General features: G+C 71.6%; 112 protein-coding genes (2 of these 112 running past the window's edge). 62 read left to right on the forward strand and 50 right to left on the reverse strand.

All coding sequences use genetic code 11. From position 1 onward, the window contains the following. The 4 genes from AB0J46_RS31190 to AB0J46_RS31205 form a co-directional block, all read left to right on the forward strand. Positions 1–175, forward strand: partial view of a hypothetical protein gene (locus tag AB0J46_RS31190; RefSeq protein WP_364337787.1) — the final stretch only. The gene continues 449 nt to the left of window position 1, outside the view; the window shows 175 of its 624 coding nt (coding positions 450–624); its start codon lies beyond the left edge, outside the window; it ends in the stop codon at positions 173–175. Between the two features lie 2 nt (positions 176–177). Beyond that, entirely contained in the window at positions 178–1,275 is a 1,098-nt protein-coding gene (locus AB0J46_RS31195; protein ID WP_364337788.1) for an NlpC/P60 family protein, read from the forward strand. A gap of 13 nt (positions 1,276–1,288) precedes the next feature. Then, a complete protein-coding gene (locus tag AB0J46_RS31200) occupies positions 1,289–1,681 on the forward strand; it encodes a (deoxy)nucleoside triphosphate pyrophosphohydrolase (RefSeq protein ID WP_352352927.1) in 393 nt (130 codons plus the stop codon). 2,594 nt (positions 1,682–4,275) lie between these two features. Further along, positions 4,276–5,673 (forward strand): hypothetical protein, encoded by a 1,398-nt coding sequence (locus AB0J46_RS31205; protein ID WP_364337789.1) that lies wholly within the window; start codon positions 4,276–4,278, stop codon positions 5,671–5,673. Between the two features lie 54 nt (positions 5,674–5,727). On the opposite strand, the gene AB0J46_RS31210 is transcribed toward AB0J46_RS31205, so the two are convergent. From AB0J46_RS31210 to AB0J46_RS31240, 7 genes are all read right to left on the reverse strand, one after another. Beyond that, complete coding sequence (locus AB0J46_RS31210) at positions 5,728–6,480, reverse strand: succinate dehydrogenase/fumarate reductase iron-sulfur subunit (protein WP_352324162.1); 753 nt, start codon at positions 6,478–6,480, stop codon at positions 5,728–5,730. Further along, positions 6,477–8,363 carry a fumarate reductase/succinate dehydrogenase flavoprotein subunit gene (locus AB0J46_RS31215; RefSeq protein ID WP_364337790.1) on the reverse strand — a complete coding sequence of 629 codons (1,887 nt, stop codon included), beginning with the start codon at positions 8,361–8,363 and terminating at the stop codon, positions 6,477–6,479. Before AB0J46_RS31215 ends, AB0J46_RS31210 begins: the two co-directional genes overlap by 4 nt. Before the next feature lie 13 nt (positions 8,364–8,376). After that, positions 8,377–9,162: a hypothetical protein gene (locus AB0J46_RS31220; protein ID WP_352324159.1), complete on the reverse strand. Its 786-nt coding sequence runs from the start codon at positions 9,160–9,162 to the stop codon at positions 8,377–8,379. A 195-nt stretch (positions 9,163–9,357) separates the two neighbouring features. After that, the gene (locus AB0J46_RS31225) at positions 9,358–9,807 is read right to left on the reverse strand and encodes a response regulator (RefSeq protein ID WP_364337791.1); all 450 of its coding nucleotides are present in this window, start codon (positions 9,805–9,807) and stop codon (positions 9,358–9,360) included. Further along, positions 9,804–10,946: an ATP-binding protein gene (locus AB0J46_RS31230; RefSeq protein WP_364337792.1), complete on the reverse strand. Its 1,143-nt coding sequence runs from the start codon at positions 10,944–10,946 to the stop codon at positions 9,804–9,806. Before AB0J46_RS31230 ends, AB0J46_RS31225 begins: the two co-directional genes overlap by 4 nt. Further along, positions 10,943–12,079: a fused response regulator/phosphatase gene (locus AB0J46_RS31235; RefSeq protein WP_364337793.1), complete on the reverse strand. Its 1,137-nt coding sequence runs from the start codon at positions 12,077–12,079 to the stop codon at positions 10,943–10,945. The genes AB0J46_RS31230 and AB0J46_RS31235 overlap by 4 nt, the downstream gene beginning before the upstream one ends. A 35-nt stretch (positions 12,080–12,114) precedes the next feature. Then, positions 12,115–13,044, reverse strand: coding sequence for a LysR substrate-binding domain-containing protein (locus AB0J46_RS31240; protein ID WP_352324155.1), 930 nt, complete (start codon positions 13,042–13,044; stop codon positions 12,115–12,117). A gap of 132 nt (positions 13,045–13,176) precedes the next feature. Between AB0J46_RS31240 and AB0J46_RS31245 the strand changes: the two genes are divergently transcribed. The 5 genes from AB0J46_RS31245 to AB0J46_RS31265 all read left to right on the forward strand — a co-directional run bounded on the left by AB0J46_RS31245 (position 13,177) and on the right by AB0J46_RS31265 (position 18,397). Further along, positions 13,177–13,935: a succinate dehydrogenase cytochrome b subunit gene (locus AB0J46_RS31245; RefSeq protein WP_352352918.1), complete on the forward strand. Its 759-nt coding sequence runs from the start codon at positions 13,177–13,179 to the stop codon at positions 13,933–13,935. After that, a complete protein-coding gene (locus AB0J46_RS31250; RefSeq protein WP_364337794.1) occupies positions 13,932–15,857 on the forward strand; it encodes a fumarate reductase/succinate dehydrogenase flavoprotein subunit in 1,926 nt (641 codons plus the stop codon). Before AB0J46_RS31245 ends, AB0J46_RS31250 begins: the two co-directional genes overlap by 4 nt. Beyond that, positions 15,854–16,594, forward strand: coding sequence for a succinate dehydrogenase/fumarate reductase iron-sulfur subunit (locus tag AB0J46_RS31255; RefSeq protein WP_352352916.1), 741 nt, complete (start codon positions 15,854–15,856; stop codon positions 16,592–16,594). Before AB0J46_RS31250 ends, AB0J46_RS31255 begins: the two co-directional genes overlap by 4 nt. A gap of 136 nt (positions 16,595–16,730) precedes the next feature. Continuing rightward, positions 16,731–17,261, forward strand: coding sequence for an RNA polymerase sigma factor (locus tag AB0J46_RS31260; protein ID WP_364337795.1), 531 nt, complete (start codon positions 16,731–16,733; stop codon positions 17,259–17,261). Continuing rightward, positions 17,258–18,397, forward strand: coding sequence for a CU044_5270 family protein (locus AB0J46_RS31265; RefSeq protein ID WP_364337796.1), 1,140 nt, complete (start codon positions 17,258–17,260; stop codon positions 18,395–18,397). Before AB0J46_RS31260 ends, AB0J46_RS31265 begins: the two co-directional genes overlap by 4 nt. 21 nt (positions 18,398–18,418) lie before the next feature. Here AB0J46_RS31265 and AB0J46_RS31270 read toward each other — a convergent pair whose 3' ends face one another. Continuing rightward, positions 18,419–19,357: a sensor histidine kinase gene (locus AB0J46_RS31270; RefSeq protein WP_364337797.1), complete on the reverse strand. Its 939-nt coding sequence runs from the start codon at positions 19,355–19,357 to the stop codon at positions 18,419–18,421. 266 nt (positions 19,358–19,623) lie between these two features. Here AB0J46_RS31270 and AB0J46_RS31275 point away from each other — a divergent pair, with 266 nt between their 5' ends. Further along, positions 19,624–20,811 (forward strand): RtcB family protein, encoded by a 1,188-nt coding sequence (locus tag AB0J46_RS31275; RefSeq protein WP_364337798.1) that lies wholly within the window; start codon positions 19,624–19,626, stop codon positions 20,809–20,811. A gap of 47 nt (positions 20,812–20,858) precedes the next feature. On the opposite strand, the gene AB0J46_RS31280 is transcribed toward AB0J46_RS31275, so the two are convergent. Then, positions 20,859–21,248: a VOC family protein gene (locus AB0J46_RS31280; RefSeq protein ID WP_358294425.1), complete on the reverse strand. Its 390-nt coding sequence runs from the start codon at positions 21,246–21,248 to the stop codon at positions 20,859–20,861. Between the two features lie 71 nt (positions 21,249–21,319). Here AB0J46_RS31280 and AB0J46_RS31285 point away from each other — a divergent pair, with 71 nt between their 5' ends. Beyond that, positions 21,320–22,000, forward strand: coding sequence for a phosphotransferase (locus AB0J46_RS31285; protein WP_364337799.1), 681 nt, complete (start codon positions 21,320–21,322; stop codon positions 21,998–22,000). Positions 22,001–22,159: 159 nt separating this feature from the next. After that, positions 22,160–22,579, forward strand: a complete 420-nt coding sequence (locus AB0J46_RS31290; RefSeq protein WP_358294424.1) for a spore-associated protein A — start codon at positions 22,160–22,162, stop codon at positions 22,577–22,579. Positions 22,580–22,632: 53 nt separating this feature from the next. On the opposite strand, the gene AB0J46_RS31295 is transcribed toward AB0J46_RS31290, so the two are convergent. Genes AB0J46_RS31295 through AB0J46_RS31315 form a run of 5 tightly spaced genes read right to left on the reverse strand, consistent with a single transcriptional unit; the run spans position 22,633 to position 29,643 of the window. Then, entirely contained in the window at positions 22,633–23,253 is a 621-nt protein-coding gene (locus AB0J46_RS31295; protein WP_364337800.1) for a phosphotransferase, read from the reverse strand. Between the two features lie 48 nt (positions 23,254–23,301). After that, on the reverse strand, positions 23,302–23,982 hold the full coding sequence (narI, locus tag AB0J46_RS31300; protein WP_364337802.1) for a respiratory nitrate reductase subunit gamma: 681 nt from the start codon (positions 23,980–23,982) through the stop codon (positions 23,302–23,304). After that, positions 23,979–24,533, reverse strand: coding sequence for a nitrate reductase molybdenum cofactor assembly chaperone (gene narJ, locus AB0J46_RS31305; RefSeq protein WP_364337803.1), 555 nt, complete (start codon positions 24,531–24,533; stop codon positions 23,979–23,981). Before narJ ends, narI begins: the two co-directional genes overlap by 4 nt. Then, positions 24,530–26,131 carry a nitrate reductase subunit beta gene (gene narH / locus AB0J46_RS31310; protein ID WP_364337804.1) on the reverse strand — a complete coding sequence of 534 codons (1,602 nt, stop codon included), beginning with the start codon at positions 26,129–26,131 and terminating at the stop codon, positions 24,530–24,532. Before narH ends, narJ begins: the two co-directional genes overlap by 4 nt. Then, positions 26,131–29,643 carry a nitrate reductase subunit alpha gene (locus tag AB0J46_RS31315; protein WP_364337805.1) on the reverse strand — a complete coding sequence of 1,171 codons (3,513 nt, stop codon included), beginning with the start codon at positions 29,641–29,643 and terminating at the stop codon, positions 26,131–26,133. The genes narH and AB0J46_RS31315 overlap by 1 nt, the downstream gene beginning before the upstream one ends. Positions 29,644–29,688: 45 nt before the next feature. Between AB0J46_RS31315 and AB0J46_RS31320 the strand changes: the two genes are divergently transcribed. Genes AB0J46_RS31320 through AB0J46_RS31330 form a run of 3 tightly spaced genes read left to right on the forward strand, consistent with a single transcriptional unit; the run spans position 29,689 to position 34,365 of the window. After that, positions 29,689–30,864 (forward strand): MFS transporter, encoded by a 1,176-nt coding sequence (locus AB0J46_RS31320; RefSeq protein WP_364337806.1) that lies wholly within the window; start codon positions 29,689–29,691, stop codon positions 30,862–30,864. 55 nt (positions 30,865–30,919) lie between these two features. Next, positions 30,920–32,608: an ABC transporter ATP-binding protein gene (locus AB0J46_RS31325; protein ID WP_364337807.1), complete on the forward strand. Its 1,689-nt coding sequence runs from the start codon at positions 30,920–30,922 to the stop codon at positions 32,606–32,608. A 2-nt stretch (positions 32,609–32,610) separates the two neighbouring features. Beyond that, entirely contained in the window at positions 32,611–34,365 is a 1,755-nt protein-coding gene (locus tag AB0J46_RS31330) for an ABC transporter ATP-binding protein (protein ID WP_364337808.1), read from the forward strand. Here AB0J46_RS31330 and AB0J46_RS31335 read toward each other — a convergent pair. Next, positions 34,362–35,237 (reverse strand): MBL fold metallo-hydrolase, encoded by an 876-nt coding sequence (locus AB0J46_RS31335; RefSeq protein WP_364337809.1) that lies wholly within the window; start codon positions 35,235–35,237, stop codon positions 34,362–34,364. The genes AB0J46_RS31330 and AB0J46_RS31335 overlap by 4 nt on opposite strands. 64 nt (positions 35,238–35,301) lie before the next feature. Here AB0J46_RS31335 and AB0J46_RS31340 point away from each other — a divergent pair, with 64 nt between their 5' ends. Next, the gene (locus tag AB0J46_RS31340; RefSeq protein WP_364337810.1) at positions 35,302–35,730 is read left to right on the forward strand and encodes a MarR family transcriptional regulator; all 429 of its coding nucleotides are present in this window, start codon (positions 35,302–35,304) and stop codon (positions 35,728–35,730) included. Between the two features lie 48 nt (positions 35,731–35,778). Next, entirely contained in the window at positions 35,779–36,642 is an 864-nt protein-coding gene (locus AB0J46_RS31345) for a hypothetical protein (RefSeq protein WP_364337811.1), read from the forward strand. On the opposite strand, the gene AB0J46_RS31350 is transcribed toward AB0J46_RS31345, so the two are convergent. Further along, complete coding sequence (locus AB0J46_RS31350) at positions 36,639–38,705, reverse strand: prolyl oligopeptidase family serine peptidase (protein WP_364337813.1); 2,067 nt, start codon at positions 38,703–38,705, stop codon at positions 36,639–36,641. The genes AB0J46_RS31345 and AB0J46_RS31350 overlap by 4 nt on opposite strands. Positions 38,706–38,749: 44 nt before the next feature. On the opposite strand from AB0J46_RS31350, the gene mshB reads away from it, so the two are divergent. The 3 genes from mshB to AB0J46_RS31365 are packed head-to-tail and all read left to right on the forward strand — an operon-like array spanning position 38,750 to position 40,622. Next, entirely contained in the window at positions 38,750–39,679 is a 930-nt protein-coding gene (gene mshB, locus AB0J46_RS31355; RefSeq protein WP_364337815.1) for an N-acetyl-1-D-myo-inositol-2-amino-2-deoxy-alpha-D-glucopyranoside deacetylase, read from the forward strand. An 11-nt stretch (positions 39,680–39,690) separates the two neighbouring features. Beyond that, positions 39,691–40,110 (forward strand): DUF6113 family protein, encoded by a 420-nt coding sequence (locus AB0J46_RS31360; protein ID WP_358294410.1) that lies wholly within the window; start codon positions 39,691–39,693, stop codon positions 40,108–40,110. A 17-nt stretch (positions 40,111–40,127) separates the two neighbouring features. Further along, positions 40,128–40,622, forward strand: coding sequence for a flavin reductase family protein (locus AB0J46_RS31365; RefSeq protein WP_364337816.1), 495 nt, complete (start codon positions 40,128–40,130; stop codon positions 40,620–40,622). Positions 40,623–40,630: 8 nt separating this feature from the next. On the opposite strand, the gene AB0J46_RS31370 is transcribed toward AB0J46_RS31365, so the two are convergent. Beyond that, positions 40,631–41,242: a helix-turn-helix domain-containing protein gene (locus AB0J46_RS31370; RefSeq protein ID WP_364337817.1), complete on the reverse strand. Its 612-nt coding sequence runs from the start codon at positions 41,240–41,242 to the stop codon at positions 40,631–40,633. Between the two features lie 53 nt (positions 41,243–41,295). Between AB0J46_RS31370 and AB0J46_RS31375 the strand changes: the two genes are divergently transcribed. Next, entirely contained in the window at positions 41,296–41,637 is a 342-nt protein-coding gene (locus AB0J46_RS31375) for a hypothetical protein (RefSeq protein WP_364337818.1), read from the forward strand. A gap of 15 nt (positions 41,638–41,652) precedes the next feature. Here the strand turns inward: AB0J46_RS31375 and AB0J46_RS31380 are convergent, their stop codons facing one another. Then, the gene (locus AB0J46_RS31380) at positions 41,653–41,799 is read right to left on the reverse strand and encodes a hypothetical protein (RefSeq protein WP_364337819.1); all 147 of its coding nucleotides are present in this window, start codon (positions 41,797–41,799) and stop codon (positions 41,653–41,655) included. A 10-nt stretch (positions 41,800–41,809) separates the two neighbouring features. Further along, positions 41,810–42,292, reverse strand: coding sequence for a VOC family protein (locus AB0J46_RS31385; protein WP_364337820.1), 483 nt, complete (start codon positions 42,290–42,292; stop codon positions 41,810–41,812). A 52-nt stretch (positions 42,293–42,344) separates the two neighbouring features. On the opposite strand from AB0J46_RS31385, the gene AB0J46_RS31390 reads away from it, so the two are divergent. Then, positions 42,345–43,007, forward strand: a complete 663-nt coding sequence (locus AB0J46_RS31390; RefSeq protein WP_364337821.1) for a helix-turn-helix domain-containing protein — start codon at positions 42,345–42,347, stop codon at positions 43,005–43,007. A 199-nt stretch (positions 43,008–43,206) separates the two neighbouring features. Here the strand turns inward: AB0J46_RS31390 and AB0J46_RS31395 are convergent, their stop codons facing one another. Next, positions 43,207–44,202, reverse strand: coding sequence for a hypothetical protein (locus AB0J46_RS31395; protein WP_364337822.1), 996 nt, complete (start codon positions 44,200–44,202; stop codon positions 43,207–43,209). A 75-nt stretch (positions 44,203–44,277) separates the two neighbouring features. On the opposite strand from AB0J46_RS31395, the gene AB0J46_RS31400 reads away from it, so the two are divergent. Then, positions 44,278–44,700: a hypothetical protein gene (locus AB0J46_RS31400; protein ID WP_364337823.1), complete on the forward strand. Its 423-nt coding sequence runs from the start codon at positions 44,278–44,280 to the stop codon at positions 44,698–44,700. A 15-nt stretch (positions 44,701–44,715) separates the two neighbouring features. Here AB0J46_RS31400 and AB0J46_RS31405 read toward each other — a convergent pair whose 3' ends face one another. The 9 genes from AB0J46_RS31405 to AB0J46_RS31445 all read right to left on the reverse strand — a co-directional run bounded on the left by AB0J46_RS31405 (position 44,716) and on the right by AB0J46_RS31445 (position 57,991). Continuing rightward, positions 44,716–45,567: a hypothetical protein gene (locus tag AB0J46_RS31405; protein WP_364337824.1), complete on the reverse strand. Its 852-nt coding sequence runs from the start codon at positions 45,565–45,567 to the stop codon at positions 44,716–44,718. Between the two features lie 251 nt (positions 45,568–45,818). Then, complete coding sequence (locus AB0J46_RS31410) at positions 45,819–48,305, reverse strand: penicillin acylase family protein (RefSeq protein ID WP_364337902.1); 2,487 nt, start codon at positions 48,303–48,305, stop codon at positions 45,819–45,821. Positions 48,306–48,424: 119 nt separating this feature from the next. After that, positions 48,425–49,732, reverse strand: a complete 1,308-nt coding sequence (locus tag AB0J46_RS31415; protein ID WP_364337826.1) for a cysteine--tRNA ligase — start codon at positions 49,730–49,732, stop codon at positions 48,425–48,427. A 16-nt stretch (positions 49,733–49,748) separates the two neighbouring features. Beyond that, positions 49,749–51,593 carry a sigma factor-like helix-turn-helix DNA-binding protein gene (locus AB0J46_RS31420; RefSeq protein WP_364337827.1) on the reverse strand — a complete coding sequence of 615 codons (1,845 nt, stop codon included), beginning with the start codon at positions 51,591–51,593 and terminating at the stop codon, positions 49,749–49,751. Between the two features lie 48 nt (positions 51,594–51,641). Further along, positions 51,642–53,402, reverse strand: coding sequence for a UvrD-helicase domain-containing protein (locus AB0J46_RS31425; protein ID WP_364337828.1), 1,761 nt, complete (start codon positions 53,400–53,402; stop codon positions 51,642–51,644). Positions 53,403–53,468: 66 nt separating this feature from the next. Further along, positions 53,469–55,565 (reverse strand): hypothetical protein, encoded by a 2,097-nt coding sequence (locus AB0J46_RS31430; RefSeq protein ID WP_364337829.1) that lies wholly within the window; start codon positions 55,563–55,565, stop codon positions 53,469–53,471. A 226-nt stretch (positions 55,566–55,791) separates the two neighbouring features. Next, positions 55,792–56,568: a methyltransferase domain-containing protein gene (locus AB0J46_RS31435; protein ID WP_352352883.1), complete on the reverse strand. Its 777-nt coding sequence runs from the start codon at positions 56,566–56,568 to the stop codon at positions 55,792–55,794. 101 nt (positions 56,569–56,669) lie between these two features. Then, entirely contained in the window at positions 56,670–57,641 is a 972-nt protein-coding gene (locus AB0J46_RS31440; protein ID WP_364337830.1) for an extracellular solute-binding protein, read from the reverse strand. 119 nt (positions 57,642–57,760) lie between these two features. Further along, positions 57,761–57,991: a hypothetical protein gene (locus AB0J46_RS31445; RefSeq protein WP_364337831.1), complete on the reverse strand. Its 231-nt coding sequence runs from the start codon at positions 57,989–57,991 to the stop codon at positions 57,761–57,763. Between the two features lie 105 nt (positions 57,992–58,096). On the opposite strand from AB0J46_RS31445, the gene fdxA reads away from it, so the two are divergent. From fdxA to AB0J46_RS31460, 3 genes are all read left to right on the forward strand, one after another. Continuing rightward, the gene (gene fdxA / locus AB0J46_RS31450; RefSeq protein WP_106240826.1) at positions 58,097–58,423 is read left to right on the forward strand and encodes a ferredoxin; all 327 of its coding nucleotides are present in this window, start codon (positions 58,097–58,099) and stop codon (positions 58,421–58,423) included. A gap of 94 nt (positions 58,424–58,517) precedes the next feature. After that, positions 58,518–59,588 (forward strand): succinyldiaminopimelate transaminase, encoded by a 1,071-nt coding sequence (gene dapC / locus AB0J46_RS31455; protein WP_364337832.1) that lies wholly within the window; start codon positions 58,518–58,520, stop codon positions 59,586–59,588. A 78-nt stretch (positions 59,589–59,666) separates the two neighbouring features. After that, positions 59,667–60,341 carry a DUF4178 domain-containing protein gene (locus AB0J46_RS31460; protein ID WP_364337834.1) on the forward strand — a complete coding sequence of 225 codons (675 nt, stop codon included), beginning with the start codon at positions 59,667–59,669 and terminating at the stop codon, positions 60,339–60,341. A gap of 22 nt (positions 60,342–60,363) precedes the next feature. Here AB0J46_RS31460 and AB0J46_RS31465 read toward each other — a convergent pair whose 3' ends face one another. Next, positions 60,364–61,221: a hypothetical protein gene (locus tag AB0J46_RS31465; protein WP_364337835.1), complete on the reverse strand. Its 858-nt coding sequence runs from the start codon at positions 61,219–61,221 to the stop codon at positions 60,364–60,366. Here AB0J46_RS31465 and AB0J46_RS31470 point away from each other — a divergent pair. The 6 genes from AB0J46_RS31470 (at position 61,220) to AB0J46_RS31495 (ending at position 65,942) form a co-directional block, all read left to right on the forward strand. Beyond that, entirely contained in the window at positions 61,220–62,038 is an 819-nt protein-coding gene (locus AB0J46_RS31470; protein WP_352325370.1) for a 2,3,4,5-tetrahydropyridine-2,6-dicarboxylate N-succinyltransferase, read from the forward strand. The genes AB0J46_RS31465 and AB0J46_RS31470 overlap by 2 nt on opposite strands. Further along, the gene (dapE, locus tag AB0J46_RS31475) at positions 62,038–63,093 is read left to right on the forward strand and encodes a succinyl-diaminopimelate desuccinylase (RefSeq protein WP_364337836.1); all 1,056 of its coding nucleotides are present in this window, start codon (positions 62,038–62,040) and stop codon (positions 63,091–63,093) included. Before AB0J46_RS31470 ends, dapE begins: the two co-directional genes overlap by 1 nt. A gap of 238 nt (positions 63,094–63,331) precedes the next feature. Continuing rightward, positions 63,332–64,132, forward strand: a complete 801-nt coding sequence (locus AB0J46_RS31480) for a TIGR00730 family Rossman fold protein (RefSeq protein WP_357974346.1) — start codon at positions 63,332–63,334, stop codon at positions 64,130–64,132. A gap of 11 nt (positions 64,133–64,143) precedes the next feature. After that, positions 64,144–64,728: a TIGR00730 family Rossman fold protein gene (locus AB0J46_RS31485; RefSeq protein ID WP_364337837.1), complete on the forward strand. Its 585-nt coding sequence runs from the start codon at positions 64,144–64,146 to the stop codon at positions 64,726–64,728. Positions 64,729–64,800: 72 nt separating this feature from the next. Beyond that, the gene (locus AB0J46_RS31490; protein ID WP_364337838.1) at positions 64,801–65,400 is read left to right on the forward strand and encodes a hypothetical protein; all 600 of its coding nucleotides are present in this window, start codon (positions 64,801–64,803) and stop codon (positions 65,398–65,400) included. Then, entirely contained in the window at positions 65,397–65,942 is a 546-nt protein-coding gene (locus AB0J46_RS31495) for a DNA-3-methyladenine glycosylase I (protein ID WP_364337839.1), read from the forward strand. Before AB0J46_RS31490 ends, AB0J46_RS31495 begins: the two co-directional genes overlap by 4 nt. A gap of 21 nt (positions 65,943–65,963) precedes the next feature. Here the strand turns inward: AB0J46_RS31495 and AB0J46_RS31500 are convergent, their stop codons facing one another. Continuing rightward, on the reverse strand, positions 65,964–66,725 hold the full coding sequence (locus AB0J46_RS31500) for an enoyl-CoA hydratase-related protein (RefSeq protein WP_352353138.1): 762 nt from the start codon (positions 66,723–66,725) through the stop codon (positions 65,964–65,966). A gap of 11 nt (positions 66,726–66,736) precedes the next feature. Continuing rightward, positions 66,737–67,534: a PaaX family transcriptional regulator C-terminal domain-containing protein gene (locus AB0J46_RS31505; protein WP_364337840.1), complete on the reverse strand. Its 798-nt coding sequence runs from the start codon at positions 67,532–67,534 to the stop codon at positions 66,737–66,739. A gap of 159 nt (positions 67,535–67,693) precedes the next feature. Here AB0J46_RS31505 and AB0J46_RS31510 point away from each other — a divergent pair, with 159 nt between their 5' ends. Next, the gene (locus AB0J46_RS31510) at positions 67,694–67,861 is read left to right on the forward strand and encodes a DUF3117 domain-containing protein (protein ID WP_020545024.1); all 168 of its coding nucleotides are present in this window, start codon (positions 67,694–67,696) and stop codon (positions 67,859–67,861) included. A gap of 75 nt (positions 67,862–67,936) precedes the next feature. Next, positions 67,937–69,352, forward strand: coding sequence for a leucyl aminopeptidase (locus AB0J46_RS31515; protein WP_364337841.1), 1,416 nt, complete (start codon positions 67,937–67,939; stop codon positions 69,350–69,352). A gap of 15 nt (positions 69,353–69,367) precedes the next feature. Here the strand turns inward: AB0J46_RS31515 and AB0J46_RS31520 are convergent, their stop codons facing one another. Then, positions 69,368–70,006 carry an O-methyltransferase gene (locus AB0J46_RS31520; protein WP_352325381.1) on the reverse strand — a complete coding sequence of 213 codons (639 nt, stop codon included), beginning with the start codon at positions 70,004–70,006 and terminating at the stop codon, positions 69,368–69,370. Between the two features lie 161 nt (positions 70,007–70,167). Here AB0J46_RS31520 and sigE point away from each other — a divergent pair, with 161 nt between their 5' ends. From sigE to AB0J46_RS31540, 4 genes are all read left to right on the forward strand, one after another. Beyond that, entirely contained in the window at positions 70,168–70,800 is a 633-nt protein-coding gene (gene sigE, locus AB0J46_RS31525; protein ID WP_364337842.1) for an RNA polymerase sigma factor SigE, read from the forward strand. A 1-nt stretch (position 70,801) separates the two neighbouring features. Further along, a complete protein-coding gene (locus tag AB0J46_RS31530) occupies positions 70,802–71,326 on the forward strand; it encodes an anti-sigma factor (RefSeq protein WP_352325383.1) in 525 nt (174 codons plus the stop codon). 156 nt (positions 71,327–71,482) lie between these two features. After that, positions 71,483–73,195, forward strand: a complete 1,713-nt coding sequence (locus AB0J46_RS31535; protein WP_364337843.1) for a trypsin-like peptidase domain-containing protein — start codon at positions 71,483–71,485, stop codon at positions 73,193–73,195. An 87-nt stretch (positions 73,196–73,282) separates the two neighbouring features. Then, entirely contained in the window at positions 73,283–73,648 is a 366-nt protein-coding gene (locus AB0J46_RS31540) for a sec-independent translocase (RefSeq protein ID WP_358294385.1), read from the forward strand. Positions 73,649–73,716: 68 nt separating this feature from the next. Here the strand turns inward: AB0J46_RS31540 and AB0J46_RS31545 are convergent, their stop codons facing one another. Then, positions 73,717–74,856 (reverse strand): Mrp/NBP35 family ATP-binding protein, encoded by a 1,140-nt coding sequence (locus tag AB0J46_RS31545; RefSeq protein ID WP_358294384.1) that lies wholly within the window; start codon positions 74,854–74,856, stop codon positions 73,717–73,719. Positions 74,857–75,016: 160 nt separating this feature from the next. Between AB0J46_RS31545 and AB0J46_RS31550 the strand changes: the two genes are divergently transcribed. Further along, on the forward strand, positions 75,017–75,478 hold the full coding sequence (locus AB0J46_RS31550) for a MarR family transcriptional regulator (RefSeq protein WP_364337844.1): 462 nt from the start codon (positions 75,017–75,019) through the stop codon (positions 75,476–75,478). On the opposite strand, the gene AB0J46_RS31555 is transcribed toward AB0J46_RS31550, so the two are convergent. Then, positions 75,462–75,929, reverse strand: coding sequence for a DUF1003 domain-containing protein (locus AB0J46_RS31555; protein WP_364098742.1), 468 nt, complete (start codon positions 75,927–75,929; stop codon positions 75,462–75,464). The two genes, AB0J46_RS31550 and AB0J46_RS31555, sit on opposite strands and share 17 nt — an antisense overlap. Next, on the reverse strand, positions 75,919–77,121 hold the full coding sequence (locus AB0J46_RS31560) for a CBS domain-containing protein (RefSeq protein ID WP_358294611.1): 1,203 nt from the start codon (positions 77,119–77,121) through the stop codon (positions 75,919–75,921). Before AB0J46_RS31560 ends, AB0J46_RS31555 begins: the two co-directional genes overlap by 11 nt. A 105-nt stretch (positions 77,122–77,226) precedes the next feature. Here AB0J46_RS31560 and AB0J46_RS31565 point away from each other — a divergent pair, with 105 nt between their 5' ends. Then, positions 77,227–78,177: an EamA family transporter gene (locus AB0J46_RS31565; protein ID WP_364337846.1), complete on the forward strand. Its 951-nt coding sequence runs from the start codon at positions 77,227–77,229 to the stop codon at positions 78,175–78,177. A 33-nt stretch (positions 78,178–78,210) separates the two neighbouring features. On the opposite strand, the gene AB0J46_RS31570 is transcribed toward AB0J46_RS31565, so the two are convergent. Beyond that, positions 78,211–78,579: a hypothetical protein gene (locus AB0J46_RS31570; protein WP_352319219.1), complete on the reverse strand. Its 369-nt coding sequence runs from the start codon at positions 78,577–78,579 to the stop codon at positions 78,211–78,213. A 52-nt stretch (positions 78,580–78,631) separates the two neighbouring features. Between AB0J46_RS31570 and AB0J46_RS31575 the strand changes: the two genes are divergently transcribed. Genes AB0J46_RS31575 through AB0J46_RS31600 form a run of 6 tightly spaced genes read left to right on the forward strand, consistent with a single transcriptional unit; the run spans position 78,632 to position 82,507 of the window. Next, entirely contained in the window at positions 78,632–79,273 is a 642-nt protein-coding gene (locus tag AB0J46_RS31575; RefSeq protein ID WP_364337847.1) for a hypothetical protein, read from the forward strand. Positions 79,274–79,328: 55 nt separating this feature from the next. After that, positions 79,329–79,940: a molybdopterin-dependent oxidoreductase gene (locus AB0J46_RS31580; protein WP_352319223.1), complete on the forward strand. Its 612-nt coding sequence runs from the start codon at positions 79,329–79,331 to the stop codon at positions 79,938–79,940. After that, positions 79,910–80,635 carry a ferredoxin reductase gene (locus AB0J46_RS31585; RefSeq protein WP_364337848.1) on the forward strand — a complete coding sequence of 242 codons (726 nt, stop codon included), beginning with the start codon at positions 79,910–79,912 and terminating at the stop codon, positions 80,633–80,635. Before AB0J46_RS31580 ends, AB0J46_RS31585 begins: the two co-directional genes overlap by 31 nt. 10 nt (positions 80,636–80,645) lie before the next feature. Beyond that, a complete protein-coding gene (locus AB0J46_RS31590; protein WP_352319227.1) occupies positions 80,646–80,915 on the forward strand; it encodes a DUF6510 family protein in 270 nt (89 codons plus the stop codon). A 2-nt stretch (positions 80,916–80,917) separates the two neighbouring features. After that, positions 80,918–81,514, forward strand: a complete 597-nt coding sequence (locus AB0J46_RS31595; protein WP_364337849.1) for a sulfite oxidase-like oxidoreductase — start codon at positions 80,918–80,920, stop codon at positions 81,512–81,514. A 60-nt stretch (positions 81,515–81,574) separates the two neighbouring features. Next, positions 81,575–82,507 carry a CoA ester lyase gene (locus AB0J46_RS31600; protein WP_352352861.1) on the forward strand — a complete coding sequence of 311 codons (933 nt, stop codon included), beginning with the start codon at positions 81,575–81,577 and terminating at the stop codon, positions 82,505–82,507. Here the strand turns inward: AB0J46_RS31600 and AB0J46_RS31605 are convergent. Both AB0J46_RS31605 and AB0J46_RS31610 read right to left on the reverse strand, forming a co-directional pair. Beyond that, positions 82,497–83,042 carry a DUF6529 family protein gene (locus AB0J46_RS31605; protein ID WP_364337850.1) on the reverse strand — a complete coding sequence of 182 codons (546 nt, stop codon included), beginning with the start codon at positions 83,040–83,042 and terminating at the stop codon, positions 82,497–82,499. The genes AB0J46_RS31600 and AB0J46_RS31605 overlap by 11 nt on opposite strands. Next, positions 83,039–83,740 (reverse strand): hypothetical protein, encoded by a 702-nt coding sequence (locus AB0J46_RS31610; protein WP_364337851.1) that lies wholly within the window; start codon positions 83,738–83,740, stop codon positions 83,039–83,041. The genes AB0J46_RS31605 and AB0J46_RS31610 overlap by 4 nt, the downstream gene beginning before the upstream one ends. Positions 83,741–83,929: 189 nt before the next feature. On the opposite strand from AB0J46_RS31610, the gene AB0J46_RS31615 reads away from it, so the two are divergent. Beyond that, positions 83,930–84,856, forward strand: coding sequence for a CPBP family intramembrane glutamic endopeptidase (locus tag AB0J46_RS31615; protein WP_364337852.1), 927 nt, complete (start codon positions 83,930–83,932; stop codon positions 84,854–84,856). A gap of 506 nt (positions 84,857–85,362) precedes the next feature. After that, positions 85,363–88,302 (forward strand): hypothetical protein, encoded by a 2,940-nt coding sequence (locus AB0J46_RS31620; protein ID WP_364337853.1) that lies wholly within the window; start codon positions 85,363–85,365, stop codon positions 88,300–88,302. On the opposite strand, the gene AB0J46_RS31625 is transcribed toward AB0J46_RS31620, so the two are convergent. Next, positions 88,286–88,687, reverse strand: a complete 402-nt coding sequence (locus AB0J46_RS31625; RefSeq protein ID WP_364337854.1) for an NUDIX hydrolase — start codon at positions 88,685–88,687, stop codon at positions 88,286–88,288. The two genes, AB0J46_RS31620 and AB0J46_RS31625, sit on opposite strands and share 17 nt — an antisense overlap. Positions 88,688–88,761: 74 nt before the next feature. On the opposite strand from AB0J46_RS31625, the gene AB0J46_RS31630 reads away from it, so the two are divergent. The 4 genes from AB0J46_RS31630 to AB0J46_RS31645 all read left to right on the forward strand — a co-directional run bounded on the left by AB0J46_RS31630 (position 88,762) and on the right by AB0J46_RS31645 (position 91,734). Continuing rightward, positions 88,762–89,388 carry a DUF6758 family protein gene (locus tag AB0J46_RS31630; protein WP_364337855.1) on the forward strand — a complete coding sequence of 209 codons (627 nt, stop codon included), beginning with the start codon at positions 88,762–88,764 and terminating at the stop codon, positions 89,386–89,388. A gap of 82 nt (positions 89,389–89,470) precedes the next feature. Further along, on the forward strand, positions 89,471–90,085 hold the full coding sequence (locus tag AB0J46_RS31635; protein ID WP_352319244.1) for a MarC family protein: 615 nt from the start codon (positions 89,471–89,473) through the stop codon (positions 90,083–90,085). Between the two features lie 11 nt (positions 90,086–90,096). After that, complete coding sequence (locus AB0J46_RS31640; protein WP_352352854.1) at positions 90,097–90,816, forward strand: MBL fold metallo-hydrolase; 720 nt, start codon at positions 90,097–90,099, stop codon at positions 90,814–90,816. After that, positions 90,817–91,734 carry a PD-(D/E)XK nuclease family protein gene (locus AB0J46_RS31645; protein WP_364337857.1) on the forward strand — a complete coding sequence of 306 codons (918 nt, stop codon included), beginning with the start codon at positions 90,817–90,819 and terminating at the stop codon, positions 91,732–91,734. A gap of 14 nt (positions 91,735–91,748) precedes the next feature. Here the strand turns inward: AB0J46_RS31645 and AB0J46_RS31650 are convergent, their stop codons facing one another. The 3 genes from AB0J46_RS31650 to AB0J46_RS31660 form a co-directional block, all read right to left on the reverse strand. Next, complete coding sequence (locus tag AB0J46_RS31650; RefSeq protein WP_364337858.1) at positions 91,749–92,654, reverse strand: oxygenase MpaB family protein; 906 nt, start codon at positions 92,652–92,654, stop codon at positions 91,749–91,751. Positions 92,655–92,667: 13 nt separating this feature from the next. Continuing rightward, the gene (locus tag AB0J46_RS31655; RefSeq protein ID WP_364337859.1) at positions 92,668–93,558 is read right to left on the reverse strand and encodes an alpha/beta hydrolase; all 891 of its coding nucleotides are present in this window, start codon (positions 93,556–93,558) and stop codon (positions 92,668–92,670) included. Positions 93,559–93,870: 312 nt separating this feature from the next. Beyond that, positions 93,871–95,721 carry a DEAD/DEAH box helicase gene (locus AB0J46_RS31660; RefSeq protein WP_364337860.1) on the reverse strand — a complete coding sequence of 617 codons (1,851 nt, stop codon included), beginning with the start codon at positions 95,719–95,721 and terminating at the stop codon, positions 93,871–93,873. 350 nt (positions 95,722–96,071) lie between these two features. Between AB0J46_RS31660 and AB0J46_RS31665 the strand changes: the two genes are divergently transcribed. After that, positions 96,072–96,725, forward strand: a complete 654-nt coding sequence (locus AB0J46_RS31665; protein ID WP_364337861.1) for a ferritin-like fold-containing protein — start codon at positions 96,072–96,074, stop codon at positions 96,723–96,725. Positions 96,726–97,264: 539 nt separating this feature from the next. On the opposite strand, the gene AB0J46_RS31670 is transcribed toward AB0J46_RS31665, so the two are convergent. The 5 genes from AB0J46_RS31670 to ligD (AB0J46_RS31690) all read right to left on the reverse strand — a co-directional run bounded on the left by AB0J46_RS31670 (position 97,265) and on the right by ligD (AB0J46_RS31690) (position 100,322). Beyond that, positions 97,265–97,495, reverse strand: coding sequence for a DUF3107 domain-containing protein (locus tag AB0J46_RS31670; RefSeq protein WP_352319257.1), 231 nt, complete (start codon positions 97,493–97,495; stop codon positions 97,265–97,267). A gap of 91 nt (positions 97,496–97,586) precedes the next feature. After that, positions 97,587–98,207 (reverse strand): TetR/AcrR family transcriptional regulator, encoded by a 621-nt coding sequence (locus AB0J46_RS31675; protein ID WP_352319259.1) that lies wholly within the window; start codon positions 98,205–98,207, stop codon positions 97,587–97,589. 108 nt (positions 98,208–98,315) lie between these two features. Beyond that, positions 98,316–98,525 carry a hypothetical protein gene (locus AB0J46_RS31680; protein ID WP_364337862.1) on the reverse strand — a complete coding sequence of 70 codons (210 nt, stop codon included), beginning with the start codon at positions 98,523–98,525 and terminating at the stop codon, positions 98,316–98,318. Between the two features lie 43 nt (positions 98,526–98,568). Further along, the gene (ligD, locus tag AB0J46_RS31685; RefSeq protein ID WP_364337863.1) at positions 98,569–99,444 is read right to left on the reverse strand and encodes a non-homologous end-joining DNA ligase; all 876 of its coding nucleotides are present in this window, start codon (positions 99,442–99,444) and stop codon (positions 98,569–98,571) included. Further along, positions 99,441–100,322, reverse strand: coding sequence for a non-homologous end-joining DNA ligase (gene ligD / locus AB0J46_RS31690; RefSeq protein ID WP_364337864.1), 882 nt, complete (start codon positions 100,320–100,322; stop codon positions 99,441–99,443). The genes ligD (AB0J46_RS31685) and ligD (AB0J46_RS31690) overlap by 4 nt, the downstream gene beginning before the upstream one ends. Positions 100,323–100,403: 81 nt before the next feature. On the opposite strand from ligD (AB0J46_RS31690), the gene AB0J46_RS31695 reads away from it, so the two are divergent. From AB0J46_RS31695 to AB0J46_RS31705, 3 genes are all read left to right on the forward strand, one after another. Then, complete coding sequence (locus AB0J46_RS31695) at positions 100,404–101,306, forward strand: Ku protein (protein WP_364337865.1); 903 nt, start codon at positions 100,404–100,406, stop codon at positions 101,304–101,306. 1,400 nt (positions 101,307–102,706) lie between these two features. Further along, entirely contained in the window at positions 102,707–103,075 is a 369-nt protein-coding gene (locus tag AB0J46_RS31700) for a hypothetical protein (protein ID WP_364337866.1), read from the forward strand. Between the two features lie 366 nt (positions 103,076–103,441). Beyond that, a complete protein-coding gene (locus tag AB0J46_RS31705) occupies positions 103,442–103,765 on the forward strand; it encodes a hypothetical protein (protein WP_364337867.1) in 324 nt (107 codons plus the stop codon). 352 nt (positions 103,766–104,117) lie between these two features. Here AB0J46_RS31705 and AB0J46_RS31710 read toward each other — a convergent pair whose 3' ends face one another. Both AB0J46_RS31710 and AB0J46_RS31715 read right to left on the reverse strand, forming a co-directional pair. Beyond that, positions 104,118–104,528, reverse strand: a complete 411-nt coding sequence (locus AB0J46_RS31710; RefSeq protein WP_364337868.1) for a hypothetical protein — start codon at positions 104,526–104,528, stop codon at positions 104,118–104,120. A 457-nt stretch (positions 104,529–104,985) separates the two neighbouring features. After that, the gene (locus AB0J46_RS31715) at positions 104,986–105,375 is read right to left on the reverse strand and encodes a hypothetical protein (protein WP_364337869.1); all 390 of its coding nucleotides are present in this window, start codon (positions 105,373–105,375) and stop codon (positions 104,986–104,988) included. 817 nt (positions 105,376–106,192) lie between these two features. Here AB0J46_RS31715 and AB0J46_RS31720 point away from each other — a divergent pair. The 6 genes in view from AB0J46_RS31720 to AB0J46_RS31745 are tightly spaced (at most 59 nt apart) and all read left to right on the forward strand, a layout consistent with a single transcriptional unit that may run on beyond the window. Continuing rightward, complete coding sequence (locus AB0J46_RS31720) at positions 106,193–107,098, forward strand: alpha/beta hydrolase (protein ID WP_364337870.1); 906 nt, start codon at positions 106,193–106,195, stop codon at positions 107,096–107,098. A 43-nt stretch (positions 107,099–107,141) separates the two neighbouring features. Next, positions 107,142–108,323, forward strand: a complete 1,182-nt coding sequence (gene moeZ, locus AB0J46_RS31725; protein ID WP_357987388.1) for an adenylyltransferase/sulfurtransferase MoeZ — start codon at positions 107,142–107,144, stop codon at positions 108,321–108,323. Positions 108,324–108,369: 46 nt separating this feature from the next. Next, complete coding sequence (locus AB0J46_RS31730; RefSeq protein ID WP_364337871.1) at positions 108,370–109,092, forward strand: hypothetical protein; 723 nt, start codon at positions 108,370–108,372, stop codon at positions 109,090–109,092. Next, the gene (locus AB0J46_RS31735) at positions 109,086–110,318 is read left to right on the forward strand and encodes a S8 family serine peptidase (RefSeq protein ID WP_364337872.1); all 1,233 of its coding nucleotides are present in this window, start codon (positions 109,086–109,088) and stop codon (positions 110,316–110,318) included. The genes AB0J46_RS31730 and AB0J46_RS31735 overlap by 7 nt, the downstream gene beginning before the upstream one ends. Positions 110,319–110,377: 59 nt before the next feature. Further along, positions 110,378–111,277: a hypothetical protein gene (locus AB0J46_RS31740; RefSeq protein ID WP_364337873.1), complete on the forward strand. Its 900-nt coding sequence runs from the start codon at positions 110,378–110,380 to the stop codon at positions 111,275–111,277. Continuing rightward, positions 111,253–111,910, forward strand: partial view of a S8 family serine peptidase gene (locus tag AB0J46_RS31745; protein WP_364337874.1) — the 5' portion only. The gene runs 512 nt beyond the window's last position; the window shows 658 of its 1,170 coding nt (coding positions 1–658); the start codon lies at positions 111,253–111,255; its stop codon lies beyond the right edge, outside the window. The genes AB0J46_RS31740 and AB0J46_RS31745 overlap by 25 nt, the downstream gene beginning before the upstream one ends.

Below are 111,910 nucleotides of genomic sequence, written 5' to 3' on the forward strand. Positions count from 1 at the left end.
GCAGATCGAGAAGACCTCCATCGTGTTCGTCGTGACCGAGACCAGGCAGGTCACCGCGAAGAGCGGCAACCGGCAGGACGTCGAGGACCTGGCGGTCACGGTGAGCCAGCTCGGCGCCGACTGGCGGATCTTCGACGTGCTGCCCGCCACCGAGGGCCAGGACGGGGACAGCTAGCGGTGAAGTCCTCCCGAACCCGCCTGGCGCTGCTGCTCGGTCTCGCCGGGATCCTGCTGCTGGCCGCGATCATCATCTCGCCGATGCTGCTGGTCACGATGCCGTCCTTCCTGAACGGCGGCGGCGAGGGCTCGGTCGACTGCGAGGGCGGCACCCAGGTGCAGGAGGTGTCCGACTCGGGCGCCGCCGACATCCCGGGCGACTACCTCGACCTGTACAAGAAGTGGGGCAAGAAGATCGGCGTCCAGTGGACCATCCTGGCCGCCGTGGGCAAGCGCGAGACCGACCACGGCCGTTCCGACCTGCCCGGCGTCAAGAGCGGCACCAACTACGCGGGCGCGGCCGGCCCGATGCAGTTCCTGATCTCGACCTGGGGCGGCAAGGCGCAGATCCCGATCTCCTCGACGTTCAACGGGTACGCCTCCGACGGCGACGGCGACGGCGTGGGCGACGTCTACAACCCGGCCGACGCCATCCTCGGGGCCGCCAAGATGCTCAAGCGCAACGGCGCTCCCGAGAACGTCCGGCGGGCCCTGTTCACCTACAACCGCGCCTGGTGGTACGTCGACCAGGTGGAGGAGATCGCCAGGAAGTACGCCAAGTCGGGTGAGGTGGAGGTGCCGCCGCAGGCCGCCGAGGAGTGCGACGACCCCCTGGTGGCGGCCGCGCCCAGCGACGTCGTGGCCAAGATCCTGCAGTTCGCGCTGGCGCAGCGCGGAAAGCCGTACCTGTGGGGTGGCACCGGGCCGGACGCGTTCGACTGCTCGGGCATCATCTACGCGGCCTACCGGGCCGCCGGGCTGAGCATCCCGCGCACCACGTTCACGCAGTGGCCGTTCGGGGTGAAGGTGTCAGCGGGCGAGGAGGAGCCCGGTGACCTGGTGTTCTTCAACGCCGGGCCGGGCACGTCGGCCGACAGTCCCGGTCATGTCGGGCTGGTCGTGTCGAAGGGCAAGATGCTGGAGGCCCGGTGCACGCTCTGCGGGCCGATCAAGGTCACGAGCTACCAGGCGCGCGACAACACGGTGGGCTTCACCCGTCCCCTGCAGAACCCCGATGTGCTCGACCAGCTCAAGAAGCTGCAGAATCCCGCACTATGAGGATGACGAACGCATGAGCACGATCGTGGTCGCGGCGGTGATCGTCGCCCCCGGCGGCAGGGTGCTGGCCGCGCAGCGCGCCGCGCCCGCCGCGCTGGCCGGGGGCTGGGAGTTCCCCGGCGGCAAGGTGGACCCGGGGGAGAGCGAGGTGGCCGCGCTGGTCCGGGAGTGCCGCGAGGAACTCGGCGTGGAGATCGCGGTGGGCGCGCGCGTGGGCGAGGACTGGGCGTTGTCGGAGGGGTACGTCCTGCGCGTCTGGCTGGCCACGCTCACCTCCGGCACGCCCGAGGCCCGTGAGCACCTGGCTCTTCGCTGGCTGGGGCCGGGGGAGTACTACGACGTGGAGTGGCTGGGCGCCGACCTGCCGATCATGAAGACCGTGGAGAGTCTGCTTCAGCAGGATTAGACCGTCTCTCTCTGTGACATAACGATTACTACACGTGATTTGTCGCAGTGGGGGAGTGGAGTGATGCGGCGTGGCTGGATCCTTTCTGGAGCGCTGATCCTGGTGGCGTTGCCCTCCGTGCCTGTGGCGGCGGCGGGGGTGACGCTCGTGCTCGAACGCGTGAGCGGCCCCGAGGGTGTGGGGCAGTGGATCAGGACGGGTGACGTCCAGCGTTTCAGGGTCCGGCTCAACGGCATGGGCAAGGGGGCCAGGGTCGCGGTGGCGACCAGTCCGGCGGCGGCGTTGTCGGGGTTGGCGTGCCCGTCGCCCTCCGCTGCTTCCCGGCTGTCGGCCGGTGGGGCCGAGGGGTCCGAGGCTTCCGAGGGTTCCGAGGCTCTTGGTGGGGTTCCGGCATCCGGAGGGGATCCCGTATCGGGGCCGTGGAGCGCCGGACGTGCGACGGATCCGGATGCCGGGGCGTTCCCGGAGGAACCGGAGGCGTGGCGGCCGGCGCCGGGTCGGCGCCTGACCCGCGCGGAGGCCGGTCGCGGCGCGCCGCGGGCCGAGGCCGGTCGGAGCGCGCCGCAGATGGGCGCAGACCGGGAGGCGGCACAGTTCGGCCCGGGCGCGCCGGGAGCGCCGGGAGCGCCGGGCGCGCAGGACGCCCCGCCGGTCGGGGCCGGTCAGTGGATGCCGCCGGGTGGCGCGGCTCAGGAACTGCCGCACGCCGAGGCCGGTCAGAGGGTTCCGCGCGCGGAGGCAGGACAGGGCGCGCCGTGGGCTGAAGCCGGTCAGGGCGCGCCGTGGGCTGCGGGCGGCCGGGGAGTGTTGCGGGCGGAGGACGGTCGAGGCGTTCCTCGGGCTGAGGACGGCCGGGGGATGTCCCGGGCTGAGAGTGGTCGGGGCGTTCAGCGGGTTGAGGGCGGTCGGGGGACGTCCCGGCTTGAGGGCGGTTGGGGCGTTCCGCGGGTTGAGGGCGGCCAGGGGGTGTCTCAGGCCGAGGGTGGTCAGGGGATGTCTCAGGCTGAGGGTGGTCGAGGGATGTTTCCGGCTGAGGGTGGGCCGGATGGGGGGCAGGTCGGTGGGGGGCGGCAGGCGGCCGGGGTGCTGGCCGCGCGGGCGCTGGCCGGCGTGGAGGGCTCGGCTTCCGATGGCGGTACGCTGCCCGGCGCGCGGGTCTGCGCCCTTGGGCCGATCTTCGGGGAGCGGGCGCTGGACGTGACCTTCCAGGCGCCCGAGGGGGCCAAGGAAGTCGTGCTCGCGGCGGTGGCCCGGATGCGGACGCCCTCCGGTGGGCTGACCACCATCAACAGGACCACGTCCATGCAGGTCGCCGATGAGATGCCGCGCGAGGCCGCCACGATCAGCGGGCAGGCGGTGCCCGTTCCGGCCACGGCCCCCCACAAGCGGAGGCGGCCGGGCCGGCAGGTGGCAGGCGGACAGGGGCAGCAGCCGGGCGCCGCCGGGCTCCTCGCGGGGACGGGCGGAGGCGTCGCCGGTCTGGCGCCGGGGGCGGGCGGAAAGACGCGAGGCGTCCTCCCCGGAGGGGCCGGTACGACGGCGGGAAGAGGCGTCCTCCCCGGAGGGGCCGGTACGACGGCGGGAAGGGGTGGCCTCCCTGGAGGAGCCGCAGGTTTGCCGATCACCGGTGGAGCCCGAGGGGCGCTTCCGCGCGTCGGCGGCGGGGGCGTGGCGCGGGCGCCGCGACAGGGAGGCACAGGCGGAACCCTGGGGGCGTTCCCACGTGCGGGAGGCGTGGGCCAGGGCCTCGCCCCCGGAACGACCGGCCGGGCGCCCACCGGCGCTCGGGGGACGGCACGAAACGGCGTCCCCGGCAGCCTGCCTGGCGGCGCGGCGGGCGGCTTGTCGAGCGGACTGACGGGGCACCCGCCAGGTGGCGCGGCGGGCGGCTTGTCGAGCGGACTGACGAGGCGTCTGCCTGGCGGTGCCTCGGGCGGCTTGCCGGGTGGACTGGCGGGGAGCCTGGGGGGTGTGCCGGGCGGTGTGAGCGGGAGTCTGCCTGGTGGCGTGGCGGGAAGCGTGCCCGGTGGTGCGGCGCACGGAGGGCTGTCCGGTGCGGCAGGGCTGGCGCAGGGCGGGGTGCCGGGGATGACCCATCAGAGCCTGCCCGGCGGTATGCCACCGGGCAGTGTGGCCGGAGGGGTGGCGCCGGGGACCGTTGCCGGGGGTGTGGCGCCGGGAGGCGTGGCCGGGGGCATGGTGCCCGGAGGTGTCGCGGGAGGCATGGCCCCGGGAGGCGTCGCCGGGGGTGTGGCGCCGGGGGGCGTCGGTGGTGGGGTGCAAGCGGGAGTGGTTCCCGGCGGCGGGGCGGTGAGTCTGGCGCCGGAGTCGGGGGCCGGGGCGCCGTGGCCGGTGCAGGTCGTGGAGGCGCGGAAACCGGTTCGTCCGGTCGCGTACACCAGCCCGCTGGACGGGCCGCGCGGCTTCTCGCTGGTCATCGGGGCGATCGGCGTCCTGCTGGGGGCCTTGTGGCTGGTTACGCGAGCAAAACGCCGCCATAAGCCGCGAAACGTATGGTAATTCCGTCTTTACTGTTGCTTTGACCCGACTAGTATTCCCTTGACCATGGTTCCGGGACTATGCGGAGGGCTCCGGTGGCACGCACGCGAGCGACGGCCGTGTCCGCGATCGTCCTAGCGCTCGGGCTCACGGGCGTCGGCGTGGCTCCCTTCGTCGGTCAGAGCGCGAGCGCTTCGGTCAGCCGCGCGGCGTTCGACCCGGCGGTGGAGCCGTGCGACGCGGGCCAGACCTGCGATCCGCAGACCACGGTCACGGTCACGACGACGTTGGGCACGCCCACGCCGGAGGAGGCTCCGGAGACGACGATCACCCACACCGTCACCGCGAGCCCGACGAAGACCACGAAGGCCCCGAAGCCGCCCAAGACCACCACGGCCCCCACGCCCCCGCCCGTCCAGGAGACGACGCAGCAGCCGCTGGCGCCCCTGCCCACCGCGCAGACCACGGCCGGGCCGCTGCCCACGGAGCAGACGACGGAACCGTCCGTCGAGATGCCGTCCGTCGCGCCGACGGACCCGCCCGCCACGACCGCCCCGCTGACCGCCGACACCGCCCCGACCACGGACTCGGTCCAGCTCGAGGTGCGCGCGGCCGCGCCGGAGTTCGACCAGAAGTCGCTGACGCAGAAGCTCAGCATCCCGGCGCTGGTGCTGGTCCTGCTCGCGCTGTTCGCGGTGCTCATCTTCGAGGGACGGCTGCGCCGCATGGCCCACGCGGCGGCCGTGCGCAAGGCGGGCCCCCCGATGGCCTCCCCGATGGGCCGCCCGGACGCGCCCCCGCCCGGCTACCCCGCCGGACCCGGTTACGCCACGGCGTCCTTCCCCGCCCCCGGCTACCCCGGAGGCACGGCGTACGCGCCGATCATCAGCTTCGTCCCGATCCAGACCTACCCCGCCGGGCAGCCCGGCTACGGCCCGGCCCACCACGACCCGGCCTACCACGACCCGTACGGGCCCCAGGGCGGCTACCCGCCCGAGCCGGCGCCGACCGTGCCCGCCAACATGCCCGCCACGATGCCGGCGACCCCGCCCGAGCCCGTCGTGCTGCACCCGGACGAGTTCGACTCCTACAACGAGCCGCCGCAGCCCGCCCAGGACTACCGTGACCCGTTCGAGCCGCTGATCCCGGCCGAGCAGCCGCCGGCCGAGATCCCGCCGGGCGGCGGGAAGCCGTACGAGGACGAGCGCGAGTTCCCGCTCGCCCCGGCGGCGGCGGCCGAGAGCGGCGACTCCGAACCCTGGCAGCAGGGCCCGTCCCTGTTCGAGCCGAAGCAGCCGGTGCAGCCCCGACCGCCGGTGCGACCGCAGGCCGAGCAGCCGGAGCCGCCGGAGGGCTACCGGCCGCCGCCGTACCTGCCGCCGGAGGGGGACGCCGCGACGGTCGTCCAGCCGTTGCCGCCGCAGCCCCCCGAGGGCGCCACCAAGGAGATGCAGGACCCCAAGAGCCGGAAGAAGCGCTGGGGCCGCAAGTAGCACAAAGCGGAAGCGGGGGCCGGATCCGTCCGGCCCCCGCTTCCGCTTTTCCGCCTACTTGGCGCGCTTGAAGATCTTGTTGCCCAGCCAGACCAGCGGGTCGTACTTGCGGTCGGCCACGCGCTCCTTCATCGGGATCAGCGCGTTGTCAGTGATCTTGATGTGCTCGGGGCAGACCTCGGTGCAGCACTTGGTGATGTTGCAGTAGCCGAGCCCGTGCTCCTCCTGGGCGGACTCCTGCCGGTCGGCCACGTCGTACGGGTGCATGTCCAGCTCGGCGATCCGCATGAGGAAACGCGGACCGGCGAAGGCCGGCTTGTTCTCCTCGTGGTCGCGGATCACGTGGCAGACGTTGTTGCACATGAAGCACTCGATGCACTTGCGGAACTCCTGCGAGCGCTCGACGTCGACCTGCTGCATGCGGTACTCGCCGGGCCGGACGCCCGCCGGCGGGGTGAACGAGGGGATCTCGCGGGCCTTCTGGTAGTTGAAGGACACGTCGGTGACCAGGTCTTTGATGACGGGGAAGGTCCGCATCGGGGTGACCGTGATGGTCTCGTCCTCGGAGAAGGTGGACATCCGGGTCATGCAGCCCAGACGCGGCTTGCCGTTGATCTCCATGCTGCACGAGCCGCACTTGCCGGCCTTGCAGTTCCAGCGCACCGCCAGGTCCGGGGCCTGCGTGGCCTGCAGCCTGTGGATGATGTCGAGGACGACCTCGCCCTCGTTCACCTCGACCGTGAAGTCCTCGAGCTTGCCCTCGCCGCCCTCACCACGCCAGACCTTGAACTTCGCCTTGTAACTCATTTGGCAATCCCGTCGAACTCGGCCATCTCTTCGTCGGTGAGGTACTTCTTCAGCTCGTCCCGGTCGAACAGGGTGATCAGGTCGTCGCGCATGGACGGCTGGACCTTCTCCACGACCTGGACGTCGGTGCCGTCCGCGGTGGAGCAGACGAGCAGCTTGCGGCGCCATTCCGGGTTCATCCCGGGGAAGTCGTCGCGGGTGTGGCCGCCGCGGCTCTCCTCGCGCAGGAGGGCGGCGCGGGCCACGCACTCGGAGACCAGGACCATGTTCCGCAGGTCGATGGCCAGGTGCCAGCCTGGGTTGTAGATCCGCGAGCCGGCCGCGCCGACCTGGCGCACCCGCTCCTTGAGCTTCTCCACGACCTCCATGGCCTCGGAGACCTCCTCGGCCTTGCGGATGATGCCGACCAGCTCGTTCATCGTCCGCTGGAGCTCGTGATGCACCTCGTACGGGTTCTCGCCGTCGCGCTGGAGGGGCGCCAGGGCCTCCTCGCGGGCCGCGTCCACGAGCTCCTGGACGACCTTGGGACGGGCCTTGAGCCCGTCGACGTAGGCCGCCGCGCCCGCGCCCGCGCGTCGCCCGAACACCAGCAGGTCGGACAGCGAGTTGCCGCCCAGCCGGTTGGACCCGTGCATGCCGCCGGACACCTCGCCCGCCGCGAACAGGCCGGGCACGGCCGCCGCGCCGGTGTCGGCGTCGACCTCGACGCCGCCCATGATGTAGTGGCAGGTCGGGCCCACCTGCATGGGCTCGGCGGTGATGTCGACGTCGGCCAGCTCCTTGAACTGGTGGTGCATCGACGGCAGCCGCTTCTTGATCTCCTCGGCCGGCAGGCGGGTGGAGACGTCGAGGAAGACGCCGCCCTGGGGCGATCCGCGGCCCGCCTTGACCTCGGAGTTGATCGCGCGGGCCACCTCGTCACGCGGCAGCAGCTCCGGCGGGCGCCGGTTGTTGGCCTGGTCGGTGTACCAGCGGTCGCCCTCCTCCTCGGTGGTGGCGTACTTGTCCTTGAACACCTCGGGGATGTAGTCGAACATGAAGCGCTTGCCCTCGGAGTTGCGCAGCACGCCGCCGTCGCCCCGGACGGACTCGGTGACGAGGATGCCGCGCACCGACGGCGGCCAGACCATCCCGGTGGGGTGGAACTGGATGAACTCCATGTTGATCAGGTTGGCGCCGGCGAGCAGGGCCAGGGCGTGGCCGTCGCCGGTGTACTCCCAGGAGTTGGAGGTGACGACGTACGACTTGCCGATGCCGCCGGTGGCCAGGACCACGGCGGGGGCGTCGAACAGCAGGAAGTTGCCGGTCTCGCGCCAGTAGCCGAACGCGCCGGAGATGCGGTCGCCGTCCTTCAGCAGGCGGGTGACCGTGCACTCGGCGAAGACCTTGATGTAGGCCTCGTGGTCGCCGTGCGTCTCGAAGTCCTCCTGCTGCAGCGCGACGACCCGCTGCTGGAGGGTGCGGATCAGCTCCAGGCCGGTACGGTCGCCCACGTGTGCGAGCCGCGGGTACTCGTGACCGCCGAAGTTCCGCTGGCTGATCTTGCCGTCCTTGGTGCGGTCGAACAGCGCGCCCCACGCCTCCAGCTCCCAGACGCGGTCGGGGGCCTCCTTGGCGTGCAGCTCGGCCATGCGCCAGTTGTTGAGGAACTTGCCGCCCCGCATGGTGTCACGGAAGTGCACCATCCAGTTGTCGTCGGAGTTGACGTTCCCCATCGCGGCGGCCGCGCCGCCCTCGGCCATGACGGTGTGGGCCTTGCCGAACAGCGACTTGCAGACGATCGCCGTGCGCTTGCCCTGCTGACGGGCCTCGATGGCGGCCCGCAGCCCGGCGCCGCCCGCACCGATGACGACGACGTCGTATTCGTGACGCTCGATTTCCACTGGAAGAAGTCCTTTATGCGAACGGGAAGGCGATGACGCCCTTGGCGACCATGCGGACGTAGAAGTCGGCGATCATGACCGAGAACATCGAGGCCCAGGCGAGCTGCTGGTGCTTGGCGTTGAGCTTGGAGACGAACGTCCAGGCCTTGTAGCGCAGCGGGTGACGGGAGAAGTGGTTGAGCCTGCCCGCGGTGATGTGCCTGCAGGAGTGGCACGACAACGTGTACGTGTTGATCAGCACGGCGTTGACGACCAGGATCCAGGTGCCGAGGCCCTGCGGCTTGTGCACCAGCGCCAGGACGGCGTCGTAGGCCAGCACGAGGCCGATCACGATGGCCGCGTAGAAGAAGTACCGGTGGATGTTCTGCAGGATCAGCGGGAACCGGGTCTCACCGGTGTACTTGCCGTGCGGCTCCTGGACGGCGCACGCGGCCGGCGACAGCCAGAACGACCGGTAGTACGACTTGCGGTAGTAGTAGCACGTGAGCCGGAACCCGCCCGGCAGGCCGAGGATGAGCAGCCCCGGCGGCAGGGTGAACCAGTCGCCGATCGGCGCCCACCCGAACAGCCGCGCGCCCTCGGGACACGCCGTGGTCAGACAGGGCGAGGCGAACGGGGCGATGTACGGATCGACGAAATAACTGCCGTCGATGATCGCCCACACGCCGTAGACGAGGAACGAGCTGAGCCCGAGGAAGGTCAGCAGCGGGACCAGCCACCACCTGTCGGTGCGCAGCGTGCGCACCCTCACCTGGGCACGTTGCCTTCTGAGCGGGGCTTCGGGCGTCGTCTGGGTCATCGCGGACCTCTCCACCTCCCGCGGACCCTGCACACAGGGGGGTCCGGGTCGTTTCACTGGGCGCGCGTACGGCGGGTGCGGTACCGCTCTGGGCGCGCATTGGTGGGGGATACGTTACGACGACCGCATACGATTTTGTGAGCGGGGTCACTCACTTTTTCGATGACCTACTGTGATTCCTGTCACGTATACGCGTCAGGGCCGCGGACCGGCGGCCGGCAGCTTCACGACGGTCACGAAAAAATCATCTATTTGCCGGACAACACGGATAAATTGCTCGAAATCCACCGGCTTCGCGACATAGGCGTTGGCGTGCAGCCGGTAGCTGTGCAGGATGTCCTCCTCCGCCTCCGAGGTCGTCAGGATCACCACGGGGATCGTCCGCAGGGCGGCGTCGGCCTTGACCTCGCTCAGCACCTCCAGGCCGTTCATCCGGGGCAGGTTGAGGTCGAGCAGGATCAGGTCGGGCCGCGGCGCGCCGGCGTAGGCGCCCTCCTGCCGCAGGTAGGCCATCGCCTGCTCGCCGTCGTTGACCACGTTGAGCCGGTTGCGCACCTTGTTGAGGTCGAACGCCTCCCTGGTGAGCAGGATGTCCCCCTGGTCGTCCTCCACGAGGAGCACGTCGATCGGGCGCCAGTCCGTCATGCGTCGCCTCCCGCCGCCGGCAGCGTCCAGCGGAACGTCGTGCCCTGATCGGCCGGTTCGGCGTCGAGCCAGAGCTGCCCGCCGTGGTACTCGACGATCTTCCGGCAGAGCGCCAGGCCGATGCCGGTGCCGGGGTACACGTCCCGGGGGTGGAGCCGCTGGAAGATCAGGAAGATGCGGTCGGCGTACTTGGGTTCGACGCCGATGCCGTTGTCGGAGCAGCTGAACTCCCACATGTCGCCCTTGCGCTCGGCCGTCAGGCGCACGCGCGGCGGGTCCTCGGAGCGGAACTTGATCGCGTTCTCGACGAGGTTCTGGAAGAGCTGCGTGAGCTGCGTCCGGTTGCCCTCGACCACGGGCAGGCCGTCGCGGGTGACGGTGGCGCCGGTGTCCTCGATCGTGGCCGACAGGTTCTCCAGGGCCCGGTCCAGGGCCTCACCGGAGTCGGTCGGCAGCCGTTCGCCGCTCACCCGGCCCACCCGGGAGAAGTCGAGCAGGTCGTTGATCAGGAGCTGCATGCGCTTGGCGCCGTCGACCGCGTAGTGGATGTACTGGCGGGCGCGGTCGTCGAGCTGCGGGCCGTACCGCTGCTCCAGCATCTGGGTGAAGCTGGCGACCTTGCGCAGCGGCTCCTGCAGGTCGTGGCTGGCGACGTAGGCGAACTGCTCCAGCTCGCCGTTGGACCTGCGCAGCTCGTCGGCCTGGTCGGCGGCCCCGCGCCAGGCCGAGAGGATGCGGCGGCGCATGGAGTCGACGTGGCTGGACAGCTCGCTCAGCTCGGCCGGCCGGTCGACGCCGAGCCGGTGGTCGAAGTCGCCGGCGGCGACCGTGCGGACCTGCTCGGTGAGCTGGTCGATGGGCTTGAGCACGGCGTACCTGATCACGAACGCCAGGCCCGCCCCACCCGCCAGCAGCACCCCGAACAGCACGATCAGCGCCACGTTGAGCCGGTCGAGCTGCGCGGCGATCTCGGGCCTCGGCCCCAGGGCCCGCGCGTGCGCGATCATCGACATGGTGACCACCACGCCGGTCGCGAACGCGAACCCCGCCAGCACGCCGATGGCCAGGAACCAGCGGGCCACCGGCAGCCGGCCGAGCCCGGTCGGCGCCTTCGGCGGCGGCAGCGGATGGATGCTCATGCCTTCCTCCTCGACACCAGGACCACCGCGAGATCGTCGCTGAGCCTGCCGGCGTGCCTGATCAGCCGGTCGAGGTCGATCACGCCGTGCTCGCGCACCAGCCCGACCAGGCCCTCGACGCCGAGCAGCTCCTTCTGGCCGCCGACGGCCGCCTCGATCAGGCCGTCGGTGTAGAGCATGATCGACCAGTCCTCGCCCAGGGGCACGTCGATGACCGTCCACTCGGCGTCGGGGAAGATGCCGAGCGGCGGCCCCGAGGGCGTGCCGGCCAGCACCGCGGGCACGCCGTCGCGGATCAGCACCGGCGGCGGGTGCCCGACCACGCGCATCCGGGCCTGGCGCAGGTCGGGCGTGAAGGTGGCCATGCAGAGCGTGGTGAAGATCTCGGGCGCCTTGCGCTCGGCGCGCAGGAGGGCGTCCATCGTGCGCAGCAGCGTGTCGTCGGTCTGACCGGCCAGCACCAGCGTGCGCCAGGCGATGCGCAGCGCCACGCCGAGCGCGGCCTCGTCGGGCCCGTGGCCGCAGACGTCGCCCACCACGACGTGCACCGCGCCGTCGGCGGTCTGGACCATGTCGAGGAAGTCGCCGCCCAGCAGGGTTCCCTGGTTGCCCGGCAGGTAGCGGATCTGGTGCGTGATCGCCTCGGTGCGCAGCAGGGGCACGGGCAGCAGGCCGCTCTCCAGGCGGGCGTTCTCCTTGGCGGTCAGCTCGGCCTCGAACAGCCTGAGCTGCGCCAGGTCGGCGCGCTTGCGCTCCATGGCGTACCTGATCGACCTGGCCAGCAGGCGGGCGTCGATGTCCTGCTTGACCAGGTAGTCCTGGGCGCCCGCTTGTACGGCGGCCACGCCGACGTGCACGTCCCTGAGGCCGGTGAGGACCAGGACGGCCGCGTGCGGCGCCAGCGCCAGCACCTCCTCCAGCGCCTCCAGCCTGCTGGCGTCGGGCAGGGTGAGGTCGACGAGGACGCACTGGATCGTCGGGTCGAGCTTGGCCTTGGCCTCCTGGAGGCTGCGCGCCCAGAAGATCGTCGGTGGCGCCTCGGCCTGGTTGAGCAGTTCTTCGACGAGGAAGGCGTCGCCGTCGTCGTCCTCGATGAGGAGCAGTGTCAGCGGCTCGTTGAGGTTTGCCGTCACACAATGCCTTCCCGGGGGAGTCGGGCTGTTGCTGCTCATTCTGCGATGAGCTCGACCCCTTGCGGAAGCGTGCCTTCCTGTCCGGCCTCCACCACGAAGGCGAGCAGGGTCTCCCGGAACGCCTGCGCTGCCCTGGTCGGCTCGACGTCCTTGCGGTGGGCCAGGGCGATCGTCCGGCTCAGACCGGGCGGGGCCAGCGGCGTGCCGGACAGCCCCGGCCGCCCGTCGAGCACCATCGACGGCACCACGGCCACGCCGAGCCCCGCCTCCACGAACCGCAGCACCGCGTCCATCTCGCCGCCCTGCACCGAGAACCGGGGCTCGAACCCGGCCTGACGGCAGGCGGCGAGGGTGGCCTCGCGCAGGTCGTAACCGCGCCGGAACATCACCATCTGCCGGCCGCGCAGGTCCTCGATCCGCAGGTACGGCCCCCGCGCCCGCTCGTGCGAGGGCGCGACCACGACCAGGTTCTCCCGCAGGATCTCCTCGGTCACCAGGGAGGGGTCGTCGCTCTGCAGCGGCATGATGATCAGCGACAGGTCGAGCTGCCCCCTGGCCAGCGCCCTGACCAGGTCACGCGAGCCGCCCTCCTCCACCAGCAGCTCCACCCCCGGGTAGGCCCGGTGGAAGCGCGCCAGCGCGTCGGCCAGCAGGCCCGCGCACAACGACGGCGTGGCCCCCAGCCGCACCCGGCCCCGGCGCAGCCCGGCCAGCTCGGCCACCTCCTGCCGGGCGGTGTCGGCGTCGGCCAGCATCCGGCGGGCCAGCGGCAGCAGCGCCTCGCCCGCGGCCGTCAGCGTGACGTTGCCGCGCGCGCGGGAGAACAGCGGGGCGCCGAGATCGTTCTCCAGAGCCTTGATCTGCTTGCTGAGCGAGGGCTGGGCGACCCGCATGCGCTCGGCCGCCTGGGTGAAGTGCCTGGTCTCCGCGACCGCGACGAAGTAGGCGAGCTGCTGCAACTGCATGTGATTTTCCTCGCACCGGCCGAGCATTTTTCCTTATGCCGACCGTATAAACCAAGCATCATAGCCGGAAGCTATGGAAACCAGATCCGCGATGACTTGGACGGATCATTGCTGGATACCTAGCGTTCAAACGTGACTGCCACGATAGAGCGCGGCGCCGCCACCGCGCCTGTTAACGCCCCCAAGGGTGCCTCGCCCGCACCGACGTCCAAGAAGCCGAGCCGGTTCCTGAGCTCGTCGAACGGCAAGAAAGTCGTCATGGCCGTCACGGGCGCCGTGATGGTGTCCTTCCTCGTCCTGCACATGCTGGGCAACCTGAAGATCTTCCTCGGCAAGGACTCGTTCAACGAGTACGCCGTCGCCCTGCGCACGCTCCTTGAGCCCATCGCGCCGTACCGGACGGTGCTGACGATCCTGGAGATCGGGCTCGTCGTCTCGGTCGTGCTGCACATGTGGGCCGCGATCTCGCTGGCGCGCAAGGCGGCCAAGGCCCGTCCGGTCAAGTACGTGGCCAAGAAGTCGCAGGCCAACGGCTACGCCACGCACATCATGCGGTTCGGCGGCCTGACGATCCTGCTGTTCGTGATCTGGCACCTGCTCGACCTGACCTTCGGCGTCGTCAACCCCAAGGGCTTCGACTCCGAGCCCGCCGACCGCATGGTCGCCGGCTTCGACCCGTCCCGCTGGTGGGTGACCCTCATCTACCTCGTGGCCGTCGTCATGGTCGGCCTGCACCTGCGGCACGGCATCTGGAGCGCGTTCCAGACGCTGGGCTGGGCCAACCGCAGCCGCTACCGCGGCCTGCGCCTGACGGCCGCCCTCGTCTCGGCGGTCCTGGTCGTCGGCTTCCTGGCCCCGCCCCTCGCCATCACGTTCGGAGTTGTGAAGTGAAGTACACCGAAGGCTCGGAGATCCGGGACACCAAGGCGCCCGCCGGTCCCATCGAGGAGCGGTGGGAGAAGCGGAAGTTCAGCGCCAAGCTGGTCAACCCGGCCAACAAGCGCAAGCTCAACGTGATCGTCGTCGGCACCGGACTGGCGGGCGGCTCGGCCGCGGCGACCCTGGGCGAGCTGGGCTACAACGTCAAGTCGTTCTGCTACCAGGACACGCCCCGGCGCGCCCACTCCATCGCCGCCCAGGGCGGCATCAACGCCGCCAAGAACTACCGCGGCGACGGCGACTCGATCTACCGGCTCTTCTACGACACCGTCAAGGGCGGCGACTTCCGCGCCCGCGAGTCGAACGTCTACCGCCTGGCCCAGGTGTCGGTGAACATCATCGACCAGGCCGTGGCCCAGGGCGTGCCGTTCGCCCGCGAGTACGGCGGCCTGCTGGACACCCGCTCGTTCGGCGGCGCCCAGGTCTCCCGCACGTTCTATGCCCGCGGCCAGACGGGCCAGCAGCTCCTGCTGGGCGCCTACCAGGCGCTGGAGCGGCAGATCGCGGCCGGGACCGTGGAGATGCACACCCGCCACGAGATGCTCGACCTGATCGTCTCCGACGGCCGGGCGCGCGGCGTCATCGTGCGCGACATGGTGACCGGCGAGATCGAGCGGCACCTGGCCGACGCCGTGGTGCTGGCCACCGGCGGTTACGGCAACGTGTTCTTCCTGTCCACGAACGCCAAGGGCTGCAACACGACGGCCATCTGGCGGGCGCACGAGCGCGGGGCGTACTTCGCGAACCCGTGCTACACGCAGATCCACCCGACCTGCATCCCGGTCTCCGGCGAGTACCAGTCGAAGCTGACGCTGATGTCGGAGTCGCTGCGCAACGACGGCCGCGTGTGGGTGCCGCTGCGCAAGGACGACGACCGGGCCCCCGGCGACATCCCGGAGGAGGAGCGCGACTACTACCTGGAGCGCATCTACCCGGCCTTCGGCAACCTCGTCCCGCGTGACATCGCCTCCCGCGCCGCCAAGAACGTCTGCGACGAGGGCCGCGGCGTCGGCTCCGGCGGGCTCGGCGTCTACCTCGACTTCCGCGACGCCATCGGCCGGCTCGGCCGCGACGCCGTGGAGAAGAAGTACGGCAACCTCTTCGAGATGTACGAGCGCATCACCGGCGAGAACCCGTACGACGTGCCGATGCGCATCTACCCCGCCGTCCACTACACGATGGGCGGCCTGTGGGTGGACTACGACCTGCAGTCCACGATCCCCGGCCTGTTCGTGATCGGCGAGGCCAACTTCTCCGACCACGGCGCGAACCGGCTCGGCGCCTCGGCGCTGATGCAGGGCCTGGCCGACGGGTACTTCGTGCTGCCCACCACGATCGGCGACTACCTGGCCAACGGCCCGTACGGCGAGGTGGACGAGGAGGCCGTGGCCGAGGCGGAGATCAAGGTCCGGACCCGGATCGACCGCCTGATGTCGGTGAACGGCACCCGCACCCCCGACTCCTTCCACCGCGAGCTGGGCAAGCTCATGTGGGACTACTGCGGCATGGAGCGCACCGAGGAGTCGCTGCGCAAGGCCCTGGAGCGCATCCCCGAGCTGCGCGAGGAGTTCTGGAAGAACGTCAAGGTGTCCGGCACCGCCGAGGAGCTGAACCAGGTCCTGGAGAAGGCCGGCCGCGTCGCCGACTTCTTCGACCTGGCCGAGCTCATGTGCCTGGACGCCCTCGTCCGCACCGAGTCCTGCGGCGGCCACTTCCGCGCCGAGTCCCAGGACCCCGACGGCGAGGCCCTGCGCGACGACGAGCACTTCGCGCACGTCTCGGCCTGGGAGCGCACGCCCTCCGGCGAGACGGTGCTGCACAAGGAACCGCTCGAGTACGAGTACGTCAAGATGACCCAGCGGAGCTACAAGTGAACCTGACCCTCAAGGTCTGGCGTCAGAGCGCCCCCTCGGACGCCGGGCGCATGGTGACGTACCGGGTGGAGGACGTGTCCCCGGACATGTCGTTCCTGGAGATGCTGGACGTGCTGAACGAACGGCTGATCCTGGAGGGCGACGACCCGATCGCCTTCGACCACGACTGCCGTGAGGGCATCTGCGGCATGTGCGGCATGGTCATCAACGGCGTGGCGCACGGCGAGCAGCGCGCCACGACGACCTGCCAGCTGCACATGCGCCACTTCGAGGACGGCGCCGAGATCACCATCGAGCCGTGGCGCGCCGCGCCGTTCCCGGTGGTCAAGGACCTGGTCGTGGACCGCAGCGCGTTCGACCGCATCATCCAGGCGGGCGGCTTCGTCTCGGTCCCGGCCGGCTCGGCCCCGGACGCGCACAGCGTCCCGGTGCGCAAGGAGGACGCCGACGCCGCGTTCGACGCCGCGACCTGCATCGGCTGCGGCGCCTGCGTGGCCGCCTGCCCGAACGGCTCGGCCTCCCTGTTCACCGCCGCCAAGATCACCCACCTCAGCCTGCTGCCCCAGGGCCAGCCCGAGCGCCTGACCCGCGCGAAGGCCATGGTGGACCAGATGGACGCCGAGGGCTTCGGCGGCTGCACGAACACCGGCGAGTGCACGGCGGTGTGCCCCAAGGGCATCCCGCTGGACACGATCGCCCAGATGAACAGCGACTACCTCAAGGCCAACGCCAAGTAGGCCAGGTCGAGCAGGCCCCGTCCCGGAACGCCACCGGGGGCGGGGCCTCTGCTTTTTCCGGCGAGCTGTAACAACACGGACGTTCCCACCACTTCCCGGTGTCAGAAGAACGCATCAGGGACGAAGGGGCTGCGCGGTGACGGATGATTCCCACCGTTTCACCGGCATGTACGACGAATGCCGACAACGGGTGTGGGCCTACGCGGTCAGTCGTGCGGGCCGGCAGGTGGCCGACGAGGTGGTGAGCGAGACGTTCGCCATCGCGTGGCGGCGGCTGGACGACGTGCCCGAGCCGCCGCTGCCGTGGCTGCTCGGCGTGGCGCGCAACCTCCTGCGCGACGACGCCCGCTCGCAGGCGCGCAGGGACGCGCTGGCCGCCGAGCTGAGCTCGTGGACCGAGGACGGCCGCCCGGACGTGGCCGAGCAGGTGACCGAGCGCATGGGCGTGCTGCGCGCGCTGGCCGAGCTGCACGAGGACGACCGGGAGGTGCTCATGCTGGTCGCCTGGCACGGGCTGTCGCCCAAGGAGGGCGCCCGGGTCGTCGGCTGCTCGTCGGCGGCCTTCCGCGTCCGGCTGCACCGGGCCCGCAAGCGGCTCACGCGAGCCATGGAGTCCGCCGAACCGTCCCGTCACTACGTGCGCAACCTCAGCGAGGAGTGGTCATGAACCCGATGGACGAACTCCGGGCCGCGCGGCCCGCGCACCTCGGCGACCGGCCGGTGGACGAGCACACCAGGGCCGCCGAGCTCGCGCACGCCATGTCCGGGCCGCGCGGGTCCCGGCGCCGGCGCACGGCCGTACGGCCGGTGTGGGGGCTCGCGGCCCTCGCGGCTGGGGCGACCGCGGTGGCCGTCGTGGTGGCGGGGAACGCGGCTCCGGCGCCCCGGAAGCAGGCTCCGCAGGCCGGGCAGAGCGCGTCGGCGACGCCGCGCAAGGTCACGCTGTCGGCCAGGGAGGTGCTGCTGGCCGCCGCGGAGAAGGCCGACCGGCAGCCCGACCGCACCGGCGACTGGTGGTACACCTCGTCGGTGAGCAGGTACGTCTACCCGGCCGTCCAGGGCGGCTACCTGGTGGTGGACCGGGAGCGCAACGAGGAGTGGACGCCGCGCGCGACCGGCGGCGAGCAGTGGAGCCGCCAGCAGCGGCTCGGCGCGTTGCCCGCGACCGAGGCCGACCGGCTGGCCTGGGAACGGGCCGGCTCGCCCGGCGAGATCGAGGTGGTCCCGCCCGCGAAGAAGCTGAGCCGGCTGCGCCTGCCGACCTCGGAAGGCAAGCCCACGACCAGCCACACCCCCCTCGTGGACGGCGACAAGGTGTTCTGGCTCGGCCGCAACGTCACGATGAAGGACCTGCGCGGCCTGCCGGACGAGCCGGCGAAGCTGAAGAAGTGGCTGCTCGACAGCTACGACGGGCATTCGACCGAGTCGTCCAGCGTGGAGATGGCCTCCGACACCTGGCTGTTCACCGTCAGCGTCGGACTGATCGTCGACATGCCGGTGACGCCGCAGGTACGCGGGGCCGCCTTCCGCATGCTGGCCGGGCTCGGCTCCGTCAAGGTCATCGAGAACGTCACCGACGCCGAGGGCCGCACCGGCACGGCCGCGGCCATCCGGCAGGACGACGACAGGACCGGGCTGCGGGAGAGCCGACTGATCTTCGACGAGGCCACCGGGCGGGCGCTGGGCACCGAGACCGTACTGGTCGAGCCGCGCGGGCAGCGGGGAGGACTTGAGCCGGGCATGGTGTCGAGCTCCGAGGCCGTCCTGGAGGCCGGCTGGACGGACGCCGGCCCCAAGCGCTGAGCCCTGCGGCGGCCCGCGTCGTCAGTCGCGCAGCAGGTGCAGGCGGAAGCGGGTCCCGGCCGGCTCGGAACGCACCTGGAGCAGGTCGCAGAGCTGGCGCACCACCCACAGGCCGTGCCCGCGCAGGGCGGTCGGGGCCGGCGGCAGGTAGCCGGGCAGGACGGCCGTCAGCTTGCCCGGGTCGGTCACGTCGCACACGACGGCGTTCCCGTCGGCCCAGATCGCGAGGTCGCCGTGCCCGCCGCCGTGCTCGACGGCGTTGGCGGCGACCTCGTTGACGGTCAGCAGCAGGCGGTCGGTCAGGGCGCGGGACAGGCCGAGCCGCTCGGCGGTCGCCCGCACGTGCCGGCGCACGCGGTGCAGGTCGCCGTCGAAGCGCAGGCCGGCGGCCCCGGGCGGCGGGGGCGGCAGCGGGTCGTGGTCGGAGGCGTGGCTGAAGGACTCGGGCTCGACGTAGTCGGTGCTGGCACGGGGGCCGTCACCGGTCAGCAGCCCCGGATGGGTCCGGCGGGCGCCGCCGACGACCCGGTCCGGCACCGCGCGCGCGTCGAAGGCGCAGACCATCCAGGCCGCGCGGGCGGCGAACGCGGCGTTGAGCACCGACTCGTACCGGGTCCACTCGGCCTCCTCGACCGGGGTGCGGCCGTGCCAGACGGGCTCGCCGATCACCCTGGCGCGGGGATGGGCGTCGAGGTAGCGGCCGTAGGCGGCCAGGGTGCGGCCCGGGGCGTCGTACCAGCCGCCGGCCTCGACGAACTCGACCTCGCCCGCGTCGCCGCCGAGGGCCCGCGCGAGCAGGCCGATGTTGGCGGCCGTGGTCACCACGAGCACCCTGTCCCGCGCGGCCAGCCCGTCGCGGCAGAAGGGCACGGCCGCGGCCAGGAAGCCGGCGTCGGTGGAGTAGACGAGCGCCTGGTGGACCAGCGGATGCTCGTCCGGCTGGTCGGCGACGGCGATCATGTGCGCCCCATTTTCTCCGCGACGGCGAACTGCTGCCCGGCCACGATCGGTTGGAGGGGTCGGGCCGTTCTCAACGGTATATCTCCCGGGTGCACGCATACAGGGTGTATGTCGGCACACCACGGTCACCATAGCCAATGGAGCGCGGACCCGGACCGGGCTTGCCAAGATCTCCGGGGGCGGGAGCCGTACTAAATCGGTTGCAGGGGGTATGTCGTGTCTGGCCAGATAGATCGTGTTCATGAAGGCGGCCGGGAGGAGGCGACATGGCGTACAACGAGGTGAGCGGGACCAGGCATCCGCTGCGGATGTGGGCGGAGCCGGAGACGGTGGAGCCGCAGGCGATGCAGCAGTTGCGGAACGTGGCCAACCTGCCCTGGGTCCATGGCGTCGCCGTCATGCCCGACGTGCACCACGGCAAGGGGGCGACGGTCGGGTCGGTCATCGCGATGAAGGACGCGGTGTCGCCGGCGGCCGTCGGGGTGGACATCGGCTGCGGGATGACGGCCGTGAAGACGTCGTACAAGGCGTCGCAGCTTCCCGACAACCTGGCCTACCTGCGGGGGAAGCTGGAGCAGGCGGTCCCCGTCGGCTTCCAGCACCACAAGCGGCCCGTCGATCCCGGCAAGGTGCACGGGATGCGGACGGCCGGGTGGGCGGAGTTCTGGCGCGAGTTCGACGACCTGGCCCCGGCCGTCCGCGCCCGCCGCGAGCGGGCCGAGGCGCAGATGGGCACGCTCGGCGGCGGCAACCACTTCCTGGAGGTGTGCGCCGACGACGAGGGCTGGGTGTGGGTGGTCCTGCACTCGGGGTCGCGCAACATCGGCAAGGAACTGGCCGAGCACCACATCGGGGTGGCCCGCGGCCTCTCCCACAACCAGGGCCTGGTGGACCGGGACCTGGCGGTGTTCCTCGGCCACACCCCGGAGATGGACGCCTACCGCCGCGACCTGTACTGGGCCCAGGACTACGCGCGCCGCAACCGGGCGCTGATGATGGGCCTGGTCTGCGACGTGCTGCGCAGTCATCTGCCGGGCATCGGCTTCGACCAGCCCATCTCCTGCCACCACAACTACGTGGCCGAGGAGCGCTACGACGGGGTGGACGTGCTCGTCACCCGTAAGGGGGCGATCCGGGCGGGCAGCGGGGACCTGGGGATCATCCCGGGCTCGATGGCCACCGGCACGTACATCGTGAAGGGGCTGGGGAACCCGCGGGCCTTCAACTCGGCCTCGCACGGGGCCGGCCGGAAGATGAGCAGGACCAAGGCCAAGAAGACGTTCACGGTCAAGGACCTGGAGGAGCAGACGTTCGGGGTCGAGTGCCGCAAGGATCCCGGGGTGATCGACGAGATCCCGGGGGCGTACAAGGACCTGGAGTCGGTGATGGCCGCGCAGCGGGACCTGGTGGAGGTCGTGGCGCACCTGCGGCAGCTCATCTCCATCAAGGGCTGAGGCCCGCACGGCCCTGAGACGGGCCGTGCGGGTGCGCGGTCACGCGGTCAGGGGTGCGGGGCCGTCCCGGCGCGCTCCGCGGCGCTGCGCAGGACGCAGAACTCGTTGCCCTCGGGGTCGGCGAGCACCGCCCAGCCGGTGCCGTCCGGCTCGCGCAGGTCGGCGATCAGGGTGGCGCCCCGGCGCACCAGGCGCTCGACCTCCTCGTCGCGCGTGGAGTCGGGACGCAGGCACAGGTGCAGCCGGTTCTTGGCCGCCTTCGGCTCCGGCACCTTGTTGAAGTGCAGGATCGGGCCCTCCTTCAGCATCACCCGCGTCTCCTCGTCACCCGGGCGGTCCTCCGGGTGGACGGGACAGCCGGTCACCTCGCTCCAGAACCGGGCGAGCTCGTACGGATCCGCGCAGTCGATCGCGACGTTCTGCAATACCGACACCATGGTGGGATCCTGCCCCAAAGCAGGGCGCATGTCGCAGGAGACTTGCCCGGCACCACGAGAAGGGGGACCCGATGGAGATCGGCGAGTTGCTGGGATCGGGCCGCACGGCCGACGTGTATGCGATCGGGGAGGACCGGGTGCTGCGGCGCAACCGGTTCCCGGCGGACACGCGGCGGGAGGCGGAGGTCATGGCGCACGTGGCGGCCCGCGGCTATCCCGTCCCGCGGGTGCACCCGGGCGGTCACGGGCCGGCCGACCTGGTGATGGAGCGGCTGGCCGGGCCGACGATGTTGCACGCGATGCTCGACGGCCGGATGGAGCCGCGGGAGGCGGGCACGATCCTCGCGCGGCTGCTGCGCGGGCTGCACGAGATCCCGGCGCGGACGGCTGCCGATCCCGGGCACCGGGTGCTCCACCTCGACCTGCACCCCGACAACGTCATGCTGACGCCCAGGGGGCCGGTGGTGATCGACTGGTCCAACGCCGAGGACGGGCCGCCCGCGCTCGACCGCGCGATGTCCGCGGTGATCCTGGCCGAGGTCGCGGTCCAGCCGGCGACCGGGATGGCGGACGTGGCACGGGCCGTCCTGGACGGGTTGCTGGCCGGGCTCGGCGACGCCGTGCCGGGGGCGGAGCACCTGGCGGCGGCCAGGGCCAGGCGGGCGGCCAACCCGACGCTCAGCGCGGCGGAGATCGCCGGACTCGGCGCCGCTGTGGCGGAGATCACGCGGCTCGCCGCGGCGCTGAGGTGACCCCGCCGCACCTGCGCGGTCGTCCTCCGGGCGAGCCGGAAGGCCGTGGATTACGGGGGAACCGAAATCGCATTTGTGTGTTGTTCGCCTGCTGTTCGCTTTCTTGATCACTCGCTGCGCGAAGCTGACGGGCGTTCAAGAGCGACAGTAAGGATGAACATGCGCACGATCACCAAGACGCTCTTCGCCGCGGGCGTGCTCGCCTGCGGTCTGGCCGCCGCCCTGCCCGCACAGGCCGCCGTCGCCGCCGTGGACCCGGCCGGCGTGTGCGGGTCCGGGTTCCGCGTCATCGACTCGCACCCGTTCAAGTCCGGCAGCACGGCGCTGGGCACGATCTACCTGTCCTACAACTCCGGCACCGGCAAGAACTGCGTGGTGACGGTCAACAAGACGCCGTACACGCGGTGGATGCGGGCGACGCTGAGCGTGCAGGGCGGCGCGACCAAGACCGACGCCGGTGAGTTCAAGTCGTACGCCGGGCCGGTGATCCTGTCGGCCGTGGACACCTGCGTCAAGTGGGGCGGCGCCTGGGACGAGTCGCCGTACGTGTGGACCAGCGGCTGGAGCCACTGCGGCTGATCCCGTCAGGACGTCCGGGCCTCGCCCCCGGGGCTCGGGCACCGCGGGACGCGTCAGGCGCTCCAGGCGGCGGTGAGGTCGAGGCGTTCGCGCCACAACTTCTCGCCGCCCCCGCCCGGCTCCCACCGGCCGCAGAACTCCAGCAGGTCCCGGCAGCGCGCCACCATCGACGCCTGCCGCTCGGCCCAGGACGGCACCGGGCCGCCGTAGGCGTCGAAGAAGCGCGGCAGCAGGGAGACGTGCTCGGGGTGGTGGCTGCGGACGATCCACTCGCACCAGGCGAGGTCCTCCACCGGCCGGCCCGGGTGGGCCCACTCCCAGTCGAGGATCGCGGTGGTCTCGAACGTGGCGGGGTCGAACAGCAGGTTCTGGGGCCCGTAGTCGCCGTGCACGATGCCGAGGCGGTGGATGCGGGCCAGGACGCGGCCGCACTCGGCCAGCACCTCGGCGGCGCGGCCCTCGTCCAGCAGGTCCTGGCCGTGGGCGCCGGCCACGAAGCGGGTGGTCAGGCTGGTGGCGGTGATCTGGTGCACGCGCGGCACCGGCAGCCGGCCGCGCAGCCGGCGCAGGTATCTGCTCTCCGTGCCCAGCCTGAAGGCGGCCTCCGGGCCCTGGTAACACTTGACGACCAGAGCGCCGTCGCCGACCGTGCTGTTGGTGTACCCGTGCTCCACAGCCAACGATTCTGACGCACCGGCCCCCGTTCCGGGCGGCGCGGCGCGCTATCGGGACCGGGCCCGATACACGATGTAAGGGCGGAACAAATAGGTGATCGGCGCCGAAAGGGCGTGCACGAGGCGGCTGAACGGGAAAAGCACGAACAACGCCATCCCGATCACGGTGTGCACCTTGTAAAGGATGCTCGCCTGCCCCATCGCGGTGGCGTCCGGGTTGAGCACGAAGACGCCGCGGAACCAGGGGGCGACCGTCGTCCGGTAGCTCACCTCGCTCGGCACGAACCCCGCCACCGTCGTCACCACGCCCGCGACGATCGACGCGGCGAGCACCACGTACATGGTCTTGTCGTTCTTCGTCGTGGCCAGGAAGACAGGCCCGTTCGTCCGGCGGCGGTAGACCAGCAGGACCAGCGCCACCAGCGTGGCCAGCCCGGCCAGACCGCCCCAGATCAGGGCGTTGGCGTGGTACGCCTCGTTCGACACGCCGATCGCGTCCGTCCAGGAGAGCGGGACGAGCAGGCCGGTCACGTGCCCGATGATCACGAAGATCAGGCCGTAGTGGAACACCGGGCTGGCCACGCGCAGCAGCGGGCTCTCGTAGAGCTGCGACGACCGGGTGGTCCAGCCGAACTTGTCGTACCGGTAGCGCCAGATCAGGCCGCCGATGAAGATCACCAGGGTGACGTACGGCGCGACCACCCACAACATGCTCTCGCCCCAGCTCACCGGTACCCTCCCACGGTCTCGGCGGGCGGCCCGCCGGCGGCCAGGCGGTGCGCCGCGGCGCGTTCGGCGGCCGTGGGCGGCGGCAGCGCCGCGCACACCACCCCGATCACCTCCGCGTACGGCGAGCCCAGCTCGGTCAGGGCGGACAGCAGCAGATCGAGCCCGATGCGATGCTCCCGCAGCAGCGCCGCCCCGGACGGGTCGAGCGCCGCGAACTCCAGCACGACCGGCAGGAAGTCGGGCAGCTCGTCGTCCATCAGCTCCCAGCCGGCCACGCGGTAACGCTGCTTGAGCGCGGCCAGGGACGCCCCGCGGCGGCGGGTGTCGCCGTCGGTGTAGTAGGTCAGGTAGAGGCAGCAGCGCCGGTGCAGGTCGAACGTCTCGACGTAGTGCGCGGCCAGGTCGCCCGCGTCCATGTCCGCGATCCGCGCCAGGAACGCCGCGAAGTGCGGCTCGGCGGCCTCCTTGATCAGCGGCAGGCGGCGGTGGAACCGTTCGTCGGGGTAGGCGAGCAGGTGCGCGGCGGCCTGCCAGATCACGGCCTTGTTCATGATTTTCCCTTTTTCGGCGGGAAGAGTCCTGCTGGGATGCCCCGGCCGTCCCAGTTGAGGAGGTTCACCCGGTCGTGGGTGATCTCGTCGCTGGTCTGGCGGTCCTTCAGGCCGTGGAAGGACTCGACGGAGACCGGCAGCGGCTTGCCCGACGCCTCCCCGAAGGGGGCCTGCATGCCGGGGCCGCCGTAGTAGTCGAGGCTGCAGCCGGCCTCCTCGACCACGCCGGGCACGTTGCCGTACGCGGTCGGGATCACGTACCGCTCCTCGTACTTGGCCAGGGCCAGCAGGCGGTACATGGCCCTGATGTCGTCCTCGGTCAGGCCGGTGTCCGGCAGGACCGGCTCCTGCCCCAGGTTGACCCCCCGCATGTACGAGCGCATCGCGGCCAGCCGGCGCAGCGCGGCCGTCACCGGGACGGGATCGCCCGCGCTGAACAGCTCGGCCAGGTACTCCACGGGGATGCGCAGCGACTCGATGGCGGCGAACAGGTTGTCCGCGTCCTCGCCGTCGTGCCCGGTGTTCGCCAGGGCGTCCACGACGGGGGAGAGCGGCGGGACGTACCAGACCATCGGCAACGTCCGGTACTCCGGGTGCAGGGGGAGCGCTATGCGATATTTCGTGATCAGGTCGTAGACGGGGGATCTGCGGGCCGCCTCGATCCAGTCGGCGGGCAGCCCCGACGCGGCCACCGCCGGGTCGTCGGGGTCGACGAAGACGCCGAGCTGGGCCTCGTACAGGTCCCGCTCGTCCGCCACCGAGGCGGCCTGGCTCACCCGGTCGGCGTCGTAGAGCAGTACCCCGAGGTAGCGCAGGCGGCCCACGCAGGTCTCCGAGCACACCGTCGGCAGCCCCACCTCGACCCGCGGGTAGCAGAACGTGCACTTCTCGGCCTTGCCGGTCCGGTGGTTGAAGTACACCTTCTTGTACGGGCACCCCGTCACGCACATCCGCCAGCCCCGGCAACTGTCCTGGTCCACCAGGACGATCCCGTCCTCGGCCCGCTTGTACATCGCCCCCGACGGGCAGGAGGCCACGCAGGACGGGTTCAGGCAGTGCTCGCAGATGCGCGGCAGGTAGAACATGTACGCCTGCTCGAACTCCAGCCTGACCTGCTCCGACACCTTCCCCAGCACCGGGTCGGGGGACGGGTCGCCGCCCAGGTTGTCGTCCCAGTTCGCGCTCCAGCGGATCTTCATGGGCTCGTTGCTGATCAGCGACCTCGGCGGCGCCACCGGGACGTCGTCGGACAGCGGGGCGCGGGTGAGGTTCTCGTAGTCGTAGGTCCAGGGCTCGTAGTAGTCCTGGATGGAGGGCATGAGCGGGTTGGCGAAGATGCTGGCCAGCTTGCGGAACCGGCCTCCGGCGCGGAGTGTCAGCCGGCCCCTGCGGTCGAGCTTCCAGCCGCCCCGCCAGCGTTCCTGGTCCTCGTACCGGCGGGGGTAGCCCTGGCCGGGGCGGGTCTCGACGTTGTTGAACCAGACGTACTCGACGCCGGGACGGTTGGTCCAGGTCTGTTTGCAGGTGACGGAACAGGTGTGACAGCCGATGCACTTGTCCAGGTTCATCACCATGGCGATCTGAGCCATGATCTTCATCAGTAGCGCACCTCCTGCGACCTGCGGCGAATGGTGGTGACCTCGTCCCGCTGGTTGCCCGTGGGGCCGAGGTAGTTGAAGGCGTACGAGAGCTGGGCGTAGCCGCCGATCATGTGCGTGGGCTTGATCAGCACCCTGGTCAGCGCGTTGTGGATGCCGCCGCGGCGGCCGGTCTCCTCCGACTTCGGCACGTCGATCAGGCGGTCCTGGGCGTGGAACATGTAGACCGTGCCCTGCGGCATGCGGTGGGACACGATGGCCCGGGCCACCACGACGCCGTTGCGGTTGACCGCCTCGATCCAGTCGTTGTCGGCGATGCCGAGCCGGGTCGCGTCCTCGGTGGACATCCAGATGGTCGGGCCGCCGCGCGACAGCGACAACATGAGCAGGTTGTCCTGGTACTCGGAGTGGATCGACCACTTGGAGTGCGGGGTCAGGTAGCGCAGGGTGGCGCTCTCGCCGAAGAGCTCGGCCATGTCCAGCGGCGGGCGGTAGACCGGCAGGGCCTCGCCGTACTCGTGCATCCAGTCGTGGTCGAGGAAGAAGTGCATGCGGCCGGTGAGCGTGTGCCAGGGCTTGCCGTTCTCGACGTTGATCGTGAACGGCGAGTAGCGGCGGTCGTGCGCCTCCTTGCCCGACCATTCCGGACTGGCCGCGACGTGCGTGGGCCGGGCCTGGGTGTCGGCGAAGACGATGCGGTGGCCCTCGTCCATCAGGTCGTCGAAGCTGCGGCCGGTGCGCCGGGCGAGCTGGCGGAAGCCCTGGGCGGCCAGCCTGCCGTTGCTCACCCCGGACAGCGCGAGGATCGTCTCGCACGCCTTGGCGTCGGTGTCCAGCTCGGGACGGCCCTTGGCCACGCCGCGCGGCACCAGGCCGCAGCGCTGGCCCAGCCAGGCGACCTCCTCGTCCGGCATGAAGGTCACGCCCTTGACCTGGAGGCCGAGCCGCTCGGTGAGCGGGCCGAGCGCGGCCAGCTGCTCCGCGACCGCGCCGTAGTCGCGCTCGACCACCTTCAGCGTCGGCTCCGGCGCGCCGGGCGCGCGCCCGCCGGGCTGCCCGGTCTCGCCCGGCGTGTCGTGCTGGTACGGGACCACCACGACGTCCTTGCGCACCCCCAGCCGCTCCTTGGCCAGCGCGCTGAAGGCCCTGGCGATGGCGTGGAAGGCCGCGAAGTCCGTCCTGGTCTCCCAGGGCGGCGAGATGGCCGGGTTGAACGCGTGCACGAACGGGTGCATGTCCGTCGAGGACAGGTCGTACTTCTCGTACCAGGTGGCGGCGGGCAGCACGATGTCGGAGAAGACCGTCGAGGACGTCATCCGGAAGTCGAGCGTGAGCAGCAGGTCCAGCTTGCCCCTCGGCGCCTCGGGGTCGGGGTGCTCCAGGTTGGACGTGGCGCCGAGCAGGTGGTGCAGGAAGTACTCGTTGCCCTTGGCCGACGAGCCGAGCAGGTTCGACCGCCACAGGGTCAGCACCCGCGGCCAGTTGGCCGGGTCGTCGGGGTCCTCGGCGGCGTGCCGGAGCCTGCCCTGCCGCAGCTCCTCCAGCGTGTACGCCACGGGGTCCTCGTGCTCGCCCAGCTCCAGCGGGTTGCGGTCGAAGGCGGGCGACATGGGCATCCAGCCGTTGCGCACGGCCTCGGCCACCAGGTCGGCCGTGTGCCTGCCGCGGAACGCGCCGGGCCCGAGCGGCGAGGTCAGCGCGCCCGCGTCGAACCGGTCGTAACGCCACTGGTCGGTGTGCAGGTACCAGTACGGCGTGCCGGGCGCCTGCCGCGGCGGGCGCGACCAGTCGAGCGCGCCGGCCAGCACCGCCCAGCCGCTCTGCGGGCGGCACTTCTCCTGGCCGACGTAATGGGCCCAGCCGCCGCCGTTGCGCCCCTGGCAGCCGGTCAGCAGCAGCAGCGACAGGAACGCCCGGTAGATGGTGTCGCCGTGGAACCACTGGGTGGCGCCCGCGCCCATGATGATCATGCATCGGCCGCGGGTGGTCTCGGCCGTCCTGGCGAACTCACGGGTGATCTTGACCACCCGCTCGGCCGGGACGCCGGTGACCGGCTCCTGCCAGCCCGGCGTGTACGGCTCGGCCGCGTCGTCGTACCCGCCGGGCCAGATCCCCGGCAGGCCGGGCCTGGGGACGCCGTACTGGGCCAGCAGCAGGTCGAACACCGTGGTCACCAGCCGTCCGCCGACGCGGGCGACCGGCACGCCGCGGCGCAGGGAGCCCTCGCCGTCGAAGCGCGGCAGCAGGAGCTGGGCCGACTCGCCGCCGTACAGGGTGAGCTTCGGGTCGACGTCAAGGTCGAGGTTCCAGCGGCCCTCGCCGGAGTCGGTCCAGCGGAAGCCGACCGAGCCGTTCGGGACCACCGGCTCGCCGGACCCGGCCATGAGCACGGTCTTCCACTCGGCCGCCTCCTCCGCCGAGCCCAGGTCCTTGGCCGTGAGGAACTTGTCCGGCACGTACGCGTCCTCGTGCTCGCGCAGCGTGACCAGGAAGGGCAGGTCGGTGCAGCGCTTGACGTAGTCGGTGAAGTAGGGCACCTCCCGGTCGACGAAGAACTCCTTCAGCAGCACGTGGCCCATGGCCATGGCCAGGGCGCCGTCCGTGCCGGGACGCACGCTCAGGAACTCGTCGGCGAACTTGGCCGCGTCGCTGTAGTCGGGCGAGACCACCACGACCTTCTGGCCCCGGTAGCGCGCCTCGGCCATCCAGTGGGCGTCCGGCGTGCGGGTGACCGGGACGTTGGAGCCCCACATCACCAGGTACGCGGCGTCCCACCAGTCGGCCGACTCCGGGACGTCGGTCTGGTCGCCGAACACCTGCGGCGAGGCCACCGGCAGGTCGGCGTACCAGTCGTAGAAGGAGAGCATCGTGCCGCCGATCAGCGACACGAACCGGGAGCCGACGGCGTGCGAGACCATCGACATCGCCGGGATGGGCGAGAACCCCGCGACCCGGTCGGGCCCGTACGCCTGGATGGTGTGCACGTGCGCCGCGGCGATCATCTCGACGGCCAGGTCCCAGGTCACCCGGACGAGCCCGCCCCGGCCGCGCGCGCCCTGGTAGCTCGCCCGCTTCTCCGGATCGGCGGTGACCTCGGCCCAGGCGGCCACCGGGTCGTCCAGCCGCTCCCGCGCCTCCAGGTAGAGCTGGACCAGCACGCCCCGCGCGTACGGGTAGCGGATCCGGGTCGGCGAGTAGGTGTACCAGGAGAAGGCCGCCCCGCGCGGGCAGCCGCGCGGCTCGTACTCCGGCCGGTCGGGGCCCACGCCCGGGTAGTCGGTCTCCTGCGCCTCCCAGGTGATGATGCCGTCCTTGACGAACACCTTCCACGAGCACGAACCCGTGCAGTTCACGCCGTGCGTCGAGCGCACCACCTTGTCGTGGCTCCACCGGTCGCGGTAGAACGCGTCGCCTTCCGTGCCGCCTTTCAGGTAGAGAGTCCGCAGGTCACCACTGGTGGCCGATCTGCGGAGGAACCGACCGGTCTTCAGCAGGAGATCCTCGGCGCTCATACCCCCACTTCATCACAGAAGGTGACCCTCTGTTACACAGGGTGTATGTCTGCGCTTCGTAAAGGTCAGGTGCGGAACCTGGCGCTGGCCACGGCGGCCTTCGCCGTGACGTTCTGGGCCTGGAACCTCATCGGCCCCTTGTCGGGCAGTTACAGCAGGCAGCTGCACCTGTCCGCGACACAGACCTCGCTGCTGGTCGCGATCCCGGTGCTGGTCGGCTCGCTCGGCCGCATCCCGGTGGGCGTGCTGGCCGACCGGCTCGGCGGGCGGCGCATGTTCGCGGTCATCTGCTTCGTGTCGATCGTGCCCGTCCTGTTCGTGGGCTGGTCCGAGTCGTACGGGTGGCTGCTGTTCTGGGGCTTCCTGCTGGGCGTCCCCGGCACGTCGTTCGCCATCGGCATCCCGTTCGTCAACGCCTGGTACGAGCCCGCCCGCAGAGGGTTCGCCACCGGCGTGTTCGGCGCCGGCATGGGCGGGACCGCGCTGTCGGCGTTCTTCACCCCCCGCCTGGTGGAGGAGTTCGGCCGGTTCCCGACCCACCTGCTCATGGCCGCGGTGCTCGCCCTGATGGGCGTGATCATGATCGGCGGCAGCCGCGACTCGCCCGCCTGGTCGCCCGCCACCGCCCCGGCCCTGCCCAGGATGCGCGAGGCCACGAAGCTCAGGGCCACCTGGCAGTGCGCCTTCCTGTACGCCGTCACCTTCGGTGGGTTCGTGGCGTTCTCGACGTACCTGCCGACCCTGCTCCAGAACGTCTACCACTTCGCCCAGACGGGCGCCGGGCTGCGGGCGGCCGGGTTCTCGATCGCCGCCGTCGCCGCCCGGCCGATCGGCGGCACCTTGTCCGACCGGATCGGGCCGGTCAGGGTGCTGCTCGTCTCGCTGGCCGGGACGGTCGTGATGGCGGTCGCGCTGTCGTTCCGGCCGCCCGCCGAGGTGCCCGCTGGGGCCTGCTTCGTGCTCATCGCCTTCTTCCTCGGGCTCGGCACGGGCGGCGTCTTCGCCCTGGTGGCCGAGCTCGTCGAGGCGTCGAAGGTGGGGACGGTGACGGGGCTCGTGGGCGCGGCCGGCGGGCTCGGCGGGTACTTCCCGCCGCTGGTGATGGGGGCCGTCTACGGCGCGTCCGGGTCGTACACCGTGGGCTACCTGCTGCTCGCGCTGACCGCCCTGGTCAGTTTGATCTACACCGTGCGCACGTTCCGGCACGTGCCCGATCGTTAGCCAGGCGAAAAACCGTTTGCCGGGCCGGGCGCCGGCTTGTCAACCTTGTCAGACCATGCGCTCCCTTCCTGAGGCCGATCCCGGCCTGCCCGACATCCGCAGCCCGCTCCGCTACCTGTGGTGGAACGCGCGGCGTCAGGCGCGTGCCCTGCTCGCCGGCATCGGCTTCGCCACTCTGTGGTGGCTGGTGCAGGCGCTCGTGCCCGCGGTGCTCGGCAAGGGCATCGACGCGGTCACCGCCAAGGACACCCGGGCGTTGCTGACCTGGGCGTCGATCCTGCTCGGGCTGGGGCTGCTGCAGGCGTTCACCGGGATCATGCGGCACCGGATGGCGGTGTTCAACTGGTTGTCGGCCGCCTACCGCACCGTCCAGCTGACCGCGCGGCAGGCCGCCAGGCTCGGGGCGACGCTGCCCAAGAAGGTCTCGACCGGCGAGGTCGTCAGCGTCGGCAACTCCGACATCGCCCACATCGGCAGCTCCATGGACATCCTGCTGCGCGGCACCGGGTCCGTCGTGGCCATCGTCGCGGTCACCGTGATCCTGCTGACGACCTCGGTCCCGCTCGGGCTGCTCGTGCTGTTCGGCGTGCCGCTCATGGCGCTCGCCGTCTCGCCGCTGCTCAAGCCGCTGCACCGGCGGCAGAAGCGGCAGCGCGAGCTGACCGGCGACCTGTCCACCAGGGCCGCCGACATCGTGGCCGGCCTGCGGGTGCTCCGCGGCATCGGCGGCGAGCAGGTGTTCGCCGGCCGCTACGGCGAGGAGTCCCAGCGCGTGCGCCACGCCGGGGTGGGCGTGGCCCGGGTCGAGTCGCTGCTCGAAGGCGCCCAGATCCTGCTGCCCGGCCTGCTCATCGCGGTCGTCACCGGCATCGGCGCCACGTTCGCGGTCGGCGGCGAGATCAGCACCGGCGACCTCGTCGCGCTCTACGGCTACGCCGCCTTCCTCATCGGCCCGCTGCGCACCTTGACCGAGGCCGCTGACAAGCTCACCAAGGGTCACGTCGCGGCCCGCCGCGTCATCCGCATCCTGGCCATCGAGCCCGAGGTCGCCGGCGGCACCGAGACCAGCGGCGGCGGCGTGCTGCGCGACTGCTACAGCGGCGTCACCCTCCAGCCCGGCATGCTCACCGCCGTCGCGGCCGACGCGCCCGAGGAGGCCGCCGCCATCGCCGACCGCCTCGGCCGGTACGCGCCCGGCGACGTCACCTTCGGCGCCGTCGAGCTGGCCACGCTGCCCATGGCCGAGATCCGCGCACGCATCCTGGTCGCCGGCAACGACGCCCGCCTGTTCACCGGCAGGCTCAGGAACGAGCTCGACGTCCGCGACGCGGCCACCGACGCAGACGTGCGCGCCGCCCTGCACGCCGCCTGCGCCGAGGACATCGTCGAGGCGCTGCCCGACGGCCTCGACGCCCAGGTGTCCGAGGCCGGGCGCGAGTTCTCCGGCGGCCAGCAGCAGCGGCTGCGCCTGGCGCGGGCCCTGGTCGCCGACCCCGAGGTGCTCATCCTGGTCGAGCCCACCAGCGCCGTCGACGCCCACAGCGAGGCCCGCATCGCCGAGCGGCTGGCCAAGGCGCGCGCGGGCCGCACCACCATGATCTGCACGACCAGCCCGCTGGTGCTCGACCGGGCCGACCACGTGGTCTACGTGGCCGGCGGTCGGGTGCTGGCCGAGGGGACACACCGGCACCTGCTGGACGCGTCCCCCGAGTACGCCGCGACCGTGACCCGAGGGGAGGGCTGACCGTGGCCCGCGAGATCCTGCCGGTCGCCGACCGGAAACAGGTGCGCGCCTACGCGCGCAGGCTGACGCTGAAGTACCCGCGGCAGCTCACCGTCGCCCTGGCCCTGCACGGCCTGGCCGCCGTCGCCGGGCTCGTCGTGCCGTGGCAGCTCGGCAGCCTGGTCCAGACCGTCCAGGACGGCGGCGAGGTCGACGGGCTGCTCGTGGCCGTCGTCATCGGCGCGTTCCTGTTCCTCCAGGGCTTGCTGGTCCGCTTCGCCGTGCTGGCCTCGGCCAGGCTGGGCGAGAAGGTGCTGGCCGAGCTGCGGGAGGAGTTCGTCGACCGGGTGCTCGGCCTGCCGCTGTCCACGGTCGAGCGGGCGGGCGCCGGCGACCTGATCACCCGTACCTCCCGCGACGTCGACTCGTTGTCCAGGACCGTCCGGCACGCCGTGCCCGAGACGCTCATCGCGCTCGTCACCTTCGTGATCACCATGGGCGCGCTGGTGCTGGTCAGCCCGCTGCTCATGCTGCCGATGCTGGTCGCCGGCCCGCTGATCTGGTTCGCCACCCGCTGGTACCTCAAGCGGGCGCGCGACGGCTACCTGCGCGAGAACGCCGCGTACGCCGACATGACCGAGGGCCTGGCCGAGACCGTCGAGGGCGCGCGGGCCGTGGAGGCGCTCGGCCTCCAGGAACGCCGGCGCGAGCGCACCGACGGCGACATCAGCCGCTCCTACGCCGCCGAGCGCTACACCCTGGGCCTGCGGACGCTCTGGTTCCCCGCGGTCGAGCTCGGCTACGTGATCCCGGTGGTCTCCACGCTCCTGGTCGGCGGCCTGTTCTACACCAACGACTGGGTGACGGTCCAGCAGGTCACCGCCGCCCTGGTCTACGCCCAGCAGCTCATCGACCCGCTCGACCGGTTCCTCATGTGGATCGACGAGCTCCAGGTGGGCGGCGCGGCCATGGCCCGGCTGCTCGGCGTGGCCAACGTGCCCGACGACCGCGAGCCCTCCGCGGCCCGCCCGGCCGGCGAGCTGCTGCGGGCCGACGACGTCAGGTACGCCTACCGCGAGGGCCGCGACGTGCTGCACGGCGTGTCGCTGACCGTCGAGCCGGGCGAGCGGCTGGCCATGGTCGGCCCGTCGGGGGCCGGCAAGTCCACGCTCGGGCGGCTGCTGGCCGGCATCCACGGGCCGCGTACCGGCGAGGTGAGCGTGGGCGGCGTGCCGCTGGTCGACCTGCCGCTCGACGACCTGCGCGGGCACGTCGCGCTGGTCACCCAAGAGCACCACGTCTTCAAGGGCACCGTCCGCGACAACCTGCTGATCGCCCGCCCCGGCGCGGACGACGCGGCGGTGCGCGCGGCGCTGGCCGCCGTCGACGCGCTCGACTGGGTGCGGACGCTGCCCGAGGGGCTGGAGACCGAGGTCGGGTCCGGCGGCGCCGCCGTGCCGCCCGCGCAGGCCCAGCAGCTCGCGCTGGCGCGGCTGGTCCTGGCCGACCCGCACACGCTGGTGCTCGACGAGGCCACCTCGCTGATCGACCCGCGGGCCGCGCGTCACCTGGAACGCTCGCTGGCCGCCGTCCTGGAGGGCCGTACGGTGATCGCCATCGCCCACCGGCTCTACACCGCGCACGACGCCGACCGGGTGGCCGTCGTGGAGGACGGCCGGATCACCGAGCTGGGCCCGCACGAGGAGCTGGTCGCCGAGGGCGGCTCGTACGCGGCCCTGTGGGCGAGCTGGCACGGCACCCCCGCCGCCACTCCCTAGGCCACGGGCTCCCAGACCGGTCCTTCGGCCGTGTCCCGTGCGCGGCCGAAGACCACGTCGGCGAAGTGGATGCCGAAGCCGATCGTGTCCGGCCGCAGCAGCTCCTCGACCAGCCGCCGCCGGTGCACGGTCGACTCCACGCGGTCCAGGTCGGAGCCGGCCGGCCACTCGGGACGACGCACCTGCACGGGGGAGTGCAGGGCGTCGCCGAAGGCCAGCAGCCGCTGTCCGCCCGAGGTGATCGTGTAGGCGGTGTGCCCGGCGGTGTGGCCGGGCGCGAACGTGGCCCGCACGCCGGGGAAGATCTCCTCGCCGTCGCCGAACGTCCTGACCCGGGGGGCCATGGTCGTCAGGGCCTCCGCCGGCGTGCCGAAGTCGAGCGTCCGGTGGCGCTCGGTCCATTCGGGCTCGGCGAACAGGTACTCGGCGGCCGGGAACGCGGGCCCGCCGGCGGCCGGATGCCAGGCCCAGCCGATGTGGTCGATGTGCAGGTGGGTGAAGGCCACCGCCTCGACGTCCTCCGGACGGCGGCCCAGCCGGGCGAGGTTGGCCGGCAGGTCGCCGCCGCGCAGCTCGCCGATCAGCGGATCGGCCGGGTCGTCCGGCTGGTGCACCGGGCCCACGCCCGCGTCGATCAGCAGGGCCCGCTCGCCCGCCTCCACCAGCAGGCCGCCGATGCCGGCCACGAGGTTGCCGGTCTCGTCCAGGTGGTCGGCGTTCTCGGCCCAGTCGCGCTCGGTCGTGCCCGGCAGCCAGCCGTACGGCTTGAGCCGCACGCTCCCGTCGGGCACGAACGTGACCTTGAGATCGCCGACCCGCAACGACCGGAGGATGGACGGGCGGCGCAGACGAAGGCTCTCAGAAGTGCTCATGGCGGAAACTTATAGCTAGAACCTTTCAAGTTGCAAACATGCAAGCTTGAGGTAGTTTTGGAGTATGACAACGTCCGAAGCCGAAACGCGGGCCGCGGCCGAGCGGAACCTCTGCGGCCTGGTGGGCGCGCTCGCCAGGCAGATCGAGGGGCATGTCAGGGAACGCGCGGCCGCGCTCGACCTCACCACCGCCCAGGCGGTGGCGCTGCGCGAGCTGACCGGCCCGATGACCATGAGCGACCTGGCGGGGCGCATGGGGTGCGAGCCCTCCAACGCCACGTTCGTCGTCGACCGGCTGGAGCAGCAGGGGGTCGTGGAGCGCCGTCCCCATCCCAGCGACCGCCGGGCCAAGCTGCTGGTGCTCACCCAGGAGGGCGCCGGCCTGCGGGAGCGCCTGCTGGGCCTGCTGACCGAGGGCTCGCCGCTGGCCGCGCTCACGCCCGGCGAGCAGTCCGTGCTCCAGGAGCTGCTGGAGCGGGCGGCGCCGCGGTAGCGCCTGCCGGGGTTGCGATGATCGTCCGGCGCTGTCAGCATCGTCGGAGTGAGCACCTGGCAGCGCGCCTGGGAAGGCGTGCTCGGACTCCTCGCCCTGCTGGGCCTGGCACTCGTCCTGATCACTACGGTGAGTGACCGCCTGCTCGACATCCTCGCCCACGCCGGGCAGCTCGGCCTGATCGTCATGGGGTTCGGCCTGTCGCTGCGCACCGGCACGCCCAATCTCGCCGTGGGCGCGGTGGCCGCCGCCGGCGCCGCCTTCGTGGCGTCCACGGCGGGCGCCGGGGTGCCGCTGCCGCTGGCGATGCTGCTCGCGCTCGTGCTCGCCGGGCTCCTGGGGGCCGCCATGAGCGCGTTCACGATGCTGCTGACGGCCCCGGCCTGGGCCGTCACGCTCGGGGCCGCCGTCGTGTGCGAGGCCGTGGCCGTCGCGCTGCTCGGCGACGGGACGATCCCGCTGGAGACCGCCGCGCTTTATCCAGGCCCGCTCGGGTTCGCCGTGTTCGCGGTCGTCTCGATCGCCGGCGGCCTGCTGTGGAACCGGCAGGAGGTGCGCAAGGAGCTCGGCGCCGGATGGCCCGGCGCGGTGCTCGGCCTGGCCGGGTCGAGCATGCTCGCCGCCGCGGGCGGCATCGCGCTGCTCCTGCGCCTCGGCGCGGCGCCCCCGGGCGACCAGGGGCTCTACAGCACCGTGTTCGCGCTCGCCGCCGTCCTCCTGGGCGGCACCAGCCCGTACGGCGAGCGCGCCGGCGTGGCGGGCACCGTGCTCGGCGTGCTGATCCTGGCCGTGGCGCAGGGCCTGCTCGCCTACCTCGGCGCCCCCCTGTGGGTGTTCCTGCTGGTCATGGGGCTGGTCGTGCTGATCGGCCTGGGGGCGTCGAGGCTGCTCGACGCCCTGCGCACCGCCTAGCCCAGCGCCTTCTTCAGGAAGTCGACCTGGAGCAGGAGCAGGTTCTCGGCCACGACCTCCTGGGGCGTCATATGCGTCACGCCCGACAGCGGCAGCACGCTGTGCTGGCGGCCGGCCGCGAGCAGCGCCGAGGACAGGCGCAGCGTGTGGGCGGCCACCACGTTGTCGTCGGCCAGGCCGTGGACGAGGAGCAGCGGGCGTTCGAGCTTGGGCGCGTCGGCGAACAGCGAGGAGTTGTCGTAGACCTCGGGCTGCTCGTCGGGGTGACCCAGGTAGCGCTCGGTGTAGCAGGTGTCGTACAGCCGCCAGTCGGTCACCGGCGCGCCGGCCACCGCCGCGTGGAAGACGTCGGGACGCCGCAGCACGGCGAGCGCGGCCAGGAAGCCGCCGAACGACCAGCCGCGGATGGCCACCCTCGACAGGTCGAGGTCGTCGGGGTACTGCTCGGCCACGCCCTGCAGGGCGTCGATCTGGTCCTCCAGCGCCGGGGTCGCCAGGTCGCCCAGCACCGCCCGCTCGAACGCCGGACCGCGGCCGGGCGTGCCGCGGCCGTCGGCCACGATCACGGCGAAGCCCTGCTCGGCGAACCACTGGCTCTCCAGGAACGCGCCGCGCCGGTTGAGCACCCGCTGCGCGTGCGGGCCGCCGTACGGGTCCATCAGGACCGGCAGCCGGCCTGAGCCCTGCTCGTACCAGGACGGCAGCACCACGGCCGTGGCCAGCTCCCGGCGGCCCGAACGCCCCAGCGACACCCGCAGGTCGAGCCCCGGACGCTCGGCGTACGACGGGATCGGGACCGCCATGCCGTCGCGCCGCACCACCGTGGTCGAGACGCCCTCGGCGTCGAGACTCTGCTCCGACAACACGCCGACGCCGCCGGACATCCGCCCCGAGAACACCCCGGACCGGGTCGAGACCGGCAGCAGCGAGTGGCCGTCCCAGGTCCACAGGTGGATGTCGGTCGGGTCGCCGCCGCTGGCGCTGAACAACACGCTGTCGTGGTCGACGTCGAGCACCGACCGGACCTGGAGGGTGGGCGGCGTGACCGCGCGGTCGCCGACGAACAGCCGGTGGCCGCCCTCCGACGTGGCCACCCAGACCAGCGAGCCGTCGTCGAGGTGCGCCGGCACACCGGTCACGATGTCCATCCAGGCCGGGTCGGTGTCCTCGCGGACCAGCGTGGACACGCCGGTCGCCGGATCGACGGAGAACAGCCGCAGCGTCTTCTGGTCGCGCGTCATCGTCACGATCGACAGCGCGTGGTCGTCCCAGGCGGCCGTCGTGAGGTACTCCTCCTCGAACGGCACCGCCACCCGCGAGCCGTCGAGCCCGAGCACGAACAGCTCGGTGCGGGCGTTGGGCGTGCCGGCCGCCGGGTAACGCTGGGCGACGGCCGGGCGGGACGGGTTGGCCGGGTCGGCGATGTACCAGGTGTCGACCGGCTCCTCGTCGGCCCGCTCGACCAGCAGCGCGTCGCCCGACGGCGACCACCAGTAGCCGCGCATCCGGTCCATCTCCTCGGCGGCGATGAACTCGGCCAAACCGTAGGTGACGGTCGGCGACTCCGGCGTGGCGAGCACCTCGCCGCGCCCCGAGTCGAGGTCCTGGACGTGCAGGGCGCCGCCGGTGACGTAGGCGACCTGCCGCCCGTCGGGGGACAGCCGGGGGTCGATGACCGCGCCCGGCGTCTCCAGCCTGCGCGTCTCGCCACTCGCCAGCTCGACGACGTAGAGCGCGCCGGACAGGGCGAAGGCCGCCCTGGTCAGCGCGGCGTCGGCGCCGTAGGCCACCACGCCGCCGGCCGCCTCACGGCTGCGCTCGCGCCGCGCGCGCTCCTCCGGCGGCAGGTTCTCGTCGTCGGCGTGGAGGGTGCGGGGATCGACCACCAGGCGTTCGACGTGGGTTTCGGTGTCGAGCTCCCACAGGCAGGTGACCGGGTCGGTGCCGGACCTCGTCCGCAGGAAGACCACTCGTCCGCCGTCGGGGGAGATCGTGAACCCCCTGGGCACTCCCAGGGTGAACCGGCGGGTCCGTGCCGACAGTCGCGGGAAGCTCTCACTCATGGGCTCAATCCTGCCAGTATCCAGCCATTGTTACGCTCATGACTATGACTGATCGCCGCCTCCTGCTCGTGCACGCCCATCCGGACGACGAGTCGATCGGCACCGGCGCGACCATGGCCAAATATGTCGCGGAAGGCGCCCACGTCACGCTGGTGACCTGCACCCTGGGGGAGGAGGGGGAGGTCATCCCCGCCGACCTCGCCCACCTGGCGGCCGACCGCGACGACCTGCTCGGGCCGTACCGGATCGGGGAGCTGGCGGCGGCCTGCCAGGCGCTCGGCGTCGAGGACCACCGCTTCCTCGGCTCACCCGGACGCTGGCGCGACTCCGGCATGATGGGCGTCGCCACCAACGACCGCCCCAACGCCTTCTGGCAGGCCGACCTCGACGAGGCGGCCGGCGAACTGGTCAAGGTCATCCGCGAGGTGCGCCCGCAGGTGCTGGTGACCTACGACGCCAACGGCTTCTACGGCCATCCCGACCACATCCAGGCCCACCGGGTGGCTCGCCGCGCCTTCGAGCTGGCCGCCAAGCCCGACTACGTCCCGGGCGGCCGGCCCGCCCCGCGCCAGGACGAGCCGTGGCAGATCGCGAAGTTCTACCACACGGCCGTGCCCAGGTCCGTCATGCGGCGCACGGCCGAGGCGCTGCCCGGCTCCGGCACCGGCTTCCTCGTCGAGGACGTCGACGACATCCCCTTCGGCAGCCTCGACGAGGACATCACCACCGAGATCGACGCCCGTCCCTGGGTCGGCAACAAGCGGGAGGCCATGCGCGCCCACGCCACCCAGATCACCGTCGACGGCCCCTGGTACGCGCTGTCCAACAACATCGGGCAGGAGGTGCTCGGCGTGGAGCACTTCGTCCTGGCCATCGGCGTGCCCGGCCGGCCGGTGCCCGGGCCGCCGGTCGACGCCGGCGGGCTCGGCGAGCCGCACAACCGCGAGAACGATCTCTTCGCGGGCATCCACTAACCTCGTTCCCCATGGAGCATCGCAGCCAGGCGGAGTCGGCGCTGGGCGGGGCGGCGTACGGCATGCTGTTCGTGCTGGGTGTCGTGCTCGGCGTCGTCGGCGGGTTCACGCACGCGCTCGATCAGCTGGGCGCCGTGCCGTGGGTGGCGATCGGGTGGGTGCTCGCGCTGTTCCTCCTCCCGCTGGGGGCGGCCAGGCTCATGCGGACGAAGCTCGCCGCGTTCGCGGTCGGCCTCGGCTGGCTGCTGGTGACGATGCCGTTCACCCTCGAACTCAGTGCCGGAGATCTGGTGATCTCTCAGGGGGCGGCGGGGTACGTCTACCTGTATGGCGGATTGCTGGCTCTCGTGGTGGCGTTCCTGTGCTCGCCCTCATCCGGTGGGGGTTCGTGGTTGTTGCGGGGATACCCACCTCCAAAGAATCCGACGTAGAGGCATAAAGTAACGTCGTGCATTCCATAGAGCGGCATGTGGACCCGGGAAACTACCGTAAGGTCGTCGGCCGCTTCGCCACGGGAGTCGCGATCGTCACGACCCGGCTCGGCGGCGTGGACCACGCGATGACCGTCAACTCCTTCACGTCGGTGTCGCTCGACCCCCTGCTCGTGCTCTTCTGCGCCGAGAAGGTGGCCCGTTTCCACGACGCCGTGATCGAGGCCGGGGTGTGGGGCGTGTCGGTGCTGCACGCCTCGATGGAGGACGCCTCCCGCTTCTTCGCCCACCGCGGCCGTCCGCTGAGCGGGCAGCTGGCCCGGTGGGAGCACCATCGCGGGGAGTCGGGGGTGGCCCTGTTCACCGGCGCCCTGGCCACGGTCGAGGTCGCCACGACCGCGGTGTACGACGGCGGCGACCACTCGATCGTGCTCGGCCGGGTGACGGCCCTCGGCACCCCCGCGGACGGCTCGCCGCTGCTGTACCACGACGGCCGCTACAAGAACCTCTGACGCCGCGGCTACGCCTGCCCGGTGCGGCGGTCGTGCCGGTCGAGGGCGGCGACCAGGAGCGCCCGCGCCGACGAGCACATGGTCTCGGCCGCCTGCTGCCGGGTGTATCCGGCGATGTCGGTGAGCCACACCAGCGACTCGATGCCGGTCGCGGAGCGGATGGCCACCGCCAGGTGATGGAGGTCCAGGCCGGGGTGGGTGTCGCGGAGCGGGGTGAGGGCGTCCTCGATCCAGCCGATGGCCCGGCCGCCGCGCAGGTGCGGCTGTTCGGCGCCCGGTCGCAGGGACAGGCGCAGCGAGGTGCGCAGCTGTGGTTCCCAGTCGAGGGTGAGCCGGGTGAAGGCGGTCATCACCAGGTCCAGACGCGCCACGGGGTCGGCGGGCGGGTCCGGGGGGAGCAGGGAGGCCTGTTCGATCTGCGGGTGCGCGGCGGTCAGCAGGGCGTTCTGGTTGGGGAAGTAGCGGTAGGCGGTGGTGCGGGAGATGCCGGCCGCGGCGGCGGCGTCCTCGACCGTGGGGTCCGTGCCGTCGGCCAGCAGGCGGCGGGCGGCCTCGACCAGGGCGGCGCGGGTGCGGGCCTTCTGCCGGTGACGGCCGGTCTGCTCATATGGTACCGACATGTCCATCATGGTACCGTCGTCCCATGTAGCTGACTCGCCTTGTGAGGTGGTCCATGAGCGCCGATCCGGTGGTCACGAACCCCGGTCTGTACACGGTGATCTTCGAGAACGAACGGGTCAGGGTGTTGCGCTACCGCGACCGGCCCGGCGACTCGACCAGCCCGCATGGCCATCCCGACAGCGTGATGGTCACGCTGTCGTCCTTCAGCCGCCGTCTCACCTCGGGCGCGCGAGAGGTCGAGCTGGACCTGGAGGCAGGGCAGGCGCGGTGGGTCGGCGCGCAGGAGCACGCGGGGCGGAACATCGGCGACACCGAGTCGCACGCGATCTTCGTCGAGCTCAAGGAAGGGCCGGGCGGCGTCCCGTCCGGAGCGCCGCTCGGTCCCGCTCTGTGAGGTGACCGGCCGGGTTCAGAACTCGCGGAAGCCCGGGCCCGGGGCGCGTACCGACCAGCCTTCGAGGCTCTGCCACTTGGCCCGGTCGCCGTCGGGCTCGTGCTGCCAGGAGTGCACGGGGCTGACCTCCAGCCGGCCGTCGGCGTTGCGGGCCACGGTCATGGCGCGCTCCTCAGGAGGTCTCGGCCGGACGGGTGCCGCTGCTGCGACGCTCCTCGTCCGCGTCGGACGCGGTGGGGGCGGGCCGCTCGCGCGGGGGCAGCGACTGCGTGGTGTAGAAGCGGATCTCGTGGCCGTCCGGGTCGTGCAGGCCGGGCAGGATCCAGCCGATGGTCGCCTCGTGCACGCCGGCGTGGCTGTCGCCCAGCGTGGTCAGGTGGGCGGCCAGCTCCTCGATGGCCTGCTTGTCCGGGACGCCGATGGCGAAGTAGTCGAAGCCCGCGGCGGCCCTGGCCCGCCCCGGGTCCAGCCGCAGCGCCAGCACGGGGCCGCCGGCCGGATGGGCGAGCGCGTAACCCATCGGCACGCCCTGCTCGACGAACTCGATGTCGATCTCGTACCCGAACCGGGAGCGGTACCAGGTCAGGGAACGGTCCAGGTCGGTGACCGGGAGCTTGAGGTGGTGCACGCCGTCCAGGCGCGGGAGGTGCGACACGGCAATCCCCTTCTTGCAGTTGCACTGCATCAATGCAGTTATACTGCATTTTATGTCGGAGCCCGTCAAGCGTGATCTGCGTGCCGCCCGCATCGCCGCCACCGAGGAGAAGATCCTGACGGCCGCCACCGAGCTGTTCCTCCGCAACGGCTACGCGGCCACCACCCTGACCGCCGTCGCACAGTCCGCCCAGGTCGGCGACCGTACCGTCTACCTGCGCTTCGGCACCAAGGCCGCGCTGCTCAAACGCTGCGTCGACGTCGCCTTCGCCGGTGACGGCGCCGCCGTGGACCTCACCGGCCGCGACTGGTACGTCCGCGCCGGCACCGCCCCCACCGCCGAGGAGCGCATCGCCGCCCTGGCCGGGGGCAGCCGCCAGATGGCCGAACGCGCCGGCGACCTGCTGGCCGTCGCCCTGCAGGCCGCTCCCACCGAGCCGGACCTGGCCGCCGCCACCCGGGCCGGGCGCGAGGCCACCCGCGCGAACATGCGCGCCTTCTGGAACAAGATGGCCGCCGACGGGCTTCTGGCGGGCGGGCACGATCTCGACTGGCTGACCGACACCACCGCCGTCCTGGTGCACACGGAGACGTACCTGCTGGGGCGGGAGATGCTGAGCTGGGACGCCGACGCCTACGAACGCTGGCTCACCGACACCCTCACCCGCCTGCTGACCCCCACCCCACCACCCCGCCCCACGAACGCCCCACACTGACTTACCCGGGGCGTACCCGGTCACGAGCCGGAGGGATGGGAGCGGTGGTGCGGCGTCCCTACGGGGTTGGCGGCCTGGTTCAGCGGTGGTGCGGCGTCCCGGAGGTGAGAGGGCGGTCGCGGTGGGTTGCGGGGCGGCGGGACATGATTCAGGCCAGGCGCTGGGGCCTGGCCTGAATCATGCGTTGTGTCAGTCGGGGTCACTGGGTGGGGGGCTCCGGCGGGGTGGGGGTGTCGGTGGGGGTGCCGGTGTCCGTGGAGGTCGGGGTCACGGTCGGAGTCGGAGTCTCGGAGGGGAGATCCGTGGGCGGCGCGCACGTCGGGATGTCCGTCGGGACGTCCGTTGGGACGTCGGTCGGGGCGCCGGTGGGATCGTCGGTCGGGACGTCCGTCGCGGTCGGTGTCGGTGTCGGCGTCGGCGTCGGGGTGGGGGTCGGGGTGTCGCTCGCCGGTGGGGCGGGGGCCTGGGCCGGGGCGTCCGGGACGTCCGGGGATTCCGAGACCGAGGTCGACGGCGTGGCGGTCGGCGGTTCGGACGGCGGCAGCGGGGTCGTCGGCGGGGCAGGCTGACAGGTGTACGTCACCGTCTCCGTCGGCCCCGGCACGGTCACCGTCGGGCCGGGCACGGTCACGGTCGGACCGGGCTGGGTCACCGTGGCGGTCACCGTGGCCTGCTCGGTCACCGTGGACGTCACGGTCGCCGTCGCGCTCGGCGCGGCCGTGGCGGTCGGCGAGACCGTCACGGTGCGGGTCGGCCAGGGGAGCGGCTTGACCTTGACGGCCGGCTTGCCCCTCGCCTTGTACGTGCCCTTGCCCAGCTTCTTCGTGGTCTGCCCGGCCCCGGTGGTGACGGGGAACTGGGCGGTGGCGCTCCTGCAGGACTTGCTCCTGCACACCTTCTGCTTCACGGTGAAGCGGGCCGCTCCGTCGTACTTGACGGACACATTCAAGTACGAGACGCCCTTCTTCTTGACCACCTTCGTCGTGGCGGTGTAATCCCCGACCGTGGGCGTCGCCGTGGGCGTCGCCGTGGGCGTCGCCGTCGGGGTCGCGGCGACGGGTAACGCCACCTGCGCGCCGGAAGGAGAATCGGTGGAACGTAGGGGATCGGTGGCTGATGTCTGGGTGATCGCGACTCCGCCGGCTCCGGCCAGTGCAACAGCGCCGAGCAGCGCGCCCAGGATGGAGAATCTCATAATCCTGCTCTTGTGGGAGATTTCAGGACGCAGATCATTATTCCGACTTGTCAAGATTGGTCAAGACTGAGACGCATGAACAGGCGCTATCGGTTCCGGCGGGCGGTGAACTATGTGAACCTCGCCACCCCGCTCGGCCTCCTCATCTCGATCGTCGGCGGCGCGGCCCGCCGGCCCGGCCCCGACGGGCTCATCCTCGCCTTCGGCTACCGCTACCGCTTTCCCATCGCGGGCGCGTTCACGGTGGGGAACGTCGTCCTGACCAGGCAGGACGAGCTCGACGACCGGCTCATCCGGCACGAAGCACGGCACGCCACCCAGTGGGCCTGCTGCGCCGGACTGCCGATGCTCCCGCTCTACCTGCTGGCCATGCTCGTGTCGGTGGTCGTGTGCGGGCATCAGGCGTCGTACAACGTGTTCGAGCGGCTGGCCGACCTGGACGACGGTGGTTATCCGCGCGCGCCCGTGTGGTGGCGGCGGCGACGGCATAACGGCTGACCCATTACCCCGGCCTCAATGTTTCGCCCGGCCGAGGCGGGGGCTGAACCGGCCCAGCGCGACCGCCGCGATGGCCAGGGCCGAGATCGCCCCGGCCGACAACACCGACGCCGTGGACGGCCCCACGACCGCAACCCCGGCCACGGCCAGGCCGGAGACCAGCGCGGCCACCGCGACGTACGCCCAGGTGGCCAGGCGTACGGCTCGCAGCCGCGCGCCCTCGGACGGGAGCGTGCGGGACAGCAGCCAGGACAGGGCAGGCAGGAGGAGCACCCCGTGCATGAGCACGGCGTGGGCCGGTTTGAGCGCGGTGGCCACCGTGTAGGCGAGCTGCTGGTTGCCCGTCATCACCGCCACGACACCACGGGCGATCATCACGCCGCCGAAGACCATGGACGCCAGCAGCGTGGCGAAGCCCGCCCGTACGGCCAGACGGGTGCTCGGGGCGACCTCCGGCGCCGGGCGGAAGGCGGCGATCGTCATGGTGATCGCGAGGACGATGAGCGTGATGCCGAACGCGGCCAGCGTGCGGGCGATGGCCGTGTCGAGAGGGGTCTCCATGTTGAAGTGGGACGGCACCCCGCGCCACGCCTGAAGGGTGATCAGCGCCACCTCGACCGTGGAGGCCACCGCGAACGCCCCGAGGACGAACGTGCGGGCACGTAGCCGTACCCACTGGGACACCCAGGTCAGGGTCAGCACGCTCAACCCGAACGACACCCCGAACGTGAACGGCTTGCGCCACGACACGGCCCCCTCCCACGGGCCGCCGGCCACGATGAGCACGCCCAGGTGCGCCAGGCCCACGAGCAGGAGGAAGATCCCGACGGAGTACCAGAGGCGATCGGAGTACCGGAGGCGAGTCATGCGGCCATGCTGACAGCGGCCGGGGGCCCGGCGCGTCGGACCACGGTCTGGCCTTCGACTACAACCACGGTCGTACGCCGGGCGGTCCGCCCTACCCTCGACCAGGCCGCCCTCCAGGGAGGACGCGCCCTCAGAGAGGAAACATGCATCCTCAGAGCGGCCCAGGGGGCAGGGGTGACGGGTCAGGAATGAGAGGGGAGGGGTGACGGGGCAGGGATGAGGGGTCAGCGGTCGGCGGGCGGCGGGGAAGGTCAGGGCGTCAGGGTGAGGGTGTGGATGGCGGCGTTCTTCACCGACTCGGGCTTGGAGTACATCGGGAGCAGATCGCCCCGCGCCCACGCCTCGGCCTGGTCCCAGTAGTTGTCGTGGAAGGCGTGCCCCGAGGCGCCCGTCAGGTTGATCCAGCGGGACTTGTCCAGGTCCGCCAGGTCGACGACCATGCGCATCGACGGCACCGCCGTGACCCCGTACCCCTTCTGCACGTTCCACCCGGTCGCGTTCACCGCGTCCTTGTTCCCGGGCACGGCGAACGGGCCGCGGTTGAACAGCGCCTCCACGGGCGCGAGGCCCGAGGTGCCGAGCGTGCCGTTGACCAGTTCGAGCTGGTGCAGGTCGCCCCACTTCCAGGACTTGACGTCGGCGCCGAACAGCTCCGACAGCTCGTGGTAGGCCGAGGCCATCGCCTGCCGCAGCATGTCGTCGCGGGTCTCGGTGAGGTTCTTGGTGGTCACGTCGTCCCAGAAGGGGTCGTCGGGGGCGGTGAGCAGGTTGGCGACCACGTCGTACCAGCGGTCGCCGCCGCCGGGCCACACCTGCTCGGGCAGGTCGTCGTCGAACGTGAGCATGAGCAGGTGCCGCCACACCGCGTTGTAGTAGGCGGCGGGGGCGGAGTCGAGCCCCTGGGAGTGGTCCCACGTGCGCAGCAGCTCGCGGGCCTGGCGGGCGGGCCCGGCCAGGTCCACCCGCAGCAGCGCGGGCACCAGCGTCTCGGCGAACTCGTTGGAGGTGTCCTGCTGGATGTCCGACATCGTCCCGGCGTCGATCTTGCCCTTGGCGATCGCGGACTCGATGAGCTCGCGGATGCGCTGGGAGCGGTAGCCGTAGGACCAGTCCTTGGTCAGCAGCGGCTGGTAGCGGCGGGGGTCGATGACGGCGTTGTTGGCCGTGACGACGAACGCCTCGGCCGGGTCCTCCACCGTGGGCAGCTGGTCGTAGGGGATGGGCGCGGCCTTCCAGTCGTACTCGCCGGTCCAGCCGGGCACCGGCCAGGCGCCGTCGCCCTTCTCCCGTACGGGGATGCGCCCGGGCGCCTGGTAGCCGATCTTGCCGCTGGTGTCGGCGTAGATCAGGTTCTGGGACGGCACCTCGAACAGCGCCGCCGCCGAGCGGAACTCGGGCCAGTCGCCCGCCTTGTTGAGCGCGAAGATCGCGTCCACGGTCCTGCCGGGGGTGAGGGCGGTCCATTGCAGGGCCACGGCGTTCGCCTCGCCGCTCGGCCGGGCGTCCGCCATCACCTCGTTGATCAGCGGGCCGTGCCGGGTGCTCTTCACGGTGATCGTGACGGGGTCGCCGCCGGCCACCTTGATCTGCTCCTGCCGCGTCTCCAGCTTGACCTGCTCGCCCTTGTACAGGTACGTGTCGCCGTCCACCTTCTCCAGGAAGAGGTCGGCCACGTCCGGCCCGAGGTTCGTGAACCCCCACGCGATCTTGTCGTTGTGCCCGATGATCACGCCGGGCACGCCGGAGAAGGTGAACCCGGTGACGTCGTACGGGCACTGCTCGGACAGCTTCCTGCAGTGCAGCCCGGCCTGGTACCAGACGGACGGCATCTGCGGGGACAGGTGCGGGTCGTTGGCCAGCAGCGGCTTGCCGCTGGTGGTGTGCGCGCCGGAGACCACCCACGAGTTGGAGCCGATGCCCTCGCGCTCCTCGCTGCTCATCGTGCTCGGCACGGCGTCGAGCGTCGCGGCGGCCTGGGAGAGCGCCCGCACGCCGCCGGTCCGCGGCTCGGCCTGCTGGTCGTAGCGGCCCTGGGCGAGCGCGCCCTCGCCGACGATCGGGGAGTGGCGGTCGTACGGGTAGCCGGGGTAGAGCTGCTCGACGCGCTCCTTGGGCAGCTTGGTCAGCGCCAGGGCGCGGTCGATCTCGTCCTCCATGTTGGAGCGCAGGTCCCACGCCATGGCCTTCAGCCAGGCGACGGAGTCGACCGCGGTCCACCGCTCCGGCTGGTACTCGCCGTTCTGCAGCTTGAGCACCGAGTATTCGAGGCTGCGGTCGGAGGCGTTGGGGTTGGCGTCCAGCCAGGCGTTCACGCCCTTGGCGTACGCGGCCAGGAAGTCCTGGGTCTGCCGGTCGAGGGCGGGCAGCTCCTGCTCGGCCACCCGGCGCCAGCCCATGGTCCGCAGCGCCTTGTCGTTGCCGAGCGTGGCCTTGCCGAACAGCTCGGAGAGCCGTCCGGCGGTGGTGTGGCGGCGGAAGTCCATCTCGAAGAACCGGTCCTGGGCGTGGACGAAGCCCTGCGCCATGAACAGGTCGGCCGCAGTGTCGGCATAGATATGTGGAATCCCCGATTTATCGCGATAAATCTCGACCTTCCCGGCTAGGCCGGGCAGTCGCAGCGTCCCGTCCACCTGCGGGAACGACTTCCGTACCGTGTACACCAGGACCCCGGCCAGCACGAGCGCCAGCGCGAGAAGCACGGTCAACACCCGGGCGAACCACCGCAAAGGCCACGGCATCCACGCAAAGGGTTTCACCGATACCTCCATCTTGCCGAACTGGAACAAGTCTGGCAGTACCGGCTCACTGCTCCGGCCGTTTCAGATGGCCGGAGCGGCCTCGCGCGGGGGGCCTCCGATCAGAGGGCCCAGCTCTGTCCCTCCGGGGTGTCGGTGACGCGAACCCCCAGGTCGGCCAGCTCGTCCCGGAGCCGGTCGGCCGCCGCCCAGTCGTTGGCCGCCACCGCCCGCTCCCGCTGCGCCAGCAGCTCGCCGGCCCCGGCGGGCGGCACCCGCGGCTTGCCGATCTCCGTGGACAGGTCGAGCGCCAGCACCTGGTCCAGATGCAGGAACGTCTCGAACTTCGACCCGGGCGCCACCGACTCGTCCAGCTCCAGCTCCCGCAGGACGGCCAGCGCCGCCGGGGTGTCCAGGTCGTCGTCGAGGGCCGCCCCGACGCGCTCGGCGTACGACGCGGCCATGGGCGCGCTGGGCGACTCCGACCACTCGGCCACCCGTGCCCGCCACCGCCGCACCGTGCGGTCGGCGGCCCGCAGGACGTCCCAGGAGAGGTCGAGCCGCTCCCGGTAGCGGTGCCCGAGGAAGGCCAGGCGCGCCGCCAGCGGGTCGAGCCCGGCCGCCACCACGTCGGACAGCAGCACGGCGTCGCCCGCGGACTCCGCCATCTCGCGCCCGTCGAACAGCGGGCGCTCGCCGTGCACCCAGTGGCGCACCACCTCGTGGCCGGTCGCCGCGTCCGACTGGGCGCGCTCGGCCTCGTGGTGCGGGAAGCACCGGGCGGCGTCGCCGACGTGCAGGTCGATCCGTTCGCCGAGGAAACGCAGGGACAGCGCCGAGCACGCCACGTGCGGGCCGGGCAGGCCCCGGCCCCAGGGCGCGTCCCGGCCCTGGTCGCCGTCGGCGGGCCGCCACAGGGCCCAGTCGGCGTGGAAACGTCGGTGCGGATCGGCGGCGACCGGGTCGGCGGGCTTGAGGTCGTCCAGGCCGATGCCGGAGATCTCGCCGTACGCCGGGAACGTCCGTACGTCGAAGTACACCGAGCCGTCCGGCGCCGGGTACGCGTGCCCGCGCTCGACGAGCCCGGCGATCAGCTCGATCATCAGGTCGACCGTCTCCCCGGCGCGCGGCGCGTGCTCCGGCGGCCGCAGGTTGAGCGCGGCCGCGTCGTCGACGAACGCGTCCTCGTGGGCGCGGACCGGCCCGGCCTCCCCGTCGGGACGCCCGAGGTCGGCGACGTGCCGGCAGGCCACGACCCGCGTACGCCGCCCCTCCAGGACCCTCCTGACCAGGTCGGACAGCACGTACGTGCGCAGGTCGCCCAGATGGACGCGGCGGTGCAGCGCCGGCCCGCACGTGTACACGCGCACCGCCCGCCCGCCCGAGATCTCCTCGACCTGCCTGGCCCGGGTGTCGTGGATCCGCAACATCACCCGAGCCTAGCCCTCACCCGCCGAGGAAGCCGAGGATGTCCCTGTCCCCGCGCTCGCGCAGCCTGGCCAGCACCTCCTCGCGGGTGGCCGTGTCGGGCAGCCCGATGCGGGCGCCGATCAGCCGCAACCCCTCCATCTCGGAGTGCACCGGTGCGGTGTAGCCGATGAGGTAGAGCGCCCGGTTCAGCGGCGGCATCGCCACGGCGGCCGCGGGCAGGTAGCGGGTCAGCAGCTCGCCGCCGTCGGAGACGGTCAGGAACACGTGGTCGCCCTCGCTCGCCTTGAAGTCGGCCAGCACGTTGCGGATGGACCCCATGGTCGGCTGGTTGTGCCAGCTGATCACCACGTCGCCCGAGGGGGTCGAGGCGGTCAGCGACCCGCCGGGAGCCATGCCCAGGTAGGCGGCGAACCCGGTCGGCAGGGGCGAGCCCGACCCGCGCAGGTGCTCGGCGTTGACGTCCACGCGGTGCCACCACCGTCCGTCGCGGGAGCGGAAGCTGCGCCGCGTCTCCGAGACGTCCTTGCGCGGCTGGTACGGCTCCGACTCCCCGGTCGGCGACGTTCCGGCCACCCTGATCCAGCCCCGCTGCGTGCGCTCGAACCCGGGGCCGCCCGAGTAGGCGCGCACCGAGCTCTCGCTCACGTCGTAGCGGGAGGTCAGGTTCGTCACGATCGTGCTCACCGAGGCCTCGCCGCCGGCCCGCTCGATCTCCCTGGCGATCATCTCCCTGATGCCCAGGTACTCGTCGCCGCCCCACCTGGTCAGCCCGTACTTGTTCCGGTCCACCCGGCGGAAGCGCTCGTCGGCGGTGAGCTGGTTGCGGATGCCGACCAGGCTGTAGTCCTCGCCGATGCGTTCCTGGATCTCCTCGGGCGACAGCGGCGTGCCCGCCACCGCCAGCACCGCCTCGGCCTTCTCGTTGATGCTGCGCGGCCAGGGCACCACGTGCCGGCCGAGCACCCGAAGCTGCGGCACGGCGAGGATCCAGCGCTCGGCGACGTCCTCGCGGACGCCGAGCTGGGCCACCATGGACACCGCCTCGCCGAGCGGCCGCGGCCCGTCGGTGAACAGCTGCCGCGTCTTCTCCCGCAGCTCGTCGGCCCCGCCGGAGACCAGCCACCCGTCGGCCTGCTCGTAGCCGGTCAGCAGCGTGCGGACGAACCGCCAGGCGGGGATGCCCAGCGTGCGCAGGTCGCCGCGGTGCCACGGCACGGCGGCGGCGAGGTCGTCGGCCGGGACCGCCGACCCCAGCCTGCCCCTCAGCCACGTCACGTGCGCCACCAGCCCCGCCGCCTCCGGCGAGCCCAGCCAGGCCTCCACGTGGTCGCGCAGGTCCCGCTCGATCTGCCTGATCCGCTCGCGGGTGACCGAGAAACGCTGCGCCAGCTCGTCGAGCGTGGCGCGCTGCGCCGCGTAGAGCCGGTCGCGGGCGATGGCGCGCTGCCGGTCGTCGAGCGCGGCGAACACCGCGTCGATCAGCTCGGGAAGGGGTTTGTCGGGCCGGGCCGGGACGGGCAGGGCGGCGGGCGCGGGTTCGAGCAGCCGCTCGAACACACCGGTGAACAGCTTCTGCACCACGTCCTTGCCCAGCGACTCCGGCGTGCGCTCGGCCTCGGCGGGGTCGGAGAAACGCAGCAGCGGCAGGATGTCGCCGAGCAGCAGGTGTCCCCAGCAGGCCACGGCCAGATCGGCCAGGTGACCGGCCACGGTCTGCGTCCCGACGATCGCGCACGCGCGGTCGAGGGGGATCGCCTGCCACCAGGCCTCGGGCAGCTGGGGCTCCTCCACGATCGGCGCGATCTGACCAGGGGAGGTCCAGCGCAGGGGTGGCGCGAGGTCGCTCAGGCTGAGGTTCATTGAGGTCCAACCGGCAAAGGGAAGATATCCGCAGTTCAGACTATGTGATCAGGGGGGCAGAAATGGGCTCCCCCTTCCGGAATGCGAGATATAGAGCATCGTTCGGGCCCGTGTGCAGGCGACGAACAGTATGCTCCGCTCGCGTTGCAGCGCCCGGGCCCGCGCGGCCGGCTCCTCGGGCAGCGGTCCGGGCACCACGCCCTCCGCCACGCCGACGAGCGCCACCCGTTCGAACTCCAGGCCCTTCAGCTGCTGGAAGGTCGCCACGCGCACGTCCAGCCCGTCCAGCGCCTCCCGGGCGGCACGGACCAGCGTGGGGGTGCGCGCCCCGACGGCGATCTCGCCCTCCGGCACGCCGTCCGCCAGCCAGCCGCCGACCGTGGCCCGCAGCCCGGCCAGTTCGGACTCGGGTGTGTCGTACGCCCGGACCACCGGCCGCCGGCCGTTGTGCGTGGCACGGTAGCCGTACAGCTCCGCCACGCCCTTGACCAGGCCGTTCGCCGGGCCGCCGCCGCGCAGCCGGACCACGTAGGACAGGATCTCCTGCGGCAGCCGGTAGGAGATCCGCAGGTCGTGCTGGACGGCCGGGATGCCCACCGCGCCGAGCGCCACCCGCGTGTCGGTCACCCGCTGGTGCGGGTCGCCCACCACGAACAGGTCGTCGTGCGCGTGCGGCGCCGCCGCCCGCAGCAGCCGCCACTGCGCCGGGCTGATGTCCTGCGCCTCGTCCACCACGATGTGCCGGTACGGCTTGCGCCCCGGCTCCACGTCGTCCAGCAGGTCGCCGGTCGTGATCGACAGCAGCCTGATCGCCTCGTCGGTGAGCTGGGCCAGCGACCGGGCCCCCGGGCCGACCAGGGCGGGACGGCGTCCCTCCGCGTCGGCGACGATCCGCACGGCCAGGCGCTCGGCGTTGTCCACCTCGACGCGCTTGCGCACGGTCTCGTCGTCGATCAGCACGTCCAGCCGGCCGGACAGCTCCTCGGCCAGGCTCTGTGAGAACGTCACCAGCAGCACCGGGCCCCTGCCCCGCGCCGCCAGGTGGGCCGCCCGGTGCAGGGCGATGATCGTCTTGCCGGTGCCCGCGCCGCCCACGACCAGCACCGGCTGCTCGTACCGTCCGGCCCTGGCCAGACGGTGCTGCGTCGGGTGCAGGAACGTGCACCAGTCCGGGGCCCCGAGCACCCGGTCGAGCTCCACCTTGTCGGCGGCGAACACCGCGCGGTCCGGGCTGCGCAGCAGCGCCGCGTGCAGGTCGTCGGGGTCGATCGCGCCCGTCTCCTCGTCGCGGGCGCGCCAGTTGTCCAGCTCCCGCCACGCGTCCGACAGCGTGCCGCCCCTGCCCAGGACGGCCAGCGGGGCGTGCTGGGTGGGCGGCAGCAGCGGTTCGAGCGCGGCCACGTCGGCCTCGGTGGAGATCAGCCGGACCAGGGGCAGCGCGTGCACGTCGATGCCGAGCGCGAGCAGGTCGCCGTCGCAGATCTGCTCGAACAGCCGCGAGGGGCGGGCGGACCTGCGTAAGGCGGGCTCGACCCGTTCCAAAGTCTCGGCGTCCCACTCCTCGACGACGCCGATCACGGGGTTGACGCCGTACCGGTGACGCTGGGCGTACGACCACGCCTCCGGATCGGGCCGCACGGCGAGCAGCCAGTAGACGTCGCGCTGCCGGACCACCACGCCGCGATGCCCGTCGGCCAGGCGCAGCGTGGCGACCTTGGCGTCCCGGCAGCCCCGCACCCGCTCGGGGTGCGGGGCTCCGGACACGTTCAGCAGGAACCGGCGCAGCGCGACCACGGCGTCCCTGCGCACCGGCTGAGCCAGTGCGCCGAGCTCCCCTGGAAAGTCAGGGCCGATCGCGAGCCGCGGCACGGGCGGTCAGTCCAAGAGGGCGAGCAGGTCGCGGTCGCCGCGTTCGCGGAGCCTGGTGAGCAGGTCGGGCAGCCCGACGGGGCCGGTGAGCCCGATCCTCGTCGCGATCACCCTGGCCGCCTGGTCCCGGGTGCCGCCCGGCGCCGTGTAGCCGACCAGGCGCAGCGCCTTGGTGATGCTCTCGGCGTTCTGGGCGGCGACCGGCAGGTGACGGGCGCGCAGGACGCCCTCGTCCGACAGCGTGAGGAACAGGTGGCCGCCCTCCTTGGCGCCGACGTCCACGAGCAGGCGCTCGATGGACTCCAGCACCGGCCTGCCGTGCCAGGTCATGGTCAGCTCGCCCGCCGCGCTCCTGACCGCCCGGCTCTCACCGGGGGACAGGCCCAGGTAGGCCGCGAAGCCCGTCGGGAGGGCGCACTCGCCGCCGGCCAGCTGCTCGGCGGTCACGTCGATCCGCAGCCACCAGCGGCCGTCCGGCTGGCGGAAGCAGCGCCTGGTCTGGGAGACGTCCTTGAGCGGCTGGTACGGCTTGTTGTGCTCCGCCCCGCCGTTGCCCTCCGCGGGCGGCGGCGGGACCGGCGTGAACGCCTGGAACTGCGGCGGACCGGGCGGACCGGCCGGACCGGGCGGTGTGGCCGGGGGCGGCGGCGGTGGCATGGGCGGTGGCGGCAGGGGAGGCGGCGGCTGCATCGCGGCGAACGCCGAGTGCGGCTGCTGGAACTCCACCGGCGGGTTCGGCTGCGCGGGCAGCGTGGCCAGCACGAACTGCCAGGCCGGCACCTCCAGCGCGCGGATCTCCCTGGCGTGCCAGTCGGCCGCGCCGATCAGCTGCTCCTTGGGCGCGGCCGGGCCCAGCGTCCTGCGCAGCTCGTCCAGGTGGGCGCGGTACGGCGCGGCCTCCTCGCTGGCCAGCCACTGGTCGAGACGGACGCGCAGCTCCTGCTCGGTGGCGGAGATGTCGGCCGGGGGGACGGCGAACAGCTTGGCCAGCTGGTCGACCGCCGAGGGCTCGTCGGTGAAGACGCGGTTCTGCGCCACGGCCCAGCTCTTGTCGTCGAGCCCGGCGAACGCGGCCTCGATCAGCTCGGACAACTCCTCGCCGCCCGCGGCGGGCTCGCCGTGCTCGGCGTCCGCCTCGTCGGGTCCGGCGTGCCCGGCGTCGGCCTCAAGCTCGGCGTGCCCGGCGTCGGCCTCGGCGTGACTGGCATCGGCCTCGGGCTCGGGGTGCTCGGCGTCGGCCTGGGAGTGCTCGAAGTCGGCCTCGCGCTCGGGCTCGGCCTCGCGCTCGGGCTCGGGCTCGGCCTCGGCCTCGGTTTCGGTGTCGTGCTCGGGGTGCTCGGCGTGCGCCTCGGGCTCGGCGTGATCGATGGATGCCTCGGACTGTGCGGCCCCGGCCGGCTCCTCGTCCCGCCCCTCAAGGACCTCAGGGACGTCGGCGGAGTCGTCGAGGTCGGCGGGTCCCCGCCGTTCAGCCTCTTCGTCCTGATCCTCCGGCGAGAAGGGCTCCGGCTCGCCGCCGACCCCCTCCGCCTCCAGCGCGGACGCCTCCGCGGCGGCGGGCTCGGACGCGGGCTCCTCGGCGGCGTCGAGCACGGGCTCGGCCTCGGGCCGCGGCACGTCCTCGACGACCGGCTCGGAGTCGGCGTCGAGCACCCGCTCGCCGTCACGGCCGGCCGCCTCCCCGACGGCCTCCGCAGCGGCCCCGCCCTCAGGAAACGCGGATTCGTGGGCGAGCTCCGCCGCCACGACGGCGTCCGCCGGGGCCGCGAGAGCCGCCGGTACGTGCGCCTCGGCCTGCCGCCCACCCGCGTACGGATGCGCCAGCCGGACGAGCACCGCCCCGAACAACGTGTTGAGCACCGGCCGGGCCTGGATGAACGGCTGGTCCACCAGCTCCCGCCCGGTCAGCGAGAGCAGCCCTGTCCACGACCCGGCGCGGTCGAGCGCGATGGCGACGGCGGGTTCGTCGGCCTCGTCCGGGTCCAGGACGTGCAGAGCCGGCAGGACGTCGCCAATGGCGGCGGCCGGCCAGTGCTCCAGCGCGATCTCGGTCAGCAGCTCGCCCAGCGACTCCGGGCCGATGGCTGCGAGCACCAGCGGCATGGGCAGGCTTCGCCACCACGCGTCCGGCAGATCCGGCTGCCCGGTCAGTAGCGTGATCGTCGACGCGTCGCTCCACCTCAACGGTGGAACGAGGTCGCTCAGGCAGAAGTTCATCCCGTTCCGTTCACCAGCCCCTCACGCCGCCGGAGCGGCGCAGCCAACATCTCGCCGCCCACGGAACAGACCATAGTCCGGCAAAACAGCCCTACGCATCATGCACTACGCATCAGCGCCGAACAGCGGCAAAGCGTAGACGCACGTAGTCGGCCATCCAGCCCGTCTCCCTCCGGAGGGCGGGCGCGGCCAGCTCGTTGACCCGTCCGAGCAGGGGGTCCACGATCTCCGGCGGCAGTCCTTCGAGCACGGACGAGGCGAACATGCGCACCCAGTCGGCGGCCCCGCCGGGGCACTCGTCGAGCGGCGTCGGCCGGTCGAAGTACTCCAGCAGCCGGACCACGAAGCCCTCCTGCTCCAGCCGGCGCGCGTACTCGGCGGGCGTGGGGAAGTACCACGGCAGATCGGGCTCGCGCAGGCCGTACTCGCGCCAGGCGGTCAGCATCGCGGCGGTCAGCTCCGCGCAGTTGCCCGCGCCGCCCATCTCCGCGACGAACCGGCCGCCGGGCTTCAGCGCCTCGCGGACGTTGGCGATCACGGTGGCGGGGTCGCGGCTCATCCAGTGGAGTGCCGCGTTGGAGAAGACGGCGTCGTAGGGGTCCACCACGGTGAAGTCGTGGCCGTCGCCGATGATGAAGTCGATCCCCGGGTACTGGGCCAGCGCCTTCTCGATCATCGCGGCGGAACCGTCGATGCCCAGGACGTCCGCGCCCCTGAAGGCGATCTGCGCGGTCAGCACCCCGGTGCCGCACCCGAGGTCGAGCACGCGCTCCCCGGGCTGCGGGTCGAGGAGGTCGACCAGCGGCGCGCCCTGGGTGGAGACGTACCCGAAACTGCTGTCGTAGGCGCGACTGTTCCACCGCTCCAAGCTCGGTGCGTCGTATCGCAAGACGATCAGCTCACATTCGTCAGACATCGGGCCCCCGTGGCCGTGCTGTCCGTTCACTTTAGAGCCTGATCGTCTCTACGACATATCAAGTCACAACGGACTCATCCCACGCTCTTGCTCCATTCCCGCTTGAGGTACGCCTTCGCCGCGTCCGTCTGCGGGATCGTCATGAGCACGGGAGGGCCGGCGGCCTTGGGCAGCCGGGCGGCCTGCTCGGTGTCGAGCTTGCCCTTCATGAGCATGGCCTCGCCGCGCGCCGGACGGGCGTAGCCCTTCTGCAGCAGGTTCTGGCCCTCGTCGGAGAACAGGAACTCCTGCCACAGCCGGGCGGCGGCCGGATGCGGGGCGGTCTTGCTGATCGCCTGGACGTGGTATCCGCCGAACGGCGCGTCGCGCGGGATCGTCACCTCCCAGGAGTCGGCGTGGTCGGCGCTGCGGGTCGCGTTGAGGTGGTCCCAGTCGATGATCACGTTCGCCTTGGCCGGCTCGACGAGCTGCCCGGCCTGCTTGAGCTTGGCGAACAGGTCCACCCCCTGCCTGGCGTCCGGTTTGGCGCCGGCCTTCATGGACGCGGCCATCACGCCGCCGAACGCCGCCGCCGAGCGCAGCGGGTCGCCGTCGAGCGCGACGCGGTAACCGGGCTTGAGCAGGTCGGCGAAGGAGGCCGGGGCCTTGACCTCGCGCGGGTCGTAGCCGATCGACATGTAGCCGCCGTACGCGCCGTACCAGGCCCCCTTGGGGTCCTTGACGAAGTCGGGCAGGTCCTGCCAGCCCGTCACCTTGTACGGCGCGAACTTGTCGGCCCCGTAGACGGCCATGTCCAGGGTGAGATCGAACACGTCCGGCTTGAGCTGGTCGGCGGCGTCGAGCTCACGCTTGCTGCTGGCGCCCGGTTCCAGTTCGTTGACCTTGATGTCGTACTTGTCGGCGAAGGTGTCGATGATCTCGCCGTAGTTCACCCAGTCGTGCGGCAGGCCGATCACGGTGAGCTGGCCCTCGCGCTTGGCGGCCTCGGCCAGGCGCGCCATCGTGCCGAAGCCCTGCTTCAGCGAGGCGGCCCGGACGTTGAGCACCGGAAGGTCCTTGGACCCCTCGGACGTGGACGGCGATGTGGACGCGCCGCATCCGGCGCTGGCGAGAACGGCTGCTACGGCGGCGCAGATACGTACGGTCACACGATGAATACTTACCGCTACTTCGCCCGAGGTCGAGGAGGCGCGACCGGAACGACCTTGGCCGCGACCAGCGATTCCTCGTCGATCTCCACCAAAGTGCCGTCTCGCTTGCGAACGCGCAACACGCCGTCCGCCCAGGACTCGAGCACGCCGACGGCGTCCCGGAAGCCTCCTGGGACGCGCCTTCGAGTGGTGATCCGTGCGCCTATGTCCTGAGTTGTGATGGCGACGACGAGGCGTGCGGCCATGAGTTTGCCACCCTCCGTTTCGGCCAGCTGGCAAGCACGGCAATACTAGGGCGTAGCAAACCGCGGTCAGAGTCATGCCATGGTGCGGAGAAAAAGGAGCTCGAGGTGACCTACGTCATCGCGCAGCCTTGCGTGGACGTCCTGGACAAGGCGTGCATCGAGGAGTGCCCCGTCGATTGCATCTACGAGGGCGAGCGCATGCTTTACATCCACCCCGACGAGTGCGTGGACTGCGGCGCGTGCGAGCCTGTGTGCCCCGTCGAGGCCATCTTCTACGAGGACGACCTTCCCGAGCAGTGGAAGGACTTCTACAAGGCGAACGTGGACTTCTTCGAGGACCTCGGCTCGCCCGGAGGCGCCTCGAAGGTGGGGAAGATCGAGAAGGACCACCCGGTGGTGGCCGCGCTGCCGCCGCAGGGCGAGGACCACTAGCGAGTCGCGTGCGCCGGGGCCGTCCACGTCGGGCGGCCCCCGCGCGCCCGCGTCCGCCGCAGGCGTGTACGGCCCCGAACGACCCTGGAGAACCGTGAACAAGCTGCCCGACTTCCCCTGGGACCGGCTCGAACCGTACAAGGAACGCGCCCTGGCGCACCCCGACGGCATCGTCGACCTCTCGGTCGGCACCCCCGTCGACCCGGTGCCCGAGGCCGTCCAGCAGGCGCTGCGCGATTCGGCGGACAGCCCCGGCTATCCGCTGACCCACGGCACGAAGGCGCTGCGCGAGGCCGCCGCCGGCTGGCTGCGGCGCCGCCACGGCGTCACCGTCGACCAGCAGGACGTCCTGCCGCTGATCGGCTCCAAGGAGTTCGTCGCCTGGCTGCCCACCTATCTCGGCGCCCGGCGGGTGGTCTTCCCCGAGCTGGCCTACCCCACCTACGACGTGGGCGCCCGGCTCGCCGGCGCGACCGCCACCGCCTCCGACAGCACGTTGTCGGTCGGCCCCGAGCACGTCGACCTGCTCTGGATCAACTCCCCGGGCAACCCGACCGGGCGCGTGCTGCCCGCCGAGCACCTGCGCAAGGTGGTCTCCTGGGCGCGCGAGCGCGGCACGGTCGTGGCCTCCGACGAGTGCTACATCGAGCTCGGCTGGGAAGAGCAGCCGGTCTCCATCCTCCATCCCGACGTCTGCGGGGGCTCCCACGAGGGGCTGCTCGCCGTCCACTCGCTCTCCAAGCGCTCCAACCTGGCCGGCTACCGGGCCGGGTTCGTGACGGGCGATCCCGTCCTGGTCAAGCGGCTGCTGGAGACGCGCAAGCACGCCGGCATGCTCATGCCGAAGCCGGTCCAGGACGCGATGACGGTCGCGCTCGGCGACGACACGCACGCCGAACGCCAGCGCGAGCTGTACTCCGCGCGGCGCGCCGTGCTGCGTCCGGCGCTGGAGCGGGCGGGGTGGACGATCGACCATTCGACCGCCGGTCTGTACCTATGGGCGTCGAATGGGCAGAACGCGTGGGATCAAGTGAGTAAGCTTTCCGAAATCGGGATTTTGGTCGCGCCGGGAGACTTCTACGGATCGGCTGGTGGACGGCACATCCGCGTCGCGATGACCGCCACCGACGAACGCATCAGTGCGGCCGTGCTCCGCCTCCAGTAGGATCGCCCGTCGTAACGCACGGACAAATTGAAAAAAAGGCGTCTGCCGAGACAGACCGCGAGTGGAGCGAGCTGACGGATGAGCATGACCTCCATGGTCGTACTCGGGCTGAGCATCGCCACCGTCCTGTTGTTGCTGGGGGCGTTCCTGGCCACCATGCGGCAGGACAGGAGGGGCCGGTCGAGCGCGCCGCCGCCACCGGCCGAGGTCGCTCCGGTCGAGACCCCGCTGCCGGCGCCGGTCGAGGCCCCCGGGCATGCCGGCACCGACTACGCCGACCCTCGCACGATCCAGGTCGCCGACCGGATCGAGGTGCACGGCTCCCCGTACCGGGTGCTCGGCGCGATGCACGTCTCCTGGCAGGGCCGGCAGTGGATCGAATACCTGCTGCGCGACGTCGCCCGCCGCCGCCTGTGGCTCTCGGTCGAGGTGCGCGAGGGCAAGGCCGCGGGCGAGGCGTCCCATCTTGAGGTGCTGCTGTGGACCGAGGTGCCGACGCAGGGCATGGTCCCGGCCAAGAGCATGCTGATCATGGAGGGCGTGGAGTTCTTCCCGATCCAGCGCGGCACCGCGGCCTTCAGGAGCGAGGGCGAGACCGGCAACCCCGAACGCGGCCTGCTCGACTTCGCCGACTACCACGCCTCCGACGGCCGCCTGCTCTCCTTCGACCGCATCCAGGGCCACGCCTGGAGCGCCAGCTACGCCCAGCCGCTGCCGCCGGGCTCGATCACCATCGTCACCCGCGCCACCTGACGGCCGGCGCAGACGCGGGCGGTCAGGACAGCTCGACCTCGCGGTCGCCCGCCTGGCCGCCCTTCTTCCAGCCGTCCGCCTCGACGTCGTTGACCCAGGTCGCGCCGCTGTAGCCGACGCGCCGCAGCTGGTACTTCTCCGCGTACGCCACCGACCAGGACGCCACCAGCCAGCCCCGCTTCTTCGTCGTGATCGACGGATCGCCGAGCGCCCTGGCCAGCTGCTTGCGTGCCTCGGCGGTCCTGGCCTGCGGCGCGGGCGTCTGCTTGGGCGGCGGATACCAGCAGTGGACGGACTTGGGCACCCGGCCGGTGAAGGCGGCGGCCAGGATCTTGGCGTCCTGCTCGTGCTGCGCGTACGCGTAGCCGCCCGCCGACCGCTGCACCTCCTGGGCCGCCTCGGCCAGCGGCAGCTTGCGGTAGTTCTTGACCTTCACCAGGGCGGCGAAGAACTTGTTGCTGGCGTAGACCGGGTCCATCAGCTGCTTCTTGCGCCCCCAGCCCTGCGACTCGCGCTGCTGGAACACGCCCACCGAGTCGCGGTCGCCCCAGGAGAGGTTGCGCAGCTTCGACTCCTGCAACGCGGTGCCGTACGCGATGACGACGGCCCGCTCGGGCAGGCGGCGGCGGGCCGCGACCGCGGCGATGGTCGCGGAGACCTGCGCCTGCTCCGGATCGAGGGTCAGGACGCCCTCGGGGGTGCGCACCATGCAGTAGGCCTCCGGGAGGACCAGCGGCGTCGCCCGCTTGAGCAGGAGGTAGAGCCCCACGGAGACGCCGACGGCGAGCACCACGACGATGATCGCGATGGTGATGACTCCACGGGAGAAGCGCAGGCGCACCCTGAAGAACCTACCCGGCCGGATAAGCTCCGTGGCCATGAGTCACGTGATGTCCCCGGTGGTGGACGAGCTGTGGGAACGACGCGCGGAGCTGTCCCCGGCCGACGTGGAGGCGCGCATCCAGGTGGTCGGCGCCGTCGACCTGCTGGACAAGGGTGAGGCGAGGGTCGCCCGCCTGGTCGGCGGCGAGGTCGTGGTGGACGAGCGGGCCAAGCGCGCGATCCTGCTCGCCTTCCGGCTGCTGGGCATGGCACGTTCCCAGGTGGGCGACTTCCAGCACCACGACAGGGTGCCGCTCAAGACCTCCTTCGAAGGGGTGCGGGTGGTGCCGGGCGCCATCGCGCGGTGGGGCTCGTACCTGGCGCCGGGGGTGGTGCTGATGCCGTCGTTCACGAACATCGGCGCGTACGTGGACTCGGGCACCATGGTCGACACGTGGGCCACGGTGGGCTCATGCGCCCAGATCGGGAAGAACGTGCACCTGTCCGGCGGAGTGGGCATCGGCGGCGTCCTGGAGCCGCCGGGCGCGGTGCCGGTCGTCGTGGAGGACGACGCGTTCATCGGCAGCCGCTCGATGATCGTCGAGGGCGCGCGGGTGGGCCGGGGCGCGGTGATCGGGGCGGGCACGATCCTGTCCGGCACGATCCCCGTGATCGACGTCCAGACGGGCGAGGAGCTGGCCAGGGGCAGGGTGCCCGACTGGTGCGTGGCGGTCGGCGGCACGCGGCAGAAGGAGTTCCCCGGCGGCACGTTCGGGCTGCCGTGCGTGCTGGTGATCAAGCGTCTGGAGCCGGAACAGCGGCACGACAAGGCGGCACTCAACGAGGTGCTGCGCGAACATGGAGTGAACACCTGATGCTGGACCTGACACAGGACGTACGCGCGCTGACCGCCGCGATCGTGGACATCGAGTCGGTGAGCGGCGACGAGAAGGCCCTGGCCGACGCGGTCGAGCGGGCGCTGTCCGCGCTGCCGCACCTGAAGGTCGACCGCTCCGGCGAGACGATCGTGGCCCGCACCGACCTCGGCCGGGCCGAGCGGGTGCTGATCGCGGGCCACCTCGACACGGTCCCGGTCGCGGCCAACCTGCCCAGCCGGGTGGAGGGCGACCTGCTCTACGGCTGCGGCACCTCCGACATGAAGGCGGGCGTGGCGGTCGCGCTGAAGCTGGCGGCCACCGTCCCGGCCCCCAACCGCGACGTGACGTACGTCTTCTACGACTGCGAGGAGATCGAGGCCGAGCGCAACGGCCTGACCAGGGTCGCCAGGGACCACCCCGAGTGGCTGGCGGCCGACTTCGCGGTGCTGATGGAGCCGACCGACGGCGTGATCGAGGGCGGCTGCCAGGGCACCCTGCGCGCCGACGTCACCGTGGCCGGCAAGCGGGCCCACAGCGCGAGGTCGTGGTTCGGGGTCAACGCCGTCCACGGCATCGAGCCGGTGCTGGCCAGGCTCAACGCCTACGAGGCGCGGCTGCCGGTGGTCGACGGGCTGGAGTACCACGAGGGGCTCAACGCGGTCGCGGTGCGCGGCGGCGTGGCCGGCAACGTCATCCCCGACGAGTGCGTGGTCACCGTCAACTACCGTTTCGCCCCCGACCTGACGGTCGAGCAGGCCGAGCAGCACGTGCGCGAGGTGTTCGAGGGCTACCAGGTGAGCTTCCTCGACGCGGCGCCCGGGGCGCGGCCCGGCCTGACGCATCCCGTGGCCGCCGCCTTCGCCGCCGCGGTCGGCGGCACCCCGCGCGCCAAGCTGGGCTGGACGGACGTCTCCCGCTTCTCCGCGCTCGGCGTCCCGGCCGTGAACTACGGCCCCGGCGACCCCAACCTGGCACACCAGCAGGGCGAGTACGTGTCGCTGCCGAAGATCACGGAGAGCGAGCGGGCCCTGCTCAACTGGCTGACAAAATGAAAGTGGCTTTCCTCGCCGGCCATTTGGCGGGGAAAGCCACTTTCAGTCCCGAGCAGCACCCTCGGCAGTTAGACGCAGGGGGGTCGAAATTCGGTTCCCTGCTTTTCCCAAGATTTTTTCGGCGCCTTCATCTGGCCTTCGACCTGCGCGTTCATCCTCGAAGTGTCCGCTTCGGCGGGCGCGGCCCAGGTCGGGAACGGCGCCGCGGGCCGGTACGGAGAGGACTAGCGTGACCACCATGGAACAGAAGCAACGAGCCGAACGCCGTCAGGGGCAGGCGGTCGTGCGCGGGAGTCTCGTCCCCAGCTCCACCCACGACCAGCGGCTGCTCGACCGGCAGGGTCCGTCCGACTGGGTGCACATGGACCCGTGGCGGGTGCTGCGCATCCAGGCCGAGTTCGTGGAGGGGTTCGGCCAGCTCGCCGAGCTGCCCGCGGCGATCACGGTCTTCGGCTCGGCCCGCACCCCCGAGGGCACCCCCGAGTACCAGATGGGCCGGCGGCTCGGCCGGGCGCTGGCCGAGTCCGGCTACGCGGTGATCACGGGCGGCGGCCCCGGCGTCATGGAGGCGGCCAACCGGGGCGCCTCCGAGGTCGAGGGCGCGGTGTCGGTCGGGCTCGGCATCGAGCTGCCGTTCGAGCAGCGCATGAACGACTACGTCGACCTCGGCATCGAGTTCCGCTACTTCTTCGTGCGCAAGACGATGTTCGTCAAGTACTCGCGCGGCTTCATCGCCCTTCCCGGCGGCTTCGGCACGCTCGACGAGCTCTTCGAGGCGCTGACGCTGGTCCAGACCCACAAGGTCACCTCGTTCCCGGTCGTGCTGATGGGCTCGGAGTTCTGGGGCGGCCTGCTCGACTGGATCAAGAGCACCCTGCTCGGCACCGGCAAGATCGCCGCCCAGGACCTCGACCTGATCTCCGTCACCGACGACCCCGACGAGGCCGTGCGGATCATCGCCGACTCCGACAGGGCCCGCTCCCACCAGCGGGAGGAGGAGCTGGAGGCCGCCGCCGCCCAGACCGCGGAGCCCCAATAGGCTGTCGGCCCGTGAACATCTGCGTCTTCTGCGCCTCCAGCCTCCGCATCGACAGGAAGTACGTCGACCTGGCCGAAGAGGTGGGCGCCGAGCTCGCCAGGCGTGGTCACACGCTGGTGAGCGGCGGCGCCACGGTCTCGTGCATGGGCGCGGTCACCTCCGCCGCCCGCGCCGCCGGCGGGTTCACGGTCGGTGTGATCCCGCAGGTGCTGGTGGACATCGAGGTGGCCGACACCGAGTCCGACGAGCTGATCGTCACCGACGGCATGCGCGAGCGCAAGGGCGTCATGGACGCCCGCTCCGACGCCTTCCTCGTGCTGCCCGGCGGCATCGGCACGCTGGAGGAGCTGTTCGAGATCTGGACGGCGCGGGTGCTCGGCATCCACGACCGCCCGCTGGTGGTCCTCGACCCCTGGGGCCTGTACCAGCCGCTGCGGCAGCTCGTCTCCGGCATGCACGCCGAGGGCTTCACCCGGGCCGACGTCTTCGACGCGATCTCCTGGACGACCACGGTCGAGGAGGCGTTCGCCCACCTCGAAGCGCGTCCGCAGCCGGTCCGTCCGAGCGTCGCCGAGCTGGGTGAGGCCACCGGCTGAGCAGCCTGCCCCGATTGCCCGCACTTGTGGTGGATCGCTGAACGTGCTCGTCCATATGAGTACGATGCCAATGTGCTGGTCATACTCGCCATCGCCGCGATCGCCATCCTGGCCTGCGTGGTCCTGGTCTCCCTCGGCAGAGGCGGGGAGCTGACCGAGTTCCCGCCGGACGTCCCGCCGCTCGACCTGCCCGAGGCCGGACAGCTCACGGCGGTCGACTTCATGGCGCTGCAACTGCCGGTCAACCTGGTCGGCTACCACACGCAGAGCGTCGACGAGACCCTGCGCCGGGCCGCCCAGGCCATCAGCGCCCGCGACACCAGGATCGCCGTCCTGGAGCAGCGCGTGTCGGAGCTGCTGTCCAGCCGCCTGCACGCGCGCCAGGAGATCTACGCCACGCCCGGGGCCGGGCTGCGCACCGACCACGAGCCCGAGGCGCCCGCCGCGCCCAGGGAGCTGCCGGAGTCCGGCGACCCGGTCACGTCGAGCGGCGCGACGGTGGAGTGGGCGGGCGAGCCGGAGCTGCGCGACCCGTCGGAGGAGCCGGACTGGCACGTCCCCGAGCAGGACGACCCCAAGACCGACGAGCCCGAGAAGGACGACGACGACTCCATGCGCGCGTCCCTGGGCGAGGACAAGGACAAGGACAAGGACGGGGACGAGCGCCCGTGACCGAACTCATCCGGTGCACCTGGCCGGGCATGGGTGACCCGCTGTACATCACCTACCACGACGAGGAGTGGGGCCGCCCGGTCAGGGGCGACGACGAGGTCTTCGAACGCGTGGCGCTGGAGGCGTTCCAGTCGGGCCTGTCGTGGCTGACGATCCTGCGCAAGCGGGAGAACTTCCGCGCCGCCTTCGACGGCTTCTCGGCCGTCAAGGTGGCCGCCTACACCGAGCGCGACGTCGAACGGCTGCTCGGCGACGCCGGGATCGTCCGCAACCGGGCCAAGATCGAGGCCGTCATCGGCAACGCCAGGGCCGCGCTCGACCTGCCCGAGGGCCTGTCGGAGCTGGTGTGGCGGTTCGCCGACCCCGACGCCCCGGTGCCCCGGACGATGGCCGACGTGCCGGCCATCACCCCCGGCTCCAAGGCCCTGGCCAAGGAGCTGCGCAAGCACGGCTTCAAGTTCGTCGGCCCGACCACCGCGTACGCGCTGATGCAGGCGATCGGGCTGGTCAACGACCACATCGAGGGCTGCCTGGCCCGCTGAGCGGCTCCTGAGCGCCGCCGCTCAGCGGCCCCTGAACACCGGCCGCTCCTTGGCCAGGAAGGCGCGGGTGGCGTCCTGGTGGTCCTCGGTGGCCACGCACGCGTCCTGCAGGTCGGCCTCCAGCGCGAGCGAGTCGGCCAGCGAGTGCGTGGCGGAGTGGGCCAGCGCGCGCTTGGTGGCGGCGTAGGCCGTGGTCGGCCCGGCGGCCAGGCGTACGGCCAGCTCGTGAGCGGTCTTCGGCAGGTCGTCGGCGGGCACCACGCGCGTGACCAGCCCCAGATCGAGCGCGGCGGACGCGTCGAGCGGCTCGCCGAGCAGCAGCAGCTCGGTCGCGCGGCCCCGGCCGACCAGGCGCTGCAACGTCCAGGACGCGCCGGAGTCGGGGGCCAGCCCGATGCCCGCGAACGCCAGCGCGAACTTGGCCTTGTCGGAGGCGACGCGCAGGTCGCAGGCGAAGGCCAGGGCCGCGCCCGCGCCCGCGGCGACGCCGTTGACCGCCGCCACGACCGGCTTGGGCATGGTCGCGATCAGCTCGACGATCGGGTTGTAGTGCTCGCGCACGGTGTCGGCCAGCCCGCGGCCCGCGGCCAGGTTGGCGGCGTGCTCGCGCAGGTCCTGGCCCGCGCAGAAGGCCCGGCCGGAGCCGGTGAGCAGCACCGCCCTGACCTCGGGGTCGGCCGCCGCCCTGCCGACCGCCGCCAGCAGCGCGGCCTTGACCTCGGCCGTGAGCGAGTTCATCGACTCCGGCCGGTCGAGGGTGACGGTGGCGACGGCGTCGGCCATGTCGTAACGGATCACATGAGCTCCCTGTCGACGAACGCGGCGGCTGCGGGCAGCAGCCTGGTGGCCTCCTGCTCGAAGAACGTGCGGGCCTTCTCGCCCGGCCAGCCCGCGGGCAGCAGCTCGGCCGGCAGCCCGGGGTCGCGGAACAGGAAGTTGCGCCAACCGTGCACCAGTCTGCTCCTGGTGGCGAACACCCGGTTGGGCGGGGCGTCCTCGGGCAGGGTGCTGATCAGCGTGACAGCTTCGGCGTGCCAGTGCTCGTACGCCTCGCCGATGGCCGCCAGGTCCCAGGCCCGCGCCACCAGCTCGCGCGGGTCGCCCTCCAGCGCCGCGTCGAACCGGTCGGCCCGCACGCTCTCGCCGTCCAGCAGGTTGTCCAGCTCGATGGAGGAGCGCGGCCCGATCCACGTCGTCTCCGACAGGCAGGCGTAGCCGAGGAAGGTCAGGTCGGCCCTGATCCGCTCCCGGCGCTGGCGCTCCCTGACCGGCTCGATGACGATCACGTGCCAGCGGCCGTGCCAGGCGAGTGTCCCTGATCGGTAAATTCTCAGCGCTGCCTCATCCAGGCGCCTGACACACTTCGGCGTGAGCCCGTAGCCGGCTCCCTGGGGCAGCCGCAGCGGGCGCAACCAGCCCTGCCGGACCATCCGCGAGACCGCCGTGCGGACGGCCGGAGCGGCGATTTCCAGGGGGTTCATGAGCCGTACGAGCGCGGCCACGGTCGCCTGCCCACCGCGTGAACGCAGGTGGTCTCCGTACAGGTCGAAGAGAGCGGCGCGAGCGTGCACGAAGTCCAGTTTGGACGCCATCGCCTGGCTCGACAACGCATTCTGGGAGGAGATCGTTACCCATGAGGGCTCTCGATGCGGGAGAATAGGACATCACAGAAGACGTGAATGCGCCGACCACCCCCTCGGGCGGTCGGAAATCGCGGGCCGCGGGAGCCCAAGGCAGGAAGGGATGCACGCATGGCGGCGATGAAGCCGCGGACCGGCGATGGTCCGCTCGAGGTCACCAAGGAAGGGCGCGGCATAGTCATGCGGGTCCCTCTCGAAGGTGGCGGCCGGCTCGTCGTGGAGATCTCCGCCGACGAGGCAAAGGCGCTCGGCGAGGCGTTGAAGAACGTCGTCGGCTGAGCGCTCCCGAGACAACCTGATCCTCCGACCCTGGCGTAAGTCCGGCGCCAGGGTCGCTGACGTTTGGAGGGTTCCGTGCCCATCGAGACCACCGTCTCCGCGGTCGCCGAGGTTCCTGAGGGCGCCGAGCTGCTGGCCGTGCCCTACGCCGCCGACCTGCGTCCCTCTGTCGAGCCGTACGTCGAGCTGCACCTTCCGGTCGCCGACCTGCTGGCCCACTACGAGGCCAAGGGCGAGGCGGGCGAGATCGTCGAGGTCCCGGTGGCGCGGGCGGGCGGAATCGGGCGCGTGCTCCTGTACGGAGTCGGCGACGGCTCGCCGCGGGCGTTGCGCAGGGCCGGCGCGGCGCTGGCGCGCAAGGTCAAGGGCCGCGACACGCTGACCGTGGTGCCGCCCGAGGGCGACGTCGCGGCCTTCGCCGAGGCCGCGCTGCTGGCCGGATACACCTTCAAGATCGGCAAAGAGGGCCGGAAGGGCGTGCGGGCGATCGAGTTCGCCGGCGCCGACGCGGAGCCGCTGCGCCGGGCCGAGGTCGTGGCGGAGGCCGTCGCGCTGGCCCGCGACCTGGCCAACATGCCGTCCTCGGTCAAGCATCCCGCCTGGCTCGCCGAGCGCGCCGCCGAGCAGGGCCTGCCGGTGCGGGTGTGGGACGAGGAGCAGCTCCAGGCCGAGGGGTTCGGCGGCATCCTGGCCGTCGGGCGCGGCTCGGTCCGCCCGCCCCGGCTGATCCAGCTCTCCTACGTCCCCGAGCAGCCGGCCGAGCGGCACGTCGTGCTGGTGGGCAAGGGCATCACGTTCGACTCGGGCGGCCTGTCGCTCAAACCGACCGAGAACATGAAGACCCAGAAGACCGACATGGCGGGCGGTGCGGTGGTGATCGCCGTGCTGGCCGCGCTGGCCCGGCTGGGCGCCCCCGTACGCGTGACCGGCCTGATCGCCGCCGCCGAGAACATGCCGTCCGGCACCGCCCAGCGTCCCAGCGACGTCATCAGGCACTACGGCGGCCGCACGGTCGAGGTGCTGAACACCGACGCCGAGGGCCGGCTCGTGCTGGCCGACGCGCTGGCCTACGCCGACGCCGAGCTCGACCCCGACGCAGTCGTGGACATCGCCACCCTCACCGGGGCCATCTCCGTGGCGCTCGGCCGGAACGTCGGCGCCGTCTACGCCTCCGACGAAGACCTGGCCGCCCAGCTGCTGGCCGCCGGTCAGGCCAGCGACGACCGGCTCTGGCGCATGCCGCTGATCGACGACTACGCCCCGGCCCTGGAGTCGTCGATCGCCGACCTGGCCAACGTCGAGAGCGGCTCCCGCTACGGCGCCGGGTCCATCACGGCGGCGCTGTTCCTGCGGGAGTTCGCGGGCAAGCGCCCGTGGGCGCACCTCGACATCGCCGGGGTCGGCCGCAGCACGGTCGACGAGGGCACCCTGACCAAGGGCGCGACCGGGTTCGGCGTGCGCGTGCTGCTGGAGTGGCTGACCCGGGGCTGACCCGGGCGGCTCGGGCTAGTCGGCGATCTTCACGGCGGCCAGCAGGCCGTCGCCCAGGGGCATGAGCACCGACCGCAGCCGGTCGTCGCCCTGCACCAGCTTGCCCAGCTCGCGCAGCGAGACCGTGTCCGGGTCGCGCTGCGTGGGGTCGGCCACCCGGTCGTGCCACAGGGCGTTGTCGAAGGCCACCACGCCGCCGACGCGCAGCAGGCGCACCGCCTCGGCCAGGTAGTCGACGTACTCCTGCTTGGCGCCGTCGGCGAAGACCATGTCGTAGCCGCCGTCGGAGAGCCGGGGCAGCACGTCGAGCGCCCGGCCCGAGATCAGCCGCACCCGCCCGCCGGAAAAGCCCGCCTCCGCGAACGCCTGCCGGGCCAGCCGCTGGTGCTCGGGCTCGACGTCGACGCTGGTCAGCGTGCCGTCGCCGCGCATGCCGCGCAGCAGCCACAACCCCGAGACGCCGCAGCCGGTGCCGATCTCGACGACCGACTTGGCGTTGACGACGGTGGCGAGGAAGCAGAGCGCCGCCCCGCCCCCGGGAAGGATGGGCACCGCACCCATCTCCAGCCCGCGCTGACGCGCCGCGTGCAGGATCTCATCCTCGTGATGGAACTGCTCCGCATAGGCCAGAGTGGCCTCCACCGGACTGGTCATCGGCCTCCTCCCCCCACTTTCGTGCGATTGGTCACCGATCGCAGCCTAGGGGAGTCACGCCTGCACGGGAACTCAGGACGGTCCGAAGGCGTTGCAGGTTTAAACGGGCTTTGCCGGTCCGGAAGGCAGGCAGTGCGCACGAAGGGACGAAACCAGGCACTATGACGGTAGCGGTGGTCCCAGAGAGAGGAGTGCTGGTGGACGAAAGCGACCACCAGGCGGATACTCCCGTGTCGTCTGATTGGATGCCTCCCACATGGGAGGAAGTGGTGCGGACTCACTCCGCACGCGTGTACCGGCTGGCGTACCGGCTTACCGGCAATGTCCACGATGCCGAAGACCTCACGCAGGAGGTCTTCGTCAGGGTCTTCAGGTCGCTGTCGAGCTACACCCCCGGCACGTTCGAGGGCTGGCTGCACCGGATCACGACGAACCTGTTCCTCGACATGGCGCGGCGCAAGCAGCGCATCCGGTTCGAGGGGCTGGCCGACGACGCCGCCGAGCGGCTGCGCGGCCGTGAGCCGTCGCCGGCGCAGGCGTTCGACGACGCCCACCTGGAGCCCGATATCCAAGCCGCCCTCGACGCGCTCGCCCCCGAGTTCCGGGCCGCGATCGTGCTGTGTGACATCGAGGGCCTGTCCTACGAGGAGATCGCGGCCACGCTCGGCGTCAAGCTGGGTACGGTCCGAAGCCGTATTCACCGTGGCCGGGCGCAGTTGCGGGAGGCGCTCGACCATCGAGCCCCCCGTACTACCCAACTCCCCCCGTCCGTGATCAGTGGGGAGGAAGTCTGATATGGCTCATCTAGGAGAACGCGTTTCGGCGCTCGTCGACGGAGAGCTGAACCACACCGAGCGCGATCGCGCGCTCGCCCACCTGACCTTCTGTGCTGACTGCCGGCGGGAGGTCGAGTCGATGCGGGCGCTGAAGTCGCGCCTGCGCTCGCTCGACGGCCCGGCGATGCCGGCCGATCTGACCATGTCGCTGCTGCGCATGGCGGAGCCGGGCGGGCCGCTGCCGCCGAGGGAGCGCCCTTTTCCTACCCGTACGTTCGGGGGGGTGCCCATTCCTGGGCCCCACAGCATCGCGCCCCTGGACAACCGCCCGCGCCGGGACGCCACCGCTGGGGCCTCGGGCCCTGGGCGGGGCGGTAGGCGACGCGGGGCCTACGTCGCGGTGGGCGTGGTGTCCGCCGCCGTCGCACTCGGCACCTTCTTCGCGGTCTCGGGCACAGGGCCCCAGACCTCGCCGCCGCCGGTCGAGCTCTGGCGGGTCCAGCACTCACCGGCCACCAGCGCGCCGCCCACCGCCACGCCTTGAACCGGGGGCTCGCCTGGGATACTCGGGTGGCGTAGTCGACGATGCCAGGGGCATACGATCTGGGTTCGGGATTTGTCGCAAACAAAGCCTTTTATGACCCTCGTATGCCGCCAGAGCAAAGATTGCGGTGGCCGAGCAAGGAGTGGTGAGACGTAGATGACCGACGAGACGCGCCCGGGCGAAGGACGCACGACGTCGGACTTCCCCGAGCCACAGGGGCGGCCGGAGTTCCTGCCCGCCGACGAGCCGGGCGAGCAGGCGGACCGCCGGTCCGACCCGCCCGCCTCGTTCGGCGCGTCCTGGGGCGACCCGTCGGGCCGCTCCGACACCCCGGGCGTGTCACCGTACGAACCGCCGGGCCGCTCCGACAGCCCGGTGTCGGCTTACGAGCCGCCGAGTCGTTCGGAGAGCCCGGCGTCGCCGTACGAGCCGCCGGGCCGTTCCGATGGTGTGCCGCCGCACGACGGGGGCACGCGGGCGTACGAGGGCCCGTCGTTCGAGAGCCCCGCCGGGCCGCGAGGGTTCGAGAGCCCGTTCGAGAGCCCTGGCGGCACGCGGGCCTACGACACCCCGTCCTTCGGGCCGGCGGACACCGGGCCGCGGCCGATGCAGCCGCCGCCCTTCATGGGCGCGTACGGCGGCAACCACCCGCCGCCGCCGCGGCAGGCCCTGGGCATGGGCCCGGGTTGGGCGCCCCCGCCCCAGGGCGGGCCCGGCGCGGGCGCGCTGCCCAGGCGCGGACTCAACGTCGGCGCGCTGATCGCGATCGCCGTGGCCATCGCGCTGGTGGCCTCCGTGCTCGGCAGCCTCGGCACGTACCTGCTGACCAGGTCGGGCAGCAGCGGCACCGACCCCTCCTACAGCCTCGGCCCGGCCCCGACGGGCGCGACCAACAGGGCGCCCGACTCGGTGGCCGGCGTGGCCGCACGGGTCCTGCCCAGCGTGGTCTCGCTGGAGGTCGGCAACGGCACCAACACCGAGGGCGCCTCCGGCTCCGGATTCCTGATCAAGAACGGCTACGTGGTGACCAACAACCACGTGGTCGCCATGGCCGCCAAGGGCGGCGAGATCAAGATCATGTTCAACAACCGCAAGACCACCGCGGGCCGCATCGTCGGCCGCGACCCGGGCTCCGACCTGGCCGTGGTCAAGCCCGAGGAGACCTTCGGCACGCCGGAGATCACCCTCGGCAACTCCGACCAGGTCGTGGTGGGCGACCCGGTGATCGCCATCGGCTCGCCGCTCGGCCTCAGCGGCACGGTCACCACGGGCATCGTCAGCTCGCTCAACCGGCCGGTCATCGCCGGCGACGAGACGGGCGCCGCCACCGAGGAGCCCGCCTACATCAGCGCCATCCAGACCGACGCCGCCATCAACCCCGGCAACTCCGGCGGCCCGCTGGTCAACGGCCGGGGCGAGGTGGTCGGGGTGAACTCGGCCATCGCCACCCTCAGTCGTTCGGTGAACAGCCAGAGCGGCAGCATCGGCCTGGGCTTCGCGATCCCGGTGAACCAGACGCGGCGGGTGGCCGAGGAGCTGATCACCACGGGCAAGGCCAAGCGTCCCAAGATCGGCATCGTGCTGGACAAGGACTACAAGGGCCAGGGCGTGCGCATCGCCTCCGAGCCCGCCGAGGGCCGCCAGCCGGTCGACGCCAACGGCCCCGCCGACAAGGCCGGGCTGAAGGCGGGCGACGTCATCCTGGAGGTCGACGGGCTGGCGCTGCAGGACGGCAACGAGCTGATCGCCCTGATCCGCAGCAAGGCGCCGGGCGCCAAGATCACCATCAAGTACCAGCGCGCCGGAGCGGAACGCACCGCCACCCTGACCGTCGTCGCCGACGATCAGCCGGCTCCCACCCCGTCCTGAGTGATATGACCCATGGGGGACGGTTCAGCCACGGGCTGGAGCCTTTAGTCTGTGGAGAGGATTGCGGACTGCGGGTAGGAGCGTACGGTGTTCGGACTCGGGTGGATGGAGGTCGGAGCGCTGATCGTCATCGCGCTCCTGGTCTTCGGTCCTGACAAGTTGCCGCAGGCCGCCTCGCAGGCGGGCAAGACGCTGCGCAACCTGCGGCGCATGGCCAACAACGCGCGCGACGACCTGCGGGCGGGCCTCGGGCCGGAGTTCCAGAACTTCGACCCCGCCGACCTCAACCCGAAGAACTTCGTCCGCAAGCACCTCCTCGACGAGCTGGAGGACGACTGGAACGGCCGCCCCAAAGATCTGGAGCCGGCCGCCGTCGCGTCCTACGACGCCGCTGAGCCGCCCTCGGAGCTCGCCTATGGCGAGCTGCCCCCTTACGACTCCGAGGCCACCTGACACACCCTGCAGACGCGCGACGGGCCCGCCCAGCTTCCGCTGGGCGGGCCCGTCTTCGCGTGAGCGGGTCAGGAACGGTTGGGCGCGAGGCCGAGCTGCATGCCCTTGATGCTGGAGGAGCGCTTGCTCAGACCGGCGGCGATCTTGCGCAGCTCCGCGGCGGCGGGCGAGTCGGGGTCGGTCAGCACCAGCGGCTTGCCCTCGTCGCCGCCCTCGCGCAGGCGCAGGTCGATCGGCACCTGGCCGAGCAGCGGGACGCGGGCGCCCAGCGTGCGGGTCAGGGCGTCGGCGACGGTCTGGCCGCCGCCCTCGCCGAACACGGCCACGCGCTCGTCGCAGTGGGGGCAGGGCAGCCAGGACATGTTCTCGATGACGCCGGCGATCTGCTGGTGGGTCTGGGCGGCGATCGAGCCGGCCCGCTCGGCCACCTCGGCGGCGGCCTGCTGGGGCGTGGTCACGACCAGGATCTCCGCCGACGGGAGCCGCTGCGCCACCGAGATGGCGATGTCGCCGGTGCCCGGCGGCAGGTCGAGCAGCAGGACGTCGAGGTCGCCCCAGTAGACGTCGGCCAGGAACTGGTGGAGCGCCCGGTCGAGCATCGGGCCGCGCCACACGACCGGCGTGTTGCCCTCGGGCTTGAACATGCCGACGGAGATGACCTTGATGTCGTGCGCCGACGGCGGCATGATCATGTCCTCGACCTTGGTGGGACGCTCGGCGGCGCCCAGCATGCGAGGAATGCTGTGACCGTAGATGTCGGCGTCGACGATGCCGACCTTGAGGCCGTTGGACGCCATCGCGGCGGCCAGGTTGACCGTGACCGACGACTTGCCCACGCCGCCCTTGCCGCTCGCGACGGCGAAGACGCGGGTCAGCGAGCCGGGCTGGTTGAACGGGATCTCCTTCTCCGGGCCCCGGTCGCCCCGCAGCTTGGTCTGCAGGGTCTTGCGCTGCTCGGCGCTCATGACGTCGAGCTCGATCTGGACGTCCGTCACGCCGCCGACCTTGCCGACCGCCGTCTTCACGTCGCGGGTGATGGTGTCCTTCATCGGACAGCCTGACACGGTGAGGTAGACGCCCACCCGGACCGCGCCGTCGGGGGCGATCTCGATGTTCTTGACCATGTCGAGGTCCGTGATCGGGCGACGGATCTCGGGGTCGATGACGGTGGCGAGGGCGGCCGTCACCTGTTCCTGGGTTGGTGCCATCGAAGTCTCGGCACGAGGGAGTGCCGTCCCTCCTTAGTCGGTCTATGTGTGACAGGCGCTGAAAGCCAGTGAGAAATGCCCCTCAATGGTATGAACCAGGGGCGCCGCTCAGTTAATCCGCGCTGTTAGGTGTCTGTGCAACAACGTCTAAGGTTACTGCGTGACTCTGCTGCGCGACGAGGGGCTCACCGCCGAGGAGCTGGCGGTCTGGCGGATGTTGCAGCGGGCCCAGGTGCGCATCGCCCGCCGCCTGGAGGCCGAGCTGCTGGTGGCCCACGATCTGCCGCTGGCCTCGTACGAGGTGCTGGCGCAGCTCGCCGAGGCGCCGGGGCGGCGGCTGCGCATGAACGACCTGGCCGGCCGCGTGCTGCTCTCGCGCAGCGGGCTGACCAGGCTGATCGACCGGTTGCAGCGCCACGGGCTGGTCGGGCGGGAGGCGTGCTCCGACGACGCCCGCGGGCTGTTCGCGGTGCTGACCGAGCCGGGCGCCGCGCGGCTGGCCGAGGCCACGCCGACCTACCTGCGCGGGGTCAAGAACCAGTTCCTCGACCTGCTGGGCGCTGGCGACCTCGGCGAGGTGCGGGCGCTGCTGGCCAGACTCGACGTCACTGACGTTTGTTGAGCTCCTCCAGCAGCCGGCCGAGCTCGGCGCGCAGGTAGTCGCGGGTGGCGACCTCGTTGAGTGCCAGGCGCAGGCCGGCGATCTCGCGGGTGAGGTACTCGATCTCGGCCTGGTTGCGGTCGGCGGCCTCGCGGTCCTGCTCGTACTGGATGCGGTCGCGGTCGTCCTGGCGGTTCTGGGCGAGCAGGATGAGCGGCGCGGCGTAGCTGGCCTGGAGCGACAACATCAGCGTGAGGAAGATGAACGGGTACGGGTCCCACTTGAGCGCCGGGGGAGCGGCGACGTTCCAGATCACCCAGATCGCCACGAACACCGTCATGTAGACGATGAAGCGGGCCGTGCCGAGGAAGCGGGCGATGCGTTCCGAGAGGCGGCCGAACGCCTCGGGGTCGTAGTGCGGGCGCAGCGAGCGGCGCAGCGCCCGAGGCTGGTCGAGCCGGTCAATGGTCACGGTCGTCCCCCTCGCGCCAGTCGTCGGGAAGCAGGTGGTCGAGGACGTCGTCGACGGTCACCGCGCCGACCAGCCGGCCCAGCTCGTCCACGACCGGGGCGGCGACCAGGTTGTAGTTGGCCAGGAAGGCGTGGACCTGGCGCAGGGTGAAGTCGGGCCTGATCGGGTCGAGCGAGGGGTCGAGCACGCGGCCGAGCAGCGTCGAGGGCGGCTCGCGCAGCAGCCGCTGGAAGTGCGAGACCCCCAGGTACGTGCCGGTCGGCGTCTCGGTGGGCGGCCTGGTCACGTAGACCTGGGCGGCGACGGCGGGCGGCAGGTCCTGCTGACGGATGTGGGCCAGCGCCTCGGCCACCGTCGCGTTGGGCGGCAGGACGACCGGCTCGCTGGTCATCACGCCGCCCGCGGTGTCGTGGGCGTAGGTCAGCAGCCGCCGCACCGGGGCCGCCTCGCCGGGCTCCATGAGCGCCAGCAGCCTGGCCGCCTGGTCCTCGGGCAGGTCGTGCAGCAGGTCGGCGGCGTCGTCGGGGCTCATCTCCTCCAGGACGTCGGCGGCCCGTTCGGGTTCGAGGGTGCCGAGGATGCCGATCTGGTCGTCGGGCGGCAGCTCCTCCAGCACGTCGGCCAGGCGGTCGTCGGCGAGCTCGCGGGCGATCTCGATGCGCCGCTTGCTGGGCAGCTCGTGCAGGGCGCTGGCCATGTCGGCGGCGCGCAGGGACTCGAACGCGGCGATCAGCCCGGCCGCGCCCTGGTCCTTCTGCAGGGTGTCGAAGCCGGACACCTCGGTCCAGCCGACCGTCCTGGGCTCGCGCCGGCGGCCTTTGAAGAGCGCGACCTTGGTGATCTCCCATCGGGACGGCAGGGTCTCCTCCATGGCGACGTCGTAGACGGTCATGGGCTCGTCGCCGACGCGCACGGGCAGGTCGAGCACCTCGCCGATGACCAGGGTCTCCGAGGCGCGCTGCTCGAACCTGCGCATGTTCAGCCGCCCGGTGAAGACGACCGCGCCCGCCTCGATGCGGCGCACGCGGGTGATCGGCAGGAACACCCGGCGGCGCGGCTGCACCTCGACGACCATGCCGTGCACCTGAGGGTTGCCGGTGATGCGCAGGCCCACGACCACGTCGCGGACCCGGCCGATCTGATCGCCCGTGGGGTCGAAGACGGGGGTCCCCGCCAGCCGGGCCACGAAGATCTTCACGTGGGCCAGGCTAACAGTGAGACGCCGTTGCGCCCCGGTTGCCTGGCATGTCAGTATCAAACGCATTTAACGCTGATTACTGGGCACTAGGGGTACACCATGAGGCTGGCGGGGCTCGCACTGGCATTCGTGTCGTCGTGTTGTTTCGCGTTCTCCGGGCCGATGGCCAAGTACCTCATCACCGCCGGGCTGGCGCCGGTCGAGGCCGTCTGGACCCGGATGGCGGGCGCCGGGCTGCTGCTGGTCGCGGTGCTGGCGGTGGTCAAGCCGCGGGCCCTGCGCATCCCGCGGGCCCGGCTGCCGTTCCTCGGGCTCTACACCGTGATGGCCGTCGCGGGCGTGCAGTCGCTCTACTTCGTCGCCATCACCCGGCTGCCGGTGGGGATCGCGCTGCTGCTGGAGTTCATGGCGCCGGTGATGGTGGTGGCCTGGGTCAGGCTCGTCCGCAAGGTACGCCTGGCCGGGGCGGCGTACGTCGGCGCGGTGATCGCGTTCGTCGGCCTCGCGATCGTCGTCGAGGCGTGGCAGGGCATGCGCCTGGACGCGGTCGGCCTGCTCCTCGGCCTGCTGGCCGGGGCGTGCTGCGCCGGGTACTTCCTGATGGGCGACAGCATGGGCCCCGACATCGACCTGCTCGGCCTCGTCGCCTGGGGCATGGTCGGCTCGGCCGTCGTGCTCATCCCCTTCGCGCGGCCCTGGGACATCCCCTGGGAGGCCTTCACGGTCTCCGTCGCCCCGCAGGGCGGCACGACGCTGCCGGTGCTGGGGGCGTACCTGTGGCTGGTGCTGGTGGCGACCGCGCTGGCGTACATCCTCAGCATGAACATGGTGCGGCGGCTGTCGGCGGCGGTGGGGGCGACGGTCGCCTCGCTGGAGGTCATCGGCGGCGCGGTGGTCGCGTGGGCGCTGGTCGGCGAGACGCTGGGGGTGTTCCAGATCGTCGGCGGGCTGATCGTGCTCGGCGGCGCGCTGCTCGCCCAGACCGCCACCTCGGGCGGCGGACCGGCCCCCGCCCCGGACCGGCCGGCCGAGATCACCGCCCAGGTGTGAGCCCGGCCGCCGCGGGCCGGGCGTGGCTGAGCGTCAGCGTTCCGGTGTGAGGCGCAGGACGGTCGAGTCGCGGGCCCAGCGCTCGGTCAGGTGCTCGCTGTCGGGGGCGTTGAGCCGCTCCTTGGCCAGCACCGCCACGGCGTCGGCCGCCGCGGCCTGGTCGACGACCGAGACCGCCGCGTCGAACTCCACCAGCCGCGCGCCGTTGTCCTTGCTGCGCAGCGTCACCCGCACCCGGTCGAGCGCGCCGAGCCCCGGCAGGTCCTGCTCGCCGCCGCCGGTCACGAGGTAGATGGCGCCGTCGTGCCAGGCGTGCCAGGCCAGGCGCGGGCGGTCGAGGGCGAGCCAGAGGATGCCGGACTTCTTGGCGCCCTCCTCGATGGCCGCGATGTCGTCGCTCACGATCAGACTGTAACCCTCCGAACCGCTCGGGGCCCGCGCGCGTTCCATCGGTATGCGGTCGTTCATCCTCGTGCTCCTCCTCGTCGCGGGCTGCGGCGCCGCCGGTCCGGAACCGCCGTCCGGGTGCGGGGCCTCCGCCCGTACGGGCCCGCTGGACCCGCGCGTCCTGCGGCAGACCGTGTACGACTACCCGGCGTCCCCGACGCCCGAGGCGCTGGCCGGGAAGGTGGAGACCGTCGTCACCGGCCATGTGACGGGCTGGGTCGCCGGGCCCGTGGTCGAGGAGGGCATCCCGGGGGACCGCACGCATTACGTCCTCATGCGCACCCAGGTCGGCGAGCGGCTCAAGGGCGCCGCAGCGGACGTCGCGGACGTCGCCTTCTACCAAGGGGCGGCGGTGGACGACGCGGGCACGCCGGTCCACAACGTGGCCGACTTCGCCCGCGCGGTGCCCCCGGGCACCCGGGTGCTGCTGTTCATGAACCGCGCCAGACCGACCGGCAAGGTCGTCGAGGGACGCCCGCTCGCCTGGTCGACGCCCCCGCAGGGCGTGATCCTGCACGAGGTGACCGACGACCCCGGCGGCCGGGCCGTCGGCGGCAGGGACGAGATCTTCTCCTCGACCGGCTGGAACCAGCCGTGCGGCATCGACGGCCTGATCGCCCGCCTGCGCGCCCACGGAGTCACCGGCTGAACACTTTGCCCTTTTCTGGTGTCCGCCGGGTGCTCTGTCGGGGAGAACCGCATTCATGGGGATCGTCTCACGCGGCTTCGCCGGAAAACACTTCCGGCGGCCGCGGCCGGAGCTGGCCGGGCGGGTGCCGCCGGGGCAGTACCTGGCCGAGGGCTTCCCGGTGCTCACCGCGGGGGCGACGCAGCACATCCGGACCGAGCGGTGGTCGTTCACCGTCAGGGGCGGCGCGGGCGAGCCCACCTGGACGTGGACGGACCTGCTGTCGCTGCCCGCCGAGCAGATCACCGTGGACATCCACTGCGTCACCCACTGGAGCAAGCTCGACACCACCTGGACGGGCGTGTCCCTCGACCGGCTGCTGACCGGCGCCGACCGGGCGGCCGGGTACGCCCTGGCCGTCAGCTACGGCGGCTACGCCACCAACCTGCCGGTCGAGGAGATCGTGGACGGCAAGGCGTGGCTGGTCTACGCCTACGAGGGCGCGCCGATCCCGCCCGAGCACGGCGGCCCGGTGCGGATGCTGGTGCCCGCCCACTACCTGTGGAAGAGCGCCAAGTGGATCCACGAGCTGTGGCTCATGGACGAGGACCGCCCAGGCTTCTGGGAGCGGTCCGGCTATCACAACTTCGGGGACCCATGGCGGGAACAGCGGTACTACGACGACTGACCTGGCAGCCGGCCACGATCGCCGAGGTCGTCCCGGAGACCGACCAGACGCGTACGTTGCTGCTCGACGTGCCCGGCTGGCCGGGACACCGCGCCGGTCAGCACGTGGACGTGCGGCTGACGGCCGACGACGGCTACCAGGCGACCCGGGCGTACTCGCTGGCCGGCGCGCCCGGCGAGCGGCCCTCGATCACCGTGGTCGGGGTGCCGGGGGGCGAGGTGTCGCCGTACCTGGTGGAGGTGGCCGAGCCCGGCGACCAGGTGGAGGTGCGCGGCCCGATCGGCGGCTACTTCGTGTGGGAGCCCATGCCGGAGCGGCGGCCGCTGCTGCTGGTCGCGGGCGGGTCCGGCGTGGTGCCGCTGCGCTCGATGCTGCGCCACCGCGCCCGGCTGGGCGACGGCACCCCGGTACGGCTCGTCTACTCCGTACGCGACCCCGGCCAGGTGATCTACCGCGACGAGCTGGAGTCCGCCGGCGCCGAGGTGACCTTCGTCTACACCCGCTCGGCCCCCACCGACTGGCCCGAGCCCGTCGGCCGGGTGGACCGCTCGCAACTGGTCCGGCTGGCCTGGCCGCCCGCCCACGAGCCGCTGGCCTACGTCTGCGGCCCGACCGCGTTCGTCGAGCACGTCGCCGCGATCCTCACCGCCCTGGGCTACCCGCCCACCGACATCCGCACCGAGCGGTACGGCTAGGAGAGACACCATGCAACAACCCGTGGACGGCAACGCCGCGGCAGGCCCGCTGGCCCAGTTCTTCGGCCGGGACATGACGGCGGCCCAGGGCGTCTGCGCGCAGTGCGGCATGAACGGCCCGCTGGGGGAGGCCACCGTGTACGGCCCCGCCCCCGGCACCGTGCTGCGCTGCCCGAACTGCGACAACGTGCTCATGACCCTCGTGGAGGCACCGGGCCGGATGATGGCCGCGATGCCGGGCCTCGGCCTGCTGGAGACGCCCGTGCAGGGAGGTGGCTGACCGTGGCCGTCGTCTCCAAGGGCTTCAAGGGACGCGGCGGGCACGACGACCGCCTGCCGCCCGGCCAGTACCTCACCCCCGGCTTCCCCGTGCTGTCCGCGGGCCCGACGCCCCGGGTCGACACCGCCGGCTGGACGTTCACCCTGGTCACCGAGGCCGGCCGGGAACGCGTCTGGACCTGGGACGAGCTGCTCGACCTGCCCCAGAGCGCCCCGCACACCGACCTCCACTGCGTCACCGGCTGGTCGAAGTTCGACACCGACTGGCAGGGCGTGTCGATCGACGTCCTGCTCGACGACGTGGACACGCAGGCGGAGTTCGCGGAGGCGTACTGCCACGGCGGCTACACGACCAACCTGCCGCTCGCCGACCTGCGCGGCGGCAGGGCGTGGATCGTCCACACCTTCGACGGCGACCCGCTGCCCGCCGAGCACGGCGGCCCGGCGCGGCTGCTGGTCCCGCACCTGTACCTCTGGAAGTCCGCCAAATGGGTGAAGGGCCTGCGCCTGCTCGACCGCGACCGGCCCGGCTTCTGGGAACGGGCCGGGTACCACAACCACGGCGACCCGTGGCGCGAGCAGCGCTACTGGAACAGCTGATCGTGCCCATAGACGGGGGACGCCTGCCGCGGGCCGCCCCGCAGCCGTTAGCGTGGGCGCATGCGCTCACGTCGTTCCGTGCTCTCCGTGCCGGGCAGCAACCCCCGCTTCCTGGAGAAGGCCCAGACCCTGCCCGCCGACGAGGTCTTCCTCGACCTTGAGGACTCCGTCGCGCCGCTGGCCAAGGACGAGGCCCGCAAGAACGTCGTGACCGCGCTGCGCGAGGGCGACTGGACCGGCAGGACCCGCGCGGTCAGGGTCAACGACCTGACCACGATGTGGACGTACCGGGACGTGATCGAGGTCGTGGAGGGCGCCGGGGAGTTCCTCGACTGCCTGATCCTGCCCAAGGTCCAGGACCCGACCGAGGTCGTCTGGCTCGACACCCTGCTGACCCAGATCGAGCGGTCGATGGGCTACGAGGTGGGCCGCATCGGCATCGAGGCCCAGATCGAGAACGCCCGCGGCCTGGTCAACGTCGACGCCATCGCCGGGTCGTCCAGGAGGCTGGAGGCCCTGGTGTTCGGGCCGGCCGACTTCATGGCCTCGATCAACATGCGCACCCTCGTGGTCGGCGAGCAGCCGCCCGGCTACGAGGAGGGCGACGCCTACCACTACATCCTCATGCGACTGCTGATGGCCGCCAGGATGCACGACCTCCAGGTGATCGACGGCCCCTACCTCCAGATCAAGGACGTCGAGGGCTACCGCCGGATCGCCCGCCGGGCCGCCGCGCTCGGGTTCGACGGCAAGTGGGTGCTGCACCCCCTGCAGGTGGAGGCGGCCAACGAGGTGTTCTCGCCGAGCCAGGACGACTACGACCACGCCGAGCTGATCCTGGAGGCGTACGAGCACTACACCACCGTGGAGCGGCGCGGCGCGGTCATGCTGGGCGACGAGATGATCGACGAGGCGTCCCGCAAGATGGCGCTCGTCGTGGCCGCCAAGGGCAGGGCGGCCGGTCTGGCGAGGACGAAGTCGTTCACACCTTGACGCCCACCGCGGTGAAGAACCACAACGACGAGGTCAGCCAGAGCCCGACCAGCGCCGTGAACGCCAGCCCGCCGAGCAGCGGCAACGTCCAGCCCGGCGCGTCGCGCTTGGGCAGCGCCAGCATCTTCGCCGTGAACAGGCCGTAGAAGAAGCAGCCGAGCAGCGAGTGGGCCAGCACGCGCGGCACGTCGAACTGCAGGCCCAGGGCGTACAGGCAGTGGAAGGCGACGGGGATCGTGAGGAGGAAGGCCAGCCGCCCCGACCAGCGGTGGACGCCGTCCGGCAGCTCGATCCCCAGCCTTCCCCACATCGACAACGCGGAGACCACCTGGACGATCGCCAGCGCGAACGCCCCGGTCGTCAGCCACGCCTTCATCGGCAGCGCGCCGGAGAACCCGGCCGGGCCGATCGCGAACCCCGTGGGCGTGTGCGCCCGGCCGTACACGCCGAGCCCCAGCGCCACCAGGCCGCCGGCCAGCAGCGGGATCAGGAGCACCGCGGCCGTGCGGTGCGAGGACCGGTGAATGGCGGTCATTGCATCTCCTCGATGAAGCCGTCCACGTCCTTCGGCAGGACGGTGGCGCCGGCGACGGTCACGGGGGTGGTGGGCCGTCCGGCGTCCAGCCGGGGGATCTCCACCTGGTCCTGGCCCAGGAACGCGGCGCCGACCTGGTCGTAGCCGCCGCCGGGACGCGGGACGCGGATCCAGCCCGCTCGCAGCTTCGCGCCTCTGACCTGCGCGGTCGCCCGGTACAGCCCGGACGGCCGGACCACGGCGGGCGCGGTGAACGTCCACTTCCCGCCGCCGACGGACAGGCTGCCCCTGGCGCGTCCGTCGCCGAGCGTGGCGGTCAGCCGGGCCGTGCCCGGGCCCTTCAGCACGGCCTTCCCGCCGGCCTCGCCGCCCTTGAACCAGGCTTCCGACCTGCCGTCGCAGAAGTAGCCGACGGCCTTGCCGTCGCGGACGGAGAGCGCTATCAGGCCGCCGTTGCCCTTCACGTACCCGCCGTAGTCGGCCTTGGGGATCTTCGCGGCCTCGGTGGGCGCGGGCGACGCGGACGGCGACACGGACGGCGACGGCGCGGCGGCGGCCTCGGTGGGGGATCCCGCCGCGGCCGTGTCGGTGGTGGGCGCGGTGTCGGCCGCCGGTGCCGCGGTGACGCTGGCGACGCCCAGCCCCGCGGCCAGGACCGCGCCCGCCGCCAGGGTGATGAAAGGTCCCAGCCTTGACATGGACTGCTCCCAAAGTCGGAAGGGCGAAATGCCGTACGACTCCGAGCATCCGCCCAAAGGGGCGGGTCGTCTGTGAACTAATGCTCACCCGGCAGACAGAATGTATGGATGCAGGAGAACCCTGGACCGAATCCGCCATATGGCAGTCAGCCGCCTGGGCCGCCCGTCTATCCTTATGGGCCGCCGCCCGTGCCGCAGCCGCGGTCCTGGTTCCTGCCGACGCCGCAGGGGGCGCGTTACGACCATCTCGCCCGCACTCCGGCGAACGAGCCGTGGCGGGCCGTCGTCGGCACGATCCTCGTGGGCGTCGGGTTCTTCGTCGTCGGTACCGGCGTGCTGCTCGTGGGCAAGGCCGCCGAGCTGATCCTCGGCCTGCCCGCCCCGACCGCCCCCGGGCAGATCTTCGGCGATCCGGTGTTCGGGCTGGTGATGGTGCTGCTGTCGATCGCGGCCGTGCTGCCGCTCGTCTTCGGCACCGCCGCGCTCGTCCAGCGCCGCAGGCCCGGCACGCTGTCGTCGGTCGCCGGACGGCTGCGCTGGTCCTGGTTGCTGCGCTGCCTCGGCCTGGCCGTGCTGGCGCTGGTGCTGGGCCAGATCGCGCAGGTCATGGCCCTGTCGTTGACGGGGGAGGGGTACTCCGACCTGTTCGGCTGGGTCGGCTGGGGGCGGTTCCTGCCCGCCCTCGTGGTGATCGTGCTGCTGGTGCCGTTCCAGGCGGCGACCGAGGAGTACATCTTCCGCGGCTGGTTCGTCCAGGCGGTCGGCGTGCACGTGCGCAATCCGGTGTGGGCGATCCTCATCGGGTCCCTGCTGTTCGCGTCGCTGCACGGCTACTCGTGGGTGGGGCTGCTCGACGTGTTCGCCTTCGGCGCGGTGATGGGCTGGCTGGCCGTACGGACCGGGGGGCTGGAGGCGCCGATCGCGTTGCACGTGATGAACAACATGCTGGCCTTCGGGCTCAGCGCCGCATCGGGCAGCCTGGAGGACGCGCTGGACCAGGGCAAGACGCCCATCCCGTGGCAGGCGTTGTCGGGAACGGTGGTGCAGCTCGCGGTGTATGCGATTGGTGTGTTCTATATATCCAAAAAGCGGGCAATTAGTGTTATTTCTGGATAAATCAGGCGAGTGGTTCCGGAAATCTCGCTAGAGAGGTCTCGCCAATCCGGCTCAGGCATGCTGGTCTGGTTCCTGTGGGACAGGCGAGGGCGTCACGGAGGTGATCGTTTTGGTGGGACGGGGTAGAAAATAGGCGCATAAGGTGGGACGGGATTTGTGGAACGGTCCGTAAAGAAACGGCCCGTTCGCTCACCGTTTCCCCGCGCAACCCGGTTGACCAGGTCCGATTCGACGGGTTCCACCTGTACGACGAGTTCGACTAGGAGGTGCGGCGCGTGGCCTCCGGCCCCAGCGATCCGCCACGGCGACCGCCGGACGACGACGACCCGCGTCCTGAGGACGCCGCGGAACCCCCCTCCCGGGAGGAGCCCGGAACCTCTCCCGGCCAGCCCAGGGCCTCTTCCGAGCAGGCCCGGGCCTCTTCCGGGGAGCCCAGGATCCGCCACTCCCCGCCCGGGCCCACCGACGACCGGGCCCGGGGCTTACCCTTGACCTCCCCTTGGGGCATGCCGCCGTTCGCGTCCCCGATCCCGGAGGAATCGCCGCAGGAGCCGCCCAAGGGGCGCAGACCGTACAGCTCGCCGACGGCCGAGCCCGAGGTCGAGCCGCGCCGCCGCCCCCGGCGCATCGTCAACCGCCCGGACAAGCTCGTCGCCGGCGGCCCGCCCCGCCAGGAACCCCCCGCCGCGCCCCCGCCCCCTGCGCCCCCATCCGCCGCTTCCCCGTCGGAGCCCCCATCCGGGCCCCCGGCCCCGCCCGCCGACGGCCCCCAGGAGGGCACGCCCCCCGCGGGCCCCTACCGCGAGCCGCCCTACCACCTGCCGCTCCCGGCCGACGAGGCCCCCGCCCCCGCCACACAGCCCCCGCCCGCGCAGCCGGAAACCCCCGGCCCCCAGGCGCGAGGACCGCACGACGTGGGATCCCGGGCCACCGGACCGCACGACCCCGAATCCCAGCCCCATGGACCGCACGACCCCGAGTCCGACGATTCCGAGTCCCGCGATCCCGGGGGCCGGGAAGCCGAGCCCGCGGCGGCCGGTGAGGAGGACACGGAGGTCCGGCGGGTGGGCCGGCCGCCTGGCGGGCGGCCCACGAGACCGGATCTGCTGGTCGCCACCGGCCCGCCGCGCCCCGGCGCCGGCGGCAGGCACCACAGGGGCCCGGCCCCGGCCGCCGTACGCAGGTCCAGCCCCGTGCACCGGGGCAGCAGGGCCGCCCCCATAGCCCTCACCATGGCCCTGGCGCTCCTGGTGGCCGCAGGGGTGCTCGTGTGGCGCTGGAGCGACACCGACGCCACCGGGCTGCGCCTGGAGGCCGGCACCGGCCGTTCGGGGGACGACCTCTTCACCGTCCCGGCCGCCGGCGTCGGCACCAACCAGAAGCTCAACGACATCGTCTCCGTCGGCCGCGCGGTGGTCGCGGTGGGCAGCGACACCACCAGCCCGACCCCGCGCCCGCTCTTCCTGTTCTCGCCCGACGCCGGCAAGCACTGGCAGCTCGGCCAGGTGAGCGGCGCCTCCACGCCCATCGTCCAGCGGGTGGTCGGCGGCGACGGCCGCTGGCTGGCCAGCGGCGGCGACGGCCCGTCCGGCGAGCGCGGCCTGTGGACCAGCGTCGACGGCTTCAGCTGGACGACGGTCAACGCGACCGGCATGGCCGCCTTCCGCCCCGGCGACCAGATCTACGACATCGCCAGGACGGCCTCCGGCTTCGTCGCCGTCGGCGCCACGCCCGGGGACGGCGGCCCCGCCCCGGCGGCCTGGCGCTCGTCCGACGGCCGGGCCTGGGAGCGCGTGGAGACCAGGGGGCTGGACGTCCAGGAGATCAGGGCGGTCGTCGCCCAGGGCGACACGGTCGTGGCCGTCGGCCGCCCGGCCGACGGAAGCGGCTCGCGGGTGCTGCGCTCCTCCGACGGCGGACGCGGCTGGCAGGCGACCGGCTTCCAGCTGCCCGAGGCCGAGCCGCGCACGGGCACGGTGGCCGTGCTGCCCAAACGGTTCGTCCTGGTGCCGACCAGGCAGCGTACGGTCGACGGCGGCGTACGCGTCTACTGCTCGCCCACCGGCGCCCAGTGGTCGCAGTGCGGTTCCATCGGCGGCCTGAGCGGCGAGAGCCCCGGGGTGGAGTCGCTGGTCTCCTACCGGTCCGGCGTGGCCGCGATCAGCCAGGCCACCTTGGGCAAGTACTCGGTCCTGACCAGCGCCGACGGACGCGGCTGGGCCAAGCGGGCCGACCTCGGCGACCTGGCGGGCGCCACGCTGCGCGGGTTCACGATCTCCGACGGCGGCACCCTGTTCGCCGGCGGCGACCAGGCCGCCTCCGACGTCGACAACCAGCTCGTGCTGATGACCGCGCCGCCGCGCGGCGCCGCCTCCCGCGTCCAGCTCGCCCAGGTCGAGGGCCTGACCAGGGTCTCGCGCGAGACCACCCGCCTGGCGGCCGCCGGCGGCCGGTACGTCGCGGTCGGCGCCGCCTCCGGCGACGCCGGCCTGTGGACGATCAGCAACTGGCAGCGCTGGAAGTCGATGAGCCTCGGCGGCCCCGGCAGGCAGATCCTGGAGGACGTCGCCCACGGCGCTCGCGGCTGGCTGGCGGCCGGCAGCACCCAGACGAACCTGGCCGTCACCGACCCCCTGCTCGTCACCTCCGACGACGGCGAGAACTGGCGGCGCGTGCCGGCCTCCGGCGACCTGGCCCGCGACCGCGACCGGCCCTACCTGGACACCCACGCCGTGGCGGCGGGCAAGAAGGGGTACGTGCTGGCCGGCGAGTCCCACGACCAGGCGGGCTCGGTGGCCGCCGCCATGTGGTTCACGCCCGACCTGCGCAAGTACACCCGGTCCAGGAAGCTGCCCCAGGGCGGTTCGGGCGTACGCGTCCACGACGTGATCGCGACCCAGGGCGGCTACGTCGCGGTCGGCGGGTCGGGGACCGCCGACCGGGAGAACAGCGTGGTCTGGTTCTCCGACGACGGCGTGAACTGGAGCGCCCGCAAACGGGTCACCCCGCCGGACGCCACGTCGGCCGGGCTGCGGCAGGTCACGACGTACCACGACAAGCTCGTCGCGATCGGCACGGCCGTGACGGACGGCTCACGCCGCGCCTTCTCCGCCGTCTCCGACGACGACGGCGAGAGCTGGACGACGGCCTGGCTGCCCGCGGACCAGGCGGCGGCCGTGCACGACCTGGCCGCGGGCGACCAGGGCCTGGTGGCGGTCGGCTGGCACGGCGTCCCGGGCGAGGGCGACAGCGCGGCCTGGGTCTCCCAGGACGGCCTGTCGTGGAACCGCATGGCCCTGACCAGGGACCGGCTCTCCGGCCTCGGCATGCAGGCCCTGACGGCCGTGGCGATCAGCGGCACGGAGGTGGTGGCGCTCGGCAGGTCCACGACGTACGACACCGACCACCTGATCCTGTGGACCTCCAGCCTCACCGCCAGCCGGTGAGCACGCCCCACTCGGTCAGGCAGCCGAGCAGCCCCTCGGTGAGCGGCAGGAGCGCCAGCTCGTCGGGGCCGCACCAGCGCACGTCGGCGGCGTCGTCACCGGCCACGGGCACGCCGCCGGCGCAGGTCGCCAGGTAGTCGCGGATCACGTACGTGACGCCGCCCGGCCCGGGACGCTCCGCCGTGCCGGCCAGGCGGCCCACCTCGACGCGCAGCCCGGTCTCCTCCATGACCTCGCGGCGCACGCCGGCCGCGTCGCTCTCGCCGGGCTCCAGCCGGCCGCCCGGGAGCGACCACAGGCCCTTGCCCGGCGGGCGGCCGCGCCGGATGAGAAGAAGCTGGTCAGAGGCGTCGAAAATGATCGCGCCGACACAATTTACGCGCACATGACCAAGATTACGACGGGATAACGGGTCCCGGTCTTGACGCGACCGTGCCGGAGGAAGCACCGTGGGTAGCTGTGAGAGCGGCTCCTACCTGCCCAAGGTGCTTCGGCCCGCTTCACGGGTCGAGCGCCCTGTCCGGTGTGTTCCATTGCGACACGCACGGCGACGTCCTGCCGTACCAGCCACCGCGACCGCCCACGGGCGAATCGCTGGAGGCCATGCGGAAACGCTCGGTGGTGCCCGTGTGGCTGCCCTGGCCATTGCCGCCCGGCTGGATGGTGACCGGGTTCGGCGAGGTCGGCGACGACCGTACCGGCTCGCGGGCCAGCGTGGTCGCGCTGAGCGGGCCCTCGCCGATCGAAGGGCCGGCCGACCTGCTGGTCATCGCCGAGGAACCGGGCGTCGGGCTCGGCGCGACGTTCGCGGGGCTCGACGGTCCCGACCCCGGCGAGGGGTTCGACTCCGGGCCGCCCAACGCGAAGATCGAGGTGCTGGGTCATCCCACGGCGATGTGGTGCCTGGCCGGCATCGACGACCGGGCCGTCTACGCCGGTGAGGCGCTGGGCAACTGGTTGTGGACCATCGCCTGGCCCGCCGAGGCCGGCTGCATGATCGCGCTGGCCGAGCTGTCCCTCCAGGACGCCCGCGACCGCGAGTTCGAGGTGCCGTTCGGCGGGTTCTCGCCGCTGCTGGAAGACTGAGGGCCGGAGATCGAGCGCCTGGCGGGCCGGGCGCGGAGCTGAGCACAGGATCGCCTCCCCCGGGCGGCCGGTTGGGGGAGCGGTGTCCGGGGTCAGGTTCTTCGTCGAGGCGTTCGTGACGATGTTCGTGATCATGGATCCGCCGGGCGTCATCCCGCTCTTCCTCGCCTACACCTTCGGCCGCACCCCGGCCGAGCGCAGGCGCATCGCCTGGCAGGCCGCGGTGACGGCGTTCTGCCTGGTGGTGGTGTTCGCGGTGTTCGGGCGGGCCATCCTGTCGTACCTGCACGTCGAGGTGCCCGCCATGCAGATCGCCGGCGGCCTGCTGCTCCTGCTGGTGGCCCTGGAGCTGCTGCGCGGCACGGCCGAGCCGCGCACCGACACCGTGCGCTCGAACGTCAACGTCGCCCTGGTGCCGCTCGGCACGCCGCTGCTGGCCGGGCCCGGCGCGATCGTGGCGACCATCGTCTTCGCCCAGCAGGCCGAGGGACGCGCCGACGGGCTGGCCGCGCTGATGCTGGCCATCGCGGCCGTGCACATCCTGCTGTGGCTGTTCATGCGCTTCTCGGTCAGCATCATCCGCGTCATCAAGGAGAACGGCGTGGAGCTGGTCACCAGGATCGCCGGCCTGCTGCTCTCGGCGCTCGCCGTGCAACTCATCATCAACGCGATTCGCGCTCTCATGCAGACGGGCTAAAGTTCGGAAGCGTGACAGCGCGTATCGAGCGAGTGGTGACCGAGGGCGTCGTCGACATCGACGGCACCGAGCACAAGGTCGAGAACAACACCTGGATCATCGGTGACGACGACGAAGTCATCGTCATCGACGCGGCGCGTGACGCCGAGAAGATCCTTGAGCAGGTCGGCGAGCGTGAGGTGCTGGCCGTCATCTGCACCGCGGGCCTGCCCGACCACGTCGGCGCGGCCATCGAGGTGGCCAGCAGAGACGAGGCGGTCGTCGCCCTGCACCCCAAGGACAAACCGCTGTGGCGGGAGACCTGGCGGGAGACCTGGCCCGACATCGACATGGAGGACGACGGCGTCTTCGGCGTCGCCGACGTCCAGCTCGACGTCATGGAGACGCCCGGCGTCACGCCCGGCGGGATCTCGCTCTACTGCGAGGCGCTGGGCGCCGTCTTCACCGGCAAGGCCCTGCAGGCCGACGGGCCGGGCAAGCTCGGCGGCGAGTACCCGGCGCTGGCCGACCAGCTCACCTCGATCGGCGGCCGGCTGTTCACGCTGCCGGCCGACACGCGGGTGCTGGCCAACCACGGTGACGAGGTCACCGTCGGCGACCTGGAGCCGCACTTCGACGACTGGGTGTCGGGCTCGCTGACCCGCGACCCGGCCGCCGCCCGCGACGACGAGGGCCCGCTGACCGACGGCACCAGGGTCTCCGGCATCAAGCTCGGCCCCGGCGACGAGTAGGTGTACGACCAGCTTCCGCTGGACGGGATGCCGCGGCGGCTCTACGCGTGCACGCCGTCGCGGTTGAACACCTGGCTCGACTGCCGCCGCCGCTACCGGTTCACCTACCTGGACCGGCCGCAGCCCTCCAAGGGGCCCGCCTGGGCGCACAACAGCGTCGGGGCCAGCGTGCACAACGCGCTGGCGGCGTGGTGGCGTGAGCCGTACGAGCGGCGCACGCCGCTGACGGCCGCCGTCCTGCTCACGAACGGGTGGATCACCGAGGGGTTCAGGGACGCCGAGCAGTCGGCCGAGTGGCTGGGCCGGGCCCGCGACCTCGTGTCCGGATATGTCACGACCTTAGATCCCGCGGACGATCCGGTCGGCGTCGAGCGCACGGTCGCCACGCGTACCAAGGTGGTCGCGCTGTCCGGGCGCATCGACCGGCTCGACCGGCGCGGCGACGAGCTGGTCGTGGTCGACTACAAGACCGGCCGCCGCCCGCTGACCCAGGACGACGCCCGCTCGTCCCTCGCGCTGGCCACGTACGCCATCGCGGCCTCCACGATGATGCGCACGCCGTGCCGGGCGGTCGAGCTGCACCACCTGCCCACCGGCGAGATCGTCGAGTGGCGCCACACCGACGAGTCGCTGGGCCGGCACCTGCGCCGCGCCGAGGAGATCGCCGTCGAGGCCGCCACCGCCGACGACCGCTACCGCGCCGTGATGGGCGCCCCGACCTCGACCAAGCGTTCCGCGGCGGGCCGGGGGGCGGGCGAGCGTCCCGTCGTCGGCCCGGCGCAGGTTCCCGCCGAGCTCGACACGGTGTTCGCCGCCAGCCCCGGCCCGCTCTGCTCGTGGTGCGACTTCCGCCGCCACTGCCCGGAGGGCCAGGCCGCCGGCTCCGACCGCAACCCCTGGGACGGCCTGGCCGACTGATCCCCGCGAAGCGGTCAGGCGGCCCGCGCCGCCGGCCAGCGACGGGGGTCGGTCAGGCCCTTCAGCCCCTTGCTGACGTCGTAGCCGGCCGCGCCGAGCCGGGCCCGCGCGCCCGCCAGCATCGCCCGCGTCGAGGGCATGAACGCCCGGTCGTGCACCGGCTCCGGCAGCGCGTTCATGCCCAGCCGGAACGCCTTCAGCGCCGCGGTGACCGTCGCGGGGGGCACCTCGGGCAGCACGCCGTACATGCGGCGGGCCCACTCCGGGAGCGTGTAGTAGCAGAGCGCGCCGAAGGGAAAGTAGGCCGGTTTGCCCGGCGACAACATGCGCAGCTCGCGCGGCAGCCGGGGCCACAGCAGGAACCGCACGGTCGCCGCCGCCTCCTCGGTCACCCGCAGGGCGGGCCGGGCCTGCTTGAAGTAGGCGTCCATCTCGGCGCACGAGCCCGGCACGTCTTCGGGGTGCAGCCCGACGTAGGAGGCGCTCCTGCGCTGCTCGCGCAGGTAGCGGTCGGCCTGCCGCTCGTTCAGCCCGAGCCCGCCGCGCCTGGCCACCTCCAGGTACGACGACACCTCCGCGCAGTGGACCCACAGCAGCAGCTCCGGGTCGTCCACCCGGTGCGTGCGCCCGGTGCGCGGATCGGTGATGCGCAGCGCCTTGTGGATGCCGCGCACCCGCCTGCCGATCTCGTCGGCCTCGGCCGGGCTGCCGAACGTCACCCGGCCCACGAAGTCGGCGGTGCGGCGCAGGCGGCCGAAGGGGTCGTCCTGGAAGGTGGAGTTCTGCCAGACGCCGAGCATGGCCAGCGGGTGCAGCGCCTGCAACATGAGGCCGCGTACGCCGCCCACCCACATCGAACGGTCGAGATGCACCTGCCAGGTCGCGCTCCGCGGCGCCTGGACGACGAGTTCGTCCGTCATAGTAAGTGAATGATTACATGGCGTTGGACCTTGTGTCCAAATAGTGCTTCTCGGCCGCGTTCCAGAACCTGACCAGCGCGGCGGCCGTCGTCTCCGGCGCCTCGACGGCGGGGGAGTGGACCGCGCCTGGCACGACCACGCAGTCGGCGCCGAGCCGGGCGGCCGTCTCCGACTGGGTCTCGGGCGACCAGCCGTCGTCGTGCTCGCCGTAGAGGACCAGGGTGGGGATCTCGATCTCGCGCAGCTCGTCGGTGCGGTCGTCGGCGTGCAGCACCTGCTCGGCCATCCGGGCCAGGCCGGTGGGGGAGTTGGTCAGCAGCCGCCTGCGCAGGAACGCCAGGATCTCGTCGGAGACGTCGGCGGCCAGCGCCTCGGGCTCCATCCGGTGGTGCCAGAGGTGTTCGAGCCCCAGGGCCGGGATCTCCTCCATGATCTCCCGGCCGTTGCGCGCCCGCCTGCCCTCGATGGCCGCCGGGCCCGAGCTCATCAGCGTGAACGAGGCGAACCGGGTGCGCCCGTCGATCACGGCCTCCCGTCCGACCAGGCCGCCGAAGGAGTGGCCCACCAGGTGGACGGGGTCGCCGCCGCCGATGGCCTGGGCCATCAGGTCGACGTCGGCCCCGAGGGCGGCGCAGGTGTAGGCGGCGGGGTCGTCGGGGCCCGGGGTCTCGTACTGGCCGCGCAGGTCGACGGCCACCACCCGGCGGCCGGACTGGGCCAGGGTCATCAGGACCGCGATGAAGTCCTCCTTGCTGCCGGTCAGGCCGGGGACCAGGAGGGCGGGCCAGCGCTCGACCACGCCGCTGACCGGAAGCGCCTCCAGAGCCGCGAACGCGCCATGGGGCGTTTCGAGCTTCTGCGGCGTCACACCGGGTGGCAGGTCGAGGAATCGCGGCGTACTCACGTGGGGCAACAATACCCAGAGGTCAGCGCCTCGACACCGGCAAAGCTTCGACCCTGGTGCGAGTTGTGGCGAGTTGTGAGCTTTGCGGCTTTCACGCTCCGGAGGCGGGTGGGCGACGTCCTCACCCCCAGTGGGGCGTGGCGGGCTCTGAGGCGGCCTCTGGGGTCCTGCGATGCCTGGAGGGCGCATATGTCGTGCGGTGCGTCCGTGAGGCCGTGAGGGGCGTGTAGGGCTCCCTCCCGGCGCCGGTGCCGTACGGACGAAAAAGGCGCGCACCCCGCGAACGGGATGCGCGCCTCCTTCTCGTCGTCGCTAGCCTGCGCGGCGGCGGTTGCCGCTACCGCCACCGCCACGGGCCTGGCGGCGCTGCTGCTTGCGCTCGGTCGCCGCGGACGGCGCGATGTCATCGTCGTCCGTGGCCAGGTCGGGTGACTGGAAGATCACCGCGAACGGGCTCGGCGGGATGATCCGCTCCGGCTCCTTGTGGACCGGCGGCGGAGGCGTGGCCAGGAAGCTCGGCTGCGGCACGGACTCCACGACCGGCTCGGGCGCGACCTCGGCCGCGCGGCTCCGGACCGGCTCCACCGGAGCGGCCTCGGCCGCACGGCTCCGCACGGGCGCCTCGGCGGCCTCCTCGCGCGGACGCGGGTCGGCGGCCTGGGGCTGGTCGGCCTTGCGGGAGCGGGTCCGCTTCACCGGGGTCTTCTCCGGTGTCTCGGCCAGCGCCTGCTCGATGGCCGACGACGCGGCCCCCCTGCTGCGGACGCGCGTGCGCTTCGGCTCGGCGGCCGCCGTCTGGACCTCGTCGGGCGTGAAGATGGCGGGAGTCTCCTCCGTCTTGGCGGCCACGATCTCGACCTCCGGCGTCTCGGCGGGTACGGTTTCGGCCAGTTCCCTGCCGCCGCGGGTGCGGCGACGCTGGCGCTGGGCGCGGGCCGGGCGCTCCCGCTCTTCGCGCTCCTCGCGCCGGCCCTTGCCGCCGCCGCGGGTGCGGCTCCGGCCGGTCTCACCGAGGTCCTCGATGCGCTCCGCGGCCAGCCCGGCGCGCGAACGGCTCGCGTGCGGCAGGACGCCCTTGGTGCCGGCGGGGATGTTCAGCTCGGTGTAGACGTGCGGCGAGGTGGAGTAGGTCTCCTCCGGCTCGGCGAAGTCGAGCCCGAGCATCTGGTTGATCATCTTCCAGCGGGTCAGCTCCTCCCACTCCACGAACGTGACCGAGATGCCTGTGCGCCCGGCCCGGCCGGTACGGCCGATGCGGTGCACGTACGTCTTGTCGTCCGAGGGGCAGTCGTAGTTGACCACGTGGGTGACGTCGTCGATGTCGATGCCGCGGGCCGCCACGTCGGTGGCGACCAGCACGTCGATCTTGCCCGCCCGGAAGGCCCGCAGAGCCTGCTCGCGCTGGCCCTGACCGAGGTCGCCGTGGACGGCCGCGACCGCGAAACCACGCGTGTCGAGCTGTTCGGCGACCATGTCGCAGGCCCGCTTGGTCTCGCAGAAGACCATGGTGAGCCCGCGGCCCTCGGCCTGGAGCAGCCGGGCGACGATCTCGATCTTGTCCATCCGGTGGGCGCGCCAGACGATCTGACGCACCTGCGGGGTGGTCTCGCCCTCGCCGCTCTCCATCTCCGCGCGTACGTGGGTGGGACGGTTGAGGTATTTGCGGGACAGCGTGACGATCTCGCCCGGCATGGTGGCCGAGAACAACATCGTCTGCCGCTCCGCGGGGATCAGCTTGAAGATCCGCTCGATGTCGGGCAGGAAGCCCAGGTCCATCATCCGGTCGGCCTCGTCGAGCACGAGGGAGGTGACCTGGCTCAGGTCGAGGTGCTTCTGCTTGACCAGGTCGAGCAGACGGCCCGGGGTGCCGACGATGACGTCGACCCCGGCCTTGAGCGCCTCGATCTGCGGCTCGTACGCCCGGCCGCCGTAGACGGTCAGGACTCGGGAGCCGAGCTTGCCGGCCGCGGTGACCAGGTCTTCACTGACCTGGACGGCCAGCTCGCGGGTCGGCACGACGACCAGCCCGCGGGGCTTCTTGCGGTTCTTGCGCGGCTTGCCGATGCTCTGGAGCATCGCGATGCCGAACGCGTAGGTCTTGCCCGTGCCCGTGCGCGCCTGGCCGATGAGGTCCTGGCCGCTCAGGGCGAGCGGGAGCGCCATCTCCTGGATGGGGAACGGTGTGACGATACCCTCGGTCTCGAGGGCATCGGCGATCTCTGGTGTGACTCCGAGGTCTCGGAAAGTCGTCAGCGTGGCCTGCCTCAGTCTCAAATGAAGGCGGGCCTGCCGGGACCGACGGGCGGAAAACAGCCCCCGTTACGTGGGTCCTCGCGGTAGAGCCAGCCCTCTCGCGTCATCAGCGACCGCGCACCCGGGGAATCGGGGGTTATCGGGGGAATCCCCCGAACTAACACAGTGCGGTCGCACTTTCACAGAGCAGTGTACTCGATACCACAACGCTGGCCGAGCTCGCTTATGTTCCCGCATATCTCGGGAAGTACGCTGCCTCCATGAACGAGTCTCCTGGAGTCGTCGACCTGCTCGGGGTTCTAGCTTACGCCGAGCTAAGCGCCTACGCCCGGATGACCGAGGACGCCGCCACCCTGGCGCCCTCGCTCGCCGACCGCGCAGCGCTCAGCGAGCTGGCCGTGGCGGAGTACGCCCACTTCCGCCTGCTGCGCGACCGCCTGGCCGAGCTGGGGGCCGATCCGGAGGAGGCGATGGCGCCGTTCGTGGCGGCCCTCGACGCCTGGCACACCCAGACGCGGCCGGCCGACTGGTTGCAGGCCCTGGTCAAGACGTACGTGGGCGACGGGATCGCGCTCGACTTCTACCGGGAGGCCGCCCGGCACCTGGAGCCGTCGATCGTCAAGCTGGTGGACGAGGTGCTGGTGGACGAGGCGCGCTCGCAGTTCGCCGTCGAGCGGGTCAGGGCCGGGATCGAGGCCGACCCGACGGCGGGCGGGCGGCTGGCGCTGTGGGCCCGGCGGCTCGTCGGCGAGGCGCTCAGCCAGGGGCAGCAGGTGGCGACGGCGCGGCCGGAGCTGGCGTTGCTGCTGGTGGAGTCGGCCAGGGCGGCGGGGGGCGAGACGCCTGACATCTCACGCCTCTTCGCGACGCTGACGGAGGCGCACAACAAGCGAATGGCCACCCTCGGCATCTAGCCCGGCTGGTGGACGGACGACCGTGGGTGGGCCTGCTGGCTCGGTCTTGCCGGGTGCCGAAGGAGACCGGTCTGGTCGTGGGGCGGTGCGAGGGTACGAAACGGATGTACCGTCCCAGACATGAGGGCCTGGCGCCGCTACGGCAGTTCCTTGACGAGATGTGGGCCGAATCGCTGGACTTCGCGCGTCGTGCTGCGGAGGGGAAGCGCGGGATGCCCGACGAACGACCAGAGCCGGGATCACGCCGACCACACACGGGATCAAGACCACACACGGGATCACGCCGACCACATACCGGATCACGCCGACCAGAGCCGCCACCACGCCGAGCAGAGACGGGATCACGCCGAGCGGCGCCGCCATCACGTCCGGGGCTGCCGCCTCGGACAGCCGGGCGGCCGCGAGGCCTGTGGCCCGTGATGCCGGTGCGGCCCCTGGGGCGTTCCCCGCGTGACCGGGTGGAGGCGTCGGGCGGCGTGCGCGGCCGGTGAGGGTACGGCTGATCGTGGCCGTACCCTCGTCGTGGGCCTTTGGGGTGGTTAGAGGGTGCCGCCGAAGCCGACCGGCCTGGCCTCGTCCTCACCGATCTCGACGAAACCGAGCGAGGCCACCGGCACGACCACGCGCCGGCCCTTGACGTCGGTGATGGCGAAGACGCCGCGATCTACCGACAGCGCGTTCCTGATCTCCTCTTCGACCTGTTCGGCGGAGAGGTCGGTCTCGACAACGAGTTCGCGGTGTACCGAGCGTACGCCGATCTTGACTTCCATCGTGGCTCCCTAGTCGACTGGGTTAGCGCTCGGTTCCATCGTCGCCGCTCGGCGGCCCGGAGGCGGTGAATGATCGCGCCCAGCGAACGGGTTATGCCGTACGCGGAAAACCGCTGATCCCGCGCCAGGCGAGCCGCGCCATGAGCTGCTCGGCCGCGTCCTTGGGGATCGAGCCCTGCGCGGTGACCCAGTAGCGCGCGCTCACCTCGGCCATGCCGACCAGGCCGACGCCGAGCAGGTGGGCCTCGTCGCTGGTGCAGCCGGTGTCCTCCTGGATGACCGCGCTGACCATCTCGGCGCACTCCTGCAGGGACCGCTCCACCCGCTGGCGCACCGGCGCGACGTTGCGCAGGTCGGACTCGAAGACCAGCCGGAACGCCTCCCCCTGCGTGGAGACGAAGTCGAAGAACGCGCTGAACGTGGCCTGCACCCGCAGCTTGTTCTCGTGGGTGGAGGCCAGGGCCTCGCGGCAGCGGTTGACCATGTCGTCGACGTGCAGGTCGAGCAGCGCGAGGTAGAGCTCCAGCTTGCCGGGGAAGTGCTGGTAGAGCACCGGCTTGCTGACCCCGGCCCGATCGGCGATCTCGTCCATGGCGGCCGCGTGGTAGCCGTTCTCCACGAACACTTCCTGCGCGGCGCTCAGCAGTTGCCGGCGTCGGGCCAGTCGGGGCAGCCGGGTGCCCCGGGGCTTCGCGTCCGGGGTTGCGGTCACGCGGGTCTCCATTGGTCTCTCAGCGAACTGTGCCGACATCCTACGTGCGGGTAGCCGACACCTCGGCGGTCATCGTCATACACGCTCGATCTGGCGGGCCGCCCGTGCTCAGCGGTAGTCGTCGTCGTCGTAGTCCACGACGCGGTCCTGGTCGGCCGCGTCGGCGGGGTCGGCGTCGAGCGGAAGCTCGCGGCGCGGCTCGGCGGTCTCCTGGCGGATCTCGCGATGCTGCTCGGCGGCGTCGGCCTCGGGCGTCTCCGGCGACAACTCCTCTTCCTCCTCCTCGTCGTAGACGTTCTCGTCCCCGCGGGTGTCCATCTCCGACATCTTCGGCCCCCCTCTTGGTGCGGACGGGTCCAGACTACGCCCGGCCGAAAAGGTCGCCGTGCTTCTCCACTCTGGCGAGTACGTCAGGGGCGGTGAACACCAGGTCATCGGCGTGTTCACAGTCCTCGACCTCCTTCCACAGCAGCGGCGTCGAGACCGTCGGCCGCTCCCTGGCCCGCAGCGAGTACGGCGCCACGGTGGTCTTGGCCGGATTGTTCTGACTCCAGTCGATGAACACCTTGCCCGGCCTGGCCTTCTTGGCCATGACGCTGACGATCTCCTTCGGGTGCTCCTTCTCCAGGACCTGGGCCAGCCTCTTGGCGTACGCGGCGGGCTCCTCGCGGCAGTCCCAGTCGGCGTAGAGCTGCATGCCCTTGTTGCCGCTGGTCTTGGGCCTGGCGTCGAGCCCCTCGCCCTTCAGCACCTCGCGCAGCGTGAGCGCCACCCGGCAGCACTCCACGATGGTCGCCGGCGCGCCCGGGTCCAGGTCGAACACGAGCGTGTCGGGCGGCAGCGCCGCGCCGTCGTCGTCCACGCGCCACTGAGGCACGTGCAGCTCAAGCGCGGCCAGGTTGGCGTAGTAGGCGAGCGTCGGCAGGTCCTCGATGACGGCGAAGTCGATGCTCTCGCGGCCCTTGGTGCTGCCGGGGGCGGGCAGGTTGACCTTCCTGACCCAGTCGGGCGTGTGCTCGGGCGCGTTCTTCTCGAAGAAGAACTGGCCGGTGACGCCGTTGGGGTACCGCTTGACGGTCAGGGGCCGGCCGGCGAGGTGCGGCAGCAGGACGGGGGCCACGCGGGTGTAGTAGTCGATGACCTCGGCCTTGGTGAAGCCGATCTCCGGGTAGAGCACCTTGTCCAGGTTGCTCAGCGTCAGCTCGCGCCCGTCGACCCTGACCGGCACCTTCTTCACAGCGTCACCTCCGCGGGGAGCTTGTCGGCGCGCAGCCCGCGCCACACCGGATGTCTCAGCCGCAGCTCGTCGGTCCACATGGTGTAGCCCACCTCCCCGACGAGATCGGGCCTAACCCACCGATTTCTCCACGGGACCGCGTTCGTGAACGGGCTGCGCGGGATCTCCAGAGGCTGGAGCGCCTGGTGGAGGTCGTCCAGGATGGCGTCGGTGAACCCGGTTCCCACGTGGCCGACGTACGTCAGCCCTTCACCGGTGAAGACGCCCATGACGAGCGAGCCGATCCCGCCGGCTCTGCGGCCCTTGCCGGGTTTCCAGCCGCCGATCACGACGTCACGCGTGCTGAGGTGCTTGACCTTGATCCACCACGATGAGCGCACGCCCGGCCGGTAGGGGGAGTCGAGGCGCTTGGCCACCACGCCCTCCAGGCCCTGCTCCCGCGTGGCGGCGAGCAGGTCGGAGTCCCCGGGGAAGTACGGGGGCGCGCCGACGTCCAGCTCGTCGAGGAGCGCGCGGCGGTCGCGGTAGGCCAGGTCGAACAGCGGCCGGCCGTCCAGGCAGAGCAGGTCGAAGGGCATGTACGTGACGGGGTAGAGCTCCAGCACGGCCGGCTCCGGGTCGGTCAGGTGCATACGGTGCTGGAGCCGGACGAAACTGGGCCTGCCGCGCCGGTCCAGCGCCACGACCTCGCCGTCGAGCACGGCGTTCTTGACCCCGAACCCCGAAATTTCGGGGTATCGCCGGGTGTACTCCACACCGTGTCGTCCCGTCACCCTCAGGACGCCGTCGAGGTGCACGAGCGCGCGGATGCCGTCCCACTTGACCTCCAGGCCGTACCGGTCGCGATCGGAGGGTAGCTCCCCAGGTACGGCCAGCATTGGTTCAATCGGGTATGGCATTGGTTGCCCCATGACGGGTATGTGCCCATATGGTGAGCCCGCTACTGCTGAGGAGTGCCCATGCGCAGCATCTGGAAAGGTGCGATCTCCTTCGGGCTGGTCACCATCCCCGTGAAGCTCTACTCGGCGACCGAGCAGAAAGACGTCAGCTTCCACCAGGTCCACCGGGACGACGGCGGCAGGATCCGCTACAAGCGCGTGTGCACGGTCGACGGCGAGGAGGTCCCGTACGCGGACATCGCCAAAGGGTACGAACTGGCCACGGGCGAGATGGTGGTGCTCACCGACGAGGACTTCGAGGACCTGCCGCTGAGCACGTCGCGCAGGATCGACGTCCTGCAGTTCACCCCGGCTGCGCAGATCGACCCCATCTACTTCGCCAAGTCGTACTACCTGGAGCCCGACGCGCAGGGCGCGAAGCCGTACGTGCTGTTGCGCGACGCCCTGGAGAGCTCGGGACAGGTGGCCGTGGTCAAGGTGGCGCTGCGCCAGCGGGAGTCGCTGGCCACCCTGCGCGTACGTGACGGGGTGTTCGTCCTGGAGACCATGTTGTGGCCGGACGAGATCCGCGCCCCCGACTTCGAGTTCCTGGAGGAGGACATCGAGGTCCGGGCGCAGGAGCTCAAGATGGCCGAGTCGCTGATCACCACCATGGAGTCGGACTTCGACCCGAGCGAGTACCACGACACGTACCGCGAGGCGTTGCAGCAGGTGATCGAGGCGAAGGTGGCGGGCAAGGAGGTCGTCGCGGCGCCGGAGGAGGAAGAGGCGGGCCCGGCGGTGGACCTCATGGCCGCCCTGCGCGCCAGCGTCGAGGCCGCGAAGCGGGAGCGGACCGGGGAACCGGCCAAGCCGAAGAAGGCGGCGGGCGGCGGCAAGTCCGCCAAGGCGTCGAAGGGGGCCGAGGGGGCCGAGGAGGAGGAGAAGGCCCCGCCGAAGCGCAAGGCCCGCAAGTCCGCCTGACCCCTTCCGCCACGACGGTCCGTACGACGACGCCCCCAGGACGTTCGAACCGGGACACCGAAGAGCTGGTGGCCGCCGACCCGCGTGACTACCCCGCTGGACAGTTCGCCCTGTAGCGCGGCCGCGAACCGGCGGCGAGGGCCAGACCGCGTTTGCGGCGCCAGACGGTGAGCAGACCTGGTCGCCCACGGCGGTCAGGATGGGGATCAGCAGGCCGTCCCTGGACGGCGTGCCCGGAGAAGATCGTGTGCCGGCCGGTGAGGCTGTCCAGCGGGGTGCCGACGGCCCTCCCCACGCTCAGGCCCAGCGTCACCCACGGCGGACGCCTTCCTGCCCGCGAGCGCTGTGCGGACGGCGAAGGACATCGCCATCGCTCTGGCGACAGACCCGCTGGCGTAGATGGGCGGCCGAGACGAGCTTCTCTGGCGATATGGATCGCCATGGCGAAGTAGCGCACCCCCATGGCTCCGGTGACGAACCGCATGGCCGGAAGGGCTGTGGGTGGCACTGAGGTGCGCACGGGGGCTTCACGCGAGGGCTGGCGAAGGCGGCCTGGTGGAGAGGGCGACGAGCGGCCGATCCCGGCCAGGATGATCCCGTCGCGCGGCTTGGCCGCTTCCCGATCCAGGAGACCGATCACACCGCGTACAACACCTGGCGGACCAACCCGGCGCGCCGGCGTGAGGCGATCACCGCGCGGGAGCCGGCGAGGCGGTTGGTCGGGTGAGACATCAAACGTCAGGTTGGCGCACGACAACCGGGCGGGGCAGGGGTTGGGCGAGTGGTGGTCGCGCATCCGAGCGGCGGGAGGTCGGGCAGGGCGTGCTCATGGCGGTGGACGCCCTTTCCTGGGGCGACGTGCCTGGGGGCTGGCCGTATGCGCCTACGTGCGTGGGCCGCCGGGCGGGCTTCAGCGTCGCGTGGCAGGGGGGCGCGCTGCCTGTTCGGCCCGAGGGGGCGCAGAAGGTGTCGGCTCTCGCGGTGTGCCGGGGGCGGTCGTCCGTGTTCCGGCTCACATAACGGCCATTAGCCATAAAGCGGACATTATCTTCAAATCACAAGAAGTCGCATCAATTGCCCCAGGTAAATCGGTCGATCACCGACACTTGATGCCGGTCGAGAGGCGGTGCTCGGGTCTCCGGGTCCGCTTATCCGTGTCGGACGCCCCCGCCAGGCGATCATGATAGATTCGGACATATCATGGCATATCAGTCAATAAATGTTTAATGCAAGCAATAAGGCTGTTAATGCATAGCAAAAAGGCGGCGGTTCTGTGTTGCCATGCCCGCGTCCAGGAAATGACATTTCACGGATGGCTCATCACAGGTCGTCCAAGGGCAGTTCCCTGGCAACCGGGGAGCGTTGAGAACGGGGCAACCAATCCTTTAGGGGGAAACGCAATGCCCAAGCTCAAGAGTATTCTCGCAGGCCTCGCCGTCAGCACGGCCATGGGCGGCGGTGTCGTAGCGCTCGGTGCGGCGACCACCGCGACCAGCGCCGACGCCGCCACCAGCGCCGGTGTCGTCACGTCCACCAGCTTCCAGGCCGGCTGCTTCCGCAGGTCCCGGTGCGGTGGCTGGGGATGGGGCAACAACTGGGGCGGCGGCTGGGGCGGCGGCTGGGGCTGGCGCCGTCACGGCAACCGCGTGGGCAAGGTGAAGGTCACCATCCACAACCGCAACTTCAACCGCAACCGGGTGACGGACACGGAGGCCGTGCGGCCGATGCTCCGCGACCGCGACCACGACCGCGACCGCGACTGGCGCTGACGGCGGACGGAACCGTCATCCTCATGAAGGCGGCGCCGCGCTGAATTCGACCATCGGGTACCGGGCTCGGAAAACGGTCTGAATTACGGCTCGGCGCGCCGGAGGGTTCATTCTCTCCGCGCCTTCGGAAATTCTGGTGAGGGCTTCACCGGCATCGGCCGGGGAGCCCTCACTTGCGTTTGCGCGCGAGTGGCCATGCAAATCTGTGCCCACTGGCAAAAGAGGACAATTGCGGTTTGCTGGCTATTCATGGGGATATATCAAGGTCATGGATGGCAGGCATGGCAAGCCATACCGTCCACGTCGTTTCCTGGGAATCCGGAAGCGTCGAGAAACGGGGCATCCAAACCTTTAGGAGGAAACGCAATGCCCAAGCTCAAGAGTATTGTCGCAGGGCTCGCCATGAGCACGGCCCTGAGCGGCGGAGTGATCGCCCTCGGCGCGGCGACCACGACCACCAGCGCCGAAGCCGCCACCAACGTCACCGCCGGGGCGACCACCGCCACTCTGTCCGGCTGCTTCCGCCGCTCGTGGTGCGGCGGCGGCTGGGGCTGGCGCAACAACTGGCGTCGCCACCGGCTCCCCAGGATCCGGATCATCATCGTCAACCGGAACCGTAACCGCGACGCGATCGCGCATGACGTCCGCCAGCAGCTCCGCACTGACGACGCCGAGCGCGACTGGAGCTGACCACAGGTTCTGAACCCGGGGCGCGAACCGTGATCGCGCGACCGAGTGCCCGCATCCCGCCGGACTTCCGTTCTCGTCGAGAACGAGCTCCTGGCAGGGAATGCGGGCACTCACTCGTTTCACCTTCTTGTCCGTACGGTCTTGGCACCGGATGACGATCCTGTGCGGCGCAGAGGGGGCGGGCCGGCTCGGGAAGGACGCGGGACACGTCGAGTGCCCGCATCCGGGAGGCGATTCTCGCTCTCCGTCGAGAGAGCGGGTCGGCCGGATGCGGGCACTCCTCTACGTCGGCGTGGTCTCACTTCTCAGGTGGGCTCTCGCTGGGCGGGCCGTCCCCGGGTGAGACCGCCGCCTAGTCGTCGTGGTGCTCGCGCTCGTCGTGCCGCTGCACGTTGAGGTTGTTGTGGTTGCTGTTGTGGTTGGAGTTGTGGATGACGACGCGGACCCGGGGGGCGTTGTTACGCCGCCAGCCCCAGCCGCCGCCGCGGCCCCAGCCCCAGCCGGCCCCGCGGCCCCAGCCCCAGCCGCCGCCGCAGCGACGGTGGCAGCCGCCGCCCCAGCGGTTGCCCCAGCTGCGGCCCCAGCCGCCCCAGCCGCACCGGACCTCCCGGAAGCAGCCGGCGAGGGTGGCCGCGGTGGCCGAGCCGGTGACGCTGGCGGCGCTCGCGCCGGTGACGGTGGTCGCCGCGCCCGCGCTGACCACACCGCCGGTCAGCGCGGTGCCCATGGCGAGCCCTGCGATAACACTTTTGAGCTTGGGCATTGTGTTTCCCCCTAAAAGGATTGATTGCCCCGTACTCGCCGCTCCGCGTAATCCGAGCCTTTCCGGATTTCTCTGGAGCGGCGTGGATGCCCGCTAGCGAACATCCATGCCAGGGATATATCCGACCGAATGCCCCACAAACGGACATTGTCCTCTCTTGTCCGACACTATGGAGCATCATGGTGCATAATCGGACATTTCGGACTGTCCGAGCCGCAGGGCCGGCATCAGGGGAGGGGGACCCCGCATTCAAGGGAGAACGCAGTGAGGGCCCCACCGGCAGAATGCCAGTGGAGCCCTCACCGGGAATTGCCGCGGTGACAGAGGAGAATGGATTCTCAGGCAGGACAGCAAGGTCCGGGTGCGGTCACTTCCTGAGAGCCCAGTACTCGCCGGTCGGATTCACTTCGCCGTGAAGAGCGACCATCCATGGATTACGGGCACCATTCCCGCGCGATCAGTCGTCGCGGTCGACGCGCGCCCGACGGTCCTCGCGCAGCTCGTTGTTGGTCCTCGTCTCGGTGTTGTCGTTCGTGTTCTCGTTGAAGATCTTGACGCAGACGCCGCCGCCGCGGTGCCGGCGCCAGCCGCCACCCCAGCCGCCGCCCCAGCCCCAGCCGCCGCCGCCCCAGCCGCCGCCCCAGCCGTGGCGGTTCCTGTTGCAGCGGTGGTGGCGACGGTGCCACCAGCCGTGACCGTCCCCATCGCCCCAGCTGAGGGTCGTCGGGCTGGTGACGTTGTTGGCGGTGCTGGCGTTGGCGGTGGTCGTCGCGCCCAGGCTGACCACGCCGCCGGTCAGCGCGGTGCTGACGGCCAGACCTGCGATAACACTTTTGAGCTTGGGCATTGCGTTTTCCCCCTAAAGGATTGGTTGCCCCGTTCTCGACGTTCCCGAGAGGCCGGGAACCAGGTCTTGAACGACTAGCTGATGAGCCATCCGTGAAATGTCATTTCCGGGACAGAGCTACACCAAACAGGAGTGGCCCTATTTTGCGATGCATTAGCAATCTTATTGCTTGCATTACAGCTCTATCGAATGAAATGCCATGATATGTCCGATTATGCGCATATGACGGAGTGCCCATCACATCGGGTTCCGACAGCGTCGGCCGTGCTTCTCTCGTGAAATGACGGCACGACCATAAACGCCGGAAGGCGGCGGCCATGCGTGTATTTACGGCTCGCAGAAAATGCTCGCCGGCACACCTGTGCGCCAGGCATGAGAAATGCTGGACGATGCTGTCGTCGGGATCGTTCGGGAAATGCCGTTACGCTTCCCCGATGGATTTCCGGTGACCACGATTTCCCGATCGCTAACCAGGAGTGTCCGGTAGGTCGCGCACCGTATCCGTTCCTGATGCTTACCCGTCTCGAACCTGGTAAACGGGGACAGACAGCTTTTGCCGCATACTTAAGCCGCCAAGAGATCGATTAGACATCTATGAGCGGAAATTTCGGGCCTGTCCCATGTCTGCTCGCGGACGGCGAACGATCCAGCCCCTGCCCCGCCGCGACGCCGCCGACGCGGGCCGGCGGGCACGACCCCCCCTGCGCGTCCCCTATGTCCAGTGCTGCTCTGATAGGTCACCGAAAGCGGCGTCTGTACGGAATGCAGACCCCGCCTGAGCGCGCTGGATATCGTGGAAGAGCGACAAGGAGGACGTATGACAGCGGTGGAGCCGGTCCCTCACTGGCCGGGACGCATGATCGGCCCGGTGCACGTGCGATCCACCCCCGACGGCGGCCCGGCCGAGCAGGCCGTGTTCGTCCACGGGCTGGCGGGCTCGGCCACCAACTGGACCGACCTCATGGACGAGCTCAAGGACACCGTCACCGGCCACGCCCTCGACCTGCCCGGCGCGGGCTTCTCCCCGGCGCCGCGGGACGGCGACTACACGGTGGCCGGCCACGCCGCGGCGGTGATCGGGCTGATGGAGAACACGGGCCCGGCCCATCTGTTCGGCAACTCGCTGGGCGGCGCGGTCGCGGTGCGGGTCGCCGCGGCCAGGCCCGACCTGGTCCGCTCCCTCACGCTCGTCTCGCCCGCCCTGCCCGACCTGCTCCCCAGGTACGGCCCGGTCCGCGTGGCCGCCGCCGCCGTGCCGAGGGTGGGCGAGTGGTTCGCCGGCAAGCTGCGCCTGCTCCCCGCCGAGCAGCGCATCAACGCCTCCTTCGCCATGGTCTGGGCGGACGTGAACGCCGTGCACCCGGTGCGCCTGGCCGACGCCGTGGAGGAGATGCGCCGGCGCGACGACGTCCCGTACGCGGGGGAGGCCATGATCGGCTCGGCGCGGGGCATCGTGGCCGAGTACTTCCGGCGGGGCGAGGACAACCTGTGGCGCCAGGCGGCCAAGGTCGAGGCCCCGACGCTCATCGTCCACGGCCGGCACGACCGCCTGGTGCGCCCGGCCATGGCGGCGAAGGCGGCCCGTACGTTCCGGCAGGTCAGGCTCGTGCTGCTGCCGACGGCGGGGCACGTGGCGATGATGGAGATGCCCCGCGTGGTGGCGGCGGAGGCACGCCGTCTGATCGGTGAGACGAGATTGGGGAATGCCCCACTCGCCGAGTAGGTTTCAGCTAGAGATGTGACCCCCTGAAACGGGAGCGTAGAACGTGTCGTTGCCACCGCTGGTCGAGCCGGCCACAGAGCTGACCGTAGACGAAGTGCGCCGCTACTCGCGCCACCTGATCATCCCCGATGTCGGGATGGCCGGGCAGAAGCGGCTGAAGAACGCCAAGGTGCTGTGCGTGGGCGCCGGCGGCCTGGGCTCGCCCGCCCTGATGTACCTGGCCGCGGCGGGCGTCGGCACCCTCGGCATCATCGACTTCGACGTCGTCGATGAGTCCAACCTGCAGCGCCAGATCATCCACGGCCAGTCCGATGTGGGCAGGCTGAAGGCCGAGAGCGCCGCGGCGTCCGTCCGCGAGATCAACCCGCTGGTCGAGGTCGTCGTCCACAACGCGACCCTGACCACCGAGAACGTCATGGAGATCTTCTCCGGCTACGACCTCATCGTCGACGGCACGGACAACTTCGCCACCCGCTACATGGTGAACGACGCCGCGGTGCTCCTCGGCAAGCCGTACGTCTGGGGCTCGATCTACCGCTTCGACGGCCAGGCGAGCGTGTTCTGGGCCGAGCACGGGCCCTGCTACCGCTGCCTCTACCCCGAGCCCCCGCCTCCCGGCATGGTGCCGTCGTGCGCCGAGGGCGGCGTGCTCGGCGTGCTGTGCGCGTCGATCGGCTCGATCCAGGTCAACGAGGCCATCAAGCTGCTGACGGGCATCGGCGACCCGCTCGTCGGCCGGCTGATGATCTACGACGCCCTGGAGATGAAGTACCGGGACGTCAAGGTCCGCAAGGACCCCGAGTGCGTGCTGTGCGGCAAGAACCCGACGGTCACCGAGCTGCTGGAGGACTACGAGGCGTTCTGCGGCGCGATCTCCGACGAGGCCGCGCAGGCCGCCAGCGGCTCCACGATCACCGCGCAGGAGCTCAAGTCCATGATGGACAAGGGCGACAACATCTACGTGGTCGACGTCCGCGAGATCAACGAGTACGAGATCGTCTCCATCCCGGGCGCCACGCTGATCCCGAAGGGCGAGTTCCTCAACGGCTCGGCCCTGGAGAAGCTGCCCCAGGACAAGCGCATCGTGCTCCACTGCAAGTCGGGCGCGCGCTCGGCCGAGGCCCTGGCGATCGTCAAGAACGCGGGCTTCGCCGACGCGGTGCACGTCGGTGGCGGGGTGCTGAGCTGGGTCAAGACGGTCGACCCCAGCCTGCCCAGCTACTGAGGCGTTTTCCGGGGAACCTCCCGCCGAGGCGCTTAAGGTCGGTGTCGTGAACCACGCCCGCCCCTGGCCCACCCTGGTGGTGTCCTCCGCGCTGACCCTGGTCTGCGCGGTGGCCGCCGGGGTGGCCGGGAGCGCGGCGGGCACCGAGCTGACCCGCGGCCCGAGCGCGTCCGAGCTGCGTGCCGCCGCCACGCGCGAGGTCGCGCAACGCTGGCGTGCCTGGCCCGCCGGGCGCGTCTTCCCCGCTGCTCTGCCGTACGCGGCCGAGCAGGGCGGGCAGGAGCGGGCCGAGCGCATCGGCATCTCGCCGCACACCGGCTGCGGCGCCGAGTCCGTCGACGCGAAGGCGGTCAGGACGTTGCGCGAGGCGGGATGCCGGGGCGTGCTGCGGGCCACCTACATCGACGCGCTGCGCGGGGTGCTCGTCACCGTGGGCGTGGTGGCGCTGCCCGACGAGTCACGCGCGGTCCGGGCCAGGAGCGCGTTCGCCGACAACGGCAAGCCCGTGCCGGGGTTGCGGCCGCTCAGCTTCACGGGCACGGTCGCCGAACGGTTCACCCCCTCGATGCGGCAGGCCGGGTCGGTGCGCCAGGCGGGGCCGTACGTCGTGCTGACCACGGCGGGTCAGGTGGACGGGCGGCCCGCGACCACGCCCGGCGAGTCACGTCCGGCGATCTTCGCCTTCGCCGCCGAGCTGTCCGAACGCGTGCTGCTCGACCTCAGCACGCCCCGCATGCCCGACTGCGCGGCCGAGGGATGGCGGTGCTGAGCCGGCGCGCCGCGAAGGCGCTGTCCGCCGCTCCCGCGGTCCTTCTCGCGGTTCTTCCCGCCGCCCTGCCCGCCTGCGCCCGCGCCGACGACGTGCGCGGCGGCCAGCGGGCCGTGATCGAGACGCTCGACCTGCCCGCGGCCTGGCGCGTCACCAAAGGCTCGGGGGTCACGGTGGCCGTGCTCGACTCCGGGGTCGATCCGGCCCACCGCGACCTGGCCGGCTCGGTGACCGTGGGCCGCGACTTCACCGCGGGCGCGAACCCGCCGGGCGTCGCGCCGCCGCGGCTGCACGGCACGTACATGGCCTCCCTGATCGCCGGGCACGGCCACGGGCCGGGCGGAAGGAAGGGCGTCATCGGCGTCGCGCCCGAGGCCGGCGTCCTGTCGGTACGGGTCATCCTGGAGGACGAGGAGCCGGGGTTCAGGGAGTTCAACTCGGCCGAGCGCTTCGAGGACGTCGTCGCCAGGGGCATCCGCTACGCCGTCGACCAGGGCGCGGACGTCGTCAACATGTCGATCTCCAAGGAGCTCGCGACCCGGGAGGAACGGGCGGCCATCCGGTACGCCATCTCCAGGGGCGTCGTGCTGGTGGCCGCGGCCGGCAACGAGGGCGACAGGAAGACCGCCGGCGACTTCGCGCCCTACTCCTACCCGGCGTCCTTCCCCGGCGTGGTGTCGGTGGGGGCGACCGACCGGCGGCTGCGCCGGGCCACGTTCTCCAACTGGAACTCCTCGGTGCTGGTGGCCGCGCCGGGCGTGGACATCATGGGCGCGGGGCCGGGCGACGAGTACTGGGTCGGCCGGGGCACCTCGCAGGCGACCGCGCTCGTCTCGGGGGTCGCCGCGCTCATCAAGGCAAAATATCCGCAGATGTCGCCGCCGCTGGTCGTCCAGGCGCTCGCCGACAGCGCCGACGACCGGCCGCCCGGCGGCTACGACACCGGCACCGGCTTCGGCGTCGTCAACGCCCGCAGGGCCCTGGCCGAGGCCGCCCGCCTGGCCACGCACACCGAGACCGCGACCGGCCCGCAGGCCCAGGACCCCGCCCGGCCCCTGGCGGGCGGGCCGGCCGGGCCCATCCGGGTCACCACGAGGGACCACCGGCGCGTGACGATCTACGCGGCCGTGGCCGCGGGCGCCGCGGGCGGGGCGCTCGCGTCGCTGGCGGTCATCTTCTTCCTGGTCAGACGCGTACGACGCGACCACGGCGCACACGACGCATGATCCGCCTGCTAACGGGGACGAAATAGACACCGACCAACCGCGGGAACGAGGCCAGGGTGGTGAAGGCACGTAGGTCGACCTCAGGGCTACCGCGCGCCGGCGAGGCCACATCGGGACGCAGCAACCCGCTCGGGGCGTCGACCGGCCGCCGGGCCCGCGTGCGCGCCTGGCCGGCGGCGAACTCCCGGACGCGCACCGCGGCCAGGGAACGCGCCGAGCTGGCGGCCCTCCAGCAGGGCGTGCGCTTTCGGCGTATCTTCGTCGTGCTGGTCGGCGCGGTCGTGGCCGTGTCGGCCCTCGTGGTGCTGCTGGGCACGATCGGGCTGCTCAACGAGACGCGCTCGCGTCCGCTGACTCCGTCCGAGCAGAACCAGTACAAGCAGGAGGAGATCGCCCGGCGCTGGCAGGCGTGGCCGGCCACGGGCGTCTTCCCCGAGGAGGTCAAGTACCTCGGCCTCGACCGCGCCCAGCAGTACGCCAGGCGGGTCGGCATCGCCCCCGAGACCGAGTGCGGCAAGGGCGTGGACGCCTCCGTCGCCGGGGTCCTCGACAGCCACGGATGCGTCACGCTGCTGCGCGCCACGTACGTCGACCAGACCTCCACCTTCGTCATCACCGTCGGCGTCGCCGTGCTGAAGGACGAGGAGTCCAGGGTGTCGGCGGGCGAGCAACTGGGCCAGGACGACCGGGTGGGCGTGCTGCCCGTGGCCTTCCCCGGCACCGTGACCGAACGTTTCGGCACCGAGCAGCGCCAGCGCACCGGCTGGGTGGGCGCCGGGCCGTACCTCGTCTTCTCCACCGCCGGGTACGCCGACGGGCGCACCAGGGCCGCCATCCCTCCGGAGGAGATCCTGCACAGCGAGCTCTGGCCGGCGGCCAAGTCGGTCGGCAACCAGATCGCCTACTTCCTGGCGGATCCTCCCAAGGTTCCGCCGTGCACCCAGGGGAACGTGTGCTGACCGCCGTACGGGCGCTCGCGGCCACGTTGCTCGTCCTCCTCGCGCCCACGGCCGCCCCGATCAGGGAGCAGCAGCAATGGGTGCTGGACGCGCTCAACGTCGAGCAGGCGTGGAACGTGACCAAGGGCGAGGGCGTCACGGTCGCCGTCGTGGACAGCGCGGTGGACGCCGGGATCAAGGAGCTGAAGGGCCGCGTCACGGCCGGGCCCGACATGAGCTCGGGCGCGGTGGCCCGCGAGGTGCAGCCGGGGCGGCACGGCACCGCCATGGCCGCGCTGATCGCCGGTTCCGGCGCCGGCGACGGGCTGATCGGCGTCGCGCCCGCAGCGCGCATCCTGTCGCTGCCCCTGGCCACCGACGACGAGCCGGCGTTCGACCTGCTGCCGCCCACGGACCTCCAGTCGCCCGAGAGCTCGCTGGCCCGCGCCCTGCGCTACGCCGCCAACCACGGCGCCCAGGTCGTCAGCATGTCGATCGGCTCCTACGGGCCGATCAGGTCAGAGCGGGAGGCGGTGTCGTACGCGCTGAGCAAGGGCGTGGTGCTGGTGGCCGCCGTCGGCAACGACGGCCAGACGCCCTACGCCAAGGAGAAGGGCACCTCGTTCTGGAGTTTCCCGGCCGGCTACTCGGGCG

The organism is Nonomuraea sp. NPDC049758 (assembly GCF_040674635.1).
Taxonomy (GTDB): Bacteria; Actinomycetota; Actinomycetes; order Streptosporangiales; family Streptosporangiaceae; genus Nonomuraea.

Bases quoted from the DNA above. Each gene is read 5' to 3' on its own strand.
- AB0J46_RS31650 (WP_364337858.1), bottom strand. From the start codon at position 92,654: ATGACGGACGAACTCGTCGTCCAGGCGCCGCGGAGCGCGACCTGGCAG.
- AB0J46_RS31315 (WP_364337805.1), bottom strand. From the start codon at position 29,643: ATGAGCGCCGAGGATCTCCTGCTGAAGACCGGTCGGTTCCTCCGCAGA.
- AB0J46_RS31705 (WP_364337867.1), top strand. From the start codon at position 103,442: ATGCCCAAGCTCAAGAGTATTGTCGCAGGGCTCGCCATGAGCACGGCC.
- AB0J46_RS31545 (WP_358294384.1), bottom strand. From the start codon at position 74,856: ATGGCACCAACCCAGGAACAGGTGACGGCCGCCCTCGCCACCGTCATC.
- AB0J46_RS31720 (WP_364337870.1), top strand. From the start codon at position 106,193: ATGACAGCGGTGGAGCCGGTCCCTCACTGGCCGGGACGCATGATCGGC.
- AB0J46_RS31270 (WP_364337797.1), bottom strand. From the start codon at position 19,357: ATGATCGCCGTCGCCGACCAGCCGGACGAGCATCCGCTGGTCCACCAG.
- AB0J46_RS31280 (WP_358294425.1), bottom strand. From the start codon at position 21,248: ATGGTGTCGGTATTGCAGAACGTCGCGATCGACTGCGCGGATCCGTAC.
- AB0J46_RS31290 (WP_358294424.1), top strand. From the start codon at position 22,160: ATGCGCACGATCACCAAGACGCTCTTCGCCGCGGGCGTGCTCGCCTGC.
- AB0J46_RS31500 (WP_352353138.1), bottom strand. From the start codon at position 66,725: ATGGCCGACGCCGTCGCCACCGTCACCCTCGACCGGCCGGAGTCGATG.
- AB0J46_RS31360 (WP_358294410.1), top strand. From the start codon at position 39,691: ATGGAGCATCGCAGCCAGGCGGAGTCGGCGCTGGGCGGGGCGGCGTAC.
- AB0J46_RS31445 (WP_364337831.1), bottom strand. From the start codon at position 57,991: ATGGCCGCACGCCTCGTCGTCGCCATCACAACTCAGGACATAGGCGCA.
- AB0J46_RS31520 (WP_352325381.1), bottom strand. From the start codon at position 70,006: ATGACCAGTCCGGTGGAGGCCACTCTGGCCTATGCGGAGCAGTTCCAT.
- AB0J46_RS31460 (WP_364337834.1), top strand. From the start codon at position 59,667: ATGAGCATGACCTCCATGGTCGTACTCGGGCTGAGCATCGCCACCGTC.
- AB0J46_RS31420 (WP_364337827.1), bottom strand. From the start codon at position 51,593: ATGAACCTCAGCCTGAGCGACCTCGCGCCACCCCTGCGCTGGACCTCC.
- AB0J46_RS31670 (WP_352319257.1), bottom strand. From the start codon at position 97,495: ATGGAAGTCAAGATCGGCGTACGCTCGGTACACCGCGAACTCGTTGTC.
- ligD (WP_364337864.1), bottom strand. From the start codon at position 100,322: ATGCTGGCCGTACCTGGGGAGCTACCCTCCGATCGCGACCGGTACGGC.
- AB0J46_RS31505 (WP_364337840.1), bottom strand. From the start codon at position 67,534: ATGGCGTCCAAACTGGACTTCGTGCACGCTCGCGCCGCTCTCTTCGAC.
- AB0J46_RS31590 (WP_352319227.1), top strand. From the start codon at position 80,646: ATGCAACAACCCGTGGACGGCAACGCCGCGGCAGGCCCGCTGGCCCAG.
- AB0J46_RS31335 (WP_364337809.1), bottom strand. From the start codon at position 35,237: ATGAGCACTTCTGAGAGCCTTCGTCTGCGCCGCCCGTCCATCCTCCGG.
- AB0J46_RS31585 (WP_364337848.1), top strand. From the start codon at position 79,910: ATGGCGGGAACAGCGGTACTACGACGACTGACCTGGCAGCCGGCCACG.
- AB0J46_RS31700 (WP_364337866.1), top strand. From the start codon at position 102,707: ATGCCCAAGCTCAAGAGTATTCTCGCAGGCCTCGCCGTCAGCACGGCC.
- AB0J46_RS31510 (WP_020545024.1), top strand. From the start codon at position 67,694: ATGGCGGCGATGAAGCCGCGGACCGGCGATGGTCCGCTCGAGGTCACC.
- AB0J46_RS31265 (WP_364337796.1), top strand. From the start codon at position 17,258: ATGAACCCGATGGACGAACTCCGGGCCGCGCGGCCCGCGCACCTCGGC.
- AB0J46_RS31230 (WP_364337792.1), bottom strand. From the start codon at position 10,946: ATGAGCATCCATCCGCTGCCGCCGCCGAAGGCGCCGACCGGGCTCGGC.
- AB0J46_RS31610 (WP_364337851.1), bottom strand. From the start codon at position 83,740: ATGTCAAGGCTGGGACCTTTCATCACCCTGGCGGCGGGCGCGGTCCTG.
- narJ (WP_364337803.1), bottom strand. From the start codon at position 24,533: ATGAACAAGGCCGTGATCTGGCAGGCCGCCGCGCACCTGCTCGCCTAC.
- AB0J46_RS31605 (WP_364337850.1), bottom strand. From the start codon at position 83,042: ATGACCGCCATTCACCGGTCCTCGCACCGCACGGCCGCGGTGCTCCTG.
- AB0J46_RS31430 (WP_364337829.1), bottom strand. From the start codon at position 55,565: ATGCCGCTGGTGCTCGCAGCCATCGGCCCGGAGTCGCTGGGCGAGCTG.
- AB0J46_RS31680 (WP_364337862.1), bottom strand. From the start codon at position 98,525: ATGGACACCCGCGGGGACGAGAACGTCTACGACGAGGAGGAGGAAGAG.
- AB0J46_RS31320 (WP_364337806.1), top strand. From the start codon at position 29,689: ATGTCTGCGCTTCGTAAAGGTCAGGTGCGGAACCTGGCGCTGGCCACG.
- AB0J46_RS31580 (WP_352319223.1), top strand. From the start codon at position 79,329: ATGGGGATCGTCTCACGCGGCTTCGCCGGAAAACACTTCCGGCGGCCG.
- AB0J46_RS31375 (WP_364337818.1), top strand. From the start codon at position 41,296: ATGAGCGCCGATCCGGTGGTCACGAACCCCGGTCTGTACACGGTGATC.
- AB0J46_RS31660 (WP_364337860.1), bottom strand. From the start codon at position 95,721: ATGGCGCTCCCGCTCGCCCTGAGCGGCCAGGACCTCATCGGCCAGGCG.
- AB0J46_RS31340 (WP_364337810.1), top strand. From the start codon at position 35,302: ATGACAACGTCCGAAGCCGAAACGCGGGCCGCGGCCGAGCGGAACCTC.
- AB0J46_RS31715 (WP_364337869.1), bottom strand. From the start codon at position 105,375: ATGCCCAAGCTCAAAAGTGTTATCGCAGGTCTGGCCGTCAGCACCGCG.
- AB0J46_RS31530 (WP_352325383.1), top strand. From the start codon at position 70,802: ATGGCTCATCTAGGAGAACGCGTTTCGGCGCTCGTCGACGGAGAGCTG.
- AB0J46_RS31380 (WP_364337819.1), bottom strand. From the start codon at position 41,799: ATGACCGTGGCCCGCAACGCCGACGGCCGGCTGGAGGTCAGCCCCGTG.
- AB0J46_RS31395 (WP_364337822.1), bottom strand. From the start codon at position 44,202: ATGAGATTCTCCATCCTGGGCGCGCTGCTCGGCGCTGTTGCACTGGCC.
- AB0J46_RS31535 (WP_364337843.1), top strand. From the start codon at position 71,483: ATGACCGACGAGACGCGCCCGGGCGAAGGACGCACGACGTCGGACTTC.
- AB0J46_RS31400 (WP_364337823.1), top strand. From the start codon at position 44,278: ATGAACAGGCGCTATCGGTTCCGGCGGGCGGTGAACTATGTGAACCTC.
- dapE (WP_364337836.1), top strand. From the start codon at position 62,038: ATGCTGGACCTGACACAGGACGTACGCGCGCTGACCGCCGCGATCGTG.
- AB0J46_RS31565 (WP_364337846.1), top strand. From the start codon at position 77,227: ATGAGGCTGGCGGGGCTCGCACTGGCATTCGTGTCGTCGTGTTGTTTC.
- AB0J46_RS31240 (WP_352324155.1), bottom strand. From the start codon at position 13,044: ATGCAGTTGCAGCAGCTCGCCTACTTCGTCGCGGTCGCGGAGACCAGG.
- AB0J46_RS31200 (WP_352352927.1), top strand. From the start codon at position 1,289: ATGAGCACGATCGTGGTCGCGGCGGTGATCGTCGCCCCCGGCGGCAGG.
- AB0J46_RS31465 (WP_364337835.1), bottom strand. From the start codon at position 61,221: ATGGCCACGGAGCTTATCCGGCCGGGTAGGTTCTTCAGGGTGCGCCTG.
- AB0J46_RS31665 (WP_364337861.1), top strand. From the start codon at position 96,072: ATGAACGAGTCTCCTGGAGTCGTCGACCTGCTCGGGGTTCTAGCTTAC.
- AB0J46_RS31225 (WP_364337791.1), bottom strand. From the start codon at position 9,807: ATGACGGACTGGCGCCCGATCGACGTGCTCCTCGTGGAGGACGACCAG.
- AB0J46_RS31390 (WP_364337821.1), top strand. From the start codon at position 42,345: ATGTCGGAGCCCGTCAAGCGTGATCTGCGTGCCGCCCGCATCGCCGCC.
- mshB (WP_364337815.1), top strand. From the start codon at position 38,750: ATGACTGATCGCCGCCTCCTGCTCGTGCACGCCCATCCGGACGACGAG.
- AB0J46_RS31415 (WP_364337826.1), bottom strand. From the start codon at position 49,732: ATGTTGCGGATCCACGACACCCGGGCCAGGCAGGTCGAGGAGATCTCG.
- sigE (WP_364337842.1), top strand. From the start codon at position 70,168: ATGACGGTAGCGGTGGTCCCAGAGAGAGGAGTGCTGGTGGACGAAAGC.
- narH (WP_364337804.1), bottom strand. From the start codon at position 26,131: ATGAAGATCATGGCTCAGATCGCCATGGTGATGAACCTGGACAAGTGC.
- AB0J46_RS31600 (WP_352352861.1), top strand. From the start codon at position 81,575: ATGCGCTCACGTCGTTCCGTGCTCTCCGTGCCGGGCAGCAACCCCCGC.
- AB0J46_RS31350 (WP_364337813.1), bottom strand. From the start codon at position 38,705: ATGAGTGAGAGCTTCCCGCGACTGTCGGCACGGACCCGCCGGTTCACC.
- AB0J46_RS31370 (WP_364337817.1), bottom strand. From the start codon at position 41,242: ATGTCGGTACCATATGAGCAGACCGGCCGTCACCGGCAGAAGGCCCGC.
- AB0J46_RS31325 (WP_364337807.1), top strand. From the start codon at position 30,920: ATGCGCTCCCTTCCTGAGGCCGATCCCGGCCTGCCCGACATCCGCAGC.
- AB0J46_RS31575 (WP_364337847.1), top strand. From the start codon at position 78,632: ATGCGGTCGTTCATCCTCGTGCTCCTCCTCGTCGCGGGCTGCGGCGCC.
- AB0J46_RS31695 (WP_364337865.1), top strand. From the start codon at position 100,404: ATGCGCAGCATCTGGAAAGGTGCGATCTCCTTCGGGCTGGTCACCATC.
- AB0J46_RS31220 (WP_352324159.1), bottom strand. From the start codon at position 9,162: ATGACCCAGACGACGCCCGAAGCCCCGCTCAGAAGGCAACGTGCCCAG.
- AB0J46_RS31275 (WP_364337798.1), top strand. From the start codon at position 19,624: ATGGCGTACAACGAGGTGAGCGGGACCAGGCATCCGCTGCGGATGTGG.
- AB0J46_RS31285 (WP_364337799.1), top strand. From the start codon at position 21,320: ATGGAGATCGGCGAGTTGCTGGGATCGGGCCGCACGGCCGACGTGTAT.
- AB0J46_RS31410 (WP_364337902.1), bottom strand. From the start codon at position 48,305: ATGCCGTGGCCTTTGCGGTGGTTCGCCCGGGTGTTGACCGTGCTTCTC.
- AB0J46_RS31405 (WP_364337824.1), bottom strand. From the start codon at position 45,567: ATGACTCGCCTCCGGTACTCCGATCGCCTCTGGTACTCCGTCGGGATC.
- AB0J46_RS31620 (WP_364337853.1), top strand. From the start codon at position 85,363: ATGCCGCCGTTCGCGTCCCCGATCCCGGAGGAATCGCCGCAGGAGCCG.
- AB0J46_RS31210 (WP_352324162.1), bottom strand. From the start codon at position 6,480: ATGAGTTACAAGGCGAAGTTCAAGGTCTGGCGTGGTGAGGGCGGCGAG.
- AB0J46_RS31480 (WP_357974346.1), top strand. From the start codon at position 63,332: ATGGAACAGAAGCAACGAGCCGAACGCCGTCAGGGGCAGGCGGTCGTG.
- AB0J46_RS31710 (WP_364337868.1), bottom strand. From the start codon at position 104,528: ATGCCCAAGCTCAAAAGTGTTATCGCAGGGCTCGCCATGGGCACCGCG.
- AB0J46_RS31470 (WP_352325370.1), top strand. From the start codon at position 61,220: ATGAGTCACGTGATGTCCCCGGTGGTGGACGAGCTGTGGGAACGACGC.